The organism is Methanoculleus chikugoensis (assembly GCF_900095385.1).
Taxonomy (GTDB): Archaea; Halobacteriota; Methanomicrobia; order Methanomicrobiales; family Methanoculleaceae; genus Methanoculleus; species Methanoculleus chikugoensis_A.
Genome location: NZ_FMID01000055.1, coordinates 1 through 86,359, shown reverse-complemented (window position 1 = coordinate 86,359; position 86,359 = coordinate 1). Strand labels below are relative to the sequence as shown.

Genomic DNA, 86,359 nt, shown 5'->3' with positions numbered 1-86,359 from the left:
GGGGGGATGCTCCCCCCTCCCCGTCAGCCCCTCCCCCAATGGCGATATCCGGTGGAAAGCCGTGTATGGATTTTCTACAGACTCCACACCAATTTCATCGATCAATCTCAGGATTTAAACGCCTACAGATGCGTGGAGTTATCCTTTCGGGCAGGAAGTCGTTAGAACGCTCTTGTTCTCACAGCGCGAACCCCCTCGCCCCCTCCCTCCACCCGCGCCCGCATCACCGTGAGCCGGACGCCCGCCTCGCCGTCGAGGTCGAACGTCCGCTCCTCCCCGTGCACCCGGCAGAACTCCTGCAGGTCGAGCATGTGACGGAACCCCGTCGCCGCCTTCTCGTTCTGCACCAGTTCAAGCGGCGGCTCTAAGAGCGGCCGGGGCAGGAAGACCACGCACTTCGCCCGGCTCCGGGTCAGCGATACGTTCAGGCGGTTTCTGCTGTAGATGAACTCGGCCTCGCGAAGGGCGGTCTCGACGTCGCTCACGCCGTAACTGATGATCGCGCTCTCCGCCTCCTGCCCCTGCATCTTGTCGACGGTGTCCACGAACGGCGGGTACTTCCAGGCCCGCACCCCGGCGAGACTGTTCTTGATGGCGCCTATCTGGGCGTGGTGCGGGCTGACGATGAAGAGGCCGTGCCGCCAGAACCGGTAGTCGCCGTCCTCCGTCGCCGGATACCGTTCTCCCGGGCCGGGGTCGAGGAGCCTCTCCCGGAGCGCCCCGGCCATCCGGGCGACCAGCGCCGCCTCGACCCGGTTCTCCACCGTTGTCCGGACGCCCTCGAGGACGCAGAGCACAAGCGGGTATGCCGGATCGATGGCCCACTCCATCCACTCCTCCCCCGGAGGAGCCGATGCGAGGGCGATCCGCTGCCCCGAGATCGCGCCGGTTGCGGGAGCATACCCGGTGCCGTAGAGCGTCTCCGCCGGGAACCCCGAGAGGGTGCGGTTCATCCGCCAGTTCTCCTGGAGCTGGCAGGTGTAGACGGGGTGGGAGGGGTCGTCGCGGTGCCGGAGGTAGGCGAAGACGGAGTCCTCGAGCCCGGGGAGGCCGTCATCCGGTGCCGGATACGCCCCCTGGACGACCGGCGGGAGCTGGAGGTCGTCCCCCGCGAGGACGAGCCGTCCGCCCTGCCCGAGCATCGGGAGCACCATCGCGAGTTCCGCCGCCCGCATCTGCGACGCTTCGTCGACGATCAGGAGATCGAGGGACGGGAGTGACTTCTCGAGTTTTGCGAACCCGTGCACCGTCCCGCCGAGGAGGAGGGCGGGGTAGCCGACGACGGTCTCGGCCCGGTCGTGGGGCAGCACCTCAAGGCACCGCTCCCCGCCGGGTGTCCGGATATCCCTCAGTTTGTAGATCGGAAGGCCGGCGGTGAGGCCGAACTCATCGACCGAGGCCTGCACCTTGACGAGCAGGTTCTCGACGGCCGCGTGGGTGAACGCCGCAACCCCCACCCGGATCCGCTCCCCGTGCGCCCGCCGGGCTTTGACGAGCGAGAGGATCGCCGTCGCGAGGAAATGTGTCTTCCCGGTTCCGGGCGGCCCCCAGACCAGGGTCAGGCGGTTCTCCGTCACGTGGGAGAACGCCGCATTCTGGCTCCTCGTGAACCCTGCCTCGCGGGCGAACCGCCCGGCGTCGGCGGCGACCTCTCCGGGCTCGGAGACCGGCGCGGCGAACGCGCGCGGGTCGCGGAGGAGGCGGATGAAGTCGTTCTCCGGCTGCTCGTCGAGAGCAAGGAGGCGGTCGACGTAGCGCGGGGCGGTGAAGTCCGTGAACCGGGGGTGCAGCACCGCGAGATCGCCCTCGGCAAATGGCGCGCGATCGCGGGGGTAGGCCACCTCCAGCACGAGCCCCCTGACCTCCCCGGCCGTCCGGTCGACGATGGTGTCGCGGACCCTCGCGAAACAGACCCCGCTGTTCCCGGGGTTCGGGCTCGCCCGGTAGCGGAGGTCGTCGAACGCCCGCTCCGCCTCCTCACCCGCCGGGTCGTCCGGCACGAGGAGGTAACTGAACGCCCGCGACTGCTCGAAGAGCGCGAGATCCAGGGGGGCGAGCACCTTCCAGAAGTTCCCCTCGCTCTTCTTGAGGGGAATGCTGACGCCGTCCCGGACCCTTGCCGTCCGCGGCCCGCTCCGCAGTTCCTGCACTTGCCGGGCACCCATCGTCGACTCGTACTCCGCGATGAAGAGGAGGCGGGATATCTCCGGCGTCGCGGCCTCCCACGAGCCCGGGAACCGGAACTTCTCCGCCCACCGCACGAGTCTCTCCTTCGTCCGTTCGCGGAGTCCGTCGAGGACACTCCCCGCGGCGAGCAGGCGGCGCGAGACCTCCTGCCGGACCCAGTCGAGAGCCTCCGGCCGGTTCCCGTGCCACGCCATCATGATGGCGTCGCTCTTCATGGCGTTGCCGTGCTCGCTCCAGAAGAGGGAGCCCGGATCGAGCCGGTACGCGAACCGGGAGGAGGGGATCGCCGCGAGGACCTCGGGCAGGCGGAGGGTGAACGGGACGGGAAGCGCGAGCAGCCGCCGGATCTCTCTTGTCAGGACGACGATCGGGAAGGGGACGGACGCGCTCGGGTGGCTCGACCCGAGAGCGATGCCGGGGTCCTGGTAGTAGAACCGCAGCCTGAGAGCGTCCTGTGCGCTCACGGGGTCGTCGAGCGCCTCTTCGAGCAGCCGGGTGAAGAGTTCCTCCTCGTAGGTGTCGTAGACGTAGGTCTGCACCGACTCCTGCCCGGCCCAGTCGCGGCCCCGGTTGTAGTCGTCGATGGCCGCGAGTTCCGCAGCGAGAGCCCGGACGAACTCCCGGCGCACCCGGGCGCAGTCGCCGGGGTCTTCCGCGACATAGATTGCTTCGTGCGACGGCGTCCCGTAGACCGCCTTGCCCCTGCTCCGCCGGAACCCGAGGGCGTATACCCGGCCGGAGACGGGGTCTTTCTGGATGGTCAGGACGATGGCGATATCCTCGTAGACGGGGAGGGCAAGCGAGGTCGCGGCGAGCGAAACGATCTCTCCCGTCGTGAGCGCCCGGACGGTCGCCCGCAGGCGGTCGCCCTGCCCGGCGAGCGACCCGCAGTTGTCGAGGTAGCCATCGCTCTCCGGATCGCGGAGGAGTTCGGCGAGGTCGGAGAGCGCGTTGATCGGGAGCCCGCCGTCCCACGGGGCTTCGCGGAGGTAGCGCCGCCCGCCGGACGAGAGGCCCGGGATCTGCGAGACCGAGGAGGAGGCTTCTGCCTCGGCACGGCAGTGGGCGTAGAACTCGCAGGACTCGCACCGCGACGTGAGGTGCCAGGGCACGTCCTCCGGAGGGGCGGCGAGGATGCCCGGGAGGCGGTGGCGGAGGAACTCCTCGATCACCCGTCTGTTGAGGGAGAGGTCGAAGGGTTCCGGTTCGTCCTCCCCGTAGAGCCATATCCCCGCGCGGTTCCGGTCGACCGGGAGTTTGAGCCCGAGCAGGTCCAGGGCGTGGTCGAGGATCAGGACGTACAGCGTCGCCTGGATCCGGTGGCTGACGCTGAGTTCTTCGCTGGCTTTGATGTCGATGATCTGGAGAGACCCTTCTTCATCGGCCCTGATGAGATCGGGGCGGCAGGGGGAGAACCGGTGCACCCCGGGGTCGAGGCCGTAGTTCTTCAGGAAGTGAATCGAGGCCGGGATAGTCGTCTGGTAGATTGCCTCGCCCGGGGAGAGCCGGGGGAGGAGGTTGAAACTCTCCTCGATGGAGAACGACCTCTCAGAGATCGGCCCCGCCCCGTCCGGGAGCCGCACCCTGCCCGTGAGTTTCGTCCGGATCACCTCCTCTTCCCACCGGATGCCGGCATCAAGGAGGGCTCGCGTCACCGGGCTCGTATCGATCGCGGTCGCCGGGATACCGGCTCCGGGGCGCTCCGGCTCCGGGGTCGCGTGGTAGCGGAGGTAGCGTTCGCAGTCGTGGTAGAAGAACCGACCGATGAGCGACGGGCTGAGGTTGAAGCGTGGCATGTAAGAACCCGGGGGAAGCCCCCGTTATGACTCATCTGTTTGTGCCGCCGCGGGAAAATGGTTGGTATTCGGGTTTTTTTGTTATCGGCATGGCATATGGGGGCAGGTCGAGATCACCGTCAACGGAGAAGATCCTCAACGGCACTGAGAAAAGATTCCGCACGAGAGACGGCATTTTCTGCCTCCAGTTGCGAGACCGTGCCTGCCATATCATAGACCACGGTGTGTCGCCTCCTCCGCATCCGATCAAGGGCGTCCACGCTCTCATTGTTGAGGAACTGCGCGGCAAATTGGACTACCGTGGTATGCTGGTTGTTTCCTGCCGGGCGGTAGCCCTTTGAGAACATAAGCGCCCTTGCGGCCTGTAACATGGCGTTATACGCGATCGTATAAGCCCAATCGGCGTTACTGGCAAGGGCGTTTTTCGCAACCGAGACATCCCTGTGCGCCAGGCCGATAGCGTTCTCCACCGCCTTTGGATCCGGAGGGAGTTTCCTGATCAGCCCCTGTCGCTCCAGGTCTTCAACCTTCGCCAATCAGCATCACCCTTGGTTCGTTGAGCACGTTCATGACGAACGGATCGCCCTCGGCGATCCTCTGATCCATCTCCTCTCTCGGGAAGAGAACATAGTTTATCTCTCTTCCAAGTGCTGCTTCTGTCTCCCGGACGACGGGGATCAGGAGGTCTTCATCGACATCCCCGACGATGAAAAGGTCGATGTCGCTTGTCGCACCAGCCTTTCCGCTGGCGAAGGAGCCGAAGATGAAGACGGTATCGACGCCGCCGACGCCGGCGAGGCGTTCTCGTACGACCTTTGCCACACCTTCGGTCTTGAGGATGATAGCGGTCAACTCGTGGTAGATCGGAAAATTCTTGTTTACCACGTAGTACCGCGCATTGCCGCGGCGGGTACTCGTCAGGAGGCCAATCTCCTCGAGGTTTGCGAGTTCCCGCCGGACAGCGTTGAGGTTCTCTCCGGTCATCCGCTGAACCTCTCGGAGATAGATCTCGCGCTCCGGGTTCAGGAGGAAGAGGGTTAGGAGTTTCACCCGGGTCTTGGAGGGAATGAGCCGTTCGAGCACGAATACATATTGTATACAATCGTATATATAATGTATACGGCGCTCCGGTGCGGGACCGGACCGCCCCTCACCCGGTCGAGTTCTCCGTCACGTTCACGGCGGTCTCGTCTGCCGGCAATAGGATCACGTCCGGCGGGATCATGACCGCATCGATGGCATGGATGACGCCGTTCGCGGCAGGGATATCTCTCCGGATCACCCGTGCACCGCCCACCGTCACGTTCCCGCCGGCGGCGTCGACGGCGATCGGACTGCCCTGGACGGTTGGAACGGTATCGTTTGCGGCGATCTCTGCCGTCGCATACCTCCCCGGGGCCATGTGGTAGAGCAGGGTCTCCGCGAGGTTGCCCTTCGGGTCGTCGAAGAGTTCTTCCCTCGTGGTCTCCGGAAGCCGGCTGAACGCCTCGTCCGTGGGAGCAAAGACGGTGTAGGGTCCCGGTCCGGCGAGCGTCCCCCTGAGTCCGGCGGCATCGAGCGCCTGGATGAACGCCGAGAAGTTGCCGTCCCGGGCCAGCACCTCATCAGCCGTCAGGTTCTCGACGATCGCCGTCTCGTCTGTCCGGTTCGGGTCGCCGTCTCCCGGCAGGCCGGTGCAGCCGCAGATGAGAACCGCCGCCCCGATCGCCAGAGCGGTTATGCAGAGTGCATAATTCGTTCGCATGGTCTCCCCTGGAGACTGGATACTCCCCCTCCTCTCTCGTTGCCCCTACATAAATTACTGTTCCCGGAACGCCTATTTCCAGAGCGTCAGGGTCGAGACGACGTGGTGAACCGGGTCATAGACCCTGACGGTGTGGTTGCCGGTATCGGCGATGTACCAGAGCCCCCCGAGATCGGCGAGACCGCCCGGCTCGTTCAGCCTCGCGTCACCCGAGAGCCCGTCCCGGTCGCCGTGGTCGCCGTCCCCTGCCCGGGTGAGGACCCACCCGGTCTCAAGGTCGAACTGTTTGATCTTGTTGTTGCCGGTGTCGGCGATGTAGAGCGACCCGTCCCGGTAGGCGATGCCTGTCGGGTGATGGATGCGCGCCATCCGGGTGATGGTGTCGAGATCGCCGAAATCGTCCGGGCCGTGCCCGATACGGGTCTCGACCATCCCCCGCTTGATGCGGCGGATTGCCGAAGCCCCGCTGTCGGCGATGTAGAGCGCCTCGCCGTCGGTGACTATGCCGGCAGGCCCGGCGAAGACGGCCTTCCCGAGCGGCCCGTCGGCCAGCCCCTCCCGTCCCGACCCGGCATACGGCTCCACCTCACGGGTGGCGAGATCCATGCGCCAGATCTGGTTCGCCCCCGCCATCGCGATGTAGAGATGACCGCCGAGCAGCGCGAGATCCCGCGGTGCGTTCAGCGCGGTCTCGGTTCCCGGCCCGCCGGATGACAGGGCGGCAAGCCCCGTCCCGGCGACCGTCGCGACCTCCCGCTCCGTCCAGGAGACCCGGCGGATCGTGTGATTGCCGGTATCCGCAACGTAGAGAACGCCCTCCTCCTCGTCGAATATAAGCCCCTCCGGCAGGTAGAATGCGGCTTCACCGAACGATCCGTCGGTGTCTCCGGCAGCCCCGGAGCCGATCGTCTCCAGGATCTTTCCGTCAGCGCCGGCGACGACGATCCGGTGATGACCGGTATCGCTTATGAAGAGACGCATCCCGACGTTGTCCGCGGCAATTTTTCCGGGACGATACAGGCTCGTCTCCCGTGCGGCTCCCGGCGACAGCCGTCCTCTCTCGATCAGACCCTGCGCTCCGAACTCCGCCGTCATCCGGTCGATCTTCGGGCTGAGCCTCCCGTAGAGCCCTTCGGCGGCGGTCTTCCCGACCACGTTTCCTCCCGGGTCGATGAGGACGAAGGTCGGCCAATCCCGGATCCCGAAGGCCTGCCAGAGCCGGCGATCGCGGTCGATGGCGACGGGATGCTCCAGCCCGGCGCGGCGCACGGCCTCCCGGAAGTTCCCGCCGACCGCGGCGGATTCAAACCCGGGGTAATGCACTTCGACGACCACCAGCCCGGGATGCCTCTCCTCGAGCCGCCGGAGATCCGGCGCCAGTCGCATACAGTTCGAACAGGTGAACGTCAAGAAGGAGAGCAGCACCACCCTGCCGGTGAGATCGCGGACGACGGGAGGGCGGTCGACGTTGTGCCACTCGAGATCGTGGGGGAACTCAGGCGCGGCTATCGGTGTCATGCGACACCCTGTGGCATTTTGAGGTTATGAATGTTGGCGGGGATCTCACGCCGGCGGCCCCGCGTACACTGCCCGCGGCGCGGCGAGCATCTCCTCGCAGAAGGCAATCGCCCCCGGCACCCTGCTCTTCTGGTAGACCACGGGTTTGATGCGGGGCGTCTTTACGTCGCCGATCACCTCGAAGACCTGCGGCCAGGGCAACCCGTCGGCGACCGACGGAGGGCGGAGATCGTTATGGATATGAAACGCCTGCAGGGCATCGAGCGGAACCTCGCCGAGCGATCCGGGGAACTCCTCTCCCGTCGCGGCGTGGAGGTGCCAGGGGTCGAGCGCTATCCCGGCCAGCCCGGCGATCTCGGGATGAAGATCCTTGAGCACCGCCCAGAACGACCGCATCTGGCTCCCCGTGGAGATGCTCTGGTCTTTATGGTGCTCGAGCAGCACCAGCGGTTCCGCCCCGAAGGCGTTCCAGTGGGCGGCGATCAGGGCGTGCATCCCCGCGACGATATCGGCGTGGGTGTTCCTCCGGTCGCCGGGGTGTATCTCGATGATCTCCGGAGGAATACCCAGGACGTCCTCGATTTCAAGGAGCATATCCCCGAACCCGGCTACCCAGTCGGGATCGCGCCACCGCAGGCCAGCCGTCGCCTGCCGGCCGTGCGGGGTTCTCCGGGGGATGGCCGGCTCGGTGTGCAGGAGATACCTGAGGGTGCCCGGAAGAGCCGCATCCTGCTCGTAAAGGAGTTCGACGGAGGATCTGGTGAGCATCGACCCGATCTCCTGCCCCGTCCGCTCAACCTCCGTCTGGTTCTTGATGAAGTCGGCGGGGATCTCGATGTATCTACACCCGAGCGGTTCGGCGAGGTGCCAGCGTTCGAGGAACCCGCCCCGTTGGGCTGCTTCCGTGACGTTCGGGTAGATGTAGTCAGCACCCGGCATGGCGGCTTCTGTCATGGCAGGCGGCCTACAAAAACGTTGGGGATCCGATCCCGTTTCGTCTCCTTTTGCCGCGCGCCGGCGAGGGCAGGCGAGGCCGCCGGAGTTATTGCCGGACGAACGGCGTAGCCCTACTGTGCAGGCCCCGGCCTTCTGCGCCTGTCGAGAACCTGCGGGCAGACGAACAGCACGTCCACGGGAGCGTGGATGTAGGTGCAGTAGGCGCACCCGGGGTCGTAGTACATGCATGAAGGGCAACCCCATCGTTGCGGCTTCATCTCGTCCTGCAGCAGCAAGCCTCCTGTTGCGCCATCGTGCAGCGTATTCATCCTCCTCTCCCGTGCCTCGGGATATTGAGCATCGGGGTTACTCTTCAGCGGATCGCTGTCGCCGGGTGATCTCATGTCGTACCCTAAGATGCTCCCCGGCTGCCGGACATTTATTGTGTCGATGAATCTTCACCTCTCCGATGAATCTTCGGGCTGTTCATGCCGGGAGATGCGGAACTGCAAGGGTGAGCAGGTAGAGGACAGCGGCCAGCAGGATGAACTCTCCGTCGGTAAATAACTCGAAGAAGAGTTTTTCTGTTCCTAACTGCTGAAAGCACAGGAGATAACCCTGGGCGTAGACCATACCCGCAGCCAGCAACAGCACCGGATAGAGATCCAGCAGGAGCCCGCCGGCAAGCACCAGCGCGGCTCCGACGGTTACGTTCACCGCCGTGAGGAGAAGGAGCGTCCTTTGGGGGCCGAGGATCGTCGGGATCGTCCTGACTCCAGACGCAGCATCCCCTTCCACGTCACGGATATCGTAGACCACTGTATTCGTGAAGGTCTGTACGAGGAAAAAGACGCCTACGATGCCGGTGGCGGTGCCCGCAGAAAGGCCTGCGTGGCAGATCGGCAGGAGCGCCGCGGGGAGCGTCCAGGAAAACGCCACGATCAGGCTTTTCATGAACGGCACTTCTTTCAGTCGCCGGAACCCGAAGCGAGCGGGAAAGAGCGGGACGCTGTAGACGATTCCGGCGGCCAGGGGAATGGTCGTGATGAGCAGGCTGCCGAACCCCTGGAGGGCCGAAAGGCAGAAAGCGAGAATGAATGCGAAGATTGCAGAACGGAAGAGGATGGTTTCGTATCTCTTCGTGAACGAGTACCGTTCTGTATGGTTGACGGCATCCTCGCCCTCGTCGGTCTTGCGGTTGAGGTTGTAGACGCCGAAGACGACGAGCGCCAGGATCGCCGTGGCAACTGGATCGAAGGGAAGACCTTGCAGGAGGCACGAGAGGTATACCATCGCCGCCATCATGGCAGCGGTATACAGGGAACTGTATACGACCAGATGGGCGATGATCCGGCAGGCTGGCTGAACAGGGTTGGGGCATTTTGCAAATCCGAACATGGAGTGGTTTTCAGAGAACCGATGAATATTTATTACTTCGATGAATATTCATCACTCTGATGCATCGCGACGTCCTGTCGCTTCATTTCTGCAGAGGGCTGTGCATTGCGCCTTTTTCACTCCGAACCTACTGGTGTGGGGCTGGACAGAACGGCGTCTCGGCCCTGAAAGATCAGGTATCCTCGGGGTCGTAGAGCGATTGCTATGCCGTGAGCCGCGTCAGGTGTCGGGCGATTGGAGCCCAAAAAAAGAGACTACTGAGGTATCTCCAGTGCTTTAGCGTCCGCTTTGTAGTGCTGGAAGAGTCGCTCGCCCCAGGAGACCGCCGCCGCGTCGGTGCCGACGAGATCCGTGGTGGCGTCATATTTCCCCGTATCGCGCCTATACAGACCTAACGACAGGTACCCGTCGGTCACCGTCAATCCCAGGCGGATCGGCGAAGAAGAGGTAAACATCTTGAAGTTTTCGTGCCCGCTCAGGGGTTCCAGCATGGTTCTGTACGGTTCGTCGCCCAGTCTCCGGGCGAGTTCCCCGGTGACGATGAGTTCCGCGGGCCTGCCTTCCATGACGGTGACCTGAACCTCATCCGCAAGGAGTGGACTCATGATCGATGATACGCCGTGGATCCACGATGCTTTCCTGAGTATGGCTTGAAAACTTGCATACACGGCGAAGACATCCTCTTCGATGTTCCTTACCTCTTCCGTATGATACAGGTGCTCAATCTCGTTCAGAAACTCAAGGGGTATGCCCTCGATCTCGTGTTCGACCCAGAAGCCCCTGTGGCGTTGGAGCACCCCCATGAGCGTAACCGCCCGTTCGATCTTCGGTTCGACGAGCCTGCCCATAGGGGTGAGCGCATAGTCGCCCTGCACCGATTCGACGTAATGCAGGGCTTCGAGTTGCCGGATCTTCGGGATAAGCGCCTGCGATGAACTCCCCGTGATCTCGCGAAGGGTCGAGAGCGGTTTGCTCCCGCTGCCGAGGGCAATCATCACCTGCGTCTGCAGTCTCGACCGGAAGATTGCCTGGATGTCGTCGTGGAACTCGTTATAGATCTCAAGGGGAGATACTTCTTTCATCGTCCTTACTGTTAAGGGGTGACGGTCGACGCATATCATCCTTTCTATTCCTGCGCGCTTCTGCCGTCCGTGTTTCTCCTGTTCAGCCGACCGGTCGGCTGCATGCCCACAAAGACGGGAACGGTGCCGGTGCCCGACCTCAGCAGACTTATAGCCCGGCGCCCTCTACTTGTGTAGAGAGCAATGTCGCCCATACCAGCACGATACCTGATCTGTATCGCACTCTGTGCATGCACCGTCGCCTGCCTCGTCACCGCAGGCTGCTCCGCCCCCTCCGGGCAGCCGGAGATCGGCTCCGATCTCTCCGGCGATCTCGTCGTCCACTTCATCGACGTCGGGCAGGGCGACTCGATCCTGGTCGAGTTCCGCGATAAGACGATGCTCATCGACGCCGGCGAGCGCGGGATGGGAGAGCGCGTCATCGCGTATCTCGATGAGAGGAACGTCGAGCGGCTCGACGTGGTCGTGGCGACCCACGCACACACCGATCACATCGGCGGCCTTGCCGGCGTCATCTCCGCCTACCCGGTCGGCCGGTTTGTCGATGCCGCGCAGCCGCACCCGACCGCGACCTACGAGAACCTGCTTGCCCTGGTCGAAGATCTGGGGATACCCTACACCGCAGCGGAGCGCGGGCAGACGGTTGCCCTCGATCCCGACCTCGAGATCCTGATCCTGAACCCGGGCGCGGAGCCGATCGGCGAGGTCAACCAGGACTCGGTCGTCCTGAAGGTGACCTGCAAAGAGATCTCCTACCTCTTTGTGGGCGATGCCGAGAAGCCCGCGGAGAAGAGCATGATGGAGGCCGGGCTCGACCTCGATGCCGACGTCCTGAAGGTCGGCCACCACGCGAGCCGGTACGGCACTTCGGCGGAGTTCCTCTCCGCGGTCAGCCCCGCGATCAGCGTCATCCAGGTCGGTGCGGGGAACGACTACGGTCACCCCCACGAGGAAGCGGTCGAACGCATCGAGGCGACCGGATCGCGGATCTACCGGACCGACCTTGACGGGACGGTCATCGTCGCCACCGACGGCACGGCGCTCACCGTTGCTGCCGGCGGGGCACCCGCCGCCACCGTGACGGCCGGGCCGACGACCGCCGCCGCAACGGCGATCCCAACGGTGACCCCGACGGCGACGACCGCCCCCTCGTCCGGTGTCTACATCGCCGACCTCGACCTCCGGGAGGAGTGGGTCGCCGTCGCGAACGGTGATCCGGCAGCGGTCAACCTCACCGGCTGGACGATCGCCGACGAGGGGACGCGCAACACCTACACCTTCCCGGTCTTCACGCTCGATCCGGGAGCCGGCGTCACCGTCCACTCCGGGGCGGGCAACGACACCGCGACCGACCTCTACTGGGGCCGGGGAAGCCCGGTCTGGAACAACGACGGCGACCTCGCCACGCTTGCCGACGCGAACGGCACCGTCGTCAGCACCCTGGGGCGGTGATGATGGCAGAGGATGAGTCGGCCTTCCGGGTGAGCCTCGATCGCGTCGAGGAGGGCCTTGCCGTCCTCCTCCTCCGCGAGGACGAGTCGATCCGGTTCACGCTCCCCCGCTCCCTCCTCCCCGCCGGTACCCGGGAGGGCGATATCCTGGAGGTTGCGATCCGCCGGGACGTTGCGGCGACGGAGGAGGCGAGACGGCGCGTGGCGGAGAGGATCGCGCGGCTGCGGGCGAAGCACGAAGGCTGACGTGCCCCTTCGCGGCTCGCGCCTTCGGTGCTTGAGCTCCTTTCCCTTCGGGAAAGTCGTTCTTCGCGTGAGCTGACAGAGCATAAGCAATGAAACGGCCTCACGCGAAGCCGCGAAGGGAGTTACAGGTAATTATACCGTTCTCCGCGTGAGCCTTATCGCCTCTCTTCGTGCAGACCGGGGTGTCCCCAACCCTTTTCCCCTCTCCCTCCTTACGAGAGCACCGATGCAAGACCGGTGCGACGTGATCGTCGTCGGTGCGGGGCCCGCCGGCAGCACCACCGCACGGTATGCGGCCAAAGCGGGGCTCGACGTCCTCCTGATCGATAAGCGGAGGGTGATCGGCGTCCCCGTCTGCTGCGGGGAGTTCAACGCGTCACCGGAGGTTCTCGCGAGTACGCTCCCGAACGCCCCCGGGCTCGACGAACTCTTCCCTATCGACTCCCAACTGATCCGGCGGGAGATCCGGGAGGCCGTCGCCGTCTCCCCCGGCGGCCGGGAATACGAGTTCGAGCTCCCCGGCTACACCCTCGATAGGGACGCGTTCGACCGGCATCTCGCAGATGCGGCCGTTCGCGAGGGTGCCGTGCTCTCGCCGGATACAAAGTTTCTCGGCCGGGAAGGCCGGCAGGTGACAACCAGCCGGGGAGATGTCGAGGCCCGGGTCGTCGTTGCCGCGGACGGTCCGCTCTCCCGCGTATGCCGCTCGGCCGGGATGGAACGGAGCGCCGTGCTCGCCCCCGCCATAACCTGCCGGGTCGACGGGGAGTTCGGCGACCGCCTGCAGTTCTTCTTCGGGAACCGCATCGCCCCCGGAGGGTACGCGTGGATCTTCCCGAAACGGGGGTGCGCAAACGTCGGGCTCGGCGTGCAGAAGAGAGGCACCCCGGTTCCGGTTCTCCTGAGGACGTTCCTCGCGCGGATGGGGTTTGCCGGTCAGGACGTCATGGCCGGATTCGTGCCCGTCTCTGGCCCCATCCAGGAGACCGTCCGTGGAAACGTCCTCGCCGTCGGCGACGCCGCGGGCCACGTCGTCGCGTCCAACGGTGGAGGGATCGCGACCGCGATGATCTGCGGGCGGCTTGCCGGGCTTGCGGCGGCGGACCACCTGCTCCGCGGCGAGCCCCTCGCGGCCTACGAGCGGGAGTGGCGTTCGGCGATAGGCCGGGAACTCCTCGCCGCAGCAAGGACGAAGAGGCTGGCCGACCGGGTCCTCGGCTCGGACTTCCTCCTCGAGCGGACGATGCGTCTCCTCGGCGGCCGCGGCATTGCAGACATCGTCATCCGCGGTGGTCTCCGAAAGGCTCATGCTTCACGGGAGTGACGGGCACAGGGATGCACCGCTGGCTTACGTGGGATCCGCCCGTGGCGCTCGCGTGGATCGGCGATGCTGCCTTAAAGATCGGTCTCCTCCCGGCAATCCGGGCTCCCGATCTCGCGAAAGCGGGAGTCCTGACCCGAAACCGGAAGGCATACGACCGGAACTCGAACCTCGCCCTGCTCTGCGACCGCTGGAACCTCTACGAGCACCGGATTCATTTCGATGCGGAGATCCCGAGGAGCGCACGAACGATCAACCACGCCAAGGGGACGCTGGTCGAATCGGTCTTCGGGATTCTCTTCCTCAGGGAGGGGCTGAAAGGAGTTGCATCCGCAACGGAACTCCTCAAGCCGTCTCCCCCGCGGCGGCGGTAACCGGAAAGGTTATGACTCCCGTCCGCCCCCCGTCCCGAGGTGATTGAACTGGTTGATGTGGTCAAGGCCGACGGCAGGAGAGAACCGTTCGTGCGGGAGAAGGTGATCGTGAGCGCGCTGAAGTCCGGGGCGCCGCCACAGGAGGCAAGGGCGATCGGCGAAGCCGTCGAACGGATCGTCTACGACGGGATGCCTTCCGGCGAGATCCGGCGGCAGGTGCTCGAGCAGCTCCATGACCGGAACCCGGAGTGGGAAGAGAACTGGCTCATCTACGACCGCGCCGTGAAGAAACGCGGGGTGGCGGCCGTGGGAGTGCCTGCCCGCTGATCCGTCTTTTCCGGTTGAATCTCTCCGGCACGCTGCTGCACCCCGCCGGCCTTCCGCGAACCCGGATGCCCGTCGACCGGGCTCGCAGCCGCCGGAGCAGGACGTTTTAGAGTTCGTCTCGATCCGCCTGATGCGAAGGTATATCTACTGATCCGCGCCCACATTTTTCTTGTATTGCCCTATAGCGCCAGGAAATCGGATAATTGAGGGCGGCTATTAACCAGCCGCTTTCCGTTCAGTCGCGTTCCCCGGGCGCATCCGGCAATCAAAATCCGCAGACAGGCACGATGCCCAAACCGCCTGATAACCGGTTCCCTATCTCTCCGGGAGCCCGCGGCGCGGGCACGCCAGCAGGCGATATGTATGCCGACAAGTGATTCAGAAGACGATACACCCTCAAGTAGTAACCAGAAAGAAACAGAAGGAACAAAGATACTCCTCGCCGATCCGAAGACCGCGATCCTCCGGCTCTCAGTGCCGATGATGATCGCGATGACCCTCATGACCCTCTACAACGTCGTCGACGCGTTCTGGGTCGCGGGTCTCGGTGCAGACGCTCTTGCCGCCGTCGGGTTCTCATTCCCGCTCTTCATCATAACCATCGGGTTAGCGAGCGGCCTCGGGACCGGCGGGGAAGCGGCGCTCGCCCGGATGATCGGCGCCCGCAACAGGGCCGGCGCGAGCAGCGTTGCGATGCACACCATCCTCCTGATGACCGTGCTTGCCGTCGTCGTCACCATCCCGCTCTACCTCTTTGCCCATGACATCTTCGTCCTCATGGGAGCGGGCGACGCCGTCGGTCTCGCCACGGAATACGCACGGATCCTCTTCCTCGGGACGTTCGCCCTCCTCTTCGGCGAGGTCGCCTACGCGCTCATGCACGGCGAAGGCGATGCGAAGCGGACGATGTACGCCATGGCGGCGGGAGCGGTGGCGAACATCGTCCTCGACCCGATCCTGATCTACGGGCTCGATATGGGAATCGCCGGCGCAGCCTGGGCGACCATCCTCGCGGAGGTCATCGCCGCCGTCCCGATGGTCTACTGGCTCTTCGTGAAGAGAGATACCTACATCTCTCTATGCTTCCGGGGATTCTGTCCGGACGCTGCAGTCGCGCGGGACGTCCTGCAGGTCGGTCTTCCCGCAGCAGCCGAGCAGCTGGCGCTCGCCCTGATGGCACTGATCTTGAACGGCGTCATCGTTCTCATAGCGAGCACCGACGGCGTCGCCGTCTACTCGGTCGGGTGGCGGGTCGTGAGCATCGGTCTGACGCCGATCCTTGCCATATCGTCGGCGGTGGTCGCGGTCACCGCCGCCACCTATGGGGCCCGGGCGTACGCACGGATGGAGACCGCACTTCGGTTCGCCGCACGGCTCGGTCTCGGGATCGGTATCGGGCTTGCCATGGCCACGTTCGCCTTCGCCCCCCTGATTGCCGCACTCTTCACGGCGGGCGACGCCGCCGTGATCGCTCCCGAGCTGACGACCTACCTCCGGGTCATGAGCCTCGTCTACCCCATGGTCGGGTTCGGGCTCTTCTCGGCGTCGTTCTTCCAGGGGACGGGCCTTGGAGCACGGTCTCTTACGATCACGCTTCTGCAGAACATCGTCCTATCCATCCTCTTTGCCTGGATGTTTGCCGCCGTTCTCGGGCTCGGCCTATCCGGCATCTGGTGGGGAGTTGCCGCAGGAAACGCGATCGGCGCGGCGCTCGGGTATGCCTGGGCGCGCCGGTACTCGGCCGGACTCCTGATCGGGCAGGCCGGAGCGACGGCGGCGTGAGGTTCCCGGTGTGAAGGGTCTCACTCCTCATACCCGGCGTCCCCGTCGTGCACCACTTCGCGCAGCGTGAACCGAAACGACGCCCCGAGGTCGGGCCGGCCTTCCACCCGGTCCTCAACCCAGATCCGACCGCCGTAGCGGTCGAGCAGTATCCCGACGATGTACAGGCCGAGCCCTTCCCCGCATCCCTGGTTCCTGCCCTGCCTGAACCGGTCGAAGATCGTCTCTTTCATAGCGTCGGGGACGCCGGGGCCGGTGTCCTCCACGGTCACCACCACCGTGTGGTCCTCATCGGGGCAGTCCTCCACGCGGATCGCGATCCCGGCGTCCGGCCCGCCGTGCTTCACGGCGTTGCCGATGAGATTAGTAAAGACCTCGGGGAGCAGGTCGTCGGCCCGGACCTCCGCCGTGGTGCCGTCAAACGAGATGGCTGCTTCCGGGGTGCGCTCGATCTGCGCCCTGATCACGTGGCCGAGATGGATCGGTTTCAGGTCGGGCGGCTCCTGGTGAATCCGGCGGATGGTCGAGACGTTCTGGAGAATGCCGCTGCTTTTGCGGATACTCTCCTTGAGCCCCCGTGCGTACCGGGCGACGTCGCCCTCCAGCGTATCGAGCAGGAGGTCGCAGTAGAGGTTCGCGACGTTCTCCGCGTTCTTGATGTCGTGGGTCATGACGTCCAGGTAGAGGTTCGTCTCGCGGTGGGCCGCCTCCAGCCGCTTGTGGAGCATGCTCCGCAGAACGCCCGACCCGATCTCCTGTCCGATCGCCTCGAGGAGGCGGCGTTCTTCGGCCCGGAACCCCCCGGCCTTCCTGCTCCCGAGGAAGAGCGCGCCGACCACGACCGATTCCGCAAGGATCGGGATGCAGGCAAGGGTGGCGACCCCGAGCGAGGCGAGGATCTCGTCCTCGATCGTGCCTCCCTCGCCCTGCAGTTCAAGGTAGCGCGGCTGCCCGGCAACGAAGACGAAGTTCCAGGGCCAGTGATGAACTTTGATCGTCCTGCTCCGGGCGAGGTAGCACTCCGGGACGCCGCGGTGGTAACGCGGGAGCGCCATTGTCCGTTCCGGGTTCAGGAGGTACGTCAGCCCCAGGTCGAACCCGAGGAGATCGAGGGTCTTTGAGAGCGACGTTTCGAGCAGTTCGTCGAGCGAGAGGGACGACGCGGATACCCCCATGATCTGGTTTAAGACCTGGAGTTGTCTGTTCGCGGAGAGCAGCCCTTCGTTTGCCGGTCTTTGCTCGGTGACGTCCCGCATGCAGAGCACCCACATCCCTGCAAACGCTCCCCGCTCGATCTTCCGGCTGGAATAGACGATCTGTCGTTCTTCCCCCCGCGGGTCCTGCACCGAGAGGTCGAGGCCGGGTATCCCGGTTCCGTTATTCATCGTGGCAAGGAGCCTCCCGGCAGCATCCCTCTCCTGCAGGAGCGGCGTCAGATGCGCGTCGAGGACCCGGCGGGCGTCGAATCCGAGGATCTCCTCTTCGCTTGTAGAGAGGAGATCCATGGCAAATGCATTTGCCCAGAAGACCTGCATCTGCCGATCGAGCACGAGAATGCCTGCGCCGGGCTCGTCGAGAATCCGAAATGCCTCTTGAGATATGGTAGATATCGAATCCGCTCTATTCATACGGGTATCCTGCCCTTTGATGTTTTTATCCTGCAAACGTTATATAAACAAATCGTGTTCCCGGTAATAAGGTATTTGCGGTGGCGGCCCGGTCGGTGCCGGACCGTCTGCAGTTTCGGCCGGTCGCGCAAAGATGGCCGCGGCCGTGCCGCTGACCGCACCCGGCCGTTTGGTGCCGCGAACCCTGCCGCCCTTCGTGACGGGGATCGCGCATCCTCCACCGGGATCCATCTCCCCTAACGGATCCCTATCCGGTCGAGTGCCGGAGATAGCGAGGTCAGGTGCCCCTGGATGCAGACCGTCTCCCTCGGGTCGGCGCCCATTGCGAGTGCCAGGAGTTCGGTGATATGGAGGACCGGCACGCCCATGTGGTCGTAGACCAGTTCGCACCCCGGACAGTCGACGACCATCACGTCCAGGCGGCGGTTCATGAAATCCCGGCGGACGAGCCGGTTCAGCCGGGAGAGTTCCCCGGGGCGGCCGTTCCGGTGCCGGTCGAAGAGGTTCTTGACCCCGCCGCAGCAGTAGTGCTCCATCACGCTTCTCGTGATCTTCGCTCCCGTCACCGCCGTGAGATCCTGCAGCCCCGGCGGGACGGCAAGGGTGCCGTTCATCTTCCGGTAGTGGCAGCTGACGTGCACCCCGACGGCGAGCCCGGTGAGCCGCGTCTCGACGAGCCGCCGGAGTTCGTCGAGATAGAGGGGATAGAGGTCGAGGACGTTTGCCACCGAAAACGCCCCGGGGTCGGTCACCTCCCGGCCGATCCTCGCCAGCGCTTCGTTCACCACTTCCCTGTTGGCGTTGTGCGAGAGCACATCGAGTGCGGCGGCATACGAGTCGCTGCAGGTCGGGCATATCCCGGTCACGGCGATCTCGCCGCCGGGTTCGAACGCGTCATGGATGACGCTGAGGTTTCGTGCGGTGAGGAGCAGCCGGTCGGCAAAACCTGCTCCGCCCATGTAGTGCGGGGCGCCCCCGCAGCAGGTCTGCATCCGCGAGGTCTCGTAACGGATGCCGAGGGCGGCAAGGATCATCTTCTGCGAGAGATCCGCGCCGGGGTAGTTGAAAGCGCAGCAGGAGTTGAGGTGAAAGACCCGGTCGGGACGGGCGAGCGGTTGCCTCAGCGGGAGGTGTCCGGGCACCGAGAAGGCCGACGCGTCGACCGGGCGGAGCAGCAGCCGCCGGGCCTCGTCGATCGCCCTGCCGTCCGCCGGGTACGGGTAGCGGATCGCCTTTGCGATAAACTTCCGGAGGTGCCCCCTCCCCGTGTAGAGCGGAAGAAATGCCCGGGGAGGAAGGCCCCCCCGGTCGAGGAGCATCCTTCGAAAGACCGGCTGCAGGCGTTCCGTCTCGTAGACGGCGTTGATGATCCCGCCGATACTGACGGAGCGCGGGCAGACGGTCTCGCAGGAGTAGCACTGGACGCATTCGGCAAGATCGAGCCCCGGGCGTCTGCCTGCCTGGAGGGCCGCGGTCACCCGGCGTGCAAGGTAACCCGGGTCTCCGTTCGCGCCGGGATCGTTGATCCGTGCCGGGCAGTAGGGTGTGCAGGAACCGCATGCGTTGCAGAGCCGGAAGTTCCGGAGCCGCGGGTCTTCTTCGTGGAGCAGGTGACGTATGGCCCCGTCCGTGATCGCGTTCCGGATCATCTCCTGGTCCGGTGCGGGGATGGCCCTACCCGGCATGGTCGATCCCGGGGATCGCCCCTGCTCTGCGCATATACGAACGGGCGGTTGCCCCTCTCCCAGGAGAGCGAGCACAGGTTAAACTAAGGGTATATCGCCTACGGTACCGATCCATTCCTTCCCCCACTGCTAACGTCGCCGCTACCTCTTGCGATGACTACTTAATTGTTTGGATATGAGGACGCCGCACGGCGCCTCCGGGGCAAACGGGTGCCGGAGTCTATCCGGAGGTGCAGCCGGTTCGCCGCTCGGGTGCGGCGCACGTAGCCGGGAAAAAAGAGGTGGTCAGAGGTTCTCCAGCCGTTTGTTCACTGTGTCCCAGTTCACAACGTTCCAGAAGGCGTCGATGAACCCGGCCCGGTTGTTCTTGTGGTCGATGTAGTAGGCGTGCTCCCAGACGTCGAGCACCATCAGGATCTGGAACGTCGGGTAGACGTGGTTGTTGTGCTTCTCGATCTGCATGATCATGGGACGGTCGGTCATGGTGTCGTAGGCCAGTGCCGCCCACCCGGACCCCTCGGTGCTCGCGGCCGCCTTCGTGAACTCGGCCTTGAACCGGTCGAAGGAACCCCACTCCCGGTCTATCAGGTCGGCAAGCGCGCCGCCCGGGGTTCCGCCGCCGCCCTTTCCGGCCGGGGCCATCGTCGGCCAGAAGAGGGTGTGCAGGACGTGGCCGCCGATGTTGAACGAGAGTTCCTTTAAGATCGCCTTCATATCGACTTCGGTGCCGTCTTGCCGTGCCTTCTCCAGTTTTTCGAGGTCGGCGTTCGCCCCGGTCACGTAGGCCTGGTGATGCTTATCGTGGTGCAGGGAGAGCTGTTCCTTCGATATGTGGGGTTCGAGCGCATCGGGCGCATACGGCAGCGGCGGCAGCTCGTACTTCTTCAACGATGCAGTTGCCATCTTCTGTGCTGTCATAGCAATCATTTCTCAAAAGGAGCGTGATCTATTTCATAGTGTCGGTGTTTGTCGGTCTGTCGGAGATACTGTTCGCCTGCCCCCTCTGCCGTCGCACGCGGCCGAGGTATCCCGATACCGGCCCCCTAATGCACGCAAAAGTCATCGGGAAGGTCCGGGGCCTGCAGTTCGCCGTAACGGTTAAAGGGCCGGGAAGGCCGTTTTAGGGCTACGGATCGGCCAGACCCGAAACCTTTAACTACTCCGGTATGATGGATGGTATCCGGGCCGCCTCGCGCCTTCCGTTGCACCCGGGCTGCATCCGGGTTGCGCAGGGTGTCTCTGCACGATACCAGCCAGACCGCGGTGGATCTTCCATGAAGACGGCAGCACGTATCTCGCTCTTTACCGCCACGCTGATGGTGCTGCTCGCGGTCCTCTTCCTCCGCGATCTGCACCTCATACTGACCGGAGCCGGCTGGAGCCTTCTTGCGAGGGCTCTCTCGCTCTTTCTCGTCGCTGTCACGGCGTTCGGGGTGATCCAGTTCGTGAGCTACGCCGATCACCTCCTGCGGTCGATCTATGCCTACCGTCCCACGGCACCGCAAGAGCCGGGTGCACCGCCCCCTCCCGTCGCGGTCTTCATCCCGGTCTACAACGAGGAGCCGGACGTGGTCGAGCCCTGTGTCCGGGCATGCACGGCGATCAAATACCCGGATTTCCGCATCTTCCTCCTCGACGACTCCACGGATACGCGGAGACGCGCCTCAATGCAGGACATATGCCGCCGGTACGGCCTTTCTTATCTCCACCGCGACCACAGAAGCGGGTTCAAGGCGGGAGCGATCAATCACGCCCTCTCGCATCTCGACGCCGATACGCCGTACCTCCTGGTCATCGACGCCGACCAGAGGGTGAAGCCGGAGATCCTCGCCGACCTTGTTCCCATCCTTGAGGCCGACCCGGCCGTATCCTTCGTCCAGACCCCGCAGTTCTTCCGAACGGAGCCCCACGACCCGATAAGCGTCACGTTCTCCTACCAGCAGCACATCTACAACAAGCACGTCTGCCGGGGGCTCTCCGTCAACGATACCGCCATGCTGACAGGCTCGAACTGCCTCTTCCGGGTGAGCCATCTCGCCGCCGTCGGCGGGATGGACGAGGTGTGCATCGCCGAAGACATCGCCACGTCGTTTGCGTTCCACCTCCGGGGCCGCCGGGGAGTCTTTCTCGATGCCGTCTACGCGGAGGGCGTTGCGCCGCCGAACCTCGCCGCATACTTCACGCAGCAACTCCGCTGGGCGTACGGGAACACCCAGCTTCTCGGGACGATCCTCCGGCAACTCGTGGCGCAGCCCCGGAGCATGACCGCAGCGCACTGGCTTGAGTTCCTCGTTACGGTCTCGATCTACCTGCTTGGAGGGGTGAACGTGGTGCTCTTCCTCCTCCCCGTCGCGACGCTCTTCTTCGGCATCCCCATCCTCCCCGTCTGGGTTCCCCCGGTCTTCGCCGTGGTGCTCGTCGTGGTGATCGCGATCCAGGTCGTCGTCAGCATCCGCGAGCGGCAGTACTTCCTCCATGACCTCGCGTTCTCGCAGGCGATCTTCAACACCCTCGCCTTCGTCTATGCCCGGGCGATCTGGTACGCCGTCTCGGGAAAGGAGCTCCCGTTCGTCGTGACGCCGAAGGTGGCCTCAGGATCCACCCGTGTCCGGATTGGGCCGGTTCTCCTCGTGATTGCGGCCGTCCTGGTATCGATGGCCGTCGGCATTGTGCGGGCGGTCGCGCTCGGCCCGGACTCCGGGACGGCGATTCCGCTCTTCTGGGCCTGCTACACGCTCGCCGTCCTCTCGTCGTTTCTGGTGGTCTGGCGAAGGGACGGGAGGCGGGTGGCGAGGAAGATTGCCGAGTGAACATTCCGGAACAAGTGCCGGAGCAGACAGAAAAGAATTGTTTCGGGAGAGGTTCTTACCGGAACCTCTGCCAGAGGATTCTCCCCATAACCCGGAAGGTGAAGTCGAGTTCGTCGAAGAGCGGGATGCCGTTCTCCTTGAGGATCTTACGGCCCCGTTCCATCGAGTCGCCGCCGAGCAGCGTCCCGACGATCATGTTCTCGGTCTTCTCGGAGAACCGGATGATCTGGTTTGCGAGCTGTTCCGACCCGATGACGAGGTTCGGGAACCCGACGACGAAGGCGATGTCCCAGCAGTCCTGGTATTTGACGAGCGTGTTGAACGTCTGTTCGAACCGCTTTTCGTTGGCGTCGCCGAGGAGGTCGATCGGGTTGTTCTTGTTCCAGAAATCGGGCAGGAGTTCGTTGAGTTCTTTCAAGACCTTCGGCGGGAGGGTGATCAGGTCGATGCCGTAGCGCTCGGCGTAGTCGGAGGAGAGAACGGCGAACCCACCGGCGTTCGTGATCACGACCGCCCGCTTGCCGCGGGGGTAGCCCTTCGGGCTCGACAGCATCTCTGCGACCTGGAAGGTGCCGGACAGGGTGTGGACGGGGATCACGCCGGACTCGCGGAAGGCTTCCATGTAGACGTCGTACGACCCCGAGAGCGAACCCGTGTGGGACGAGGCCGCCTGCTGCCCTTTCACCGACGAACCGGACTTGATCGCCACGACGGGTTTGGTCCTCGAGACCTCGTTGACCACCTTCATAAAGGTCTTGCCGTCCTGGATCTCCTCGATGTAGAGGATGATGCCCTTGGTCTTGGGGTCGCGCTCCACGAACCTGAGGTAGTCGATGAAGTTGAGGTCGGCCTGGTTGCCCACCGAGACGACGACGGAGAACCCGATGTCCTGTTTGATGCTCCAGTCGACCACCGTGTTGACGATGGCCCCGCTCTGGGAGATGAAGGCGATGTTGCCGGGTTTCGGCGACTCGTGGACGTAGGTGGTGTCGATGCCCTTCGGGGGGATGATCAGGCCGAGGCAGTTCGGGCCGATGATCCGGGTGCCGTAACGCTTTGCGATCTCCATGACCCGGTCCTCGAGCGCTTTTCCTCCCTCGCCCATCTCCTTGAACCCGGCGGTGATGATGACCGCCATGACGACGCCCTTCTGCCCGCACTCCTCGATGACGCTCGGGACGTGCTTGGCCGGGACGGTGATGACCGCCATATCGACGGGGTTCGGGATATCGAGGATGGAGGCATACGCTTTGAGCCCCTGGACCTCCGGGCGCTTGTTGTTCACCGGGTAGAGCTGTCCGGGGAAGTGGAGGAGGTTGTGCATCACGGCGTAGCCCATCTTCTTGGGTTCGGACGAGGCTCCGACGACCGCGATCGACCGGGGGGTGAAGTACTCGACCGGCACGAAGGGCCGCTCTTTCGCCACCTTATCGACCGCCTCGTCGTCGACGAAGATACGGGCGTCGACGATGCAGGCTCCCGACTCATACAGTCTGACCGGGTTGATGTCGAACTCCACGACGTTGGTGTTCTCGGCGAAGAAGCAGTTGATCGCCCACATGATCTTGACGAGCGTCTCCTCATCCCGCGGTTTCGACCCCCGGTAACCCTGGATCATCGGGTAGCCGTGGATCTCCCTGATCATCTGCCGGATGGTCTCCTCGGTGATCGGCAGGATCCGCAGGGTGACGTCCTTCATCAACTCGACGAGGGTGCCCCCCATACCGAAGGTGAGCACCTTCCCGAACGCCGGGTCGGTCTTCCCGCCGATGATCAGTTCAAGCCCCGGCGCCGCCTGCTGCTCGACGATGACGCCCTTGATCTCGGCATCGGGGTTGTATGCCTTGGCGTTTGCGACGATCTTGTTGAATGCCTCTTCAGCAGCCTGCTTTGAGGATATACTGACGATAACGCCGCCGGCATCGCTCTTGTGGACGATCTGGGGCGAGTGGATCTTCATGACGACCGGAAACCCGATCTTCTCCGCCGCCTTGCCTGCTTCTGCAGGATTCTTGACGATCGCGTGTTCGGGCACCGGTACCCCGTATTGTTTCAGGAGATCGTATGATTCGAACTCGCTCAGCATTCTTTTTGCCATGGTTGTCGCCTCATGTTGTGACTGTCTATTCGAGCATCTTTATGATTCTGCAGTTCAGGTTCCCCGGCATATGAACCGTCTCCCGGAAAGCCAAACCGATAATCGGTATGAACCTTAAAGCGTGTTACCAGATCGGCTTTATAGGTTTTGTAATGATTCTACATGACAAATCCCCCGCGGAGTTCCTATGGTTTCCTGGATTCCTATGCTGCCTCTTTGGATTTCCAAAATTCCGGAGTAACGGGGATATCTATGGCTGCGTCGGGAGATCGGTCCGGTGGGTTTGGGGTCGGGCCTTCGCCCCACGATGAGGTCGTCCTCTGTGCCGTCGAGGTGCCGGAGGCTATCGGGGATCGGGCGGCGGTCGACCCGCTCCTTGCCCGTCTCTCCGATCGGCGTTACAACGCTCGTGCGAGGACAGCCCGGGCGCTCCTCGGGAGCCTCGACGCTCCCCGCGCCCGCCTTGCGCCGATGCAGGCGGTAAAAGACCGGGAGCCCGAGGTGCGGAGGGCTCTGCACGGGGACGCTCGGGGCGATGAGCGTTGATCCTTACGAGAGTTCCCATTTGAGAGTTCTTGGCTCTCCGGGTTTGCTGATAACGTATCCCGATATGACGTATCCCAATTCATCCTACCGGACCATGGTCACGCCTATATGTGTCCAATCGCTTCCCCTCTGTCCGGAGCAAATGCAAACAGTAAAGCCCACTTGCTCTAATCACATTCTATTCCGTCTCGAATGGCTGAATCTCACCTCTAATTATACGGAGGAGCGGATTTGCACACTTTCTATGGCGATAGGCATGAATGACGATAGAACAGTATTCAAGCGGGTGGATATGGACCTCTCCAGCCTGCTCCATTATATCGACCTCGGCGACATCGGTCTGCCGGATATCCAGCGGCCGTTTGTCTGGTCGTCAACGAAGGTTAGAGATCTTTTCGACTCTATGTACCAGGGCTTCCCGGTCGGTTATCTCCTCTTCTGGGCTAATCCCTCAAGAACCGATGTCAGGCAGATTGGCCTCTCTGAGAAGGCTCACAACGTTCCGAGCCTGCTCATCATCGACGGTCAGCAACGGCTCACCTCGCTTTACTCGGTCTTCCGCGGGAAATCGGTGAAAGATGGAGATTACAGGGAGAAGCGAATTGAGATCGCGTTCTGTCCTGCCAATGGGACGTTCGAGGTGTGCGACGCGGCAATCCGGAAGGATCCCGAGTACATCCCCGATATCTCAGCAATCTGGGCGGACGGCAGGTCGAGTTATAGTATCATAAAGGATTTCTTGCAGGCCCTCAGTGAAAAACGAGATATTTCGGGTGAAGAGGAAGAAAAGATTAGTCATAATCTGGATCGGCTCTTCGATCTTCAGAAGTACCCGTTCACCGCTCTTGAGATCGCCTCGTCGGTCGATGAGGAGCAGGTCGCAGATATATTTGTCCGGATCAACAGCCAAGGCGTAACTCTCAATCAGGCGGACTTTATTCTGACACTGCTTTCCGTCTTTGGAGAGGATCTGCGAAAAGAACTGGAAGATTTCTGCTTTAGGTGCCGGTTCCCTGCCACACCGGGCATGGGCCCTTCACCCTATAACCACTTCATCCAGCCATCTCCTGACCAACTCCTCCGGGTATCTGTCGCTCTTGCCTTCTCCCGTGGTCGCCTCAAGAGCGTCTACCAGGTGCTGAGGGGCAAGGATCTTACCACTGGTGAATATTCCGATGCAAAGCGCGACGAGCAGTTTGCAAAACTCCGCAAGGCCCAGCGGCAGGTGCTCGACCTGACGAACTGGCACCAGTTCTTCGCGTCGCTTGTCGGTGCCGGGTTCAGAAGCGGTGACCTGATCTCATCGCAGACATCCCTGATCTATACCTACGTATTCTACATCCTTGGCAGGCATCGCTTCAACCTGCCCCAACATGTTCTTGACCGGCTTATCCCGCGATGGTTCTATGCGGTCATTCTCTCGGGAAGGTATACCGGATCGCCGGAATCGGTGATGGATGGCGATCTGAACCTGATTAAAGATCTCAATACCGCCGAAGAGTTCGTGCAAACACTTGAAGGGATTATCACAAACACTCTTACCAGCGACTTCTGGCAGATCACCATCCCGAACAACCTGGTCTCCTCTTCGACCCGACACCCTCTTCTTTTTGCGTTCTATGCAGCGCAGATTAAATTGAAGACACCGGTGCTCTTCTCAAACAAGTATCTTGCCGATCTGATGGATCCGACTATTCAGGCGAAGAAGAAGTTCATCGACCGCCACCACCTCTTCCCGAGAGCATGGCTCGAACGAGAGGGCGTTACAGACATGACCCGGATCAACCAGATTGCCAACCTGGCATTTGTAGAATGGCCCGACAATATCAGGATCAGCGATATGGCACCGGCCGATTATGTCACGATGATCCGCAGGCAGAAACTCTACTCCGATGACGAGTGGAGGGCGATGCATGCCATGCATGCCCTGCCCGAAGATTGGGAACACCTTCCGTATCAGGACTTCCTTGAGCAGCGGCGCAAGCTGATGGCCGCGATCATCAGGCAGGGATTTGAGGCAATTTAAGGAACGTTACTGGAGCGGAGGCAACAAGATGGATGAAGGATTAGTTGCATACGAGCCTAACCTGATTTCAACAGATTTTGAAGGTTTTTCGAAAGGGTTGGCTCATTACCTTAATTATCTGGGTCTTCCAACTGCAGATGATGTTTTTTTTAAGTAGATGAAAGATCAATTATAATCGCCAACATAGCGCTGTTGGGTAAGCGATTTTAGTGGTAATTTTGAGAAAGCGGACAAGAGCTATTTCCCCGGTATGCCTCACATTGGATTACTGTAACTTGCCCTTGCCCGCAATTACCTCTTAGAATCAGGGATCTCGCTAAAACCACCTCCTTGATCCCAGCTCTGAGAAAATATCCGGGAACGCTTCGTCGAGGAGGCGCCGATTGACCTGAATTACTTCCATATCTTTAAGACCCCACGGATCATCAACCCATTCTTTCTCGTCCAGGATGCATTCCAGCAATTCTTGAGTGGTTTCGCTAAGCGTGATGTGGGCGAACGCTTTTTCATTGTAAAGGTCTTTGCATTCTAGCACGTTATTCAACTCGTTAAGGAGGTATTTCTTGAATTGTTCGCCCGGAATTTTTTGCTTATCATATGCAGAGAGGATGTTTTTCATCCTGTTCGGAAATCGCTCCCGTAGTCTGGTGCCGATAGGATCATCGCTCTGCAAAAGTTCAATGAGACGCAGGAAATCCTTAATTTCTATCTCCTGGTACCACATGGCGTATTGCCTCTTCAGCCAGGTCTTGATCCAGAAGGCTAGACCTTCGGATTGCTGGGCGTTTTGCTGATACGGGATAGGGGTTATGCCTGATGATTCAACCCCCTTTGTTGAAAAACCAACGTCATAATATAAAGTGTGGTAATTTTTCAAGTATACTGCGGCAAGTGCGTTTTCTGTTGTGAGGTTGCCTTTGGAATCCAATTCGCGTGGGATATCACGGAAGTGTATCCGGCTTACAATCGAATTGAGCGGTGTTCGAGGATTTTGAGTCATATCGTTAATTGCAAGGAAAAAGAGGTTGACCAGCAGGTCGCAGGATGGTCCCTTCTGGCCACCGTAGAAGAGTTCCACGGAAAACGTAAATCCCTGCCAGTTCTGTGAAAGAAAGTAAAGACAGGCATTCGGTGAGACTTTGATGAGGGCAAGGATGGGAAGGATGAGAAAATTGTATTCATGCAACCGTTGATAATCTCGAAGGAAACTAGCGTAATCCAGATACGGGAGCTGATTATCGTAAAGTCTGAAGGGTTCTGATCCGAAATTCTCCCTGATACGCTCCATTTGCTCGCCCGTATCCATATCAGCGGGGAATACGGGTATCTTGATCTGCATGCATGTTAACTGGTTCCAGCGGTTTGATGTCGCAAAATCCCACGATTCCTTATTCTTTTCATAGAAATGCGCAACATATGCTTGTTGAAGTTCCTGAAATGTCTGATCAGTTTCAGCTTTCCATATCCAGAAAACCTCTTCAGCCTCATGTGGCTCCCAATCGAACATGTTGATTACAGTGAGCATCTTCACGCCCTTTGCGAACAATATCTCCCGAATGAGAGATTCGCTGATTCTGCTCTGGAAATAATACTCGCCGAAGAGCTTCGTCAACTCACGAGGCAATGAATGCTCGATAGTAATGTTCAGAATCTGTTTAAACGCATCGAGATCCGGGTTGATGTAATAATGCTGTGTCTTTTGGAAGGCACGGCCAAATCCCGTCCGTCTTGACTCTTTCTTGAGTAGTCCCATCTTATGGAATTTCTCGCACCAACTTGAAGCGGTAGGGACACTTACCTTATGATCGAGCATGAAGTTGATGTGCCTTGGATATGAGTAGAAGTGCTCTGTTGGAAGAAGATATTCAGGTGTCTCTGTCCTGAATGGGTTGTATTTGTAATCCCTTTGCGCCAGCCCTTCACGGATAATGAAAAGTTTGAGGATCCACCAGCCTTTCTCGGTAATCGTACTGGATTTACTCATAATGACTCCATGAGGTGGTTGATATCCACGTGTGTTGATCGGTTACATGAGTCCCTATATAAATACTTGCCATGTGTAAAACAGTAATAGATTCCAATTACGCCTTGGATTTAATTTATACCTCAATGGCATATCTCTTTCTTGTATGTCGGCCACGGTTAATGTCAAATCAGCAAACTGGCATTTCACTTCCGCGTGCAACTATAACTGCTCTTTCTGCTGCATGCAGAAACTCACCGGTGAGTTGAGATCGCGCGAGAAAGCGCTCTATGTTCTTAAGCACCTTGTTCGGTTGGGCATTGAAAAGATCAACTTTGTCGGCGGCGAGCCGATGTGTAGCAGCCTGATCTATGATGCCGTTGCAGCGGCAAAAAAGATGGGGCTTGTCGTTAGCATCACAACCAACGGGTCTCTCCTTGATGAAAACGCCCTGAACCGCCTGTCCACTCATGTGGATTGGATCGGGCTGTCCATTGATTCGGCTTCGGATTTGGTTGAAAAGACCCTTGGACGCGGAGACGGTACGCATGTTCAGCATGCAATCGAAGTTGCCCGGATTGTGCACAAACTCGGGATGAAACTCAAAATAAACACCACAGTGACGAAATTTACATTCCAGGAGGATCTGTCGGAGCTGATCCGGGCACTCGATCCTCACAGGTGGAAAGTCTTCCAATTCCTGCACGTAAGGGGTCAGAACGATCATGCAGTAATCCCGCTGGCGATAACCCAGGACGAATTTCAGGAATTCAAAATAAGGCATGAAGGTACTCTGTTGCGCACGGGAGAACTGCCTGTTTTTGAATCAGCAGATCTCATGCGAGATTCGTACCTGATGATCGCTCCATCCGGAAACATATTCCAGAATACCCAATATCCTTTTCGAGAATATCCCATTGACATGGTGAGTACAGACCTGCTCGAGCAGATACTCAACGTTCGCAACTATGCCTCCCGAGGAGCAGTCTATGCCTGGTAAGTGGTAGGCTTTCTGGATCGTGATTAGAGGAGGTGGTAGGGTGTAGAAGTGAACCACATTTAACCATTAACTGATGAGTCGTGTTGAGAAAACTCACTGAAAAGGAGGGCGTATATGACAAAAAAGGGTATGACCAAAGCGGATGCACAGCGAATTCAGTCGCACTCGGATAAAACTGGTTCCAGCAAAGATTTTAAGGCCCGAGCGATGTCTGCAGGGGAGAAGAACAGTAAGAGGTGAGAGGAAAATTTGAAAATATTTTTCAAAACGATCGGTATAAATGCGTATCAAGCGTCGGCATCGAAGCATTTCTCATCTCGCGCGAGGCTTTCGCGACCGAGTCGGCCAGCGCAGGGTTCGGCCCGAATTCTTTGAGGATCTCCGAAAGTTTCTTCTTCGGCGGGGTGTACTTCAGGATCATTTCAGAACCTCACCAGCCCCCGTCTCCCGATCGCCGCCCATCCCACGAGACACACCATCCCGACCGCCACGTTGATCGCCCCGAGGCTGAGGACGAGATTCTCCCCGGCAAGGAAGACGAGAACCATCCCGGCACTGCCGAAGACGAGGCCCGAGCAGTTGATCAGGGCTGACGCGGAGCCCGTATCCTCCTTCTGCTGTTCGAGCATGAGGAATGCTCCCGGGGAACGCACGCAGCTGCCCATCATGGAGGCCGGGAAGAGGGCGAGGGCAAAGAAGAGCGGCCCCAGGTTCCCGAAGAGGCAGACGAGTGCGCCACCGGCGAGGATGACGGCGAATCCGGAGGCGACGATCGTTCTGCGGCTCGCGTGCCGGGAGAGCCGGAGGTAGAGGAACGGGCCGGCTATCAGGCCTGCGGCGTTGAGGGCGAAGTAGAAACTGTACGACTGTTCCGAGAGCCCGAACCCCTCCTGGTAGATATACGACGAAGCGGAGACGAACGCGAGCGATGCGGTGCTCACGAGCGAGAAGACGATGAGGAGCGAGGCGAAACCGGGGTTCTTGAGCACCGCCCCGAGCCGGCGGACGGACTGCCCCACGGTGCCGTTATGCCGCGAGGGTATGGTCTCTTCGAGGAGGAGACCGCCGACGAGCGAGACGACGCCGATGAGGGCGAGTGCCGCAAAGAGGCCCCGCCACGAAGTGTAGGGGAGCATGAACGCCCCGAGGACCGGGGCGACGGCGGGCGAGATGACCACCATCGACTGGACGAGCACGAGCACCGACTCCCGTTTTCTCCCGTCGTAGGCGTCTTTGACCATCGCGGTCGCGACCGCAGCAGCAGCACTCCCCCCGATCGCCTGGAGAATGCGGAAGGCGATCAGGTGCCATACATCCCAGGATAAAGCGCATCCGACGCTTGCGGCGACATACAGGGCAAGCCCCGTAAGCAGGACGGGCCGGCGGCCGTATTTGTCGGAGAGCGGCCCCCAGAAGAGCAGCCCGAGGCTGAAGAAGATGAAGAAGAGGATCAGGGTGAGGTTTGTCTGGCTCGCGGAGACGCCGAAGTAATCCCCCATCCCGGGAAGGGCAGGGAGGTAGAGATCGGTCGAGAGCGGGACGAAGGCGGAGAGCAGCGCAATAAGGACGACAAGGCCGCGTTCCCCGAGATACTTCTGAGGTTTCCGGGCACTGTCGGGGGAGCGGTGCATGGTATCGTCTCTATCTCGGGGAGCGGTGCAGAAATGGGCGCTTGCCCTCAGAACAGAATGCTGCTATGGGGATTCGAACCCCAGTCGCAGGAGTGAGAGTCCTGCATGATTGGCCGGTCTACACTATAGCAGCGCATTGCACCAACGTGCTCTAAATTATTGGCCGTTATCATACTTAAACCTGTCCCGTCCTCCGCCTTCTCCGGTCATCCCGGTAGCCGGACAATCTAAACCCTATACGGGCCGGAATTTTCCCTTCGCTTCGTGATTTTCATCACAGACACCAATAAGTAGCTTCCCCGCATATCTGTATCGGCAGCAATGAGCAGTGTCGAAGAGCAGATACGAGAACTTGAGGACGAGCTCAAGAATACCCCGTACAACAAGGCGACCTCCAAACATATCGGCCGCGTCAAGGCGAAACTCGCAAAGATCCGTGACGATGCGGTAGCCCGGGCCATGGCGTCCTCGGGCGGGGGTGAGGGCTACTCCGTGAAGAAGTCGGGAGACGCCACCGTCGTCCTGGTCGGCTTCCCATCGGTCGGTAAAAGTACGCTGCTCAACAGGCTCACCGGTTCGGAACTCAGCGAGACGGCGGCCTACGCCTTCACGACCGTCTCGGTCATCCCGGGCTCGATGGAGCACCGGGGTGCAAAGATCCAGATCCTTGATATCCCCGGCCTTATCGCGGGTGCGGCCATGGGCAAGGGCCGCGGGAAAGAGGTTATCGCCGTCGTCCGTTCCGCAGACCTGATCCTGGTTCTGGTCGACGTCTTCAACGAGAAGCACGTGGACGTCCTTCTCCGGGAACTTCACGATGCCGGCATCAGGATCAACCGGCTAAAACCCGATATCACCATCAAGAAGGCCGGATCCGGCGGTATCCGGCTGAACACCGTCGGCGCCGTCGACCTCGATCTCGAGGAGATCCGTGCAATCCTGGCAGAGAACAAGATCGTCAACGCCGATGTCCTGATTCGTAGCGATGTCACACAGGACGACTTCATCGACGCAATGATCGGGAACCGTGTCTACGTCCCCGCGTTCATCGCGGTCAATAAGGTCGACCTGGTGGAAGAGAAGACCCGGGCGAAGATCGAGAGCGAGTTGACCGAGCGGTTCGGCGAAACGCCGATCATGATATCCGCCCACAGCGGCTACCACATCGAAGAACTCAAAGACGCCATATTCGAGAACCTGGGCTTCATGCGGGTCTACTTGAAACCCGTCGGCGGCCCTGCGGATATGGAAGAACCGTTGATCATCAGGAGCCCCGCAACGATCGAGGATGTCTGCAACCGCCTTCACCGGGACTTCGCCGACAAGTTCCGTTACGCAAAAGTCTGGGGCGACTCGGCCAAACACGACGCGCAACGCGTCGGCATCACTCACCAGCTCGCGGACGGGGACGTCCTCACCGTCGTCACCCGCCGCTGATCACTTCTTCGAGGACCGGGAGCGGCGCATCGGTCTTTATCGCCGTTCCCGAGTAGTGTGCGCGGCTTGCCTGGTAGCCGAGAGCCTGCAACCGCCCGATGACACTCTCGATCCCGGCAGGAGAGAGCCGCAGGCGTTTTGCGACGACGTGGTAGTCGTAGTGGCTCGACGTATCGAGTTCCTGCCGGCAGGTCGCGAGCAGCCGCCCGATCCGCGTCCCGGTTCCGGCCGTGACCGACGCCAGGCCCTCCTGCATCGCGGCAAGCGTCGCATCGTCGTTGATCCTCCCCGTCCAGAGCGGGCCGACCGGCACGAGGCTCGCGCCGCAGAGCGGGCACTCTTCCGGTTCGGGGAGCATTCCGGTCCTCTCCGAGCGGTAGAGGCAGTCTGGACACTGCATCACGTAGCCGATCCGTGCAAGCGCCCGGTCGGCCGCCGCAGCCCCGTACCGGAGCCGCAGGTGCAGGCGGTGGAAGTGCTCGTGCGCGTAGCAGAAGAGCGGTTCCACCCCGCGGTCGTACTTGATCACCTCGCGTGCCACGAACCCCATCAGCGTCCGGAGACCGACCTCGGCGTGGTACTCGGTGTTCCGGGGCCGGGAGAAGTAACGGCGCATGCCTGCCTTCAGGTGCGCCCCGCAGAGCGGCGCGGTGTCGGTGGCGGTGACGAAGAGGTAGTTCCCGGCGCTCCGGGCCGCGGAGTCGACGAACGGCGCCGGCGTTCCGAAGGGGTCGAGGTCGACGGCATCGAACGTTCTCCCGCTCATCAGGACGTTCGCGTCCTCGCGGGTGACCTCGACGGCGAGACCCAGCGCCTCCGCGTTCCGCCGGGCGAGATCGACCGCTTGCGCGTTCCGGTCGTTGATCGTCACCGGTATCCCGACCTCGTGTGCCACTCTGAGGCCCCGGACACCGGATGCGCCCATCGCGTCGAGGTAACTCTGTGGCCTCAGTACGGCGAGCAGGAGGACGGTGGCGTCCCGGTTCATCTCCATGCGCGCATTATAAAAGACCGGGCCGCTTCCCGGCGGGAACTGGAGGCGAGGATCCTGTCTGGGTACGAGAAACCTGGTTCTTCCTTCGGTAACCTCGACAACGTCCATGCTTCCCGAAAAGGTGGATGCTCGATACGCTTATACCTTCTCATGAGCAATACTTCTACTCCAGGGTATGGGCTTGTGGCCTAGTCCGGACATGGCGTCAGCCTCCTAAGCTGAATGTCGGGGGTTCAAATCCCCCCAAGCCCGTCGTTTTTCCGAATCCAACCCACGATAGACCCTCGGGTTATTTATCTTCCGCCAGAGAACCTACCTCTTCAAGAATGAGCGCCGCCGCATTCATCCGGATTACCCGCCCGCACAACGCCGTCGTTGCCGGCCTTACCGCGCTCATCGGCTATCTCATCGCCACCGGGACGCTCACCCCGCCGTCGCTCCTGCTCGCCGTGATCGTCGCGCTCATCACCGCCGGCGGGAACGTCATCAACGACGTCTGCGACGTTGATATCGACCGGATCAACCGCCCCGACCGCCCCATACCGGCAGGGGAGATCAGCCTTGGCGGTGCAAGGGCGTATGCAGCGGCGCTCTTTATCGCCGGCATCGCGATTGCCGCCCTGACACCGCCGCTCTGCCTTGCGATCGCCGTCATAAACTCGAGCATCCTCGTCGCCTACGCCGTCCGGCTGAAGCGCATCCCCGTCCTCGGCAACGGAGCCGTCGCCTACCTGACGGCGAGCGTCTTCCTCTTCGGCGGAGCGTTTGCGGGCATCGAGGGGCTGGTCCGGAACCTCTCGCTCGCGGCGATCACGTTCCTTGCGACCATCGCGAGGGAACTCCTGAAAGATGCGGAAGACGTCGACGGGGACGCGGCGGGGGGCGCACGCACCTTACCCATGATCGTCGGCGTCCAGAGGACGGGGATCTTCGCGTTCGCCTGCGCCTGCGGCGCCGTGGTGGTGAGCCTCCTCCCCTCCGGCGACTGGTGGGGCCTCTTGTACCTCGCCGGCATCGCGGTCGTGGATCTCGTCATCCTCTTCGGGGCCTTCCGGGGTCTTAGATGCACGACGCCGGGCTGCGTCCGGGAGTCCGGTGCGACATCGATCCTGCGAATGGGGATGTTTGCCGCGCTTGCGGTCTTTGCGATTGCCGCGGTGATATGACCGCGGGAACCCCGATAGTTCAATACCTTCATCCGGCCGTCCCACTCATCGCACTCCCGCCCGCCCCCTCTTCGCACCTTCAGTGCTCGATCTCCGTCCTTTCAGGACGTCGTTCACCCAATAGCGATACTCACCACGATCCACAGGATGGGGAGAACCGTACACGGCTTTCTGTGGATATCGCCACGCACTGCCCCCGCCCCTTGCGGGCGGGGGAGGAGGCCGAAGGCCGGGCGGGGTGGGGGCTATCGATAGAGCCTTACGCGATAGAGACAGGAGAGGAGGATGCTCCCCCTCCCCGTCAGCCCCACCCCCAATGGCGATACCCCCACGGTCCACTGGATGGGAAGATGCTGAAAAGTGTGGTGTGTGCCCCGGGACATGGTTTTTCCACCGGATATCGCCATAACTGCCCCCGCCCCTCGTGGGCGGGGGAGGAGCGCGAAGCGCGGGCGGGGTGGGGGCTACAGATAACAGCATGTGTGGCGGAGACAGAGGAAAGGGCTACAGATAGAGCCTTACGCGATAGAGGCAGGAGCGCGGGCTACGGGAAACGACAGACTCCGCCGGTGATGTAAATATCCGGCGAACATGGGCCGACAAAAAAACAGATGCAGCCCTGCAATGTTTGGATAATCACACTGATAATTTTATCAGGTTACGGGCCGAGCTGTTATCCAGGAGATCTTCATGAAAGTTTACCGGCACGGGGACACGTACATAGCACCGAAAGGTTCCTTTTTTGACGGAAACGTGAAGATAGACGGGAATTTCATCACCCCTCCCGAGACGCACATCTGGGGCAATATGGTCGTTGCCGGCCGCCTCGAACTCGGGCCGGGTTCGACGGTCGGCGGGTTCGTCGAGGCCGACAGCATCGTCGTCGGCCATGACGCCAGGATAAAAGGGCCGCTCAGGGTTCTGGAGACCGCCACCATCTGCGACAACGCGTGCCTCCATTCGGTCAAGGCGGGGGGCAACGTCACCCTCCGGCCGGGGGTCAGGGTCGGTGCCGTGAACAGCGACGAGACGATCTTCGTTTACGGCAAGGTCACCAGCGAGCAGTTATTCGGCAGGGCCGTGAAAGTCTACGGGGTCTGATGAATGTTTGATGCCGAGCATAGCGGCATCTCTCACCGCGCCCCAGTCCGCTACCGTCTCCACGCACCCGTCTTTTAGGTTCACGACACCGAGAGCGACGATCCCTATCCGGTCGGACATATCGATCCCGTCTTTTACCTCCATGAGGCAGCCGACGCCGATGATCGCCCGCGGGTGATACTTCTTGACCATCCGCTTGATGAACGTCGAGCCCGGGACGATGAAGACCCGGTAGCCGCGTTTCTCAAGCCACGCAGTGTTCTCCCCGACCGAACAGCGGCCGCAGTTGCGGCATTTGAGGCCTTCCGGCGTCAGGTTTGCCGGACACTGCGCCGAGCGAAGGCATTGGGGCAGGAAGACCGCCCGCTGCTCGACGGGGGTCTCGGAGAAGGCCTTCGTGTTCATGGTGTTCCTGAGCGTTATGAAGAACGTGATGAGATCCTTGTCGTCCAGCCCGAGGAGTTTGCAGAACGCCTTCACGAGCCCCTCTAAAAGGACCATGCCGGGTATCAGGATCTGCGGTAAGTAGAACTTCCCCCGGGTGATCGAGGCGGCGGCGATGATCGCGAGGGCTACTGCGGCAAGGAGCATCCCGAGGATGAGGAAGAACGTGACCTCCCCGATGAGGGTCATCAACTGGATCCAGATCTCGGAATCGAGGAAACTCATGGCCGGACCTCCTTATCTCGGACCAGCCGGAACGACTCCGTATACGGCGGCCGGAGCACCCCGATCTCGGTGACGATCGCATCGACGAGGTCGAGCGGGGTGGCGTCGAAGGCGTAGTTGAGCACGTTCACACTCTCGGGCGCGAGTCTTTTATCGCCGCAGTACGCGAGTTCGGAGCGGTCCCGCTCCTCGACGGTGATATCCGTCTCCTCGCGGGAGAGGTCGAACGTTGAGACGGGCGCCGCGACGTAGAACGGTATGCCGTGGTGGCGGGCGGCGACGGCATGCATATACGTCCCGATCTTGTTGAAGACCGCATCCTTCGTGATCCGGTCGGCGCCGACGACGACGAGGTCGATCATCCCCTTCCGCATCAGGTACGCCGCCGACGAGTCGGGGATGAGGGTCACGTCGACCCCGTCCCGGGCAAGTTCCCAGCAGGTGAGCCTCGAACCCTGGTTGAGCGGCCGGGTCTCGCAGGCGATCACCCGCACGTCCTTTCCGGCTTCAACCGCCGACCGGATCGTCCCGAGCGCCGTTCCCCAGCAGCGGCAGGCGAGCGCTCCCGCGTTGCAGTGGGTGAGCACCGTGCACCTCTCCGGGAAGAGTTCTTCGCCGAACCCGCCGAGCCTCCGGCAGGTCAGTTCGTCCTCCTCGGCGACGGCGTTCGCCTCGGCAACCGCTATCTCCTTCGCCTCCGCGACCGATGCCGCCAGCGCCATCTTCCCGAGCACGCTGTCGATTCCCCACGCGAGGTTGACCGCGGTCGGACGGGTGCCCCTGAGGAGTTCGCCCGCCCGGCCGACCTCGCCCGAGAACCGCTGAAGGTCTGTCTCCCTGCTCCGGACGGCGGCGAGCGCCACGCCCATCGCGCCGGCAATCCCGAGCGCCGGCGCTCCCCGGATCTCGAGCCTCCGGATCGCCCGGGCGAGGTCGTCGACGGTCACGCACCGCATCTGCTCGTAGCGTTCGGGGAGCAGGGTCTGGTCGATGTAGAGGATACACTCGTTCTCCGCATCCCACGCGATGGTGTAGGGATCTCCCTCGTCCAGCATGTTCATCCCACCCTGATTGTATCGAGGAACGCCCGCATGGCCGCCGCCTCGCCCATCGCGACGGAGTCGGGGATGTCCCTCGGCGCGGTGGCGGTTCCTGCCACGTAGATCCCGGGCTTCACCGTGAGCACGGGGCCGAGTTTCTGGTCGGCGACCCCGAAGAACCCGGACTCGTCCCGCGGGATGCCGAGCATCCGGGCCACCGCATCCGCACCCTGGGCCGGTTCGAGCCCGACGGAGAGGACGACCAGGTCGGGGTGGAACGTCTCCACCTCGCCGGTCTCGGTATTCTCCGCGACCATCGTCAGGTGGTCGTTCTCCTCGAGCACCTCGCCCGGGAACCCGCGGACGAACCTGACCCCGAGGCTCCTCGCCCGCTCGTAGTACTCCTCGTAGCCCTTGCCGTATGCCCGGATGTCGTTATAGAAGACAACGACCTCGATATCGGGGTTCTTCTCACGGATGAGCGTGGCGTTCTTCATCGCGTACATGCAGCAGACGCCGGAGCAGTAGGGGCGGCCGACGGAGAGGTCGCGGGAGCCGACGCACTGGACGAACGCCACGCTCCGGGGGGGCTTGCCGTTCGAGAGCCGCTTGAGTTTCCCGCCCGTCGGGCCGCTTGCGTTGATCATCCGCTCGAACTCCAGGCTCGTGATGACGTCGGGGATGAGAAGGTAGCGGAGTTGCGCCTTGTTTTTGGCATCGAACGTCGCATACCCGGTCGCGACGACGATGCTTGCCGCCTCGATCTCGAGGTGGCGCTCCTCGTCCTCGTGCAGGATCGCCTCCTTCCCGCAGGCATCGTAGCAGAGCCCGCACTCGATGCAGTGCTCCTGGTCTTTGACGACGATGTCCGGGACCGCCTGGGCGTGCGGCTTGTAGATCGCCTTCCGGACGCCGATGCCCGCGTCGAACCGGTTGTAGACCTCCACCGGGCAGATCGCGACGCAGTCCCCGCAGCCGTTGCACTCGTTCTCGAGGATGTAGCGGGGGTGCTTTTTGACCCGGACGCGGAACCTCCCCACCTCGCCCTCGATCCCCTCGACCTCGGAGCAGGTATGGATGGTGACGTTTGGGTGCCGGGCCACCTCGACCATCTTCGGAGAGAGGATGCACATCGAGCAGTCGTTCGTGGGGAACGTCTTGTCGAGCTGGGCCATGTGCCCGCCGATGGTCGGTTCGCGCTCGATGAGGTGGACGTGGATGTTGTGGTCGGCAAGGTCGAGCGCCGCCTGGATGCCCGCGACCCCGGCGCCGATGACGACGACCTCAGCCATGGCGGTACCTCCCTGCGAGGTTGACGTATTCACGCGCGTTGTGGAGGATGCTCTCCTGCTGCTCGGGCGTCGTCTCCCTGATCACTTTGCCGGGCACGCCGAGGACGAGCGAGTTTGACGGGATCTCTTTCCCCTCCGTCACCACCGCGCCGGCGCCGATGATGGAGCCCTCCCCCACCACCGCGCCGTTCAGGACGACGGCGCCCATCCCCACGAGCACCCGGTCGCGAATGGTGCAGCCGTGCAGGATGGCGCCGTGCCCGACCGAGACTTCCGCACCGATGGTGACCCCAAATCCGGGCGTGGTGTGGACGACGGCGTTGTCCTGGATGTTCGAGCCCGCTCCGACCGTGATCGTATCCCGGTCGCCCCGGACCACAGCGCCGAACCAGACGCTCACGTCGTCGGCAAGCCTCACGTCTCCGATGACCGTTGCGTTCTCTGCGACAAAGACGCGGTTCCCCACAACCGTTCCGCTCTCCATAGTGAGTCTACTATTGGTTGCGGCGATACAAAATGTTCTCCATAGGTGCCCCGAACGGTGCGAAGCGGGGGCCGGGGAGGGAGCCTGCGCCGCTTCACACCAGAATATAGATCAGCATCGCCGAGATCCCGCCCGAGAACGTGGCGATCAGGTTCGTGCCCGAGTTCCCGATCCTGCCGCTGTTCTCGAGCGTCGCGCCCACCAGGCTGTCGACATTGGTGCCGATGAACCCGGCGGCGACCGTGACGACGGCCATCCCGGGGTCGGCGACACCCATCGCCCATGCGACGACGGCGACGACGGCGGATGCGATGACGGCCGCCGCCTCGCCCCGCACGGTCACCCCGCCGTTCGTCCCCCGCGGCACCGGCTTGAGCGTCGTGATCAGGTACGGCATCTTCCCCGTGACCCCGATCTCGCTTGCGGCGGTATCGGCGGCGGCGGAGGCGACACTGCCCATGAAGAGCGCCACGAATGCCGGGTGCCCCGTCAACCCAAAGAGGATGGCGGCGGCCGTCGCCACCAGGCCGTTTGCGAAGACGTTGAAGTAGCCGCGTACGCCCCCGTGCTCCTGGGCGACACCGAGCTGCTCCTTGTCGCGGTAGCGGTACCGGGTAGCCCCGGCACCGATGATGAAGAAGGTGAGCATGATCAGGAACCACCGGACGTCCGCGAAGACGATCAGGATGATCCCGATCATGGCGCCTGAGAAGAGGCCGCTGACGTCGGCCACCCGGAACCGGTAGGCGGTGTAGCCGAACCCGAACCCGATGAGCGCCGCGGCGATGAGAAGAGTCAGTTCGACCTCGAAGTTGAGTTCCTCGAAGAGGAACATCGTCATCGCGACGCCGAGCGCCTCGATCATCAGGGCATCGTCCCGCCCCCGGAGAGCCGCCCGGAGGAGCACCGCGACGACCACCCCCATCACGGCGACGAGCGGCGCGGCGTACTGCAGGTAGAGCATCACCGCAATCGATACGACGATTGCGGCAACCAGGTGGTGGAGATACGACGCGTGCTTCCCTCCGGTAACGCGGAACGCCGCCTCCCCGGTCACGACGATGCCGAGCGTGCAGGTGAAGACGAACGTCGAGAGCCAGCCGAGCCCGTAGAGCACGGCAAGTGCGATGATCGAGAGCGATATATATCGGGTATCCTTGATGAGGAAGAGGACGAGCGAGAACGGAACGAGGAAGAGCGTGAGCAGCCACGCCGGCTGGAGCAGGGGAGCAAGGCCTATGAAGACGAGGGTGAGCACCGATGCCAGAACCAACCCCAGAGGCTTTGTCATTCGTATACGGTTGGAAGTGCAGGGACAAAGCCTTTAGGGTCGAACACCTGCCGTCTCGCGGTTTTTAGCGGTGAACGTTGCAGGAATTCCGGGCCGGGTGCGGCGAACCCGTGCGCTCCCGGGAATACCCGGCCGGGGAAAGCCCAACAATATATTTCACTGGGAAGAGAGAGATTATACGCTGAAAATGTCGCCGTCACATAAACTACCCAAAAACTACGATATCGAAGAAGTGGAGACGCGCTGGCAGAGTACCTGGCGGGATGAAGACAACTATTTCGACCCCGTCTCTTCAAAACCGCGGTTCATCATCGACACGCCGCCTCCCTACCCCACCGGCAACTTCCATATCGGGAACGCTTTAAACTGGTGCTATATCGACTTCATCGCGCGGTACAAACGCATGCGCGGTTACAACGTCATGTTCCCGCAGGGGTGGGACTGCCACGGCCTCCCCACCGAGGTGAAGGTCGAGGAGACCTACGGGATCACCAAGAACGATGTACCGCGGGAGAAGTTCCGGGAGATGTGCCGCGACCTCACGCTCTCAAACATCGAGAAGATGCGGGCGACCATGCGGCGGCTCGGGTTCTCGACCGACTGGAGCCACGAATACATCACCATGCTCCCGGACTACTACAGAAAGACCCAGGCGTCGTTCCTGCAGATGCTCAAAGCCGGCGACATCTACCAGAGCGAGCATCCGGTGAACTTCTGCACCCGGTGCGAGACGGCCATCGCGTTCGCCGAGGTCAACTACGCGCCCCGCACCACCAAACTCAACTACTTCGACTTCGACGGCGTCGAGATCGCCACCACCCGGCCGGAACTGCTCGCGGCCTGCGTTGCCGTGGCCGTCCACCCCGACGATGAGCGGTACCGCGGGATGAAGGGAAAGAGGCTCACCGTCCCGATCTTCGGTCACGATGTTCCGATCATCGAGGACGTCGCGGTCGATCCGGAGTTCGGCAGCGGTGCGGTGATGATCTGTACGTTCGGCGACAAGACGGACGTCTACTGGTGGAAGCAGCACGGCCTGGATCTCCGGAAAGCCATCGACCGGCAGGGCGTCATGACCGCAACCGCGGCCCCGTACGAAGGGATGACGTCGGAGGCCTGCAGGGAAGCGATCCTCGCGGATATGGAGAAGGCCGGGATCCTGAAGCGGCAGGAGGAACTCGAACAGCGGGTGGGGACCTGCTGGCGGTGCAAGACCCCGATCGAGATCCTCTCGGAGCGACAGTGGTTCGTCCGGGTCCACCGGGACGAGATCATGGATGCGGCGCGGAGGGTCTCCTGGACGCCGGAGCACATGTTTACCCGGATGGAGAACTGGGCGGAATCCATGGAGTGGGACTGGTGCGTCTCCCGGCAGCGGATCTTCGCGACCCCGATCCCGGTCTGGTTCTGCACCGCCTGCGGCGAGATGGTCCTCCCAGCCGAGGAAGACCTCCCGATCGACCCGACCGTCGACAAGCCGAAGGCCCCCTGCCCGAAGTGCGGCGGATCGGAGTTCACCGGCGAGAAGGACGTCCTCGACACCTGGATGGACTCCTCGATATCGGCGCTCCACGTCACCGGGTGGGACGGGACCGGTAAACCGCCGTACTTCCCGGCGCAGCTCCGCCCCCAGGGCCACGACATCATACGGACGTGGGCGTTCTACACGATCCTCCGGGCGAAGGCGCTGGTCGGGAGCCACCCCTGGAACGAGATCCTGGTGAATGGGATGGTGCTCGGGGAAGACGGGTTCAAGATGAGCAAGAGCAGGAACAATATCATCGCTCCCGAGGAGATCGTCGGGCAGTATGGCGCGGACGCGCTCCGGCAGTGGGGTGCCGGGGGCGCTGCGACCGGCTCGGACATCATGTTCAGCTGGAACGACGTCGTCGCCGCGTCCCGGTTCCAGACCAAACTCTGGAACATCTTCAGGTTCGTCATGGGGCACCTGGAGAAAGGTGCCGATCCCGAAGCGCCGGTGACGGAACTCACCGACCGGTGGCTCTTCGTCCGGCTCTCCGAGACGGTCGCGGAGGTCACCGTCGCGATGGAGGGCTACCAGTTCGACCGGGCGCTCAGGGCGATCCGGGAGTTCGCCTGGAACACGCTCGCCGACGACTACATCGAGATCGCGAAGGGGCGCCTCTATACGGACGACAGCAGCAGGGCCAGCGCCTGCAGTGCGCTCCAGACGACGATGGACGTCCTCTGCCGTCTCCTCGCCCCGATCATCCCGCACTTCGCGGAGGAGTGCTACCACAACCTCACCGGCGAGAGCGTGCACAAAGAGGCCTGGCCGGACTTTTCATACGCCGACGACGAAGCGCGGCGCCACGGCGATCTCCTGGTGAAGACGATCGCGGAACTCCGGCGCTACAAGCACGATAAGGGCATGGCGCTGAACGCCCCGCTCGGCCACGTGATGATCTACGCGCCTGAACCGGTCGACGACGCCGGCGACGCCGGGCGGGCGCTCAATGCCGACGCCCACTGGTCCGCCGGGGCGCCCAGACTCGAAGAGGTCGTGAGCGGCGTGGACTTCAACATGGCGGTGATCGGGCCGACGCTCAGGAAGCAGGCGCGGGGGTTCATGCAGGCCGTGGAGGCGCTCCCGCCGGAACTGCTCAAGAACCCGCCCGCAACCGTCACGACCGACGGCGAGGAGATCCCGGTGCCTGCCGATTCCTTCACGCCGAAGGTCGCCTACCGGGTGGCGGGAGAAGAGGTGGACGTCCTCACGCTCGGGGACGTCGTCGTGACGATAGGGCACCAGCCCTGATCTCGTCGGCGATGAACCGGGCAACTTCTTCTTTTGGAAGCAGCGCATCGACGATGACGAACCTTGAAGGGTCGGCCGCCGCAAGGCCCAGGTAGTTCTCCTGCACCCGCGAGAGGATAGCGGCGCTCTCGAAATACTCTCTCTTTTTCTCAGGGCCAAGCCTTGAGACGGCGTTTTCTACCGGCAGAACCAGGAGGAACGTCCGATCGGGCCGGATCGACCACCCCTCGTGAATCCGGCGCAGCCAGGAGAGCGGGTCGGGGAGGACGCCGTCGAGGACGACCGGCTGGTAGGCGAACCGCGAGTCGGCGTAGCGGTCGGAGACGACGAGCCTTCCCTCGTCGAGCGCGGGCCGGATCACCGTATCGATATGCGCGGCGTGGTCGGCGCAGAAGAGCAGCGCCTCGGTGATCGGATCCATCCGCTCGGCGATCGCCCGCCGCACCGACTCGCCGACCCAGGTGGCGCCGGGCTCGCGGGTGAAGAGAGGGTCGAGGTCGGCGAGCAGTTCGTGGAGACGGGCAAGAAGCGTGCTCTTGCCGCTCCCGTCGATCCCCTCGATGGTGATCAGCACGGGTGCCCCCTCCGGAGCCACTCGAGCGGCACCGTGCCGCGGTGAACGGCAGTTGCTATGATCGCCCCGTCGAACCCGGCGTCGGCGAGGAGGCGGATGTCGTCGGCACCGGCGACCCCGCCCCCGTAGAGGAGGCGGCCGGAGTAGCATGCCCGCAGTTCTTCGAGTTCCTCACGGTCGAGGCCGCGCTCCGTCCCAACGGCGCCGATGTTCAGGAGGATGCACCCCTCGAACGAGAGTGCCGCCGCACGGCGCAGCATCTCCGCCGGGGAGATGCCCCAGGGGAGCACCCGGCCGCCTTTGACGTCGATGCTCAGGTAACCGCCCCGGTAGGCTGCGAGGTCCTCGATCGCCGTTGCGGCCGTCTCGGTGCCGACGACCGGCGTCACGCCCTCGACCGCAGCGCATTCGGCGGGAGTCCGGCAGCCTCGATCGAGGTAGCATCGCTCGACCATGGCGGCACAGCGCCGGACGAGGTCGTCCTGCGGCGCCCCGCCCTGGAGACGCTCGAGGTCGGCGATATAGAGATACCGGGGCGCGAGCGCGGATAGGTAGGCTTCCGGCTCGGCCGAAGGGGCAAGCCCCCAGGTCAGCGGCCGGTAGCCGGCGCGGTCTCCGGACTTCCCGTGCACCACGAGACCGCCTGCCAGATCGACTGCAAGAATCAGTTCCATGTCCTCAACGTAATCACTATTAGGGAGAAGGATCATTAATTTCTATGCAATTACTCGTCAGTCCAAGCAGCATTGAGGAGGCAAGAAGCTCGCTTTCCGCTGACATTATCGACGTAAAGAAACCCTCGGAAGGGTCGCTGGGCGCGAATTTCCCCTGGATCATCCGGGGAATCAAGGAGATCGCCGGCAAGAAGCCTGTCAGCGCTGCAATCGGGGACAATGAGTATAAACCGGGAACAGCAGCTCTTTCTGCATACGGCGCCGCGCATGCCGGTGCCGATTACATCAAAGTCGGCCTGATGTTCGACGGGGACGACCGCGCCCGCGAGGTCATCGAGGCGGTGACCACGGCGGTGAAACGCGAGTTTCCCGAAAAATACGTCGTCATCGCCGCCTATGCCGATTTTGCGAGGATGGGCACGATCTCGCCGTTCGCGATCAGTTCTCTGGTCGCTGACGCCGGGGCCGACATCGCCATGATCGACACCGGTATTAAGGATGGGAAGAGTCTCTTTGAGTTCATGGACGAGGAGACACTGGACCAGTTCACCGCGCGGAACCGGGAACTCGGGTTGCAGACGGCTCTTGCCGGTTCGCTGAAGTTCGAGGACCTCGATGCCTTAAAGCGGATCGACCCCGAGATCATTGGTGTCCGGGGGATGGTCTGCGGAGGCGACCGCTCAACGGCGGTCAGGGCGGAACTGGTGGAGAAAGCAATGATGATGCTCAGGTGACGTATGTACAGCGAGAAGATGGAGATGGAAACAACATTTACGTTCGACGACGTGCTTCTTGAGCCCGCCGAATCATGGGTCGAGCCCGATGAGGCCGATGTCAGGTCGCGGTTCTCGCGCAACATCCCCCTGAATATACCTCTCGTGAGCGCCGCCATGGATACCGTGACCGAGTCGGTGATGGCGATAACCATGGCCCGCGAAGGCGGCATCGGTGTCATCCACCGGAACATGACCGCTGAAAACGAGGTCGCCGAGGTCAGGATCGTCAAGCAGGCCGAAGACCTGATCGAGCGCGAGGTCGTGGCGGTCGATCCCGAGGCCACGGTCACCGACGTGGAGCGGATCATGCGGCAGTACGGTATCGGGGGCGTGCCCGTCATCGAGAACGACAAGGTGATTGGTATCGTCAGCCGCAGGGACATCAGGGCGATCCTCCCGAAACGCGGCGAGGCGAAGATCACCGGCTACATGACGAAGAAACTGATTACGGCTTCTGAGGACATCACGGCGGAGAACGCGCTCGAGACGATGTATGCGAACAAGGTCGAGCGGCTCCCGGTCGTGGACGCGGAAGGGTGCCTGGTCGGCATCATCACGATGCGGGATATCCTCGAAAAGAGGCAGTATCCCCGTGCGAACCGCGATGCCAACGGGAAACTCCGGGTCGCCGCCGCGGTGGGCCCCTTCGACTTCAACCGGGCGATGATGCTCGTCGAGGCGGGGGTCGACGCCCTGGTGGTGGACTGCGCTCACGGCCACAACATGAACGTCGTCAAGGCGGTCGGCGAGATCAAGGCAAGCGTCGCCGTCGACGTGGTGGCCGGGAACATCGCGACGAAGCAGGCGGCCTCGACCCTTGCCGGGATGGTGGACGGGCTGAAGGTCGGTATCGGGCCGGGCTCCATCTGTACCACGAGGATCGTCGCGGGCGTGGGCGTGCCGCAGGTCTCTGCGATCGCGAACGTTGCCGGGGTGGCGCACGAGGCCGACGTGCCGGTGATCGCCGACGGCGGCATCCGCTACTCAGGGGACATCGCAAAGGCGATCGCCGCCGGCGCGGACTGCATCATGGCGGGCAGCCTCTTTGCCGGCACCGACGAGGCGCCGGGGAGGGTCACGACGATCAAGGGCCGGCGCTACAAGCAGTACCGCGGGATGGGATCGCTCGGCGTCATGAGCAGCGGCGAGTCGAGCGACCGCTACTTCCAGAAGAAGGAGATCGGGAGGACCAAGTTCGTCCCCGAGGGCGTCGAGGGGGTCACCCCCTACGTCGGCCGGGTTGCGGACGTCATCTACCAGCTTGTCGGCGGCCTGAAGTCCGCCATGGGCTACACGGGTTCGAAGACGATAGCCGATATGAAGAGAAACGGTAGATTCCTCAGGATCACGCCTGCGGGGTACGGCGAGAGCCACCCGCACAACATCATGATCACCGACGAGGCGCCGAACTACCGCCTCTTCGAATGATCCTTTTTTATGGTTGAATCACTAACATTTAGTAAATATGCTCGAGGGCAGTGAGGTTTCCCGTCTCCTCGATATCCTGGGAAACCGGAACAGGCGGCGAATAATAGAACTGCTGAGGCTGAAACCGTGTTTTGTGACCGAGATCTCCGAGCGGTTGGTGCTCAGTCCGAAAGCGGTGATAGAACACCTGCAGTTGATGGAGCGCGAGCAGCTCCTCGTCTCTTACCAGGACGAACGCAGGCGAAAGTATTACTACCTCTCACATGACATCAATGTCATCGTAAACCTGCAGAAGCAGGACGGGGTTACGCTCCCCTCCGTTGAAGAGAACCAGAGAACACGATTTGCAAGAAACCTCGGGGCATTCAGGAGGATGGTTCGGGCTCACGACGAACTTCTGGATAGCCTCGAACAACTGGAGCGGGAGATCGAATCGAGGTTCGCCGAGGTCATGCGCATGCGAGGGAACTTCGTCACCGACGACGGGGATCTGGAGATCATCCTCGCCCTCTCCCATGCCGACCTGCGCCTCGTGGAACTCGAGGAAGTGAGCAGCCTGTCCACGGATGAGCTGAAACAGAGATTGGGCAACCTCGCACGCAAGGGGGTTGTCGAGCGAATCAACGACCGATACCGGATACGTGGTACACATGGCGAATAACCCATACGACGAAATGTTTCGAGACATCGCGCGGCTGATGGAGCGGATCTTGAGCGAGATGCCGCCTTCCGACCCGAAGATCATCGGATTCACCATCATCGGCGGAATGCCCGAAGGGGCTTCCTACCCGGATTTTGCCGGGGACGAGGAGGGGGAGTCCGATGTCGAGGTGGTCGAAGGGGACGACTGCATCTACATCACCGCGGTGGCGGATGCCCGGGCGGACGGCGCCCCATACGTCACGTTCCAGGAGGACTCCGTGACCCTCTGCACCGGGGGTGACGAGGAGACGGTCATCGATCTCGACTGCGAGATCGATGTACTGCACAGTTTCTACAACGTGCAGCACGGCGTCATCGACGCTGTCTGTCGGAAGAAGAGCGCACCGGGCGAGGTCGCCCGGTCCTGAACCACCTTAATCTTTTCCGGCGCATCTGGATGCGCACGCTCTTCGGGAGCACGTTTCGGCCCCGGATGCCGCGATTACGCTCCCCGTGCAAACCTTTTCACCGATTCTTCTGCAATTTCGCCGTTTACAAAATACATCATCTGCATTGGTAGCAGCCTCGTGCTGGAAGCCGGGGTGGGGACTACAAAAGGTGAACCTTACCCGGTAGAGACAGGGGAGGGGGAACGAGTTCCCCCTCCCCGTCAGCCCTACCCCTTATGGCGATGTCCCCACGGTCCACTGTATGGGGGGGGGACTCTGGAGGAGAGCCGTACGCGATGGAGACAGGATGCTGGATAAAACGATGTGAGCACCCCCATGCACGGCTGCTCACCAGGTATCGCCATGACTGCCCCTGCCCCCGGGAGGGGGCGGGGGAGGGCGCCGGAGGCGCGGGCGGGGTGGGGGTTGCCGAAGAAGGGCACACGGGTATTCTCCTTCCGGCACAGACGGCGTGGGGGGGCTGGACTGCGGAGGCCGTCAACCCCCGTCCGCCGCACCGGCATCGCGGAGTGCTTCACGGATCGTCGCCCGGACGCCTTCCGTCGTCTCGCCATCAAGAGCCCTACGGAGCGCCAGAACCGCCTCCCCGCCGCCGATCGTGCCGAGCGAGCGGGCGGCGCTCCGGCGCACGAACTCGTTCTCGTCTTCGTGCATCCTCCCGAGCAGCCCGACTGCCCGGGGGTCGCCGAGCAGCCCGAGCCCCTTCGCCGCCATGTAGCGGACGTGATCCTTCTCATCGTCGAGGGCGGCGACGAGGGGCGCATACGCCTCGCCGTCGCCGAGCAGCCCGAGGGCCTCCGCCGCGCGATACCGCACTCTCCAGTCGCTGTCCGTCAGCAGGGCAATGCAGGCGGGCACGGCGGGTCTCCCAACCGCGACGAGTCCGTGCATCGCCTCCGCCCGCACGGCCTTCTCCGGGTCAAAGAGCCGTGAGATCAGGGTCTCCAGGTCCAGACGGTCGTCTCCAGGTCCAGGGGATATGCTATGAGTCATGGTTCCGTCACTCCCGCGGTCTACGCCCGGGCGTATATCACACGTTGAGGCGGATTTGTAATAAGTGCTTGGGGCCGCCGGGCCACCAGCAGGCGCTGTATCCCCGCGGCCCCCCTCTCCCATCAGGTCAGAAATCCAGAAGCATATATCGCCAGACTCACCAGAACAAAAAGACCTGTCCCGAGGATGAGCGTCCCCAGAGCATTGAATAAAGGATCACTCTCGATCCATTTCCCTTGAGCGTGCATGGCACCGGATACAGCATCAAGATATATATATTTTACCCAGGAGATAAAAATAAATCCTCCTATATAATCATTTTCAATAGCGATTTCTGCCGGACTACGAGTTTGAGGATTATTGAAGGTTCAGCGCGGTTTCCCGGTATGCTCTGGGCATGCTGCGTGCCACCTCCGGGAGATGAACCGCTCCGCTGTAAACCTTGAAGATGAAAGAAAGTGACGCCCAGGACGGAATTCGAATCCGTGTCGACGGCGTGACAGGCCGTCATGATAGGCCACTACACTACCTGGGCACTCAATGTTTGGGGGTGATCCCGCCTCCCGGATTCGAACCGGGGACATCGCGGTAGCCGCGCAGTTCGCCCGAGAGCGAAGACCATACTACAGCCGCGCACTCTACCAGTCTGAGTTAAGGCGGGTCACTGCTCTAATAATGTTAGATAGAGTTGTTATTAAACATTTCGCAGAACTCCCGGGGAAGAACGGGATACGGGCATTATTCTTTATATACAACCTCGGATAAGGAGTATGTATGAACCCTACAAACGCTGAAGCACGCAGGAACGCTGAAGCGTACTGTCTTCTTCACCGATAGCCGTGCGAACAAAAACGTCACTGTTTTCGACACCACGCTGCGCGACGGTGAACAAACACCGGGTATCTCGTTCACGCTCGAAGAGAAGCTCGGTATTGCTGAACAACTCTCCGGAATAGGAGTCCACGCCATCGAAGCGGGCTTTCCCGCATCCTCGGATGCCGAACGCGATATAGTCCGGGCCATCACGAACCTCGGGCTCTCCGCACAGGTCTGCGGCCTTGCGCGGTCGCTCCGGGCCGACGTGGATGCGTGCATCGACTGCGGCGTCGACATGGTCCACGTCTTCATCCCGACCTCCGACGTCCAGCGCGAGTACACCATCAGAAAGACCCGCGAACAGGTCCTCGAGACCACCGGCGATATCATCGCGTATGCACGCGATCACGTCGACCGGTGCATGTTCTCCGCGATGGATGCGACAAGGACCGACTGGGATTACCTGATAGAGGTATACCGCGTTGCGGTGGACGCCGGAGCGACGATCATCAACGTGCCCGACACGGTCGGCGTGATCACCCCGACGGCGATGAAGCGCCTCATCGAGCGGATCGACCGCGAGGTGAACTGCCCGATCGACGTCCACTGCCACAACGACTTCGGGCTTGCGGTGGCAAACACCATCGCAGCGGTCGAGGGCGGCGCCTCCCAGGTGCAGGTGACGGTGAACGGCATCGGCGAGCGGGCAGGCAACGCCGACCTCGCGCAGACGGTGATGGTGCTCTCGTCCATCTACGGTATCGATACCGGCATCCGGACGCAGAGCCTCGTCGAGACTTCAAGGCTCGTCTCCCGCTACGCGGGGATGAGCGTCCCGGCCATCCAGCCGATCGTCGGCGAGAACGCCTTCGCCCACGAGAGCGGGATCCACTCCCACGGCGTCATCACCCGGTCGGATACGTTCGAGCCGGGGATCATGACGCCGGAGATGGTCGGGCACCGGCGCAGGCTGAAACTCGGCAAACACGCCGGGAGGCATGCGGTCAAGCAGATGCTCGCCGAGGTGCACATGGAGCCCGCCGACGAACAGCTCGACGAGATCGTCCTCCGGGTGAAGGCGATTGCCGGCAAGGGCAAGCGCGTGACGGACGCGGACCTCTACGAGATCGCGGAGAGCGTCATGCAGATCGCACCCGACGAGAAGACCCTGGAGCTCCGGGACGTCGCCATCATGACCGGCAACCATGCCATCCCGACGGCAAGCGTCAGGGCGACCGTCGACGGGGTCGAGCACATCTTCTCGAGCGTCGGCAACGGCCCGGTGGACGCGGCCGTGCGGGCGATCCTCGGGATCATCCCGGCCCCGGTTCACTTAAAAGAGTTCAGCATCGAGGCGATCTCCGGGGGCACCGATGCTCTCGGCCACGTCACGATCGCCGTCGAGGACGAGCGGGGGCGGGTCTTCGATGCCAGCGCATCGAGCGACGACATCATCCTCGCATCGGTCGAGGCGGTGATCAACGCGATCAACCTCGTCTGCCGGACGCACAAACTCGACCGCGAAGAGTGAACATCTCACTCCTTTTTTCCAGGTCTACCTCTGGATAAGCCCGGCTACCCATAGAGGCCGCCGGATTATCCATGCATCATCTATGCCGAAAATCTGGCCTCGCGCGAAGACGCGAAGTCTGGGTGGGCATCGAGAACCTTCTTCGCGGCTTCGCGTTCTTCGCGTGAGGCCATTTCGGTGCTCAACCCGACCGTCTCACGCGAAGCCGCGAAGAACGCGAAGATTAGTTTATCTGAGAGCAACGCCCCTTCGCGTGAGTCAGAGAGAGAATTTAAACAAAGCCCTTTTTCAAAAAAAGGTGACGGATCAGATGGGGCCGGGAGGCTGCTGTTTTCCTTCCAGCGCCCCCCTGATCTGCGCGGACAACTGCTCGAACCTGCCCTGCAGCGCCTTCTCCTGCTTCTCAAGCGACTTGACGCGGAGGTCGAGCGTCTCGATGCGCTCGTTTAAGGAAGCAAGCACCTGCTCCTTGCTCTTCTGCATCATGACGCTGCCGACGTTCATGAAGACCGCCGCATCCTCGGGGACGTCGGCCAGATCCTCGACCGCGCGCCGGGCTTCGCGGACCGTCAGTTCGTACTGTGCTTTCTGCGATACCACGGTCTGGAGCTGCTGCTGCATCTGCTGAAGCATCGCCAGCTGGTTCTGCACTTTTGGCGGGATGTTTTCCATATTCATCTACTCCTGGAATGGACGAAGATCGGTAACAGTATTTCAGGTGGCGGGCAGCGGCCTTCCCGACCCTCTGCCCTTTCTCTACATGATAGGGGCGCGGAACTCATTAAAGGTGAGGGTTCAGAGAAGGGGGGTTCCCCATCATCCTGACGGGACGGCAAGTTCCCGCATCTCGACCGCTATGGTTATCAGCCGCAGCCAGGTGTTCAGAGCCGCCCTGAGCGCAGGTATATCGGTGGCATTCACATCGAGGACGAGCAGATCGTCGCCCGCGAGTTCGACCCGGACGGACGACCGGCCGCCCACGTCGCCCATCTCCTGGCAGACGGAGAGGTAGAGGGCACGGGCATCGGGGGTCGCGAACCGGAAGACCGCAGTATGCGTCACGGGGTCACCTTCAGGGTGTAGCGTCTCCGTTGCGTCCCGTCAAAGACGATCCGGTTTCCCGTAAGGGACTCCCCGGCAAACGCGACATCGACGTGATCCTTGAGCGCCTCGTACACAGAGCGATCCGAGACAAAGAGTCCGCGGGCGATCGCACCGGCCCGCTCCTCGACGGCAAACGACCGAACCCGGATCTCTGCCGCCGGCTCTCCGCCGTCATACATCTGAATCAGAAAAAAAGGGCCGGATTTCGAGACGATCAGAACCGGCCCCTCGAAGGAAAAGAGGTCGCCCATGCCCGCTTTGCCGCGGGTGAGGTATTCGGCGCCGATCGAGAACGCCAGATCCCGCGCAAGGGTGCGCACCTCAGGAGCCGGTTTACGCGACGTCGTGACGACCGTCATCGAGCCTTCAGATCTTTTATTCCAGCTCCGCGTTCCTTGAAGAGGATGCGGTGCCCACAGTAGGGGCAGCGTATATTGACGTCGATCTCCACTTTTTGTTTACAGCGAGCGCACTTATAGGCAGCCACGACCGGTTACCCCTCCTTCTGCAACGACCGCTCGATGCTCCGCGCGGCGACGCGCATCGCCGGCGTCTCCGGGACATAGCTGCCGCCTGCAAACTTGAATCCGCACTTGCGGCACGTCCAGATGCCCGTTCCCTCACGCTTGACCGCTACCTGGTCGCAGCGGGGGCACGCATGGCTCGCGCGGGAGACCGCCTCGATCTGGTTGACTCTCTTCCGGATAAACCGGCCATACCTCGGGCCGAAACGCCCGGAACTTCCGACTACCCTGCCCTTTGCACTCTGTTTGCGACTTGCCATTTCGCGTACCTCTTGTATGTCCTCTAATTTTTGTGCTGTCGATTAATATAGTTACTCACGACACCCGTTCGACGATCCGGGTCTCCGCATTCCCCTTGGAAACCTTGTTCACCAGGTCGTAGAACTCCTCCTGGATACCCGCCGGAATTCTGACGATCGCGATCCAGGATCCGTCCTTCTGCCACTCATCCCGTTCGAGTGTCCCCGCGGTCGTGATCTCGTATGCCCTCGCGGTATAATCCGCCGGGATCTTCACGGCAATCCGGATCTCCTCGAACCGGATGGGGAGGAGCGGGCGGAGCGCCTTGACCACGTCTTTGACCTGCTCCTCGACGGACTTGAAGGGGTCGATGTTCACCCTCGCCTCTTCCATCGCAAGTTCGATCCGCTGCGGGGGGTGAGGGAACCCGGACTGCGGGTTGACGGCGTTCCTCGATATGAACGTGACGACCCTGTTCCGCTTCTCCGCGATGAGGTGACGGCGCTGTTCCGCCGTGAGGTGGATCTCGCCCTTCTGGATGATCCGGAGCGCTGCCTGCTCGAACTCGGTCGTCTTGAAGACCTTCAGGAGAGCCTCGTCGGAGGCCCGTTCGGCATGGGCGGCGTTCGAGAAGATGGAGTCGGCGGCGACGACATTCTCCAGGTCGATCTCTTCGCCCTGCCGGATGCGCATGGCCTGGTTGGGGTCGACGAGGACCTCGAACCGTTCTCCGTGGCTCTCAAGCCGCGCTACTACTGCCTGGTCGAGAGGAATCATACGGATGACGCTCACTCTTCGAACTGGTCGACGTATGCCTTTACCTCGTCTTTCTCCAGTTTCCGGAACTCCCGGGTCTCGATGGAGACGACGCCGATCTCGATGGCGCTCACGTCGAGTTTGCCCTCCGTCGCGGCGTGCAGGGCCTTGATCCCGAGCCCGATGGCGCCGGCGAAGTCCGCATCCTCCTGGTACTCGTCCTCGAATACCTTCATGACCGCAGGCCGGCCGGTTCCGATGCCGGTCGCCTTGTACTCGAGCAGCGTGCCGCTCGGATCGGTCTCGAAGAGACGGGCCTCCCCGTCGCTGACTCCTGCGATCAGGAGAGCGGTCCCGTAGGGGCGTGCACCGCCGAACTGGGTGTAGGTCTGCATATGGTCGCAGAGCTTTTTCGCGAGGGTCTCGACGTTGATCGGCTCGTTGTAGGAGACACGGTTGATCTGTGCCTCGACCCGGGCCCGGTCCACTAAAGACCGCGCATCGCCGACGAGGCCGGAGGACGCAACGCCGATATGCGTGTCAATCTTGAAGATCTTCTCGATGGAGACTGGTTCAAGGAGACGGGACGTCACCCTCTTATCGACGATCAGCACGACGCCTTCGCTGCATTTGATTCCGACGGCAGTCGTGCCTCGTTTCACCGCTTCTCTGGCGTACTCGACCTGGTAAAGCCTTCCGTCCGGGCTGAACACCGTGATCGCCCGGTCATATCCCATCTGATATTGTGGTTGCATTATCGTTCCTCCAAATCGCCTTCGGTGAAAAACAATGACTTCTGATGCTTAATACCTTTTTCAACCAAATCAACCTTTTGACGCGGATAGCGATAGACCGCGAAATAAGTTTCCCCGATCTTCACTTCCCCGTCCCCGGAGAGATGCCGGATCGGTCTCATCCGGCGCCGCAGTGCGTGGATCGTCCCCGAGGTGGCGACCGTCCGGAGCGCGATCCGCTCGTCGCCGACCGCGGTGACCGTTGCAAGCGCGACGGCGATATCTTTCTCGGTTCCCCGCCGGCACCGGACGACGACGTACCCCCCTTCGCAGAAGACCACCGCGGGCTGCGCAAGGCCGGAGGCCGCATCGCCAAGGAGCGAGGTCGCAGCCTCGATGACCGCGAGGTAGACCTGTTTCTGGTCTACCTGCACCTCGTAGGGGAGGATCCGCGCCAGGATGTAGCGCCGTTTCGTCCGCATCGCCGGCGGTCTCGGCCTCATTCGACCACCCTCACGGGCCGGTGCGGCTCGACGATCCGGCCGATTGACGAGAGCGCTTCGGTCACTTCCGCCCCGGTCATGCCGAAGAGTGCGCAGAGACCGCGGATCTCGCGAACCGATCGCTGCCCGAGTATCGAGCGGGCGTCCGACGATATCGTCAGCGGGAAGCCGTATCGGCGCTGCAACGAGAGGACGTCCGCATACCGCTGCAGCGCTCTCTGGCGCTTCGTCCCGCGGAGGTGGATGATGGGAGCCATCGAGATGTCCACCGCCACACCATGTTCCGACGCCGTCCGTGCGGCGACGTGGTCGAAGGCGTTTCTCCGGGTGGCATGGATGCTCCTGACGACATTGACCTCTTTGATCGAGACGATCGCCCGGTTGAAGGAGATATCCCCGGCGTCGACGTAGACGATGTCGGCCCGCCGGACGGCGGGATCGCGCACCCTCTTCAAGACCTCTTTTACGGAAGAGGCACCGATCACGGCTCCCCGGAGAACCTCGACGCCGGAAGACCGATGCGCGGCATCTCCGATAACGACGACGCTATCGAACCCGAGTCCTCCCGCTTCGAGCGCCATGCGCGCAACCGTCGAGTCACCGGCAGGATAGGGATGTATACCGGCATCTGTGATCTTCATCGTGGGTAGGCCGTATGAAAAAAAGGTAGTTATTTGCCCCGGTTCGCGTGAGAACGGATGCTCGGGCGCGTCTTCTCGGTTCCACGTCCGCGCGTCCGCATCCCGCGCCCCTTAATGCCGGCGGAGGTCTTGCCGCGCTCCGCCCGGCCCCGGTGAGCCGGGTTCGCCAGCCATGCGAGGTTGCGGTCGCTCTTGATGGACGGGTGGTGCCCGTCGACCATGATGACCTCGAACCACTTGGAGCGTCCGTCCTCACCGACCCAGTAGGAGTTCAGGGCTTCCATGTTCGGGAACTTGCGGGATGCGCGCTCCTCGGCCATGCGCTGCAGGCTCTTTGCCGGGGTCATCCGGCGCATGCCCATGCGGGCGGTCCTGCGTCCACGGGTGTACCGGGGCTTCCTTCGGCCGCCGCGGCGGACTTTGACCCGCACGACGACGATCCCCTGCTTGGCCTTGTAGCCGAGCGACCGGGCCCGGTCGATCCGGGTCGGGTGCTCCACGCGCACGATACTCCCTTCGCGCCGCCAGGTCTGGAGCCGCTCCCAGAGGAGGGCCTTCACTTCCGACCGGTCGGGCCGTTTCCATGCCTCGCGTACGTAGGCATACATCGATTTTGCCATGTTTAGAATCACCTCAGGTTCAGCGTTTCCGCCACATTCCTTTCCGGGACGTATCCCGTGGTTCCTAACAGGTTGACGGGAGCACAAATAAAGGATTCCCCCGGGGTCCCGCGCCCATCGGGGGCTCCAACTCCGCTCCGCAGGAGCGTCGTTCTTCGCGTGAAGCAAAATATCGGAATTGGATGCCGGATCCTTCACACAAAGGGGCATGTGGGAAGATCGATCCCGCGGTTCACTGCACGCCCTTGCGTTTCTCCACGACACGGATGGCGTCCATCCGGGTGACGGGATACTGCCCGTTCTCGTCTTTCTCCGCCGACTTGACCATGTCCCAGACGGTGAGAAGGGCGGTGGAGACGCCGGTGAGCGCTTCCATCTCGACACCCGTCCTCCCGTAGGACTTCACGCGGGCGATCGCCTCGATGTAGCCGTCGCCCTCCTCGAACTCGATCGTGATGCCTGCAAGCGGTATGGGGTGGCACATGGGGATGAGGCGCGGCGTATCCTTCACCGCGAGGGTTGCCGCCACCCGCGCGGTCGCTAAAACGTTGCCCTTGACCGCGGTTCCTTCCCGGATAGCGCGGAGCGTCTCGCTCCGGAGGTAGATCCTGCCGCTCGCAACCGCTTCCCGGACGACCTCGGTCTTTCCCGAGATGTCCACCATCTGTGCGCGGTCGTTCTCGATGTGGGTGAAGACCGGGGTCTTGCCGTGTTCGCCGGACTCGCTCATGTGTATCGCAGGAGATCTTCTCTTTTTCAGGGGATAAAAGAAGGCGGCTATCGGCAGGTCAGTCCGACGCGGGGGGCCGGAAGAGGGTCTCCGGAATATAGTCGGGCATATCGGTCGCGAGCAGGCCGCTTCCCCGCCCCTCCGCGGCAAGCATGCCGGCCCTGCCGTTCACGTATGCGGCGATGCAGGCGGCCTCGAACGCAGGGAGATGACAGAAGAGCGCGCCCGCGATGCCGGCTAAGAGGTCGCCCGTCCCGCCGGCGGTCATGGCGGGGGTTCCGGTCCGGTTGAACCTGACCCTTGATCCGTCCGAGATGACATCGACCGGGCCCTTGAGCAGGATGGTCCCGGTCGTTGCGGCGGCCTTCACGCACCGGCCGCGCGCGACAGGACCCGCCGGGGGCTCCGCCCCGGTCATCCGGGCGAACTCGCCTGCGTGCGGGGTGTAAATCGTCTCTTTCGCCGCCGGGAGGGGGCGGGAGAGCGCATCGGCATCAAAGATCGCCTTCTCCGCCGCCTCCGCGACGGCGAGGACGACGTCGTGGCTCTCCTTCCCGAGGCCCATGCCGCAGACGACGACGTCCGCGCGGTCGACGAGGGGGAGGATCGTCTCCAGGTGATCGACGGTGATCGCCTTCCCCTCCAGCCGCTCGTAGATCAGGTCGGGCATGGGGACGTACGCGGGGGAGGCGACCCGCACGATGTCGGCCCCGGCGCGGAGCGCCCCCATCGCCGCGATGTAGGGCGCCCCCTGGTAAGGTCCGCCCCCGACGACGAGCACCTCGCCGCCGGCGCCCTTGTGGGCCTCCGATCTCCGTGACGGGATGAGCGTGAGGTCACCCGGGCCGGTGAATATCTCCGCCTCGAGCGGGATGCCGATATCCGCGACGTCCGCGCCCTCCACCTTCGGCCGGTGGAAGGATACGATCCGGCTCGCACGGATCCCGGGGGTGGGGATGTCGACGGCGACGACCGGGGCGCCGCTCGCGTTCACCCGGGCGACGAGGGACGCGAGCGGCTCCCGCACCGCGCCCGAAGCCCCGGTGCCGAGCATCGCGTCGACGATGACGTCGGCGCCGTCAAAGAGGCGGGAGAGAGCCTCGACGTCTGCGGCACACCGGACGGGGTGGAGGGTGACGGAGCAGTGCCGGAGGAGCGATGCCTGAACGGCGGCCGAGGCAGTCGTCGAGCCGCAGTCGGGGTAGACGACGTCGACCGCATCGAGGTGCTGGAGGTAGCGGGCCGCCACCATCCCGTCGCCGCCGTTGTTCCCCCTCCCGCAGAGGACGAGGACGCGGGAGGGGTTACGGGCGAGGACGGCGTCCGCGACCGCCCTCCCGGCGCTCTCCATCATCAGAAGCGACGGGTAGCCGAGCGCAACGGCGTTCCCCTCGACCGCTCTCATCCGCCCGGCGTCGATGACACCGGTCTCCAGAAAATCCCGCATATCGTTTGTCGTCATGTCCCGTCCCTCCAGGAGCGTTGTCTGATCGGTGCTATGGCGTTTCTTTCTTAGATAGTTTTAGTTTCCGCCCGGAGAGATGCTGGGAAGACTGCCGGTTCAGGGGAGGGATGACAGACGAGCAGCCAGGGTGCAACCGGTGCACCCACTGGTGCCCGGATTGCTCGGTCGCATACCGTGCACCATACGCCGTATACGCGGTGCACCCACGGGTGTCGGGATTGTTCTCGACCGCACGTGCCTTACACGGATTTCCACAGGCTATCGCCATTGGGGGAGAGGCTGACGGGGAGGGGGAGCATCCCCCCTCCCCTGTCTCTACCTCTGAAGATTATACCTGTGCCCCCACCCCGCCCGGCCTCCGACCTCCTCCCCCGCCCCGAGGGGCGGGGGCAGTGCGTGGCGATAGGCGATGTCCCCAGGGGACATCGCTGGAGAAGACCGAAGGTCTTGGACTGGCGACTGGCCGTAGGGCAGGAGCATGAGCACCGTCAGGTGCGCAGTCCACGCAGGCCAGCGTACGGGGCCTTCATCGTTGCGGTTGTTCCGACGTTGGGACATACTAGGCACGCCCAGACGACCACTGGAACAGGTTGCATAGTCCGTCGCTTGAAGACTCAAGCCACTCATGCTCCAGTTCTCCACTTCGCCGACTGCCCCAAACCCCCCGATACCCTCCACACCCCCATGCATTATTGACACTTCACGACGCACTACTGTGGAGATGGGCTTCGAGAACGATCTGCGGAGAGCGGCGGATATCATCGGTGATGCGGAGTCGGTGACGATCGTCTCCCACATCGACGCCGACGGCATCAGCACGGAGGCGATCCTTGCGCAGGCGCTTGCCCGCGAGGGTATCCCCGTCACGTCCGTCTTCGTCCGCCAGCTCGAACCGATGGCGATGCGCCATGTCCCGAGGGACGGGTCCCTGAAACTCTTCGCCGACCTCGGGGCCGGGCAGCAGAACCTTCTTGAGGAACACGGCCTTTCCGCCGACGAAGTCCTGATCCTCGACCACCACGTCGGCCAGCCCTCCGGCACGGCCTACCCCCAGGTGAACAGCCTTGACTACGGCATCACCCGGATGAGCGCCGCCGGGATCGCCTACCTGGTCGCAAAGGCGATCGATTCCACAAACATCGACCTCGCCAAACTCGCCGTCATCGGGAACGTCGGGGACATGATGGCCCGCGAGAACTGCGGGCTGGTCGGTCCGGCACGCGAGATCGTCCAGGACGGCGTCGAGTACGGCAACATCCTCGTGCGGGGCCGCGACCTGAACTGTTACGGGACGTCCACCCGCCCGCTCCATGTCTGCCTCGGCTACTGCGACGACCCCTATATCGACGGAATCTCGAACAACACGAACGCCGCACTCCGGTTCCTCGAGCGGCTCGGCGTCGAACTGAAGAACCCGCGAGGCGGGTGGCTCGTCTGGGAAGAACTCCCGTTCGACGACCGGCGCACGATCATCAGCGCCCTCGCCCAGCAGCTCATTGCCCACGGGAGGGAGACCGACCGCCTGCTCGCCGAGACCTACATCTTCCCCGACGAACCGGAGCGGACGCCGCTCCGGAACGCCTCCGAGTACGCCACCCTCCTGAACGCCTGCGGCCGGTGGGCAAAACCCCGGATAGGGAGCAGCATCTGTCACGGGGAGCGCGGGGAGGCCTATCGCGACGCCGAGCATATGCTCGCCCACCACCGGACGGTCATCCGCGACCTGCTCCAGTACATCCTTGATACTGGAGTCACCGAACTCTCGCACCTCCAGTACGTCCACACCGGCGACCGCTTCCCCGACACCATCGTCGGGATCGGGGCAGGCATGGCGCTCTCCAAACTGAACTGGAAGAAGCCCATGATGGTGCTCGCCGCGATGGTGGACGAGCCGGAGGTGACGAAGGTCTCGATGCGGACGAACGAGTGGGCGCTCGGCCGCGGGGTCGATCTCTGCGAGGCGCTCATCGAGGCGGCGGCAGAGGTCGGCGGCGCAGGCGGCGGGCACCGGATCGCCGCCGGAGCATTCATCCCCCACGATACAGAAGAGGAGTTTGTTGATGGTGTCAACCGAATACTCAAACGACAGTTCGCTTCGGCGGATCCGGACGATAGCTGACTTCCAGTTCGGCGCAGGAGCCGGAGCCGCGATCTTCCCCGACGAGTGCGCCTTCCAGTTCTCGACGACCGGGCGCATCCGCCAGGTGCGCCTCGGAAAGGAGAGGCTTGCGACCGTTCGCGCGCAGGACGGCCGCCTGACCCTCGGAATAGCCGCAGCGGAGCGGCTCGCCGTCCATCTCGCCCCCCCGGCCTATCGGGTGGCGGTGCAGGAGGACGTGGCGCCCTTCATCGCGGACGGGAAGAACGCGATGGCGAAACACGTCGTCGCTGCCGACGAGGGCATCCGCGCAGGGGACGAGGTGCTGGTGGTGACCGGCGACGACGTCCTCCTCGCCACCGGGGCAGCCCTGCTCTCCGGGCGGGAGATACTGGCATTTAATTACGGTGTAGCGGTAAAAGTACGGCAGGGGAGAGGTTCCGAATGTTTCCAGGAAAGATAAACCCGAAAAAGATGAAGCAGATGATGAAGCAGATGGGCATGGAGATGGAGGAGATCGAGGGCGTCGAGAAGGTCGTCATCTACACCCCCGCGGGAAACTACGTCTTTGACGATGCCCAGGTCGTCGCGACCACCATGCAGGGGGTCACCACCTACCAGCTCACGGGGGAGGCCCGGTTCGAAGAGGCCGTCCCGGAGATCCCCGACGACGACGTCGCCCTCGTTGCATCGCAGGCCGGGGCAACCGAGGAGGCCGCACGGGCGGCGCTCGTCGAGACCCGCGGCGACATCGCCGAAGCGATCCTGAAACTCGCGCAGCAATGATCGAGACCGGCGAACGTCTTCTGCTCGTCGGCAATGACCGCGAGTACTTCGTGACGGCGGGCGAAGGAAAGTTCTCCACCGACCGGGGGATGATCGATCTCGGGGCGCTCGTGGGCATGAACCCCGGAGAGGAGATCCGGACTCACCTCAACGTTCCGTTCACCGTGCTGCGCCCCCGGCCGACCGACTTCTTCGTCCACGCAAAACGGAGCGGCGCGCCCATGCTCCCGAAGGACATCGGCATGGTGATCGCCTACACGGGGATGAACCGCGACGACTGTGTCCTCGACGCCGGAACCGGAAGCGGCGTCGCCGCAATCTACTTCGGGAGCATCGCCAGCAGCGTGAAGACCTACGAGGTGCGCCCGGAGTTCGCCCGGCTCGCGGAGAAGAACATCCGAAACGCCCGACTCGATAACGTCGAGGTGGTCGCCGCTGATATGCTCGAAGCGACCGGCGAGTTCGACGTCGTGCACCTTGACCTCACGATAACGCCGGCACACGTGGAGCACGCCTTCTCGCTCCTCTCGCCCGGCGGCTATCTCTCCTGCTACACGCCGTTCCTCGAACACACGTTCGTCGCGCTCGACGCCGCAACGCCGCTCTTCCGCGACGTTCACTGCTACGAGTGCATGGAACGGGAACTGACGCGCTCCGCCCGGGGGACCCGCCCCTCGACCAGGGTCGGTCACAGCGGTTACATCACGGTCGCGCGAAAATAGAGAGTTAATGTTCCTTCAGCGGGTGTTCCCACCCGGTGTAGCCACAATAAATGCAGCATTCCCCGTCGCAGTGCCTGCACTTCTGCGAGGGTTGCGGCACCATCACGGTGCCTGTTTTGTTGCAGTACATGCACCCGAGCCCCTCGCAGTGGCAGCAGACTTCAGGCGCGTACTCTACATTCTCTTCGGACATGCGCTTCTTCTCCTGAAAATAGTATGAGGCGGGCGAAGGTGACAAAGGTTGTCATGGGGGTAGGGCACGCCCCCGAAAAAAAGGTATTTAGTGGGTGCGCGGCGAACCACTATTCAGGAGAGAAGAGGGGCGGAACAATCCGGGCTCCCGTGCCGGATCAAATGCCCCGGAAGGTAGCCGCACGATGTATCACATTATCTCGATCCGCGATTTTGAAAGGAGCGATCTCGATTACCTGCTCGACCGGGCGCAGGAGTTCGACACCGGCAATTATCGGCCCGGAATGCTTGACGACAAACTCGTGGCGCTTCTCTTCTTCGAGCCCAGCACCAGGACAAGGATGTCGTTTGCGACGGCGATGGCCCGGCTCGGCGGAAAGTCGATCAGCGTCGATTCCGTGGAGGCGAGTTCAATCGTCAAGGGAGAGACGCTCGCAGACACCATCCGGGTGATAAGCAGCTACGTGGACGCCATCGTGCTCAGGCATCCGAAGGAGGGAGCGGCCAGACTCGCAAGCGAGTTCGCCACGGTGCCGATCATCAACGCCGGCGACGGCGCGGGGCAGCACCCGAGCCAGACGCTGCTCGACCTCTACACCATCAGGCAGTCGATGCCGGTCGACGGGATCGACGTCGGGCTTTTAGGGGATCTCCGCTACGGCAGGACGGCGCACTCACTTGCACTTGCCCTCTCCCTCTACGGCGTCACGCTGCACACGATTGCACCGGGGGGGCTCGAGATGCCGGCAAACATCGCCCTCGAACTGCGGGAGCGCGGCATGGAGGTCGTCGAGCACCCGAACGTCGAGGAGGCGATCCGGGAACTCGACGTCCTCTACGTGACGAGGATCCAGCGCGAACGGTTCCCGGACTCGGCATCCTATTACAACGTCGCGTCCAGTTACCGGATCACGACCGACCTGCTCGACGGCGTGAAAGAGCGGCTGATGATCCTCCACCCGCTCCCGCGCGCGGGAGAGATCGACCCGGCGGTCGACCGCACGCCGTACGCACGCTACTTCGAGCAGGCGAGGAACGGTGTCCCCGTCAGGATGGCGCTCCTCCACGAGGTGATGAGATGAGCCGGAAAGATCCCTCACGAGGGCTGCTCGTCAGCCCCATCAAGAACGGCACCGTCATCGACCATATCACGGCCGGCGAGGCGCTGAACGTGCTCCGGATCCTCGGTATCACCGGGTCGACCCGGGAATGCCTGAGCATCGCGACGAACGTCGAGAGCAAGCGGATGGGGAAGAAGGATATCGTCAAGATCGAGAACCGCGAGCTCCGGACGGAGGAGGTCGACCGAATCGCCCTGCTTGCGCCGCATGCGAAGATCAACATCATCCGCGACTACAAGGTCGTGGAGAAGAAAGGCGTGGAGATTCCGGAGATTCTCCGGGGGGTAGTCAGGTGCCCGAACCCCGGCTGCATCACGAACACGAACGAGCCTGTCGCGAGCACGTTTGAGGTGCTCGACAAGGGACTGCACTGCCTCTACTGCGACTGGCTGATCAAGGACGATATCGCAAACCACATCATCTGATCAGGCGTCCGTGCCGGTCGATCTCGCCCCGGCAGATACGGGTGCTCGAGATCCGCCGGCCGTCCTCGGCGAGGACGCAGGAGATCTCGTGAAGGTCCACCTTTCTTTTCCCGCGCTCGCGCCGGATTTCGTTGATCTCCACGGCGACCGGGAAGGTCTCCTCGGAGACGACGAGGATGTCGAAGTCCGCAACGATGGCGCTGCCGTAGCGGTCGGCAAGCGGCTCGACCGTCCACGTTGCGGTGTAACCGTGTTCGCGGATAAACAACGTGATGTTCTCAAGCCGTTTTTTGTAGTTGTGGACGGGGTGCACCTTTGCACCGGCAAACTCGTCGGTCGTCAACCCGATGATCACCTCTCCGTCGGGCCCGGCGAGCTCGAAGGAGCGGGAGAGGAGTTTCCGGTGTCCGGCATGCAGGGGATCGAACGTCCCCCCGACCATCACTTTCATCCAGAGGCGTTAGCCGCGAGGGGTTTTATGGGTAGTGATCGGTGGTGGGGGGTGCGAGGGTTCGTAGAACCGGAGTTTGAGCACCGTCAGGTGCGAGCTGTCCCCGTCTCCCGGTTCACTCTATCAAGCGGGTACGAGGAAAAAAGAATAAAACGCCTCTCCGGCCACGTCAGTACTTATACCACCGCCCCTTCTCGTCGTACTCTCCCTGCTGTATCTGGGAGACGCCCGCGTGGTTTCTGAAGAAACTCGCCTTGTAGGCGTAGAGAAAGACCGAGAAGAGCACGATCACGACGGCATAGACGATCGCGGTGATCCATATCCCTTCCGTCCCGATGAGCGCGAGGAGATCCTCCGGCATCACCGCCTGGAGTTCGTCGGGGCTCATGGTGGTGAGCGGTTCGAGTTTCTCCAGGAGGAGAGCCGTCCAGGCAAAGAGGGCCAAAAACCCGAGCACCGCGAAGACGACGATGTTTGTCAGGTAGAAGACGAGAACGCTGCCGAGGTTGTTCATGACGAACTCAATGCTCCTCCGAATCGACTCGAAGACGCCCGTCTCTTCAAAGACCGCCACGGTGTCGTAGAAGAACGTGAAGAAGGCGATCGAGAGGATGACCCCGAGGAGGAGCGGGGCCATGGTTGCGGCGGCTCCGGCACCGATGAGCGCGAGCGGTATCGCGAGCAGAATGATGGTCAGGATGACCGCGAAGAAGATGACCAGCGCCGGGAGGAGTATCCGGAAGTAGTAGGTCTTCCCCGACTGCACGAACTCGCCGACGGAGAAGTTCTCCGCACGGATCGTGCCGTAGACGCCGCCGGCTAAAAACGGCGTCACGAGAAGTTGCAGGAGCGCCAGAGGCTCCGTGTAGAACGCCCCGCCGTAGATGGGGATGACGAGGTTGAGAACCGCGAGAGCGCCCATGACGAGGCCGACCGACCAGAGGACGGGGTGCTGCCGGAGGAGTCCGGCGGCACCGGTGACCGATTCGAGCGTCATGCTCACCGGTTCCTCGGCATGGCGACGATCTCGCGCACCTGCAGGTCGAAGAACGTTGCGGTATGCGCGGGACGGATGACGCAGACGGTATCGGCCCCGGTCGCAGTGCCTCCGACCGCGACCACCTCTTCATCGACGCCGACCGCTCCCTGGTCCGCCGCGATGAGGATACACTCCACCGCGACCTTCAGGCCGACCGCGACCGTCCGCCGCAATGTCTCGGCGATTGCTTCCGTGCGGGAACTCCCCCCGAGTCTCGGTGAGCGGGATATCGCGCGCTCGAGCCCGGAGAGCGCGTGCGTGCCGGTGACGATCTTCGCGCCCTCCGCCCGGAGGGTCCCGGCCGCCTCCGGCGAGAACTCCCACTCGCCGGGCTTTGAGAACCCGACCGCGTGGGTGACGACGATCAGTTCGAGGTCGGTTCCCGCCATTGCATCCCGGAAGGCAAGAGCCGTCCGGCCGCTGCTGCTCGCGACAACGATCTTTTTGAGGCCGAGTTCCCGCGCCCGCTCGACGGCGAACCTGGCGGCGTCGCGGGTGTTCTCTACGCCCGGCGCATCGAAGTAGTAGGTATTCCGGGTTACGAAACTCATGCAATCATGTTGTCGCTGCTCCTAATTGAACCTCCCATACCGGTGGTGGGGGCTGCAACGGGACGGCCAGGGCCGCTATGCCGGGGAAAGAAGGTGATATAATGGTGGATAGCCCAACACTACTCTCAGCCTAACGGTGCGGCAGGAGTTCTCATGATTACACTCGCCATTGCAGGAAAACCAAACTGTGGAAAATCGACGTTTTTCAGGGCGGCGACCCTTGCCCAGGTTGAGATCGCCAATTACCCGTTCACGACCATCGATGCAAACCACGGCGTCGCGTACGTCCGGACAGCCTGCCCGTGCCGGGAGATGCAGGTTCCGTGCGAGAACTGCCGGGACGGGGTCAGGTTCATCCCGGTCGGGCTGATCGACGTGGCGGGTCTCGTCCCCGAGGCGCACCTCGGGCGGGGGCTCGGCAACCAGTTCCTCGACAACCTCCGGCAGGCGGACGCCGTCATCCAGGTCGTCGATGCCAGCGGTGCGACGGATGCCGAAGGGAACCCGATCGATATCGGTTCGCGTGACCCCATAAAGGATATCGAGTTCCTCCAGTACGAGATGTCGATGTGGATGTACGGTATCCTCTCGCGTAACTGGGCGAAACTCCTGCGGCAGGCCCAGGCGAGGGACTTCTCGCTCGAGGCGGCGATTGCCGAGGTCTTTGCCGGCCTCGGGATCACCTACGAGCACGTCCGCGACGCCACCGGGGCGGTCGGGATCGAACTCCGGACGGCGGGGGAGGAGGACCTGATCCGGTTCTGCCGGGAGTTGATGGCGATCAGCAAGCCGATGCTGATCGTTGGGAACAAGGCCGACCAGGCGCCGGAGGAGTGCCTTGAGCGGCTCGTGAAGCACGACGTCATCTTTGCAAGCGCTGCAGGCGAGCTTGCGCTCCGGATGGCCGCGGAGGGGAAGTTCGTCAGTTACCTCCCCGGCGACCGGAGTTTCACCGAGAACCCCGGGGCGAACCTCAGCGCCGCGCAGCGTGCCGGGCTCGCGAAGGTCGCGGAGTTCATGCAGAAGTTCGACGGCACCGGCGTTCAGAAGGCGCTGGACGCCGCGGTCTTCAACCTCCTCGACCGGATCGTCGTCTTCCCGGTCGAGGACGAGCATAAACTCACCGACGGCAAGGGCAGGGTTCTCCCCGACGCGTTCCTCATGAAGCGCGGGTCGACCTCTCGCGACCTCGCCTACCAGGTTCACACCGATATCGGCGAGGGGTTCCTGTATGCCATCGACGCAAAGACCGGGATGCGGATCAAGGACACCCAGGAACTGAAGAACGGCGACATCATCAAGATCGTCAGCGTCCGGAAGTGAACCGGGGGCACGGGGAGGCGGGACGCCTCTCCTCCGCGCTCCGGGGAGCGAACCGACGTCTCACGCGAACCGGTGCAGATCGGCAGGCATTTATATGACCTTGAGAAATATTCGATCATCATGAGCGGCGAGGTCTACCAGGCGCAGGTCCTCCGGAACTTCTTCGACACCATCACCGGAACGGACAGGAACCTGACCCGGATCTACATGTGCGTGATGAGCCTCGCCAAGCTCCGCATGGAGTCCCCCGAGAGGATGACGTTCCTCGTGGACCAGCTCCGCAAGTCCAAACAGAAGCGGGAACTCTCGGTCGATATCATCGATTACATGTGCGACGTTGCGCGCGACCTCGAACTCGGCACCGTCCAGACCGCGTTCGGCGTGAAGGATATCAACACGGTCGCCGACGAGTTCACCGGGATCAGCCTGGACTCGCTCTGATACTTTTTTTCGGGAGCAGCCATTCGGCTACCCCGGGGTCTCTCGATATTGGCTCCTTCCTTTATCTGTCCCCGGCTATCCCGTCCTTAGGGGCAAATTCATTCAGTGCCTCGCGCGGAGGGGCGAAGGCCACATTTCGTTCTATCAGGGGGCCAGAGAAGAGTGCGCGAGTGCCCCCTTTTACAGATTTCGTGGGGGTATCGCCATGACTGCCCCCGCCCGGAGGGTGGGGGAGGAGCGCGAAGCGCGGGCGGGGTGGGGGTGACGAAAGGGCTTACACGGTAGAGACAGGGGAGGGGGGCTGCTCCCCCCTCCCCGTCGGCCCCTCCCCCAATGGCGATATCCCCACGGTCCACTGTACGGGGAGATTCAGGAGAAGAACGGAGTCCCGGGGCGCTCCCAGAGATGCGGCTTCCCACCGGCTATCGCCACGCACTGCCCCCGCCCCTCGGGGTGGGGGAGGAGCGCGAAGCGCGGGCGGGGTGGGGGCTACCGAGAGGTCATACACGGTGTAGAGACAGGGGAGGGGCAAGCCCCCTCCCCGCAGGCCGCCTCCCCCAATGGCGATGTCCCCACGGTCCACTGCACGGGGAGGTGCTGGAAAAAAGAGTGGGACTCTGGCTAGCTCCGGAGGATTGGGTGGGGGCTACCGGGAGAGCCTTAGAGAGTAGAGACCAAAAAGGAGTGGAGCCCCGGTTCGCCCCGGGATATGACCCCAACTTCTGCCGCCCCGCGACGACAGGCACCGCTACCGTACTGAGACCGCGGAGGAGAACTCCCCCCGGTCAGCCCGCTCATCGGGCCAGCTTCTCTTTATACCCTTCCAGGATCTGGATGATGAAGCGCTGGTGCTCCTCCAGCGCCTGCTCGTCGTCGGGGGAGGTCTCGATCCCGACAGCGTAGAGCAGGATCAGCGCGTTGTCGAGGTCGAGAACGGTCGGGTCTTCGACCTGATCCTTTGCGAGACGGACGGCGAGATCGTCGTAGTCCTCCTCCGTGAAGAGATGCTCGGGATTCGTCGTCACCCGGGACTCGGCGAAGCCGCCGGCACGCTCCCGGAGGATCAGGAGCGCGCGCTCCAGGGTTCCGGGGCGCGGAGTGATCGCATCGAGCCGGGCAAGCGCCTCCGTGCTCTTCTCCATCGCGTTTCCATAAAGCCCGAACTTATACGTCAGCAGGGACTGTGCGACCAGGTGGCCGGTCTCCTCGTCGATAACGGCGAGGAGCGGCTCAATCCTGCCGATATATTCATTTAACATCTGCTTCATTGTCTTCTCCTGTAGTTTCGGCGCATTAAACACTTTTTCTACCCGAACTGCAAGGAAGGTGATCGTTGCCGCGAAGACCGTCTGCACGATTACACCGCCCGAACTGATCTCATTGGGTATGACCAGGATGAGAAACGCGAAGAGCGGCGTGAAGAGCGAGACGAGATCCCGCCGGGGTTTTTGGTAGGCCTGGTAGCAGAGGATGCACGAGGCTATCACGCATCCTGCGACACCTGCCCAGACGGCATAGGGAAAGGCGACGGATGCGAGCAGCAGTTCGATTCCGATTCCCAGAAACGAGACTGCGGGGACTGCTAACCAGAGGCGTGGCTCTGTTCCGGGTGTTGTGATGGTATTCGTCATCGACCGTCCTTGTACCATAATTATGCGCAGAGGGTAAACAGGGTTTCCCCCGGTGGGAGCGGCGTCTCGCCGATCAGGGGGACGGAAGATCGGGTACCTCGACCTCCGTATCCCGACCGGCGAGGGCAGCCGTGCGTGACCGGAGACTCTCGCGCTCTGCGGCATACGAGGCCTGTAGCGTCTCCCGCTGGCTCTCCGCGCGGGCCTTCGCGGCAGCCTTTGCCTCGGCCTCCCGGCGCAGTCCCGGGAGCGCGGTCTCAAGGCGCTGCTCCTCGACCACCGCCGGGAGCGCGGCCCGGGCTTCCTGCTCTGCCGCCCGCTTCGTCCTGCAGTCGTGCTGCTGCTCCAGCGCCCGCTTCATCGCGGCAGGCAGGGTTTCGGCGTCGGAGAAGAGGCGGAGTTCGTCCTGGTTCTTGAGGGGGAGATCCCCCTGCCCGATCATGGCGAGAATGACCGGCATCGCCTCTTCGGTCGGGCCGACCGGGTCATCTCCGTCACCCGTATACGCGTCGAGCGCCCGGTCGATCGACGCGGCAGCCGCGCTGTCGCCCGCCTTTTCGGCCACCTTCCCGGCCTTGCGGAAGACGTGGACGACGGTGGTCCGGAGTGTCGCCATCTCCCGACCTGCCTCCTCGGCCGTGGCGTCGAGTGCCCGGAGCCTCTCCTCGATCTCCTGCTTTCGGGCATAGTCCGGGCGCTGGTTGAGGGCGGAAAGTTCCTCTTCCGTCTTGTGGATCGCACTCTCCGCCTCCGCGAGCGCCGCCCCGTATTCCCGCACCTGACCCTCGGCGGCGGCGTACTCCTCGCGGATCCGGAGAAGGGACGCGTGCGACTCCCGCACGTCTTCCACCTGATGGCGGCCGTCACGCGCCCGGGCGAGGGGCTCGTTCATCGTGTTGACCTCCCGCCCCAGGTCTTTGACGGCTGCGCGCACCTCCTTCATCTCCTCCGGGTAGACAGAGGAGAGATACTTCCCCTGCCCTTTCAGCGCCTTGAGCGAGCCCTTCAGGATCTCGGCGGCGGTCGCGTAGAACGCTTCGGGGTCGCCGGAAGGCTCGTGGGAGAGGATCTGCCCCATAGACTTCGTGAACCCCGGTAGCGCCTTTTTCGAGATGTCGCGAAGCCGGGGATGAACCTCTTCGTTCCCCTCCGCCCTCTCCATCCCGGCGATCGCCTCCCTGAGGTGGTCGAGGGTGCCGCGGATCGCCTCGCGCGACGGGGCTATTGCACCGGAGAGTTCGCGCCCGATCTCCTCATCGCGGGCGTCAAGCCACGCAGGGAGGTCGTCGAACGAGAGTTTCAGGCTCTCCTCCTCCGGTTCGGTTCGCCGGAAGAGGTCTCGCAATTGCTTGAACATGGTTCATCCGATTTGGACGGGTGTACTCATCAGGGTTCCGCCCGTCAGTCGCTCCCCGCGATCCGCTGCAGCCGCTCCACGCCGTGGATCTCGCGGATGACGTCCACTACGGCAGGGGGAACCAGGTGCTCCCACGGTTCGCCGTCGAGCATCCGTTGCCGGATAACGGTCCCGGAGTGCGTCAGCCGCTCGTACATATCGGGCGACTGGACGTCGACCCCGGCCTCGGCGAAGAGTTGCATGACGAGGGGGTTTGATGAGTAAACCGTATCAAACGGCGGGGTCATCGCGCGGACGTGGGCGACCCAGAGGGCGTTGCGCTGGACGTCCTCGATCGGGATGACGTAGAACGGGCAGTCGAGGTCGGCGAGCGACCGGGTCAGCATCAGCACCCGCTCCCCCGCCGTGAAGGGGTTCGCCACGGTATGGGAGACCTGGGCGCTCCCCACGCCGATGACGATCTCGTCAGCGGTGCAGGCGATTCTCTCCAGCACCGACTGGTGCCCGTTGTGGTAGGGCTGGAACCGCCCGATGTAGAACCCCCGGCTCATTCCCGGTCACCCCCGTGCGCGACCTGCGCGGCAAACGCGCCCGCCGTGAACCCGGCGTCGATGTTCACCACCGCAAGCACCGAGCACGCCTGGAGCATGCTCGCAAGCGCAGCCTCGCCGCCGCCCATGTAGCCGTAGCCGGTGCTCACCGGAACGCCGATCACCGGGCGGTCGACGAGCCCCGCAACGATCGCGGGGAGCGTCCCCTCCCGCCCGGCGGCCACGATGAAGACGTCGGCCGGGATCAGGTCTTTCAGCGCCGAGAAGAGGCGGTGGATCCCCGCCACCCCGACGTCGTAGGCCGTCCTGACCTCACATCCCATCTCCTCGGCGATCAGCCTCGCTTCCTCGGCGACGGGGACATCAGACGTCCCCGCCGTGAGGATGGCGACGGTTCCGCGCCGGGGAGCCGGCCGATCCTCCGTCGAGAGGATGACACCCCGTGCCGCCTCCCGGTGCTCCATCCGGACGTCCGGCGGCAGCCGGGCGCGGAGAGCGTCGAGGTGCGCCGGCGAGACCCTTGTTCCGACGCACCTTCCGGCAGCCTTCACCTGCGCGAGCATGATATCGGCGAACATCTCCGGCTCCTTCCCCTCGGCGAGCACCACCTCGGGCATCCCGCAACGGACGCTCCTCCCGGTATCGATCCGGGCCATGCCGTCGATAATCTCGATGCGGAGCCCTTCGAGGGCGCCCGCCGCCTCGTCCTCAGATACCTCGCCGTTACGATACATCCGGAGGATGTCCCTGATGGTGGCATTCGGCAGCATAGTTCGATAACAAAAATAGGGGTGGAAGTATAATATTACTTCATCTCATGTCCTATCTTGCCTACGTCGCAGGGTTCGGCGTTGCCGTCACCATCTTCCTCTGGCTCCGCGACCTGCGGATATTCTACCGCACCGGCCTATCCGGCTACCGGAAGGCGGGGTACCTCGGGGTTCCCTACACGGCGCTCGCCCTGTTGGGCTTTTTCGTGACCGCATACGCCGAAGCGTGGGAGTACCTCGGCCTCGGGCTGGTCCTCCTTGCGCTCTACCTCCAGGGCCGGGTCGAGAGGGAGAACGTCTGGCTGCATGGCGAGGGTGCCCGCGAGCGGTTCTTCGGCAGCGCAGAGCGCATAAATGATAAGGGTTCGCGCAAGAGACTTTAATTCAGGAGAATATCGAATGCTTCAGAAACCACGGGGAACACGGGACTTTTTACCCGACGAGATGGAACGACGGCGACTGATCGAGCGGCGGATGCGGGAAGCGGCCCGCCGGTGGGGATACCGGGAGGTCTGCACGCCCGACTTCGAGAACCTTGAACTCTTCACGATGAAGTCCGGCGAAGGGATCATCGGGGAGATGTACGTCTTCGAGGACAAGGGCGGCAGGCAGTTGACGCTCCGGCCGGAAGTGACCGCGGCGGTGCTCCGGATGTACGTCAACGAGGGGAAAGTCCTCCCGAAACCGATCCGCTGGTGCTACTTCGCCGACTGTTTCCGCTACGAGCGCCCCCAGAAAGGCCGTTACCGCCAGTTCTGGCAGTTCGGCGTCGAACTGATCGGTGCGGACACCCCGTCCGCCGACGCCGAGGTGATCATGCTCGCCGACGATACCCTCCGGTCGACCGGCGTCACCTTCGACCTCCACGTCGGCCACCTCGCGCCGATGAAGCATCTCCTCGCCGACCTCGCGCCCGGCGACCAGCGGGCGATCATGGCGTATCTCGACAAACATGACCCGAAAGGGCTCGAGGCGGCGCTGGTCGAGAAGAACCTCACCCACCTTGCCGAACCTCTTGCGGCGCTCGGAGAGTGCCGCACCGTCTCCGAGGTCTTCGAGATCGCGGGCGATGTCCCCGAGCGCGCGCGGATCGAGGAGACGTTCGCGCTCCTCGACGCCCAGGAGATCGACTACCGGCCCGACTTCGGGATCGCCCGGGGGCTCGACTACTACACCGGGATGGTCTTTGAGGGGTTCGCGAAGAACCTCGGCGCGGAGAACCAGATCGTCGGCGGCGGCGCCTACCGGCTCGCCCACCTCTTCGGCGGCGACGACGTCGCATCCTGTGGGTTCGCCATCGGGTTTGACCGGGTCATGGTCTCGATCGGGGAGTTCGAACTCGCGCACGGGCCGGTCGTCGGCGTCGTCTTCACGCCTGATGCCCGCGCGCGGGCGCTCGAGGTCGCCCGGGCCTTCCGGGAGGCGGGGATCCGGGCCGAGGCCGACCTGATGGGGCGGGGGATGGGCGCCCAGCTCGCCCACGCCGCAAAGACCGCAGACTTCGCCGCGGTTCTCGGGAAGCGCGAGGTCGAGGCGGGGACGGTGACCCTCAAGGACCTCCACTCCGGCGAGCAGCAGGAGAGGAGCCTCGAAGAGGCCATCGCCGAGGTGGCACGGCATGGTGCTTGCTGAAGACCTGGCGAAGCAGCAGCGGAGCATCAGCATCGCGGAGTTCTTCGAGAAGAACAAGCACCTGCTCGGCTTCGACTCCCCGACGCGGGGGATCATCACCACCATCAAAGAAGCGGTGGACAACGCGCTGGACGCCTGCGAGGAGTCGGAGGTGCTCCCCGACATCTTCGTCGGCATCAAGAGGGTCGACGCCGAGGTCTACCGGATAACGGTCGAGGACAACGGCCCCGGTATCGTGCCGGAGAACGTCCCCCTGGTCTTCGGGAAACTCCTCTACGGCTCCCGGTTCCACCAGATCCGGCAGAGCCGCGGGCAGCAGGGTATCGGGATATCGGCGGCGGTGCTGTATGCGCAGCTCACCACCGGCATCCCGACCCGGGTCGTCTCACGGACGGGGGCGAAGGCGAGCGCGCACCGGTTCGAGCTGATGATCCGGACCGAGACGAACGAGCCGGAGATCGTCAGCCACGAGGAGATCGACTGGGACCGGACGCACGGGACCCGGATCGAGATCCAGTTCAAGAGCACCCTCGCCGCGAAGAAGCGGCTGGCGGACTACCTCCGCCTGACGGCGATCGTCAACCCGCACGCCCGGATAACGGCCGATATCGACGGCGAGGTGACGACGTTCGAGCGGGTTTCGGGCGAGGTCCCACCGTGCCCGAAACCCATCCTCCCCCATCCGCACGGGATCGAGTTCGGGGCGCTGAAGCGGATCGCGGCGGCGAGCACCGGGACCGTCGAGGAGTTCCTCGTCGGCAGTTTCTCCCGTGTCGGAAAGAAGACCGCAGACGAGATGATCGCGCTCGCAAAACTCAAACCCTCACGGAAGGTGAACAAACTCGATGCCGACGAGTTGAAGAGGCTCCTCGAAGCGATGCAGGCCGTGAAGGTCCCGGCCCCGCCGGCGCAGCAGTGCCTCTCCCCCATCGGGGAGGACCTGATCTGCCGGGGGCTTGAGAAGGAGATCCAGCTCGACTTCGTCAAGGCCCGCACCCGGCCGAGCGCGGTCTACGGCGGGCACTCGTTCATCATCGAGGCGGCGATCGGTTACGGCGGCAAGGTTCCGCCCGAAGGCACCGCCCAGCTCTTCCGGTTCGCAAACCGTGTCCCCCTCCTCTACCAGCAGGGCGCCTGCGCGATCACGAACTGTGTCTCGCAGGTGAACTGGAAGGGTTACGGCCTCTCGCAGCAGGGCCTTCCCATGGGGCCGATGCTCGTCATGGTCCACGTGGCGTCCACGAACGTCCCCTTCACGAGCGAAAGCAAGGACGCGGTCGCGTCCATCCCGGAGATCGAGCGTGAGATCGTCCTCGTCCTCCAGGAACTCGGCCGGGAACTCAAGACCTACCTCTACCGCCGGGACAAAACGAAGCAGCAGGACAACCGCGCCCGGGCGATATGCTCGATCATCCCCGACATCGCCGCAAAGGTGAGCGAGATCGTGGAACTCCCCCTCGTCGACACCTCTCCGATCGAGGGCAAGATCATGCGCAAGGTCGTCGCGAAGAAGCGGACGGTCAACGGGAAGGTCAGTATCAACGTGAACAACTACACGGCAAAGGAAGTCCCTCTCGTCCTCTACAACCTCTCCCGGGATGAGGCCGCGGACGCGGTGCCCCGGCCGGACTTCGTCGACAATATGGACGGGGAGTACAACAAGGTCTGGCGGCGCACCCTCGGCGCCGGTGAGGCCTGGCAGATCGTCTACACGGGATCGGGCGACGGGTCGCTCGACCTGCGCGGCGTGGAGGACAATGTGAAAGTGGTGGTGGATCTCGATGTCTAGGGAAGAGATGGATGCGCTCGCAAAGGAGCGGCTTATCGGTATCGCCCGTGGATGGTACGACCAGATGCGAGACGGCGTCGTGCCCTATATCCGGCTCCCGACGCGGACGAAACGAAATCTCACCTACGACGACGAGGGCGAGGTCTGGAAGTACGGCGAGAAAGAGAGCACCCGGGCGGCGACGAACGAGAAAGGGGCGGTCCATCTTCTGAAGATGGCCTATCTCATCGGGTTCTTGAAGCAGCAACTCGTGGAGAACCGGTCGTCGACCCTGAGAGAACTCTATTACATCTCCGAAGGGTGGAAGAAGGCGAAGTTCGCCGCCCAGGACGAGAGCAACCTCCTGATCGAGGACCTCGAGATCATCACCGACGTCCAGCGGGAGGCGTTCCACCTCCGGCCGGAGGAGGACGGCGCCTCGCTCTTCGGGCCGCTGCGGATACGGGAGAACACCCGCCGCGGCGCAAAAGAGATGCACTGCCAGGATGACGTCGGGGAGGCGGGCTACCCCATCCCGAACAACGTCGACAGCCTTGAGTTCGTCGACCACGACGCGAAGTTCGTCATCGCCATCGAGACCGGCGGTATGTACGCCCGTCTGATGGAGAACGGGTTCGACGAGGAGTACGGGGCGATCCTGGTCCACCTCAAGGGGCAGCCGGCACGCTCCACGCGCCGGGTCTTACGGCGTCTCAACGACTCGCTCAACCTTCCCGTGGTCGTCTTCACCGACGGCGACCCCTGGTCATACCGGATCTACGCGAGCGTCGCCTACGGCTCGATCAAGAGCGCCCACATGTCGGATATCCTGGCGACCCCCCAGGCGCAGTTCATCGGGGTGCAGCCCTCCGACATCTCCGACTACAACCTCCCCGCCGACCACCTCACGGAGCAGGACGTCAACGCCTTAAAGGCGGAACTGACCGATCCGAGGTTCGCGACCGACTACTGGCGCACCCAGATCAACCTGCAGCTCGAGATGAAGGTGAAGTCGGAACAGCAGGCGTTCGCGAGCCGGGGGCTCGACTTCGTGACGAAGGAGTACCTCCCGAAGCGGCTCTCGGAGATGGGGATTATCTGAGACCGCTTCCGAGGTGGCGCAGGGCCGCCCCGGTCGTCTCCCGGCCCTGGGGCGTGCGCTTTATGAACCCGATCTGGATCAGGTAGGGCTCGTAGACCTCTTCGATGGTCCGCACCTCCTCGCCGACCGAGATGGCGATCGTCCTGACGCCCACCGGCCCGCCGCCGAAATCGTCCGCGATGACCGAGAGGATCCGCCGGTCGAGGTCGTCGAGGCCCAGGTGGTCGATGCCGAGCATCGTCAGGGCGCGATCGGCCGTCTCGGCGTCGATACTCCCGTCCCCCCTGACCGTGGCGAAGTCCCGCACCCGGCGGAGGAGCCGGTTTGCGATCCTGGGCGTCCCGCGGCTCCGTTTTGCTATCTCATCCGCACCATCGGGGGTGATCGGGATCTGCATGATCCCGGCGCTCCGCTCCACGATCTTCGCGAGATCGGGAACTTCATAGAGGTTGAGGCGAAAGATGAACCCGAACCGGTCGCGGAGAGGGGAACCGAGCAGCCCGACCTTCGTCGTGGCGCCGATGAGGGTGAACTCCTCCAGCGGGAGCTGGACCGACCGTGCACCCGGCCCCTCGCCGATCATCACGTCGATGCAGGAGTCCTCCATCGCCGGGTAGAGGATCTCCTCGACCACCGGGTTGAGGCGATGGATCTCGTCGATGAAGAGGACGTCGCCGTGGGCGAGGGCGGTCAGTTGGGCGGCGAGGTCGCCGGGCCGCTCCAGCACCGGCCCGGTGGTGCTCCTGATCCCGGCTCCCATCTCGCGCGCGATGATCTGGGCGAGCGTCGTCTTCCCGAGGCCCGGGGGGCCGGAGAAGAGGACGTGGTCGAGGGACTCGCCGCGTTGTTTTGCGGCGGCGATGGCGATGGCAAGAGCCTCCTTGATCTGCGGCTGGCCCACGAACTCGTCGAGGCGCGCCGGCCTGATCGCCGCGTCATCGGGTTCGCCACAGAGAGGCGAGGGCGAGGGGATGCGTTCGTTCATGATCGGCGCTCCCGGAGGTATGCAAGAGCAGCGCGGATCAGGCTCTGCACGTTCGCATCAGGGAGACCCGGGAGGACGGCATCAACCGCCTCCCCTGCTTCCTGGGGTGAGAACCCGAGCGATATGAGGGCGCTCGCGGCGTCGTTGGCCCCGGTCGGGCGCCTGCCGGCGGCGAGGATATCCGCATGCTTCTTCATCTTCTCCTTCAACTCAAGGATCAGGCGCCCTGCACCCTTCTTCCCGATCCCCGGGATCCGGGTGAGCGTCTTCTCGTCGCCGTCGAGGATTGCAACGGCAAAGTCCTCGAACGCTATCCCGGAGAGGATGTTCATGGCGGTCTGGGGGCCGATGCCGGAGACCCCGATCAGGATCGTGAAGAGTTCCCGTTCGCGCTGGTGGAGAAAGCCGAAGAGTCGGATGTCGTCGTCGCGGACCACCATATGGGTGTGGACCGTGACGCGGCCCTGCGCCTGCCTGAGGGTCTCCAGCGCCGGTCCGGTCACCTGCACCTGGTAGCCGACGCCGCCGATATCGATCACCACCCACCGGTCGCCGGTGGATATCACGTCTCCTGAGAGTTGGGCTATCATCGTAGTTGCACCATATTGATGTGGCAGAGGGCGATGGCGAGGCCGTCGGCGGCATCGTCGGGCCGGGGCACCTCCTCCAGCCTGAGGAGCCGGCGCATCATCTCCTGCATCTGATGTTTATCGGCACGCCCCGACCCGGTGACCGCCTGTTTGACCTGGTTGGGGGTATACTCGGCAACCGGGACCCCGTGCTGTGCCGCGGCGAGGAGGAGGACGCCGCGTGCCTCGCTGACCTGCATCGCCGAGGTGGTGTTCCTGGAGAAGAAGAGCCGCTCCACGGCGACCCACCCGGGATCGTACTCGTCGAAGAGATCGGAGATCCTCGTGTGGATCTCAAGCAACCGCTCCTCGTGGATGCGGTCGCCGCCGGTCTCGATGCAGCCGTAGGTCAGCGGCACCGGAGATCTGCCGCCGGTGCTGAGGACACCGTAGCCGGTCCTTGCGAGCCCTGGGTCGATACCAATGACGATCATGGGTAAATCCGGTTTCTGTTCACTAAGGTATCGGTTCTCCTGGTTGATACCTTTTGTCGGCAGAGTTATCGGCCGGAGAGGTATTTTTTCAGCGTCGTCACCTTGTTCCGGATCGACGATCGTTCAATGCCAAAGAAAAAACTGATCTCCTTTGTAATGGGAGATCCACCCTTTCCCGGCCGGATCAGATTTGCATTCTGGCAGGCCGCGTATACGATCGCCGCCCCCCAGAGGGCCGCATCTCCCCGTACGAGCGGTGTTGCTGGGTGGTTGTGGAGTTTCTCGATGGTCTCCCGGCAATGATCAAGGATGGCGCCATCCTCGAACCTATCGCAGAATTCTTCGCACAGGGTGAAGATCGTGGTAGTGCGCAGCTCGTTGACATCTAACACCAGCGGTTCATTCCTGATCTGGTTGGAGATCTCTTTCCAGATCTCTTCGTTATCCGGGTCTATTCCGGTCAGCCTTATGATCTCTCTCATCGCGAAGTTGAGGAATGCATTGAGATCATCTATGTCAATGCCTGCCCCCCTTGCACTCATCAGGATTTGCTTGAAGAGAGCCTGACTCTTCTCCGGGCTGGTGGCGACTTCCTGGAAAGCCGGTTCCACCTCTTTCATGGCGGTAATGAGTTCTTGAGCATTTGCGAGGCGGCCTGATGCCTCCATGTGTATCAAGAATCGAGAGAGGATCGGAACGGCTTTTTCCGGCCAGTCGTCTGGAAAGGTCGGGTTTTGCGCCAGATCCTCGACCAGGCATTCCTGCACGGATCGAACATTCCATGCCTCTATCTTCAATCCGTAATGGTCATACATAAACATGCAAAAGGCCCCGACACTTTCTCCGGCCATACAGGCAGCTCTTTCGCCGTATGCCGCATCCTCTGCCTCAACAAACGCATTGATACCGGGCCCGATATCCTGGACGACGGCAGCCAGGGCGCTCGACTCCACCTCGGCGTCGACCGCGGTCTCATCCGGTTCTTCAGGAGCGATCTCGCCCGCGCTCCACCCCGGAGGATACCAGCGAAGTGCGGCAATTGGGTCATCGGCATAGCCACAGATGCCGTTTCTCGGGGAGTTGGCGATGATATCCACCCATTCGTGTTCGGGATCGACGGATTGGAGGCACTTGCGGCAGTAATAGCGTGGGTCCTCCTCTTCAAGATCGTCCCGGGTGAACTCGGCTGTATCCCCACATCGGTCACAGGAGATGGCCGGCCGGTCGTTTCGCGCGATCAGGCAGAGCCGACTATCCCGTGGAGCAACGGGTGTTTCCCCGATCACCTTCAGGTCCAGCGATGTGGTAGAGCCGAAGTCGTAGTCATAGGAGAACGTGCTGTCCCGGGTAAGGACATGGGAGAGAGGGATGTCCATGGCATCTGTGGAGCACTCAGCGTCCGACTCGTAGGTGACTTCTTCGATCAGAAAGGAACTGAGGTGCCCGCAACACTCCACCCACACGTCGCGGATCAACTGATCGAGGTCTCCGGGCCGGGCATCGTGTCGCGCAAGGACCACCAGCCAGTAACTCTTGTTGTAGTGCCCCTGGATCATGATGAGGAAGGAGGGATGTTTTCCAGCCGGCCATCCCGACGTTTGAAGGCATTCCATGCTGTGTTTAAGCACTTTACGCTTTGTCACGGGAGCCTTGCAGAGCAGGCAGGTACCGGGTGGAGATTTTGAGACCATTTATCCGAGGTATGATCACCATGAGATAATGAATGATCGCAGTCTGCTGTCTTCTTCGGGAACGCGATCGGGACGCCCCTCTGCATGCCCGGACTACTCGGATTGCGACCATTCGACGAAGGCTTCAGGAAGGTCATGTTCCGGGTGAAGGGGGGGCCTGCCCTCAAAACCGGGGCGGTGTACGCATTTGAGTATGAGACGGAGGACATCCTCAAACCCTTCGTGCAGAAGAGCCGGAGCGGGAAGACAACCTACCAGTACCCTCAGAGGTTCTACCACAGAATTACCGGCATCACGCTGGTATCGACTGAGCCCGACCTGGACTTCCTGCCGGACTTCTAACCCTCCAGAAATCATTTTAACTCACAGCGTTCACCGGGACGATACAGTACTCGAAGCGGGAGGAGTGGCGCTCCGAGCGGCCGACAATCCTCCGCAGTTCATACTACCAGGGGCGTACACATAGGTTCCAGAGAGCGGTCACAACTCATCCAGCCATTCAGCGATCGAGACGATGTGAACTGTCCGACCGTCGACGGTTGTCTCCGCCGACTCCGACGCAGTGACGACCGTCCCCTCATCAAGGCCATGTGCATCCATCGCCTCGACAAGCCCACGCATCTCCCGGTGCCTCGTAACATCATCCTGCAGGGACTGCGTCACCTGGATGGCCAGGACGATCGTCCGGCCAGACCTTACCAGGAAGTCGCACTCGTAGCGGTCCCGGTGGTAGAAGATATCGCCATACTTCTTCATCAGGGCGATGAAGACGATGTTTTCCAGGAGTCTCCAACGATTTTCGGAGAATGCAAATGCAACGGCATTTATAAGGCCGGGATCCACGAAATAAATTTTTTTAGGGTTTGCAACCTGTTTTTTTGCAGAATAATCAAATTTCATCAGGGGATACAGGAGGAACGCATTCCCGGCGTACTCGATGTACTCTCTCACGGTATCCGGTGCGATGTTGAGGGTCCTGGCAATCTGGTTGTACGAGGTGGCGTTCCCGGCATTTGATATAAGATAATAGAGCAGGTCTACAATCTCGCTGTTCTTCCTCAAACTGTTCGGATAGATGATATCCTTGAGATAGATCGTTTCATAGTAGTTTTTGAGTATCTGTATCTTCAGGTCCCTGTCCTTTTCGAGGACCACACGGGGGAAACCACCGTATTTCAGGTAGGTCTCAAAATGATGCCTCTTCTCGATGATTGTCGGGTTCAGAATACCCTGAAACCGAAGAAACTCAGGGAAAGAGAGTGGGTACACATAGCAGGAAAAACACCTGCCCGATAGGAGGCGGCTACTCTCCTGCCTGAGCAGCGAGGATGTGGAGCCGGTCAGGATACATTTGACCCCGCTCGTTGTGTCATAGAGAGTCTTGATGGTGGGCACCCAGGCGGGATAGTGCTGAACCTCGTCGATACAGAGATAGAGCCGTTCAAGTTCGGGGTGGCGGGCGAGATGGTCCTCGACGATGCGACGGATCAGCCAGGGATCGTCCGCCATCGAGAGGAGGAGGGGTTCGTCCATGGTGATGAAGAGGATGGCCCTGCCGGGCACACCCCTTCTGAGAAGGGAACTGATGATCTGGTACACCAGCGTCGACTTCCCTGTCCTGCGTGCACCGACAAGGAGGAGCACCTCAGGTGCATCAAGATACTGTTTCAGGAGAGGAAAGATGAAAGTCGTTCAACGCCGATTTCAAACTTTTTTCCAAACCACCAGGGGTTCTGGCTCTCGAGTGCGATCTGCAGCCTCTCGTCCATCTATCGATCATACTCGATGATAATCGATAAAAGTGTCGATTATGATCTACGATATCCCCGCGTTCCGGAAAACGCGTCAGGTGGACCCTTCCGCGTAGATCAGCCGATCCCGACTTCTTGATCTCATGCAGACTGTGGTCGCCTCGCCAGAGTCGTACCGGACTTCCCGGCCCGCCCCTTCAACCCCACAAGTTAAAGCACGCAGTCGTGGCAGTCCTGCGCTCCGCATGCCCGGTTCTCGATCTTCCACTCGAGCGCCCACCGCTTGATATCCTTGATCACCTCGACGAGTCCGAGCCCGCTTGCGGTGAGGGTGTACTCGCTCCTGACGGGGACGGTTCCGGCCTCCATGTGCTTCTCGACGAGCCCCTCCTCCTCCAGTTCCTTCAGGCGGGCCGAGAGAACCTTCGCCGTGATCCCCGGGAGGCAGTCCTTCACCTCGGTGAACCGCCGGGTGTAGCCCTCCCCCTTGTAGAGTTCGAGAATGATCAGGAGCGTCCACTTCTTCCCCAGGTATCTGACGGTCTGATTGACTGTACACTCGTCCTGCATGGTATAGTTAGAGAAACCTTCTCCTACTTATACTCAAGTATCAAATTGATATCTTGTATCAAAAAGATACCAAGGAGTGACATGAATGTTCTGCAACCAGTGTGAAGAGACGGCAAAAGGCCTTGGCTGCACCGTGCGCGGTGTCTGCGGCAAAGACGAAGAGACCGCCGGGCTCCAGGACGTCCTGATCTACACCCTCAAAGGGCTCTCGGTACGGAACCTCGCGGCGATGAAGAAGGGCGGCGGGAACCCGGAGGCAGGGAGGTTCGTCGCGGAGAGCCTCTTTGCGACCCTGACCAACGTGAACTTCGACCCCGCGCGGTTCGAGAGCGCGATCCAGGAGGCGGCCCGCATCCGCGACGCTCTCCCCCCCGCCGGGAGTGCGGAGCCTGCGGCCTGCACCTGGGCCCCGGCAAGCCCTGAGGCCATCGCGGCGAAGGCGCAGGAGATCGTCGCCGCACGGGAGAACGCTGATCCGGATCTCCAGTCGCTCCGCGACCTCCTTGTCTACGGGCTCAAAGGAGTCGGTGCCTACTCGCACCACGCCGCCGTCCTCGGCTACGAGGACGAGGAGGTCATGACCTTTATGCAGGAGGGCCTCGCCGCCACGCTGCAGGACCACACCGTCGACGAGATGGTCGGGTATGTGCTCGCGTGCGGCGAAGTCGGCGTGAAGGTCCTCGCCCTCCTCGATACGGCGAACACCGGCTCCTATGGGACGCCGGCGATCACGACGGTCGGCACCGCCGCAGGCGCGCGGCCGGGCATCCTGGTCACCGGCCACGACCTCAAGGACCTCGCCGACCTCCTCGAACAGACCCTTGGGGCGGGCGTCGACGTCTACACCCACGGCGAGATGCTTCCGGCGCACGGCTACCCGGGCCTTAAGAAGTACGACCACCTGGTCGGCAACTACGGCGGTTCCTGGCCGTTCCAGCGGGAGGAGTTCGAGCGGTTCAACGGCCCGGTCCTGGTCACGACGAACTGCCTGGTCCCCCCGAAAGACTCCTACCGCGACCGGGTCTACACCACCGGACTCGTCGGGTTTGCGGGGGTAAAGCACATCGGTGCGTCGCCGGATGGGAAGAAGGACTTCTCGGCCCTGATCGAGCACGCGAAGCGCTGCGAACCCCCGGCGGACCTCTCCCGTGGCGACCTGGTCACGGGGTGCGCCCACACCCCGGTTCTCGCGATAGCCGATACAGTCGTCGGTGCGGTGAAGTCCGGTGCCGTCAAGCGGTTCCTCGTGATGGCAGGCTGCGACGGCCGATACAGCGGGCGGGACTACTACACTCAGTTCGCGAAGGCCCTTCCCGCGGACACGATCATCCTCACCGCCGGGTGCGCGAAGTACCGCTACAACAGCCTCGGGCTCGGTGATATCGGCGGCATCCCCCGCGTCCTCGACGCCGGCCAGTGCAATGACTGTTACTCCCTGGTGGTCATCGCCCAGGCCCTCGCCGAAGCCTTCGGCGTCGGGATCAACGACCTCCCGATCTCCTACAACATCGCCTGGTACGAGCAGAAGGCGGTGCTCGTCCTTCTTGCCCTCCTCTCGCTCGGCGTCAAGGATATCACCCTCGGCCCCCGCCTCCCGGGCTTCGTCTCGCCCGGAATCCTGAAAGTGCTCGTCGAGAACTTCGGGATCAGGGGGATCGCGACGGTCGAGGAGGACCTCGAACGGATGGTGCCGGGGAACTGAATCCACTTCCTTTTCTTAAACAATTGGATTTTGTGGGCTCAGGTGGGAGCGTTTCGGGCTATGGAGGAGGTCGTCCCAAAAAGATCTCCGAACCTTCGGCATACCCTAATCGGAGCGCTTACTCCCTATGAATCTGCCATCTGACCCTCATCCCGGACATTGAGGGTGAAACGGCTTCCCATTGGATGTCGCACCTCCGGTGCTCCTGCTCCGGTTCTACGAACCATCGCATATCGCCACTCGGGGAGTGCGACTGGCCGAAGGGTGCGATGGGCCGAAGGGCCGGAGCTGGAGAAAACCGAAGGGTTTCGGGTCAGGAGCATGAGAAGAACGAAGTTCTTCGAGGGTCCGGGGAGGTGCGACCGGAGGGAGCTTGAGCACCGCAAGGTGCGAGCGGGTGCCCCCCTCCCGGTAACGGTGTTCTGGGACAACTCCGAGTTTTGCTGTCTGGGGCTGGAACGCGGGTGGGAAGACAAAGCCCAACCCGCTCTGAGAAGTATCTAAAACGATCGAGAGTTACAGTCTCCTGGAGGATGAGGATGCCATATAGATACGCGATCGAGGTAATCTACAGCGATGAGGACGAAGGGTTCATCGCCGTGGTCCCGGAACTTCCGGGGTGCTCCGCATTCGGCGAGACCGAGGAGGAAGCGCTCCGCGAGGTGAAGGTTGCCGTCTCCCTTCGGCTTGAGGCCGCCATCGAAGAGGGCAGGAGAATTCCGGAGCCTGTTGGGAGGGAGCGGCTCCGGGATATTCTTTCGGGGACAGGGGCCGCGTGCGGGCCGGGAGCGTGAACGGCAGTCCTCATGCGCGGGCAATCTCCGGGTGTTAGACATCTACAGGGCCAGCACACGGTTTTCCCATATGTCCTTCGACGGGAGGCGACCGCTACAGGACACCGGGTTCTGCCGCAGGGAAGGGTTAATGAGCAGGGGTGACGCAACCCTTTTTGCGGGCAGGTCCGATTGTACGTGGAATTGACCTGCTGTGAGGGGTCGGCCGATGCGGAAGGTGAAAGGAGAAGTGGATGAAGTTGACCGAGAGCGGATCATCGGTCAGCTCCGCCGGTGCCTTGACGGCAGGGAGGATATACTGCTCGGGTATCTCTACGGCTCTTTTCTCCGCCACGGCGAGTTCCATGACATTGATATAGCGTTGTTTGTCTCCGGGGAGAGAGATCCCTATGAACTCTACAAATATACCATGGGTATCGCATCCGACCTTGAGCGGTGTATCACGCCGAGGTATGAGATCGATCTCCGTCTCCTGAATGATGCGCCCGTCGAGTTCCAGTATGAAGTAGTGAAGACCGGCCGTCTTCTTGTCTCCCGGGATGAGGAGACGCGCATCGCTTTTGAGGCCGACGTGATAGCGCAGTTCCTCGATCTGAAATATCTCTACGATACGATTGACAGAGCTCTCCTCGCCAGGGTGGGAGAATGAGGCTTTTCCATCATATGCGGGAACTGGAGGAGGCTCTGAGGGACTGGGAGCGGTATCAACGCATCCCCAAGGAGCAGTTCCTGCAGGACCGGGATACGCAGAATATGATCCACCATGCCATGCTGCTATCCATTCAGTCGGCAATCGACATAGCGACCGATGTGATTGCGG

At 62.5% G+C, this 86,359-nt stretch carries 88 protein-coding genes and 4 tRNA genes; 38 read left to right on the top strand and 54 right to left on the bottom strand.

Features of this window, described 5'->3' with window-relative positions:
- Positions 1–161: 161 nt before the first annotated feature.
- The 9 genes from L21_RS11575 to L21_RS11540 form a co-directional block, all read right to left on the bottom strand.
- The gene (locus L21_RS11575; RefSeq protein WP_074370615.1) at positions 162–3,983 is read right to left on the bottom strand and encodes a bifunctional RecB family nuclease/DEAD/DEAH box helicase; all 3,822 of its coding nucleotides are present in this window, start codon (positions 3,981–3,983) and stop codon (positions 162–164) included.
- A gap of 119 nt (positions 3,984–4,102) precedes the next feature.
- Positions 4,103–4,519 carry a HEPN domain-containing protein gene (locus tag L21_RS11570; RefSeq protein WP_074370614.1) on the bottom strand — a complete coding sequence of 139 codons (417 nt, stop codon included), beginning with the start codon at positions 4,517–4,519 and terminating at the stop codon, positions 4,103–4,105.
- Positions 4,506–5,066 (bottom strand): nucleotidyltransferase domain-containing protein, encoded by a 561-nt coding sequence (locus L21_RS11565; RefSeq protein ID WP_083608978.1) that lies wholly within the window; start codon positions 5,064–5,066, stop codon positions 4,506–4,508. The genes L21_RS11570 and L21_RS11565 overlap by 14 nt, the downstream gene beginning before the upstream one ends.
- A 67-nt stretch (positions 5,067–5,133) precedes the next feature.
- On the bottom strand, positions 5,134–5,727 hold the full coding sequence (locus L21_RS11560) for a fasciclin domain-containing protein (protein WP_074370613.1): 594 nt from the start codon (positions 5,725–5,727) through the stop codon (positions 5,134–5,136).
- A 72-nt stretch (positions 5,728–5,799) separates the two neighbouring features.
- Positions 5,800–7,245, bottom strand: coding sequence for a thioredoxin-like domain-containing protein (locus tag L21_RS11555; RefSeq protein ID WP_074370612.1), 1,446 nt, complete (start codon positions 7,243–7,245; stop codon positions 5,800–5,802).
- Between the two features lie 45 nt (positions 7,246–7,290).
- The gene (locus L21_RS11550; RefSeq protein ID WP_256713153.1) at positions 7,291–8,199 is read right to left on the bottom strand and encodes a hypothetical protein; all 909 of its coding nucleotides are present in this window, start codon (positions 8,197–8,199) and stop codon (positions 7,291–7,293) included.
- A gap of 113 nt (positions 8,200–8,312) precedes the next feature.
- Positions 8,313–8,585 carry a hypothetical protein gene (locus tag L21_RS13930; RefSeq protein ID WP_143727293.1) on the bottom strand — a complete coding sequence of 91 codons (273 nt, stop codon included), beginning with the start codon at positions 8,583–8,585 and terminating at the stop codon, positions 8,313–8,315.
- Between the two features lie 82 nt (positions 8,586–8,667).
- Positions 8,668–9,579 (bottom strand): UbiA family prenyltransferase, encoded by a 912-nt coding sequence (locus L21_RS11545; RefSeq protein WP_083608977.1) that lies wholly within the window; start codon positions 9,577–9,579, stop codon positions 8,668–8,670.
- 254 nt (positions 9,580–9,833) lie between these two features.
- Entirely contained in the window at positions 9,834–10,661 is an 828-nt protein-coding gene (locus tag L21_RS11540; RefSeq protein WP_074370610.1) for a helix-turn-helix transcriptional regulator, read from the bottom strand.
- Between the two features lie 183 nt (positions 10,662–10,844).
- On the opposite strand from L21_RS11540, the gene L21_RS11535 reads away from it, so the two are divergent.
- From L21_RS11535 to L21_RS11510, 6 genes are all read left to right on the top strand, one after another.
- Positions 10,845–12,113: an MBL fold metallo-hydrolase gene (locus tag L21_RS11535; protein ID WP_074370609.1), complete on the top strand. Its 1,269-nt coding sequence runs from the start codon at positions 10,845–10,847 to the stop codon at positions 12,111–12,113.
- A complete protein-coding gene (locus L21_RS11530) occupies positions 12,113–12,358 on the top strand; it encodes a DUF3006 domain-containing protein (RefSeq protein ID WP_074370608.1) in 246 nt (81 codons plus the stop codon). The genes L21_RS11535 and L21_RS11530 overlap by 1 nt, the downstream gene beginning before the upstream one ends.
- A gap of 226 nt (positions 12,359–12,584) precedes the next feature.
- Positions 12,585–13,682: a geranylgeranyl reductase family protein gene (locus L21_RS11525; RefSeq protein WP_074370607.1), complete on the top strand. Its 1,098-nt coding sequence runs from the start codon at positions 12,585–12,587 to the stop codon at positions 13,680–13,682.
- An 11-nt stretch (positions 13,683–13,693) separates the two neighbouring features.
- Positions 13,694–14,053 (top strand): ribonuclease III domain-containing protein, encoded by a 360-nt coding sequence (locus tag L21_RS11520; RefSeq protein WP_143727292.1) that lies wholly within the window; start codon positions 13,694–13,696, stop codon positions 14,051–14,053.
- A gap of 39 nt (positions 14,054–14,092) precedes the next feature.
- A complete protein-coding gene (locus tag L21_RS11515) occupies positions 14,093–14,380 on the top strand; it encodes an ATP cone domain-containing protein (protein ID WP_083608973.1) in 288 nt (95 codons plus the stop codon).
- A 363-nt stretch (positions 14,381–14,743) separates the two neighbouring features.
- Positions 14,744–16,162, top strand: a complete 1,419-nt coding sequence (locus L21_RS11510; protein WP_074370605.1) for an MATE family efflux transporter — start codon at positions 14,744–14,746, stop codon at positions 16,160–16,162.
- 20 nt (positions 16,163–16,182) lie between these two features.
- On the opposite strand, the gene L21_RS11505 is transcribed toward L21_RS11510, so the two are convergent.
- The 3 genes from L21_RS11505 to L21_RS11495 form a co-directional block, all read right to left on the bottom strand.
- Positions 16,183–17,790 (bottom strand): GAF domain-containing sensor histidine kinase, encoded by a 1,608-nt coding sequence (locus L21_RS11505; protein ID WP_143727291.1) that lies wholly within the window; start codon positions 17,788–17,790, stop codon positions 16,183–16,185.
- 236 nt (positions 17,791–18,026) lie between these two features.
- A complete protein-coding gene (locus tag L21_RS11500) occupies positions 18,027–19,475 on the bottom strand; it encodes a heterodisulfide reductase-related iron-sulfur binding cluster (RefSeq protein ID WP_074370603.1) in 1,449 nt (482 codons plus the stop codon).
- A 285-nt stretch (positions 19,476–19,760) separates the two neighbouring features.
- Positions 19,761–20,402, bottom strand: a complete 642-nt coding sequence (locus L21_RS11495) for a superoxide dismutase (protein WP_256713146.1) — start codon at positions 20,400–20,402, stop codon at positions 19,761–19,763.
- 347 nt (positions 20,403–20,749) lie between these two features.
- On the opposite strand from L21_RS11495, the gene L21_RS11490 reads away from it, so the two are divergent.
- Positions 20,750–22,285, top strand: a complete 1,536-nt coding sequence (locus L21_RS11490) for a glycosyltransferase family 2 protein (RefSeq protein ID WP_074370602.1) — start codon at positions 20,750–20,752, stop codon at positions 22,283–22,285.
- A 55-nt stretch (positions 22,286–22,340) separates the two neighbouring features.
- On the opposite strand, the gene L21_RS11485 is transcribed toward L21_RS11490, so the two are convergent.
- Positions 22,341–24,383 carry an acetate--CoA ligase family protein gene (locus L21_RS11485; RefSeq protein WP_074370601.1) on the bottom strand — a complete coding sequence of 681 codons (2,043 nt, stop codon included), beginning with the start codon at positions 24,381–24,383 and terminating at the stop codon, positions 22,341–22,343.
- Between the two features lie 252 nt (positions 24,384–24,635).
- Here L21_RS11485 and L21_RS11480 point away from each other — a divergent pair, with 252 nt between their 5' ends.
- From L21_RS11480 to L21_RS14485, 3 genes are all read left to right on the top strand, one after another.
- Positions 24,636–24,929 carry a HEAT repeat domain-containing protein gene (locus L21_RS11480; RefSeq protein ID WP_074370600.1) on the top strand — a complete coding sequence of 98 codons (294 nt, stop codon included), beginning with the start codon at positions 24,636–24,638 and terminating at the stop codon, positions 24,927–24,929.
- A gap of 244 nt (positions 24,930–25,173) precedes the next feature.
- Positions 25,174–26,955 (top strand): GmrSD restriction endonuclease domain-containing protein, encoded by a 1,782-nt coding sequence (locus L21_RS11475; RefSeq protein WP_218600647.1) that lies wholly within the window; start codon positions 25,174–25,176, stop codon positions 26,953–26,955.
- 28 nt (positions 26,956–26,983) lie between these two features.
- A complete protein-coding gene (locus L21_RS14485; RefSeq protein ID WP_256713141.1) occupies positions 26,984–27,112 on the top strand; it encodes a hypothetical protein in 129 nt (42 codons plus the stop codon).
- 159 nt (positions 27,113–27,271) lie between these two features.
- Here the strand turns inward: L21_RS14485 and L21_RS11470 are convergent, their stop codons facing one another.
- A complete protein-coding gene (locus tag L21_RS11470; protein WP_074370599.1) occupies positions 27,272–28,939 on the bottom strand; it encodes a hypothetical protein in 1,668 nt (555 codons plus the stop codon).
- A gap of 145 nt (positions 28,940–29,084) precedes the next feature.
- Here L21_RS11470 and L21_RS11465 point away from each other — a divergent pair, with 145 nt between their 5' ends.
- Positions 29,085–29,918, top strand: a complete 834-nt coding sequence (locus L21_RS11465; RefSeq protein ID WP_074370598.1) for a viperin family antiviral radical SAM protein — start codon at positions 29,085–29,087, stop codon at positions 29,916–29,918.
- Between the two features lie 262 nt (positions 29,919–30,180).
- Here L21_RS11465 and L21_RS14200 read toward each other — a convergent pair whose 3' ends face one another.
- The 3 genes from L21_RS14200 to L21_RS11455 all read right to left on the bottom strand — a co-directional run bounded on the left by L21_RS14200 (position 30,181) and on the right by L21_RS11455 (position 31,682).
- On the bottom strand, positions 30,181–30,339 hold the full coding sequence (locus L21_RS14200; protein WP_178377729.1) for a hypothetical protein: 159 nt from the start codon (positions 30,337–30,339) through the stop codon (positions 30,181–30,183).
- Position 30,340: 1 nt separating this feature from the next.
- Complete coding sequence (locus tag L21_RS11460) at positions 30,341–31,549, bottom strand: multidrug effflux MFS transporter (protein ID WP_074370597.1); 1,209 nt, start codon at positions 31,547–31,549, stop codon at positions 30,341–30,343.
- 58 nt (positions 31,550–31,607) lie between these two features.
- Positions 31,608–31,682: transfer RNA gene (locus L21_RS11455), tRNA-Glu, on the bottom strand.
- A gap of 188 nt (positions 31,683–31,870) precedes the next feature.
- Here L21_RS11455 and L21_RS11450 point away from each other — a divergent pair.
- On the top strand, positions 31,871–32,986 hold the full coding sequence (locus tag L21_RS11450) for an OBG GTPase family GTP-binding protein (protein ID WP_074370596.1): 1,116 nt from the start codon (positions 31,871–31,873) through the stop codon (positions 32,984–32,986).
- Here the strand turns inward: L21_RS11450 and L21_RS11445 are convergent.
- Positions 32,973–34,088: a tRNA (guanine(10)-N(2))-dimethyltransferase gene (locus L21_RS11445; protein ID WP_074370595.1), complete on the bottom strand. Its 1,116-nt coding sequence runs from the start codon at positions 34,086–34,088 to the stop codon at positions 32,973–32,975. The two genes, L21_RS11450 and L21_RS11445, sit on opposite strands and share 14 nt — an antisense overlap.
- 69 nt (positions 34,089–34,157) lie before the next feature.
- On the opposite strand from L21_RS11445, the gene L21_RS11440 reads away from it, so the two are divergent.
- The 3 genes from L21_RS11440 to L21_RS11430 all read left to right on the top strand — a co-directional run bounded on the left by L21_RS11440 (position 34,158) and on the right by L21_RS11430 (position 36,247).
- Positions 34,158–34,232 (top strand) — tRNA-Arg (locus tag L21_RS11440).
- A 74-nt stretch (positions 34,233–34,306) separates the two neighbouring features.
- Positions 34,307–35,146 (top strand): geranylgeranylglycerol-phosphate geranylgeranyltransferase, encoded by an 840-nt coding sequence (locus L21_RS11435; RefSeq protein ID WP_074370594.1) that lies wholly within the window; start codon positions 34,307–34,309, stop codon positions 35,144–35,146.
- Between the two features lie 690 nt (positions 35,147–35,836).
- Complete coding sequence (locus L21_RS11430; RefSeq protein ID WP_074370593.1) at positions 35,837–36,247, top strand: bactofilin family protein; 411 nt, start codon at positions 35,837–35,839, stop codon at positions 36,245–36,247.
- On the opposite strand, the gene L21_RS11425 is transcribed toward L21_RS11430, so the two are convergent.
- The 5 genes from L21_RS11425 to L21_RS11405 form a co-directional block, all read right to left on the bottom strand.
- Entirely contained in the window at positions 36,212–36,916 is a 705-nt protein-coding gene (locus tag L21_RS11425; protein WP_074370592.1) for a DUF116 domain-containing protein, read from the bottom strand. The genes L21_RS11430 and L21_RS11425 overlap by 36 nt on opposite strands.
- On the bottom strand, positions 36,913–37,971 hold the full coding sequence (mtnA, locus tag L21_RS11420) for an S-methyl-5-thioribose-1-phosphate isomerase (RefSeq protein ID WP_178377728.1): 1,059 nt from the start codon (positions 37,969–37,971) through the stop codon (positions 36,913–36,915). Before mtnA ends, L21_RS11425 begins: the two co-directional genes overlap by 4 nt.
- A gap of 2 nt (positions 37,972–37,973) precedes the next feature.
- A complete protein-coding gene (locus L21_RS11415; protein ID WP_074370590.1) occupies positions 37,974–39,248 on the bottom strand; it encodes a CoB--CoM heterodisulfide reductase iron-sulfur subunit A family protein in 1,275 nt (424 codons plus the stop codon).
- The gene (locus L21_RS11410; RefSeq protein WP_074370589.1) at positions 39,241–39,732 is read right to left on the bottom strand and encodes a gamma carbonic anhydrase family protein; all 492 of its coding nucleotides are present in this window, start codon (positions 39,730–39,732) and stop codon (positions 39,241–39,243) included. The genes L21_RS11415 and L21_RS11410 overlap by 8 nt, the downstream gene beginning before the upstream one ends.
- Positions 39,733–39,826: 94 nt before the next feature.
- Positions 39,827–41,023, bottom strand: a complete 1,197-nt coding sequence (locus L21_RS11405) for a TIGR00297 family protein (RefSeq protein ID WP_074370588.1) — start codon at positions 41,021–41,023, stop codon at positions 39,827–39,829.
- Between the two features lie 187 nt (positions 41,024–41,210).
- On the opposite strand from L21_RS11405, the gene L21_RS11400 reads away from it, so the two are divergent.
- Positions 41,211–43,802, top strand: a complete 2,592-nt coding sequence (locus L21_RS11400; protein ID WP_074370587.1) for a valine--tRNA ligase — start codon at positions 41,211–41,213, stop codon at positions 43,800–43,802.
- On the opposite strand, the gene tmk is transcribed toward L21_RS11400, so the two are convergent.
- Together tmk and L21_RS11390 are read right to left on the bottom strand one after the other, a co-directional pair.
- Entirely contained in the window at positions 43,759–44,376 is a 618-nt protein-coding gene (tmk, locus tag L21_RS11395) for a dTMP kinase (RefSeq protein WP_074370619.1), read from the bottom strand. The two genes, L21_RS11400 and tmk, sit on opposite strands and share 44 nt — an antisense overlap.
- Positions 44,370–45,050 (bottom strand): HisA/HisF-related TIM barrel protein, encoded by a 681-nt coding sequence (locus L21_RS11390; RefSeq protein ID WP_074370586.1) that lies wholly within the window; start codon positions 45,048–45,050, stop codon positions 44,370–44,372. The genes tmk and L21_RS11390 overlap by 7 nt, the downstream gene beginning before the upstream one ends.
- 44 nt (positions 45,051–45,094) lie before the next feature.
- On the opposite strand from L21_RS11390, the gene L21_RS11385 reads away from it, so the two are divergent.
- The 4 genes from L21_RS11385 to L21_RS11370 are packed head-to-tail and all read left to right on the top strand — an operon-like array spanning position 45,095 to position 48,324.
- Positions 45,095–45,784, top strand: coding sequence for a (5-formylfuran-3-yl)methyl phosphate synthase (locus L21_RS11385; RefSeq protein ID WP_074370585.1), 690 nt, complete (start codon positions 45,095–45,097; stop codon positions 45,782–45,784).
- Positions 45,785–45,787: 3 nt separating this feature from the next.
- A complete protein-coding gene (gene guaB / locus L21_RS11380; protein WP_074370584.1) occupies positions 45,788–47,254 on the top strand; it encodes an IMP dehydrogenase in 1,467 nt (488 codons plus the stop codon).
- A gap of 37 nt (positions 47,255–47,291) precedes the next feature.
- Positions 47,292–47,915: an ArsR/SmtB family transcription factor gene (locus tag L21_RS11375; protein WP_074370583.1), complete on the top strand. Its 624-nt coding sequence runs from the start codon at positions 47,292–47,294 to the stop codon at positions 47,913–47,915.
- Positions 47,905–48,324 carry an alpha-crystallin domain-containing protein gene (locus L21_RS11370; protein WP_256713131.1) on the top strand — a complete coding sequence of 140 codons (420 nt, stop codon included), beginning with the start codon at positions 47,905–47,907 and terminating at the stop codon, positions 48,322–48,324. Before L21_RS11375 ends, L21_RS11370 begins: the two co-directional genes overlap by 11 nt.
- Positions 48,325–48,843: 519 nt before the next feature.
- Here the strand turns inward: L21_RS11370 and L21_RS11365 are convergent.
- The 3 genes from L21_RS11365 to L21_RS11355 form a co-directional block, all read right to left on the bottom strand.
- Positions 48,844–49,359, bottom strand: a complete 516-nt coding sequence (locus L21_RS11365; RefSeq protein ID WP_074370581.1) for a HEAT repeat domain-containing protein — start codon at positions 49,357–49,359, stop codon at positions 48,844–48,846.
- A 462-nt stretch (positions 49,360–49,821) separates the two neighbouring features.
- A tRNA-Asp gene (locus L21_RS11360) sits at positions 49,822–49,894 on the bottom strand.
- A gap of 19 nt (positions 49,895–49,913) precedes the next feature.
- A tRNA-Tyr gene (locus tag L21_RS11355) sits at positions 49,914–50,020 on the bottom strand.
- Between the two features lie 147 nt (positions 50,021–50,167).
- Between L21_RS11355 and L21_RS11350 the strand changes: the two genes are divergently transcribed.
- A complete protein-coding gene (locus L21_RS11350; protein ID WP_074370580.1) occupies positions 50,168–51,706 on the top strand; it encodes a 2-isopropylmalate synthase in 1,539 nt (512 codons plus the stop codon).
- A 306-nt stretch (positions 51,707–52,012) separates the two neighbouring features.
- Here the strand turns inward: L21_RS11350 and L21_RS11345 are convergent, their stop codons facing one another.
- From L21_RS11345 to L21_RS11290, 12 genes are all read right to left on the bottom strand, one after another.
- A complete protein-coding gene (locus tag L21_RS11345; protein WP_074370618.1) occupies positions 52,013–52,378 on the bottom strand; it encodes a prefoldin subunit beta in 366 nt (121 codons plus the stop codon).
- 144 nt (positions 52,379–52,522) lie between these two features.
- Complete coding sequence (locus L21_RS11340; protein WP_074370579.1) at positions 52,523–52,768, bottom strand: KEOPS complex subunit Pcc1; 246 nt, start codon at positions 52,766–52,768, stop codon at positions 52,523–52,525.
- Positions 52,765–53,169, bottom strand: a complete 405-nt coding sequence (locus L21_RS11335; protein WP_074370578.1) for a Brix domain-containing protein — start codon at positions 53,167–53,169, stop codon at positions 52,765–52,767. Before L21_RS11335 ends, L21_RS11340 begins: the two co-directional genes overlap by 4 nt.
- Positions 53,166–53,297: a DNA-directed RNA polymerase subunit P gene (locus L21_RS11330; RefSeq protein WP_011844513.1), complete on the bottom strand. Its 132-nt coding sequence runs from the start codon at positions 53,295–53,297 to the stop codon at positions 53,166–53,168. Before L21_RS11330 ends, L21_RS11335 begins: the two co-directional genes overlap by 4 nt.
- Before the next feature lie 6 nt (positions 53,298–53,303).
- Positions 53,304–53,594, bottom strand: coding sequence for a 50S ribosomal protein L37ae (locus tag L21_RS11325; protein WP_074370577.1), 291 nt, complete (start codon positions 53,592–53,594; stop codon positions 53,304–53,306).
- A gap of 55 nt (positions 53,595–53,649) precedes the next feature.
- Positions 53,650–54,351, bottom strand: coding sequence for a ribosome assembly factor SBDS (locus L21_RS11320; RefSeq protein ID WP_074370617.1), 702 nt, complete (start codon positions 54,349–54,351; stop codon positions 53,650–53,652).
- An 11-nt stretch (positions 54,352–54,362) separates the two neighbouring features.
- Positions 54,363–55,085 (bottom strand): archaeal proteasome endopeptidase complex subunit alpha, encoded by a 723-nt coding sequence (psmA, locus tag L21_RS11315; RefSeq protein WP_074370576.1) that lies wholly within the window; start codon positions 55,083–55,085, stop codon positions 54,363–54,365.
- Positions 55,085–55,567: an Rpp14/Pop5 family protein gene (locus tag L21_RS11310; RefSeq protein WP_074370575.1), complete on the bottom strand. Its 483-nt coding sequence runs from the start codon at positions 55,565–55,567 to the stop codon at positions 55,085–55,087. Before L21_RS11310 ends, psmA begins: the two co-directional genes overlap by 1 nt.
- Entirely contained in the window at positions 55,564–56,208 is a 645-nt protein-coding gene (locus L21_RS11305; RefSeq protein WP_074370574.1) for an RNase P subunit p30 family protein, read from the bottom strand. Before L21_RS11305 ends, L21_RS11310 begins: the two co-directional genes overlap by 4 nt.
- A gap of 29 nt (positions 56,209–56,237) precedes the next feature.
- On the bottom strand, positions 56,238–56,828 hold the full coding sequence (locus L21_RS11300; RefSeq protein ID WP_074370573.1) for a 50S ribosomal protein L15e: 591 nt from the start codon (positions 56,826–56,828) through the stop codon (positions 56,238–56,240).
- A gap of 232 nt (positions 56,829–57,060) precedes the next feature.
- Positions 57,061–57,558, bottom strand: coding sequence for a cyclic pyranopterin monophosphate synthase MoaC (gene moaC, locus L21_RS11295; RefSeq protein ID WP_074370572.1), 498 nt, complete (start codon positions 57,556–57,558; stop codon positions 57,061–57,063).
- Between the two features lie 58 nt (positions 57,559–57,616).
- Positions 57,617–59,020, bottom strand: a complete 1,404-nt coding sequence (locus L21_RS11290) for a bifunctional ADP-dependent NAD(P)H-hydrate dehydratase/NAD(P)H-hydrate epimerase (protein ID WP_074370571.1) — start codon at positions 59,018–59,020, stop codon at positions 57,617–57,619.
- A 724-nt stretch (positions 59,021–59,744) separates the two neighbouring features.
- Here L21_RS11290 and L21_RS11285 point away from each other — a divergent pair.
- The 4 genes from L21_RS11285 to L21_RS11270 are packed head-to-tail and all read left to right on the top strand — an operon-like array spanning position 59,745 to position 62,629.
- Positions 59,745–61,142, top strand: a complete 1,398-nt coding sequence (locus L21_RS11285) for a RecJ family nuclease (RefSeq protein ID WP_074370570.1) — start codon at positions 59,745–59,747, stop codon at positions 61,140–61,142.
- Complete coding sequence (locus tag L21_RS11280) at positions 61,084–61,584, top strand: PUA domain-containing protein (RefSeq protein WP_074370569.1); 501 nt, start codon at positions 61,084–61,086, stop codon at positions 61,582–61,584. Before L21_RS11285 ends, L21_RS11280 begins: the two co-directional genes overlap by 59 nt.
- Positions 61,566–61,907: a nascent polypeptide-associated complex protein gene (locus L21_RS11275; RefSeq protein WP_074370568.1), complete on the top strand. Its 342-nt coding sequence runs from the start codon at positions 61,566–61,568 to the stop codon at positions 61,905–61,907. Before L21_RS11280 ends, L21_RS11275 begins: the two co-directional genes overlap by 19 nt.
- The gene (locus tag L21_RS11270) at positions 61,904–62,629 is read left to right on the top strand and encodes a methyltransferase domain-containing protein (protein ID WP_074370567.1); all 726 of its coding nucleotides are present in this window, start codon (positions 61,904–61,906) and stop codon (positions 62,627–62,629) included. Before L21_RS11275 ends, L21_RS11270 begins: the two co-directional genes overlap by 4 nt.
- 4 nt (positions 62,630–62,633) lie before the next feature.
- On the opposite strand, the gene L21_RS11265 is transcribed toward L21_RS11270, so the two are convergent.
- Positions 62,634–62,822 carry a hypothetical protein gene (locus tag L21_RS11265; protein WP_074370566.1) on the bottom strand — a complete coding sequence of 63 codons (189 nt, stop codon included), beginning with the start codon at positions 62,820–62,822 and terminating at the stop codon, positions 62,634–62,636.
- A 184-nt stretch (positions 62,823–63,006) separates the two neighbouring features.
- On the opposite strand from L21_RS11265, the gene pyrB reads away from it, so the two are divergent.
- Together pyrB and pyrI are read left to right on the top strand one after the other, a co-directional pair.
- Positions 63,007–63,903 (top strand): aspartate carbamoyltransferase, encoded by an 897-nt coding sequence (pyrB, locus tag L21_RS11260; protein ID WP_074370565.1) that lies wholly within the window; start codon positions 63,007–63,009, stop codon positions 63,901–63,903.
- A complete protein-coding gene (gene pyrI / locus L21_RS11255) occupies positions 63,900–64,367 on the top strand; it encodes an aspartate carbamoyltransferase regulatory subunit (protein ID WP_074370564.1) in 468 nt (155 codons plus the stop codon). The genes pyrB and pyrI overlap by 4 nt, the downstream gene beginning before the upstream one ends.
- On the opposite strand, the gene L21_RS11250 is transcribed toward pyrI, so the two are convergent.
- From L21_RS11250 to L21_RS11240, 3 genes are all read right to left on the bottom strand, one after another.
- A complete protein-coding gene (locus L21_RS11250) occupies positions 64,360–64,818 on the bottom strand; it encodes a phosphopantetheine adenylyltransferase (RefSeq protein ID WP_074370563.1) in 459 nt (152 codons plus the stop codon). The genes pyrI and L21_RS11250 overlap by 8 nt on opposite strands.
- A 169-nt stretch (positions 64,819–64,987) precedes the next feature.
- Positions 64,988–65,815: a DUF7847 domain-containing protein gene (locus tag L21_RS11245; RefSeq protein ID WP_074370562.1), complete on the bottom strand. Its 828-nt coding sequence runs from the start codon at positions 65,813–65,815 to the stop codon at positions 64,988–64,990.
- 2 nt (positions 65,816–65,817) lie between these two features.
- The gene (locus L21_RS11240; protein WP_074370561.1) at positions 65,818–66,408 is read right to left on the bottom strand and encodes a pyruvate kinase alpha/beta domain-containing protein; all 591 of its coding nucleotides are present in this window, start codon (positions 66,406–66,408) and stop codon (positions 65,818–65,820) included.
- A gap of 153 nt (positions 66,409–66,561) precedes the next feature.
- Between L21_RS11240 and L21_RS11235 the strand changes: the two genes are divergently transcribed.
- Positions 66,562–67,731 (top strand): redox-regulated ATPase YchF, encoded by a 1,170-nt coding sequence (locus tag L21_RS11235; protein ID WP_074370560.1) that lies wholly within the window; start codon positions 66,562–66,564, stop codon positions 67,729–67,731.
- 120 nt (positions 67,732–67,851) lie between these two features.
- Positions 67,852–68,172, top strand: coding sequence for a hypothetical protein (locus L21_RS11230; RefSeq protein WP_074370559.1), 321 nt, complete (start codon positions 67,852–67,854; stop codon positions 68,170–68,172).
- 794 nt (positions 68,173–68,966) lie between these two features.
- Here the strand turns inward: L21_RS11230 and L21_RS11225 are convergent.
- The 4 genes from L21_RS11225 to larB form a co-directional block, all read right to left on the bottom strand.
- On the bottom strand, positions 68,967–69,803 hold the full coding sequence (locus L21_RS11225; RefSeq protein ID WP_074370558.1) for a hypothetical protein: 837 nt from the start codon (positions 69,801–69,803) through the stop codon (positions 68,967–68,969).
- Positions 69,804–69,876: 73 nt separating this feature from the next.
- A complete protein-coding gene (locus L21_RS11220; RefSeq protein WP_074370557.1) occupies positions 69,877–71,160 on the bottom strand; it encodes a hypothetical protein in 1,284 nt (427 codons plus the stop codon).
- Positions 71,161–71,204: 44 nt separating this feature from the next.
- Complete coding sequence (locus L21_RS11215; RefSeq protein WP_074370556.1) at positions 71,205–71,711, bottom strand: nicotinamide-nucleotide adenylyltransferase; 507 nt, start codon at positions 71,709–71,711, stop codon at positions 71,205–71,207.
- Positions 71,708–72,481: a nickel pincer cofactor biosynthesis protein LarB gene (larB, locus tag L21_RS11210; protein WP_074370555.1), complete on the bottom strand. Its 774-nt coding sequence runs from the start codon at positions 72,479–72,481 to the stop codon at positions 71,708–71,710. Before larB ends, L21_RS11215 begins: the two co-directional genes overlap by 4 nt.
- A gap of 47 nt (positions 72,482–72,528) precedes the next feature.
- Between larB and L21_RS11205 the strand changes: the two genes are divergently transcribed.
- From L21_RS11205 to L21_RS11190, 4 genes are read left to right on the top strand one after another with little or no spacing between them, the layout of a single operon-like run.
- Positions 72,529–72,864, top strand: coding sequence for an ABC transporter permease (locus L21_RS11205; RefSeq protein ID WP_074370554.1), 336 nt, complete (start codon positions 72,529–72,531; stop codon positions 72,862–72,864).
- Between the two features lie 16 nt (positions 72,865–72,880).
- Positions 72,881–74,113 (top strand): histidine--tRNA ligase, encoded by a 1,233-nt coding sequence (gene hisS, locus L21_RS11200; protein ID WP_074370553.1) that lies wholly within the window; start codon positions 72,881–72,883, stop codon positions 74,111–74,113.
- Positions 74,100–75,902, top strand: coding sequence for a DNA topoisomerase VI subunit B (locus tag L21_RS11195; RefSeq protein WP_074370552.1), 1,803 nt, complete (start codon positions 74,100–74,102; stop codon positions 75,900–75,902). The genes hisS and L21_RS11195 overlap by 14 nt, the downstream gene beginning before the upstream one ends.
- The gene (locus tag L21_RS11190) at positions 75,895–76,983 is read left to right on the top strand and encodes a DNA topoisomerase IV subunit A (protein WP_074370551.1); all 1,089 of its coding nucleotides are present in this window, start codon (positions 75,895–75,897) and stop codon (positions 76,981–76,983) included. The genes L21_RS11195 and L21_RS11190 overlap by 8 nt, the downstream gene beginning before the upstream one ends.
- Here the strand turns inward: L21_RS11190 and ruvB are convergent.
- From ruvB to L21_RS11170, 4 genes are all read right to left on the bottom strand, one after another.
- A complete protein-coding gene (gene ruvB / locus L21_RS11185; RefSeq protein ID WP_074370550.1) occupies positions 76,976–77,968 on the bottom strand; it encodes a Holliday junction branch migration DNA helicase RuvB in 993 nt (330 codons plus the stop codon). The two genes, L21_RS11190 and ruvB, sit on opposite strands and share 8 nt — an antisense overlap.
- Positions 77,965–78,558, bottom strand: a complete 594-nt coding sequence (ruvA, locus tag L21_RS11180) for a Holliday junction branch migration protein RuvA (protein ID WP_074370549.1) — start codon at positions 78,556–78,558, stop codon at positions 77,965–77,967. The genes ruvB and ruvA overlap by 4 nt, the downstream gene beginning before the upstream one ends.
- On the bottom strand, positions 78,555–79,031 hold the full coding sequence (gene ruvC / locus L21_RS11175) for a crossover junction endodeoxyribonuclease RuvC (RefSeq protein ID WP_074370548.1): 477 nt from the start codon (positions 79,029–79,031) through the stop codon (positions 78,555–78,557). Before ruvC ends, ruvA begins: the two co-directional genes overlap by 4 nt.
- Positions 79,032–79,096: 65 nt before the next feature.
- Positions 79,097–80,722: a DUF6398 domain-containing protein gene (locus L21_RS11170; protein ID WP_074370547.1), complete on the bottom strand. Its 1,626-nt coding sequence runs from the start codon at positions 80,720–80,722 to the stop codon at positions 79,097–79,099.
- A 135-nt stretch (positions 80,723–80,857) separates the two neighbouring features.
- Here L21_RS11170 and L21_RS11165 point away from each other — a divergent pair, with 135 nt between their 5' ends.
- A complete protein-coding gene (locus tag L21_RS11165) occupies positions 80,858–81,064 on the top strand; it encodes a hypothetical protein (RefSeq protein WP_143727290.1) in 207 nt (68 codons plus the stop codon).
- Positions 81,065–81,202: 138 nt separating this feature from the next.
- Here the strand turns inward: L21_RS11165 and L21_RS11160 are convergent, their stop codons facing one another.
- Positions 81,203–82,321, bottom strand: a complete 1,119-nt coding sequence (locus L21_RS11160; RefSeq protein ID WP_256713112.1) for an ATP-binding protein — start codon at positions 82,319–82,321, stop codon at positions 81,203–81,205.
- A 362-nt stretch (positions 82,322–82,683) separates the two neighbouring features.
- Entirely contained in the window at positions 82,684–83,043 is a 360-nt protein-coding gene (locus L21_RS11155) for a winged helix-turn-helix transcriptional regulator (protein ID WP_074370545.1), read from the bottom strand.
- Positions 83,044–83,128: 85 nt separating this feature from the next.
- On the opposite strand from L21_RS11155, the gene hcp reads away from it, so the two are divergent.
- The 4 genes from hcp to L21_RS13925 form a co-directional block, all read left to right on the top strand.
- On the top strand, positions 83,129–84,745 hold the full coding sequence (gene hcp / locus L21_RS11150; protein ID WP_074370544.1) for a hydroxylamine reductase: 1,617 nt from the start codon (positions 83,129–83,131) through the stop codon (positions 84,743–84,745).
- 539 nt (positions 84,746–85,284) lie between these two features.
- Complete coding sequence (locus L21_RS11140; RefSeq protein WP_074370616.1) at positions 85,285–85,539, top strand: type II toxin-antitoxin system HicB family antitoxin; 255 nt, start codon at positions 85,285–85,287, stop codon at positions 85,537–85,539.
- A gap of 229 nt (positions 85,540–85,768) precedes the next feature.
- Positions 85,769–86,188, top strand: coding sequence for a nucleotidyltransferase domain-containing protein (locus L21_RS11135; RefSeq protein ID WP_256713110.1), 420 nt, complete (start codon positions 85,769–85,771; stop codon positions 86,186–86,188).
- The coding region (locus L21_RS13925) for a HepT-like ribonuclease domain-containing protein (RefSeq protein ID WP_143727288.1) at positions 86,185–86,359 on the top strand (175 nt) is incomplete at its 3' end. The genes L21_RS11135 and L21_RS13925, both read left to right, overlap by 4 nt.

Excerpts from the sequence above, each read along its gene's own strand:
- L21_RS11575 (WP_074370615.1), bottom strand. The coding sequence starts at position 3,983 with ATGCCACGCTTCAACCTCAGCCCGTCGCTCATCGGTCGGTTCTTCTAC.
- L21_RS11560 (WP_074370613.1), bottom strand. The coding sequence starts at position 5,727 with ATGCGAACGAATTATGCACTCTGCATAACCGCTCTGGCGATCGGGGCG.
- L21_RS11555 (WP_074370612.1), bottom strand. The coding sequence starts at position 7,245 with ATGACACCGATAGCCGCGCCTGAGTTCCCCCACGATCTCGAGTGGCAC.
- L21_RS11550 (WP_256713153.1), bottom strand. The coding sequence starts at position 8,199 with ATGACAGAAGCCGCCATGCCGGGTGCTGACTACATCTACCCGAACGTC.
- L21_RS13930 (WP_143727293.1), bottom strand. The coding sequence starts at position 8,585 with ATGAGATCACCCGGCGACAGCGATCCGCTGAAGAGTAACCCCGATGCT.
- L21_RS11545 (WP_083608977.1), bottom strand. The coding sequence starts at position 9,579 with ATGTTCGGATTTGCAAAATGCCCCAACCCTGTTCAGCCAGCCTGCCGG.
- L21_RS11540 (WP_074370610.1), bottom strand. The coding sequence starts at position 10,661 with ATGAAAGAAGTATCTCCCCTTGAGATCTATAACGAGTTCCACGACGAC.
- L21_RS11535 (WP_074370609.1), top strand. The coding sequence starts at position 10,845 with ATGTCGCCCATACCAGCACGATACCTGATCTGTATCGCACTCTGTGCA.
- L21_RS11530 (WP_074370608.1), top strand. The coding sequence starts at position 12,113 with ATGATGGCAGAGGATGAGTCGGCCTTCCGGGTGAGCCTCGATCGCGTC.
- L21_RS11525 (WP_074370607.1), top strand. The coding sequence starts at position 12,585 with ATGCAAGACCGGTGCGACGTGATCGTCGTCGGTGCGGGGCCCGCCGGC.
- L21_RS11520 (WP_143727292.1), top strand. The coding sequence starts at position 13,694 with ATGCACCGCTGGCTTACGTGGGATCCGCCCGTGGCGCTCGCGTGGATC.
- L21_RS11510 (WP_074370605.1), top strand. The coding sequence starts at position 14,744 with ATGCCGACAAGTGATTCAGAAGACGATACACCCTCAAGTAGTAACCAG.
- L21_RS11505 (WP_143727291.1), bottom strand. The coding sequence starts at position 17,790 with ATGAATAGAGCGGATTCGATATCTACCATATCTCAAGAGGCATTTCGG.
- L21_RS11500 (WP_074370603.1), bottom strand. The coding sequence starts at position 19,475 with ATGCCGGGTAGGGCCATCCCCGCACCGGACCAGGAGATGATCCGGAAC.
- L21_RS11495 (WP_256713146.1), bottom strand. The coding sequence starts at position 20,402 with ATGATTGCTATGACAGCACAGAAGATGGCAACTGCATCGTTGAAGAAG.
- L21_RS11490 (WP_074370602.1), top strand. The coding sequence starts at position 20,750 with ATGAAGACGGCAGCACGTATCTCGCTCTTTACCGCCACGCTGATGGTG.
- L21_RS11485 (WP_074370601.1), bottom strand. The coding sequence starts at position 24,383 with ATGGCAAAAAGAATGCTGAGCGAGTTCGAATCATACGATCTCCTGAAA.
- L21_RS11480 (WP_074370600.1), top strand. The coding sequence starts at position 24,636 with ATGGCTGCGTCGGGAGATCGGTCCGGTGGGTTTGGGGTCGGGCCTTCG.
- L21_RS11475 (WP_218600647.1), top strand. The coding sequence starts at position 25,174 with ATGGCGATAGGCATGAATGACGATAGAACAGTATTCAAGCGGGTGGAT.
- L21_RS14485 (WP_256713141.1), top strand. The coding sequence starts at position 26,984 with ATGGATGAAGGATTAGTTGCATACGAGCCTAACCTGATTTCAACAGAT.
- L21_RS11470 (WP_074370599.1), bottom strand. The coding sequence starts at position 28,939 with ATGAGTAAATCCAGTACGATTACCGAGAAAGGCTGGTGGATCCTCAAA.
- L21_RS11465 (WP_074370598.1), top strand. The coding sequence starts at position 29,085 with ATGTCGGCCACGGTTAATGTCAAATCAGCAAACTGGCATTTCACTTCC.
- L21_RS14200 (WP_178377729.1), bottom strand. The coding sequence starts at position 30,339 with ATGATCCTGAAGTACACCCCGCCGAAGAAGAAACTTTCGGAGATCCTC.
- L21_RS11460 (WP_074370597.1), bottom strand. The coding sequence starts at position 31,549 with ATGCACCGCTCCCCCGACAGTGCCCGGAAACCTCAGAAGTATCTCGGG.
- L21_RS11450 (WP_074370596.1), top strand. The coding sequence starts at position 31,871 with ATGAGCAGTGTCGAAGAGCAGATACGAGAACTTGAGGACGAGCTCAAG.
- L21_RS11445 (WP_074370595.1), bottom strand. The coding sequence starts at position 34,088 with ATGGACGTTGTCGAGGTTACCGAAGGAAGAACCAGGTTTCTCGTACCC.
- L21_RS11435 (WP_074370594.1), top strand. The coding sequence starts at position 34,307 with ATGAGCGCCGCCGCATTCATCCGGATTACCCGCCCGCACAACGCCGTC.
- L21_RS11430 (WP_074370593.1), top strand. The coding sequence starts at position 35,837 with ATGAAAGTTTACCGGCACGGGGACACGTACATAGCACCGAAAGGTTCC.
- L21_RS11425 (WP_074370592.1), bottom strand. The coding sequence starts at position 36,916 with ATGAGTTTCCTCGATTCCGAGATCTGGATCCAGTTGATGACCCTCATC.
- mtnA (WP_178377728.1), bottom strand. The coding sequence starts at position 37,971 with ATGCTGGACGAGGGAGATCCCTACACCATCGCGTGGGATGCGGAGAAC.
- L21_RS11415 (WP_074370590.1), bottom strand. The coding sequence starts at position 39,248 with ATGGCTGAGGTCGTCGTCATCGGCGCCGGGGTCGCGGGCATCCAGGCG.
- L21_RS11410 (WP_074370589.1), bottom strand. The coding sequence starts at position 39,732 with ATGGAGAGCGGAACGGTTGTGGGGAACCGCGTCTTTGTCGCAGAGAAC.
- L21_RS11405 (WP_074370588.1), bottom strand. The coding sequence starts at position 41,023 with ATGACAAAGCCTCTGGGGTTGGTTCTGGCATCGGTGCTCACCCTCGTC.
- L21_RS11400 (WP_074370587.1), top strand. The coding sequence starts at position 41,211 with ATGTCGCCGTCACATAAACTACCCAAAAACTACGATATCGAAGAAGTG.
- L21_RS11390 (WP_074370586.1), bottom strand. The coding sequence starts at position 45,050 with ATGGAACTGATTCTTGCAGTCGATCTGGCAGGCGGTCTCGTGGTGCAC.
- L21_RS11385 (WP_074370585.1), top strand. The coding sequence starts at position 45,095 with ATGCAATTACTCGTCAGTCCAAGCAGCATTGAGGAGGCAAGAAGCTCG.
- guaB (WP_074370584.1), top strand. The coding sequence starts at position 45,788 with ATGTACAGCGAGAAGATGGAGATGGAAACAACATTTACGTTCGACGAC.
- L21_RS11375 (WP_074370583.1), top strand. The coding sequence starts at position 47,292 with ATGCTCGAGGGCAGTGAGGTTTCCCGTCTCCTCGATATCCTGGGAAAC.
- L21_RS11370 (WP_256713131.1), top strand. The coding sequence starts at position 47,905 with ATGGCGAATAACCCATACGACGAAATGTTTCGAGACATCGCGCGGCTG.
- L21_RS11365 (WP_074370581.1), bottom strand. The coding sequence starts at position 49,359 with ATGACTCATAGCATATCCCCTGGACCTGGAGACGACCGTCTGGACCTG.
- L21_RS11345 (WP_074370618.1), bottom strand. The coding sequence starts at position 52,378 with ATGGAAAACATCCCGCCAAAAGTGCAGAACCAGCTGGCGATGCTTCAG.
- L21_RS11335 (WP_074370578.1), bottom strand. The coding sequence starts at position 53,169 with ATGACGGTCGTCACGACGTCGCGTAAACCGGCTCCTGAGGTGCGCACC.
- L21_RS11325 (WP_074370577.1), bottom strand. The coding sequence starts at position 53,594 with ATGGCAAGTCGCAAACAGAGTGCAAAGGGCAGGGTAGTCGGAAGTTCC.
- L21_RS11320 (WP_074370617.1), bottom strand. The coding sequence starts at position 54,351 with ATGATTCCTCTCGACCAGGCAGTAGTAGCGCGGCTTGAGAGCCACGGA.
- psmA (WP_074370576.1), bottom strand. The coding sequence starts at position 55,085 with ATGCAACCACAATATCAGATGGGATATGACCGGGCGATCACGGTGTTC.
- L21_RS11310 (WP_074370575.1), bottom strand. The coding sequence starts at position 55,567 with ATGAGGCCGAGACCGCCGGCGATGCGGACGAAACGGCGCTACATCCTG.
- L21_RS11305 (WP_074370574.1), bottom strand. The coding sequence starts at position 56,208 with ATGAAGATCACAGATGCCGGTATACATCCCTATCCTGCCGGTGACTCG.
- L21_RS11300 (WP_074370573.1), bottom strand. The coding sequence starts at position 56,828 with ATGGCAAAATCGATGTATGCCTACGTACGCGAGGCATGGAAACGGCCC.
- moaC (WP_074370572.1), bottom strand. The coding sequence starts at position 57,558 with ATGAGCGAGTCCGGCGAACACGGCAAGACCCCGGTCTTCACCCACATC.
- L21_RS11290 (WP_074370571.1), bottom strand. The coding sequence starts at position 59,020 with ATGACGACAAACGATATGCGGGATTTTCTGGAGACCGGTGTCATCGAC.
- L21_RS11285 (WP_074370570.1), top strand. The coding sequence starts at position 59,745 with ATGGGCTTCGAGAACGATCTGCGGAGAGCGGCGGATATCATCGGTGAT.
- L21_RS11280 (WP_074370569.1), top strand. The coding sequence starts at position 61,084 with ATGGTGTCAACCGAATACTCAAACGACAGTTCGCTTCGGCGGATCCGG.
- L21_RS11275 (WP_074370568.1), top strand. The coding sequence starts at position 61,566 with ATGTTTCCAGGAAAGATAAACCCGAAAAAGATGAAGCAGATGATGAAG.
- L21_RS11270 (WP_074370567.1), top strand. The coding sequence starts at position 61,904 with ATGATCGAGACCGGCGAACGTCTTCTGCTCGTCGGCAATGACCGCGAG.
- L21_RS11265 (WP_074370566.1), bottom strand. The coding sequence starts at position 62,822 with ATGTCCGAAGAGAATGTAGAGTACGCGCCTGAAGTCTGCTGCCACTGC.
- pyrB (WP_074370565.1), top strand. The coding sequence starts at position 63,007 with ATGTATCACATTATCTCGATCCGCGATTTTGAAAGGAGCGATCTCGAT.
- pyrI (WP_074370564.1), top strand. The coding sequence starts at position 63,900 with ATGAGCCGGAAAGATCCCTCACGAGGGCTGCTCGTCAGCCCCATCAAG.
- L21_RS11250 (WP_074370563.1), bottom strand. The coding sequence starts at position 64,818 with ATGAAAGTGATGGTCGGGGGGACGTTCGATCCCCTGCATGCCGGACAC.
- L21_RS11245 (WP_074370562.1), bottom strand. The coding sequence starts at position 65,815 with ATGACGCTCGAATCGGTCACCGGTGCCGCCGGACTCCTCCGGCAGCAC.
- L21_RS11240 (WP_074370561.1), bottom strand. The coding sequence starts at position 66,408 with ATGAGTTTCGTAACCCGGAATACCTACTACTTCGATGCGCCGGGCGTA.
- L21_RS11235 (WP_074370560.1), top strand. The coding sequence starts at position 66,562 with ATGATTACACTCGCCATTGCAGGAAAACCAAACTGTGGAAAATCGACG.
- L21_RS11230 (WP_074370559.1), top strand. The coding sequence starts at position 67,852 with ATGAGCGGCGAGGTCTACCAGGCGCAGGTCCTCCGGAACTTCTTCGAC.
- L21_RS11225 (WP_074370558.1), bottom strand. The coding sequence starts at position 69,803 with ATGACGAATACCATCACAACACCCGGAACAGAGCCACGCCTCTGGTTA.
- L21_RS11220 (WP_074370557.1), bottom strand. The coding sequence starts at position 71,160 with ATGTTCAAGCAATTGCGAGACCTCTTCCGGCGAACCGAACCGGAGGAG.
- L21_RS11215 (WP_074370556.1), bottom strand. The coding sequence starts at position 71,711 with ATGAGCCGGGGGTTCTACATCGGGCGGTTCCAGCCCTACCACAACGGG.
- larB (WP_074370555.1), bottom strand. The coding sequence starts at position 72,481 with ATGCTGCCGAATGCCACCATCAGGGACATCCTCCGGATGTATCGTAAC.
- L21_RS11205 (WP_074370554.1), top strand. The coding sequence starts at position 72,529 with ATGTCCTATCTTGCCTACGTCGCAGGGTTCGGCGTTGCCGTCACCATC.
- hisS (WP_074370553.1), top strand. The coding sequence starts at position 72,881 with ATGCTTCAGAAACCACGGGGAACACGGGACTTTTTACCCGACGAGATG.
- L21_RS11195 (WP_074370552.1), top strand. The coding sequence starts at position 74,100 with ATGGTGCTTGCTGAAGACCTGGCGAAGCAGCAGCGGAGCATCAGCATC.
- L21_RS11190 (WP_074370551.1), top strand. The coding sequence starts at position 75,895 with ATGTCTAGGGAAGAGATGGATGCGCTCGCAAAGGAGCGGCTTATCGGT.
- ruvB (WP_074370550.1), bottom strand. The coding sequence starts at position 77,968 with ATGAACGAACGCATCCCCTCGCCCTCGCCTCTCTGTGGCGAACCCGAT.
- ruvA (WP_074370549.1), bottom strand. The coding sequence starts at position 78,558 with ATGATAGCCCAACTCTCAGGAGACGTGATATCCACCGGCGACCGGTGG.
- ruvC (WP_074370548.1), bottom strand. The coding sequence starts at position 79,031 with ATGATCGTCATTGGTATCGACCCAGGGCTCGCAAGGACCGGCTACGGT.
- L21_RS11170 (WP_074370547.1), bottom strand. The coding sequence starts at position 80,722 with ATGGTCTCAAAATCTCCACCCGGTACCTGCCTGCTCTGCAAGGCTCCC.
- L21_RS11165 (WP_143727290.1), top strand. The coding sequence starts at position 80,858 with ATGTTCCGGGTGAAGGGGGGGCCTGCCCTCAAAACCGGGGCGGTGTAC.
- L21_RS11155 (WP_074370545.1), bottom strand. The coding sequence starts at position 83,043 with ATGCAGGACGAGTGTACAGTCAATCAGACCGTCAGATACCTGGGGAAG.
- hcp (WP_074370544.1), top strand. The coding sequence starts at position 83,129 with ATGTTCTGCAACCAGTGTGAAGAGACGGCAAAAGGCCTTGGCTGCACC.
- L21_RS11140 (WP_074370616.1), top strand. The coding sequence starts at position 85,285 with ATGCCATATAGATACGCGATCGAGGTAATCTACAGCGATGAGGACGAA.